Genomic DNA, 111,689 nt, shown 5'->3' with positions numbered 1-111,689 from the left:
GCGGCGTTCTTCGAGTCTCTGGGCCTGCCCGGTGTGCTCGGCTACCTCACCATCGGCGTCGAACTGGTGATCACCGTCGCGCTGCTGCTGGGCATCTACGCACGCTGGGTGGGCCTGGTCGGCGTGCCGCTGCTGCTGGGCACCATCGTTACCGTGCACGGCGCCAACGGTTTCGGTTTCGCCAATGCCGGCGGCGGCTGGGAGTACCCGGCGTTCTGGGCATTGGCGCTGGTGGTGCTGTTCCTGCTCGGCGATGGCAAGTGGACCCTGCGTTCGCGCTGATCGCCGCCTGATCCTGCAACTGGAGAATTCCATGTCCCGCCTGCCTTCGCTGTACATCTCCCATGGTTCGCCGATGACTGCCCTGCAGCCGGGCCAGGTTGGCGTGCGCCTGGCCGAGCTGGCGCGCGATCTGCCGACGCCGCGCGCCATCGTGATGGCTTCGGCGCACTGGCTGGGCCGGCAGCCGCTGGTTGGCGCGCATCCACAGCCGCCGACCATCCACGACTTCGGTGGCTTCCCGCGCGCGCTGTTCGAACTGCAGTACCCGGCACCGGGTGATCCGGCACTGGCCGAAGAAGTGGCCGGCCGCATCGCCGCCGCAGGCCTGCCAGTGGCCATCGACCCGCAGCGTGGCCTCGACCACGGCGCGTGGGTACCGCTGCGGCTGTTGCGCCCTCAGGCGGACATCCCGGTGGTGCCGGTGTCGATCCAGCCGCTGCTCGGCCCCGAGCATCAGTTCGCGCTGGGCCGTGCGCTGGCGCCGCTGCGCGAACAGGGCGTGCTGCTGGTCGGCTCCGGCAGCATCACCCACAACCTGCACGACTGGGGCGACTACCAGGACGGCAAGGAAGCGCCGTACGTGCGGCCCTTCATCGAATGGGTGGAGCAGCGCCTGGCCGCTGATGACCGCCAGGCCCTGCTGGATTACCGCCGGCAGGCGCCGTTCGCCGAACGCGCGCACCCGACCGACGAGCACCTGCTGCCGCTGTTCTTTGCAATGGGCGCGGCCGGCGAGGGCGGTTTCGGCGCACGCCGCATCGATGCCGGCATCGATGCCGGCTTCCTCGCCATGGATCTGTACCGCTTCGACGGGGCATGAGCCGGGGCTGACGCGCGGCGGCCCCGGCCGTCGCGGCCATGGCCGCATGTGGTAGTTTTTTCCGGGTTTCCGGCGCTGGCCTCCAAGCCTCCCCACGCGCCGCTTCCTGGAAGAAGCATGCATACCATTGAAGTCGTCCTGGCGATGCTGGTGGCCGTTGTCGCCAGCGGCTACCTGGTTCGCGTCCTGCCGTTCTCGTTGCCGCTGCCGCTGGTGCAGATCGGCCTGGGTGCGGTCATCGCCGGGGTGTTCAACCGTGGCCACGCGCTGGAGCCGGAAGTGTTCTTCCTGCTGTTCCTGCCGCCACTGCTGTTCCTCGATGGCTGGCGCATTCCCAAGCAGGGCCTGTTCCGCGACAAGGGCGCGATCCTCGAACTGGCGTTCGGCCTGGTGGTGTTCACCGTCATCGGCGCCGGCTTCCTGATCCACTGGTTGATTCCGGTGATGCCGCTGGCGGTGTGCTTCGCGCTGGCGGCCATCGTCTCGCCGACCGACCCGGTGGCGGTGGGCGCGATCGCTTCGAAGGCGCCGATTCCCAAGCGCCTGATGCACATCCTGGAAGGCGAGTCGCTGCTGAACGATGCCTCGGGCCTGGTCTGCTTCCGCTTCGCGGTGGCGGCGGTGATGACCGGCACCTTCTCGCTGGCCACGGCCTCGCTGACCTTCGTGTGGGTGGCGGTGGCGGGATTGGCGGTGGGCGTGGCGGTGACGCTGGGTGTGTCCACCTTCCAGCGCTGGCTGTGGCGCCGCTTCGGCGAAGAGCCCGGCGCGGCGATGCTGGTCAACCTGCTCATTCCGTTCGCGGCCTACCTGCTGGCCGAAGAGATCCATGCCTCGGGCATCCTCGCCGCGGTCGCCGCCGGTATCGCGATGAGCTATGTCGAGCTGACCGGTCGCGTCTCCGGCAGCATGCGCGTGCAGCGCGCCGGGGTCTGGAACATGCTGCAGTTCAGCTTCAACGGCATCATGTTCGTGCTGCTGGGCGAGCAGCTGCCGGGCATCGTCGAACGCGCCACCACCACCATGAACGAGACCGGCCACCAGAGTGCGTGGTGGCTGCTGGTGTATGTGGTGGTGATCAATCTGGCACTGGTCGTGCTGCGCCTGTTGTGGGTGTGGTTGTCGCTGCGCTGGAACCTGCTGCGCGCGCGCCGTCGCGGCCTGGAGCGGGGCGAGGCACCGAACTGGCGCATCGTGGTGGCGACCTCGGTGGCCGGCGTGCGCGGTGCGATCACCCTGGCCGGTGTGTTGACCCTGCCGCTGTTCCTGCCCGACGGCAGTGCGTTCCCGGCGCGTGACCTGGTGATCTTCCTGGCCGCATCGGTGATCCTGTTCTCGCTGCTGGGCGCCAGCATCGCGCTGCCACAGCTGCTGAAGGGCCTGCAGCTGCCGGCTGACTCGGGCGAGCGCAAGGAAGAGGACCTGGCACGCCGGCTGTCGTCGAAGGCCGCGCTGGCCGGGGTCGAGCGCATGCGCCAGCAGCTGGTGATGAACCAGAACACCGAGAACGTGCAGCTGTACAACGACGCCGCCTCGCGGGTGAGCCTGCTCTACCAGCGGCACCTGGAGCGCGACAGTGATGGGCCCGACGTGGACCCGGAGAAGGTACGGCGCATGGAAATGGGCTACCACCAGCTGCGCAGCGCCGGCCTCAATGCCGAGCGCGAGGAGCTGTTCCGGTTGACCCGGCGCGGGGTGATCTCCGATGAGATCTCGCGGCGCCTGATCCGCAACCTGGACCTGCTGGAATCGCGCAAGCGCGAATGACCGTGTACCCCGGGTGGGTGCGGACCTCGGTCCGCGTTGATCGGGGTCAGATCCCTTTCCGCAGGAAAGGGATCTGACCCCAGGATCCGGGAGCCGTGCTTATTCCGGCTTCTGGTCCAGGAAATACACCTCGACCTTGCCCTTGACCTTGATGGTCATCGGGTTGCCGCGGCGGTCGCGGGCCTTGCCGGCCTGCACGCGGATCCAGCCTTCGCTGACCGAGTATTCCTCGACGTTGTCACGCTCGACGTCGTTGAAACGCACGCCGACGCCGCGCTCCAGCGCCTGCGCATCATGGAAGGGGCTGGCCGGGTTGATCGCCAGGTGGTCGGGAGGGGTATCGCTCATCGCTTCATTCACAGTGACGGCCACCAAGGCCGGCTTCAGCGGCACAGGATAAACCGTAGAATGCCGGCCTGCCCCAGAGGAAGTTCCGCCATGCCCGACAACAGCGACTATTTCGACTTCGAGGAAGACATCCACGACTTCGACGAAGATGGCTTCGAGGCACGGGTCTGGAACCTGCTGGTGCTGATCAACCCGGGCGACGAGGAACTGGCCCTGCAGCAGTTCAACCGCTGGCGCGAGCACCTGGCCGAGGACGGGCAGCCGCTGGAAGCGGACAGCGACTGGCTGCCGGCCCTGTTCACGGCCATCGCCTGGCAGTCCGGTTTCGAGGTGGAACGCGACGACCTGGAATCGCTGCAGTCGGCGGTGAACGAGCTGTCGGCGCGCTTCAACCTGCAGCTGGACTGGGGCGGCGACCTGGATGACGAGGACTTCGCCGAAGACCTGGACGGCGTGCAGCTGATGTCCACCGCCTTCGACCGCCTGCGCGAGCACAACTACACGCTGTGGAGCGTGGATGCCGGCAGCGACGGCTTCACCGGCGTGATGGCGCTGACCCGCGACGACGACGCAATGCTGGCGCTGTGCTCGCTGCTGAACGTGGAAATCCGGCTGGGCAGCGACCCGTTCTGAGCGATGGGCCGATCCGCCCGCCACCACCCGGCGGGCACGATCTGCTGGGCACGGCCTGATGGGTTGCTCCGCTGGGGACGACCCGACGGGGTAGAGTCGACTGTTGGTCGACTATCGCGCGCAGCGCGGGGTTCTCGCGGCCGGATGGGAGAGCAGTCGACTGACAGTCGACTCTACCCGGTCGGTGCCGGTTGGTGTCCGGCGAACCTGCGACGTGGCCTACGGCCGGTACTGCGCCCTGGCGTTGGCAATCACCGTTTTGACCAGGTCACGGTCGGTGTGCCGTGAGATCGCCCGCGCACCGAGCGCGATCGCCTGTGCGCGCAGCTCGGAAGTGACATCGTAGTGGGCACCGCTGGCCTTGTTCTGGAAGGCCCGCGGGGGAATGCCGAGCTGCGCCGCCATCGCGTGCAGCTCGGCCAGGGTGTCGGCCATCAGGTGCGCCCAGCGCTGTCCGCGCCAGGGATGCACCGCGTCATCGACGTAGACCGTCACCGCCGCGGCCGGTTCAGGCCTGCGGCTTGCTGTCGCTGTCAGCGGCCGGAGCGGCCTCGGCAGCGGCTTCTTCGGCCACGTTGCCCTCGGCGGCTTCGCCTTCCTCGCCTTCAGCAGCGTCGACGCCTTCGAACTCGGCGACCAGCTTGTCCAGGTACTCGTCGGCGGTCTGCTCGGATTCGGCCGCCAGGGTGTCCAGCAGCTTCTGCAGCAGTTCGGAGTATTCCAGGTTGACCTTGCGGCCTTCCTTCTCCTGCACGTTGGCCAGGTGCTTGAGCATGGCCAGCATCGGCACCGGGTTCTCGGCGTTGCCCATGGTCTGGCCGCCGATGGCCAGCAGCCACTCACGGCCCTGCAGGCCGATGGCCGCGACCACCTGGCCGTCTTCGTTGGTCAGCACGGCATGGTTCTGCACCTGCTGCTGTGCGTTCAGGCGCAGGAACGGGCGCTTGGCCTGCTGCTTCTTGCGCTTGTCGCGCTTGGCCTTGGAGTTCTGGGACATGGGGTGGGATCACCTGGAAACGGAAAGACCGCCATTGTAGCGGGTGCGCCGGGTGATGCCCCTGGTGGGTGCGGACCTTGGTCCGCACGCTTTCCCGGATGTGCGGACCAGGGTCCGCACCCACCGTCTACTTTGCCTCACCCTGCGCGGCCTGCACGTCCGGGTCGGCGGTGGGCGCCGACAGCCCCACCTGCGGGCCGGCACCGGCCAGGGCGGCCTCCTCGGCGGCCTTGGTCATCACCACGATGCTGATGCGGCGGTTGATCGGGTTCTGCGGGTCGGTCTTGTCGAACAGCACCGACGAGGACAGGCCGACCACGCGGGTGATCTTGCTGTCCTCCAGGCCGCCGTCCACCAGTGCGCGCCGTGCGGCGTTGGCACGATCGGCGCTCAGTTCCCAGTTGCCATAGCCGCGTGCGGCCGAATAGGCGGTGATGTCGGTGTGGCCGGTCAGGCTGATCCGGTTCGGCACATGGTTCAGGTACTCGGCCAGTTCGTGCAGGATCTGCTGCGTGTACGGCTTCAGCGTGGCGCTGCCAAGGTCGAACATGGGCCGGTTCTGCTTGTCCACGATCTGGATGCGCAGGCCTTCCGGGGTCAGGTCCAGCAGCAGCTGGTCCTTGAACGGCTCCAGCGCCTGGCTCCTGCTGATCGCCTCCTGCAGCTCCTTCATCAGCGCTTCCAGCTGCTGCTTGTCGCGCTGCTGCTGGTCCACCGGCTGCGGCACGGCCTCCTTCTGGTTCTGGAAGGGATCGTTGCTGTTGCCGCGCGAGATGTCGGTGGCACCGCCCAGCTTGATCATCGAAGTACTGGCGCCGCCCGGTCCGGCCATGCCGGGTGCAGGCGTGGCGTTCTGCCCACTCAGCGGGCTGGGGTTGCGGAAGTACTCGGAAATGGCCGCACGGTCGTTCTTGTTGGTGGTGGCCATCAGCCACAGCACCAGGAAGAACGCCATCATCGCGGTCACGAAGTCGGCGTAGGCCACCTTCCACGAGCCGCCGTGGTGGGCGGCGTGGCCGGCCTTCTTGACCCGGCGGACGATGACGGTGGGCTTGTTCTCGGCCATGGCTTACTTGACCGTCTTCAGGTGCTGCTCGAAATCGGAGAAGGCCGGGCGCACGTTCGACGGCAGCGTCTTGCGGGCAAACTCCAGCGCGATCTTCGGGTTGTAGCCGCGCAGGCAGGCCAGCAGGGCGGTCTTGACCGATTCGTAGATGCGGCTGTCCTGTTCGGCGCGCGCTTCCATCGCCGCCGCCATCGGGCCGACGAAGCCGTAGCCCAGCAGGATGCCGAGGAAGGTACCGACCAGCGCACCGGCCACATGGCCGCCCACTTCGACGATGTCCCCGCCGATCGAGCCCATGGTGATGACGATGCCCAGCACCGCCGCCACGATGCCGAAACCGGGCAATCCGTCGGCGACCTTGGTCAACACCTGCGACGGCGCCATGGCTTCGGCGTGATGCTTTTCCAGTTCCAGTTCCAGCAGCGGTTCCAGCTCGTGCGGCTCGATGTTGCTGCCGATCATCAGGCGCAGGCAGTCGGTGATGAAGTCGATCAGGTGGTGGTCGGCCTGCACCTTGGGGTAGTTGCCGAACAGCGCGCTCTCGGCCGGCCGCTCCACATGGTCTTCCAGCGCCATGAAGCCTTCGCGGCGGGCCTTGTTGAGCAGTTCATAGAGCAGGCTGAGCACATCGATATAGTCCTGCTGCTTGTAGCGCGGGCCCTTGAACACGCCCACCATGGCCTGCAGGGTCTGCTTGACGGTCTTGGCCGGGGTACCGACCAGGAAGGCGCCGAGCGCCGCGCCGCCGATGATGACCAGCTCGTAGGGCTGCCAGAGGGCACCCAGGCGGCCGTGGGCACCGAGATAGCCCCCGATCACGCTGATGATGACGACCAGGAATCCAACGATGATGAGCATGGGGCGACGCAAGGAGAGGGGATATCTCCTTGTCGGCCCGTCGCCCGGTTTTCTGAAGAGGGAATTCTGTGAAATCGGTCAAGGGGGGTGTTTCAGCCCGCCACACCGCTTTCTGCGCCGCCACGCTGCAACGGGTCGGGCCAGGGCTCGCCATTGCCGGTGAACGAAAGTGAGACGGAGTTCAGGCAGTGGCGCTCGTAGGTGGGCGGCGGACCATCCGGGAATACGTGGCCCAGATGGCTGCCGCAGCGCGCGCAGGTGATCTCGGTGCGCACCATGCCATGGCTGGTATCGCGGATCTCGCGTACGTGCGCTGGGTCGAACGGAGCAAAGAAGCTGGGCCAGCCGGTGCCGGAATCGAACTTGGTGCTGGAGCGGAACAGTGGCAGCGCGCACAGGCGGCAGCAGTAGACACCCTCGCGTTTGTTGTCGAGGAATACCCCGCAGAACGGCGCTTCGGTGCCGTGCTGCAGCAGCACGCGGCGCTCCTCGCTGCTGAGGCCGGCAACCAGCGCCTCGGTCTGGGTGGCAGTGGGGGGCGTCAGATCGAAGGCGGTCATGGCGGCGCTCCGTGGGGTCGATGGCCTGGGGATGCCGGAAAACGTGGGGGTGCTGGCGCCCGCTTGCAAGTGCGATGGCCGTTCATGGGCGGCACACAGGCGTTGGCGCATGGTGAAGACGATCCACGTCGGAGCGTGCCATGAAACCGATCCTTCCCCTGTTGTTGATGGCCCTGCTGCCGCTGGTCGCGCAGGCCCAGGTACCGACGTCGTCGAGCCCGACCGCCACCCGCAGTGCCACCACCGTGGCACCGCAGCCGGTGGTGCCGCCACCACAGGCCGCGCGCCCGCAGCCGCAGGTACTGCCCTCGCCACAGCCGACGCAGCCGATCAAGTCCACCGGTCCGGCCCAGGTCGCGCCGGCGCCGGTCCCGAAGTCTGCCGACAAGGTCTATGACCGCAATGGCCGCATCGTTCCCGGGGTGCGCCCGGCCGGCCCGAACCGCGTGTTCGACTCGCGCACCGGCCGCTATTACGACAGCGTGCCGGCCGGCGATGGCCAGCAGATCAAGCGCTGACCTCCAACGCCAATCCAGGTGGGCAGCGGCTGCAGGCTGTGCGGGCTGAACGCACGAAAACAACGGTCTGCCAATCACTGCTTTTTCGCCTGCGATTAACCGTTCCGGGACCAACGTGACCGTGCGCCGGCATTTCGCCGCCGCATGTCCTTTGTCCACTGGATCGCGATCATGAAAAACCAGCAGAACCGTCATCCCGGCAAGGAACCGCAGGGCCGCAACCCGCAGCAGCAACAGCAACAGCAGATGGACCCGCAGCAGCCGCACAAGGGCGGCAAGCAGCAGGAACAGCGCTCGCAGAAACATCCACAGCAGCGTTGACTGTTGCCATGACCGGGGTCAGAGCCCGCAACGCGGGCTCTGACCCCGATCGCAACCGCCTCAATCCGGAATCGGCAAGCTCAGCGTTTCCTTCACTTCTTCCATCACGATGTAGCTTTTCGACTCGCGCACGTGCGGCAGTGTCAGCAACGTGCTGCCGAGCAGCTTGCGATAGGAGGCCATTTCGCTGATCCGCGCTTTCAGCAGGTAATCGAAGTCGCCCGACACCAGATGGCACTCCAGCACGTTGGGCAGCTTCAGCGCCGCGCGCCGGAACTCCTCGAAAATGTCGCCGGACTTGTAGGCCAGGCTGATTTCCACGAACACCAGCAGGCTGGCCTTCACTGCGGCCGGGTCGAGGTGGGCGTGGTAGCCGGTGATCACCGCTTCGCGCTCCAACCGGCGCACGCGCTCCGTGCACGGCGTGGTCGACAGGCCGACCCGCTCGCCCAGTTCGGTGAAGGAAATACGGCCCTCGGCCTGCAGGATGCGCAGGATCTTGCGGTCGATCTTGTCCAGTTCGCGGGTACGGGTGGCCATGGTCGTCAACCTTGGGGAATGAATTGCAGGAGAACATCCTGCCGGTTGATTTCAAAACAGGCAAATCAACTGGGAATGGCTGTCTATACTTCCCCAATTATGGTCCCTGTGCGCTCCAGTGCAGGGAATGATCGGGTTGGAGAAGTCCCATGCGAGTCCTAGTTCTCGGCAGCGGCGTGATTGGTACCACCAGTGCCTGGTACCTGCGACAGGCCGGGTTTGAAGTCACGGTCATCGACCGCCAACCCGGCCCGGCGCTGGAAACCAGCTTCGCCAATGCCGGCCAGCTGTCGTTCGGCTACACCTCGCCGTGGGCGGCCCCGGGCGTGCCGAAGAAGGCCATCGGCTGGCTGTTCGAGAAGCACGCGCCGCTGGCGATCAAACCGGGCATGGACCTGGCCCAGTACCGCTGGCTGTGGCAGATGCTGCGCAACTGCACCCACGAGCGTTATGCGATCAACAAGGCGCGCATGGTGCGCATGTCCGAGTACAGCCGCGACTGCCTGAACGAGCTGCGCGCGCAGATCGGCATCGAATTCGAAGGCCGCGACCTGGGCACCACCCAGCTGTTCCGCACCCAGCAGCAGCTGGATGCCTCGGCGCAGGACATCGAGATCCTGGCCCAGTACGGCGTGCCGTACGAGGTGTTGGACCGCGCCGGCATCATCCAGGCCGAACCGGCCCTGGCGCATGTCGATGGCCTGGTCGGTGCGCTGCGCCTGCCGCGTGACCAGACCGGCGACTGCCAGCTGTTCACCCGTCGCCTGGCGCAGATGTGCGTGGAGGCCGGTGTCGAGTTCCGCTTCGACCAGGACATCACCGGCCTGGAGTTCGATGGCGACCGCATCACCGGCGTGCGCATCGACGGCAAGCTGGAAACCGCCGACCGCTTCGTGGTCGCGCTCGGCAGCTATTCGCCGGCGCTGGTCGCACCGCTGGGCATGCGCCTGCCGGTGTACCCGCTGAAGGGCTATTCGCTGACCCTGCCGATCACCGACCCGGCGATGGCGCCGACCTCGACCATCCTCGACGAGAGCTACAAGGTGGCGGTCACCCGCTTCGACGACCGCATCCGCGTCGGTGGCATGGCCGAAGTGGCCGGCTTCGACCTGTCGCTGTCGCAGCGACGCCGCGAGACCCTGGAGCTGGTGGTCAGCGACCTCTATCCGAAGGGCGGCGACCTGTCGCGCGCGCAGTTCTGGACCGGCCTGCGCCCGGCCACGCCGGACGGTACGCCGGTGATCGGCGCCACGCCGTTCCGCAACCTGTACCTCAACACCGGCCACGGCACCCTGGGCTGGACCATGGCCTGCGGCTCGGGCCGCTACCTGGCTGACCTGATGAGCGCGCGCCAGCCGCAGATCAGCACCGAAGGCCTGGATATTTTCCGCTACGGCCAGTACGGTCACGCGCCGCAACAAGAGAACCGCACATGCGTCCTGCCCGCGCGCTGATCGATCTGGGCGCCCTGCGCAGCAATTACCGGCTCGCCCGTGAACTGGGCGGTGGCAAGGCCCTGGCGATCATCAAGGCTGATGCCTATGGGCATGGCGCGGTGCGCTGTGCGCAGGCGCTGGAAGGCGAGGCCGATGGCTTCGGCGTGGCCACCATCGAAGAGGCGCTGGAACTGCGCCAGGCCGGCATCCGTGCGCCGATCCTGCTGCTGGAAGGCATCTTCGAACCCAGCGACATGGCGTTGGTGGCCGAGCATGATTTCTGGTTCGCCGTGGGTTCGCCGTGGCAGCTGGAGGCCGTCGCCGCCTTCGACAGCCCGCGCCCGTTGACGGTGTGGCTGAAGCTGGACAGCGGCATGCATCGCCTCGGCCTGGACGTGGACAGCTTCCGCGCGGCGCACGCGCGCCTGTCAGCGCTGCCGCAGGTCGAGCGCATCGTGCTGATGACCCACCTGGCGCGCGCCGACGAGCTGGACAGCGAACGCACCCACGAACAGGCGGCGACCTTCGCGCGCGCCATCGACGGCCTGCACGGCGAGACCAGCGTCTGCAACTCGCCGGCGCTGCTGGGCTGGCCGGACGTGCGCAGTGACTGGGTGCGCCCGGGCCTGATGCTGTATGGCGCGAACCCGCTGCCGGACGACACCACGCTGACCGAGCGCCTGCGCCCGGTGATGACGATGCAGTCGAAGGTGATTGCCGAACGCTGGATCGAAGCGGGTGAGCCGGTGGGTTATGGCGCGCGCTTCGTGGCCAAGGCGCGCACCCGCGTGGGTGTGGTTGCACTCGGCTATGCCGACGGTTATCCGCAGTTCGCCCCGAATGGCACGCCGGTATTGATCGATGGCCAGCCCGGCGCACTGATCGGGCGCGTGTCGATGGACATGCTGACGGTGGACCTGACCGCGCATCCGCAGGCCGCGGTGGGCAGCGTGGTGGAACTGTGGGGCAGTGCGCCGACGTTGGCGGAACTGGCGCCGCGATGCGGCGTGAGCGCGTACCAGCTGCCGTGCGCGGTCAAGCGCGTGGCGAAGGTGTACGTGTAGCGCCGAGCCCACGCTCGGCTTCGGTAGCGGCCGACCTTGGTCGGCGCCCTGTAATGCGTGTCGACCAAGGTCGACACCTACCGGGGGGCCTGGCGCGCAGCGGTCGCCATGCGCAGCTCTGGTCGCGGCCGACCTTGGTCGGCGCGGTGAATGCGTGTCGACCAGGGTCGACACCTGCCGAGGGGCCTAGCGCGCAGCGGTGGCTTGGCTGGCGAGCTGGCGCTTCACCCAGTCATCAATCAGGCGCTTCTCGTAGCGCAGCGGATCGCTGTTGGTCAGCAACCCACTGCCCTGCAGGTAGCCGGAGTCGCTCAGGCGGGCGTCGCCTTCGCTCACAATACGGCCGTCGGCGTCCTTCAACGTGTACTGCAGGGTGATGCGGGGCGGGTAGATATCACGCATCACGCGGATGTCGCGCGCACGCGGGCCGTGCCACGGCTCGTAGTCACCGGCACGCTTGATGTCCACCAGGGTGACGTCGAGGGTCTGCCCAGGCTGCAGCGGCTTGGCAGCGGTGGTCTGCAGGTAGCGGGCCAGCTGCTGTACCCAGTCACCGCGTTCGGCCTCGAAGCGGTTGGTGCTCTGGCGGATCTCGGTGAACGTGGCCGGATCCGCCCATTTCACGCTGACCGGGCCATTGGCCTGCAACGCACGCGGCGCGTCCGTACCGGTTACGTTGCGCGCTGCAGCGTTGGCGCCGCCCGCCACCAGGGAGCCTGCCAGCAGGGCAATCACGAGTGCGCGTTTCATGACGGTCTCCTGCGTCCCCGCGCTGGGGACGATGTTGATCACGGATCGAGTGTGATCCGGTGGCCGGGTCACTGCAATGGCTGGCTGCGTCGTATGCAAGGGGGGTTACCGCCAATTCATCGTCGTCAACCCTGACTGACGGCGCTTGACGCTGTGAATACGCTCTCTGGAACATGCTGTATCTCCAATCCGGCCCGTCCAGACGCCCTTGTCCACACTGCCGCCCCTAGTGGAGCGCCCACCGATGTTGGTGCCGGCGCCCGAACCCGACCTGCATCATGGCGTGCTTGAGCGCATCAACGCCGGTTTCTGCGTGATCCAGGTGCTGTTCGAAGGCGACCGCGCGGTGGACTATCGTTTCATCGAGGTCAACGACGCCTTCGAGCGCCATACCGGCCTGAAGGACGCACGCGGTCAGCGCATGAGTGCGTTGGAACCGAACCACGAGGAAGACTGGTTCCGCATCTACGGTGAAGTGGCCCGCAGTGGTCGCCCCGCCCAGTTCGAGATGGAAGCGCGCGCCCTGGGCCGCTCGTTCGCGGTTGATGCGGTGCGCGTTGGTCGTCCGGGCGAAGACAAGGTCGGCATCCTGTTCTTCGACATCACCGCGCGCAAGCAGATGGAAGTGGAGCTGGGCGAAAGCGAAGCCCGCTTCAGCGCACTGGCCGATGGCCTGCCGATGCCGGTATGGGTGCTCGACGAGCGCGGCCACGCCCGCTTCGTCAACAGCGCCTTCAGCGAGTTTTTCGGTGGCGACGAAACGCGCGTTCCTGAAGATGTCTGGCGCGGCCTGGTGCATCCAGACGATGCGTCCGTATTCGAGTACGAGCTGCAGGAAGCACTGAAGGCGCAGCGTTCGATGCATGCGCTGGTACGTGCGCGGCGCGCCGACGGCCAGTGGCGCTGGCTGGAGATGAACGCGCGCCCGCGCTTCTCGCGCATGGGCCGCTTCATCGGCCTGGCTGGCAGCAGCCCGGACGTGACCGAGCGCCGCGAGATCGAACTGGCACGCGAGGAACTGCTGCAGTCCGAACGCGCCGCGCGCAGCGCCGCCGAGAACATGGCGCGGCTGAAGGACGAGTTCCTGGCCACGCTGTCGCACGAGCTGCGCACGCCGCTGACCACCATCCTCGGTTGGAGCGAGCTGCTGCTGCAGCGCGTGGACAACACCAGCCCGCTGTACAAGGGCCTGAACGTGATCGCCAACAGCGCCGGTGCGCAGAAGCGGCTGATCTCGGACATGCTCGACCTCAGCAGCATGCTGCTGGGCAAGGTACAGCTGGAGGTGGAAGTGCTGGACCTGCGCACGCTGCTTGGCGAAGCCATCGGCGCGCAGGAACTGGTGGCCGAAGGCAAGGCGCTGGACGTGCACCTGCAGCTGCCCGAGCAGCCCAGCCTGGTATTGGGCGATGCCACGCGCCTGCAGCAGGTGTTCTGGAACCTGCTCTCGAATGCGATCAAGTTCACCCCGGCCGAGGGCCGCATCGACGTTCAGCTGCAGGCCGACGGCATCCACTGGGTGATTACGGTGCGCGACACCGGCGATGGCATCGCACCGGAGTTCCTCAACCACCTGTTCAGCCGCTTCCGCCAGGCCGATGGCACCACCACGCGCCGCCATGGCGGCCTCGGCCTGGGCCTGGCGATCGTGCAGCAGCTGGTCGAACTGCACGGCGGCACCGTCGCCGCCGCCAGCGAAGGCCATGGCCACGGCGCCACGTTTACCGTGCGCCTGCCCCAGCACCTGCCGGATGCCGAGCGCCGGCCGCTGCGCGAAGTCATCAGCGGGCCGATCCTGGAGCCGGTGATCGTCGAACCGTATCCGCTGCGGGGCATGCATGTGCTGGCGGTGGAAGACCAGCCGGAGGTGCTGGAGTATCTGCGGCGCATGCTGGAAGAGCAGGGCGCCAGCGTGTCGGCGGCCAGCTCGGCCGGCGAGGCACTGGCACTGCTGGCCGACAACGGCCATCTGCAGTACCACATAATGCTGACCGACATCGGCATGCCGGGCATGGATGGCTATGGGCTGGTGCGCACGCTGCGCGAGGACATGGGCGTGGACGCGGCAACCTTGCCTGCGGTGGCGGTGACTGCACTGGCGCGTGCCGATGACCGCCGCCGCGCGCTGGCGTCGGGCTTCCAGGAGCATGTCGCCAAGCCGTACTCGGTGGCGCAGCTGGTGGCTGCCGTACGCAAGGTGCAGGTGCCGCGCGCGGACAGCGCGCTGCACTGAACATTCACGGCCGATCGGCGACCCTGCAATCAGGAGGTCGCCGATGTCCCGTATAGCTCCACGTATCCACACCGATCCGGCGCAGATCGCGCGCCTGGAAGCCCTGCTGCCGCAGCTGGATGGCGAAACGCAGGTGGAACTGATTCTGCACGATGGCCGCCGCCTGCTCGGCACGGTGGCCGTGAGGCCAACCGTGCAGCAATACCGCAACGTCGCTGGTGATGAAGGCAGCAACGGCCAGCTGCGCCTGGATGACTACGACACGCCGGTGCAGCAGCACCATGTGTGGTTGGACGAGATCGCCAGCATCCGCAGGTTGCCGCCGAGGGTTTGACGGCAACCTGCCGGGTCCATCCCCGCTTGGCGTGGATCTACCAGAGGTTGCAGTAGAGCCACGCCATGCGTGGCTGCTGCGCTCAGTGCTCGAACAGGGTCGGCGTCGCCTCGAACCGGCGTGCATACGCCCGCTCCTCCGCAACCCTCGCCACCTCGTCATCGGCCAGGTCCGGCGCGCCATACACCGCATAGGCCACGCTGCCGTCGGCACCATGACCGACCTGGTGCAGCCGGTAGCGCGAGTGGCCGCCGCCGGTGTCCTCGGGGTAATGCACGGGCGGATGGCTGCCTTCCAGGTCCATTTCACTGTTGTCGACCACGCCACCGACGAACAAGGCTCGCATGCAGGTTCTCCTGGGTTTCCGGGGGAGCCTCTACCCTGAACGTTCCAATGTTGCTGGCAGATCAAGGCCCCGTTCGGGTTTCGCAAAGCGGCTGCCGGGGCCGGCCCGGTCAAGCCGGTACAATGGACGGCCCTCACGCTTGAAGTACCCGCGCCGATGGCCTCCAGCGACGACGCCCCCCTGCAGACCCTGTTCCTGCCGTTCTCCCAAGGCGCCCTGCGCTGGCCGGAAGGCCCCGTGGCTTTCCTGCGGGCCCGCGACGGCTGGCCGCTGCGCGAAGTGGCCGGCAACCGCGAGGTGCATTGCGAGCAGAGCTTCGCCCCGTTCGCGCAGCCGCTGCAGCAGGCCGCTGGCTGGACCGTCAGCGGCCAGCTGGATGATGTGGCCGGCAAGGGCCGCTACCCGCTGGTGCTGGTGCTGCCGCCGCGCCAGCGTGAAGAAGCCCGCGCGCTGTTCGCCCGCGCGCTGGCGCTGGTCGCCGACGGCGGCCGCATCGTTGCCTGCCAGTCCAACAACGAAGGCGCACGCTCGGGCGAGGGTGACCTCAAGCAGCTGACCGGCCTCGGCGGCAGCCTGACCAAGAATCACTGCCGCGTGTACTGGACCGCGCCGATGCAGGGCCAGCACGACGCCGACCTGGCCAAGCGCTGGTCGGCGCTGGATGCAGTGCGCCCGATTGTCGGGGGCCGTTTCCTCAGCCGCCCGGGCGTGTTCGCCTGGGATCGCATCGACCCGGCGTCGGCGCTGTTGGCCGAACACCTGCCGGCCGACCTGGCCGGGCGTGCCGCCGACCTCGGCGCGGGCTACGGCTACCTGTCGCGCGAGCTGCTGGAACGCTGCCCGAAGATCACCGCGCTGGACCTGTACGAAGCCGAGCAGCGCGCGCTGGCACTGGCCGAACTCAATCTGGCGCCGCCGCCGCGCCCGCTGCCGCTGCGCTTCCTGTGGCAGGACGTCACCGCCGGCATCGAACCGGGCTACGACGTCATCATCAGCAACCCGCCGTTCCACACGCCGTCGCGCGCCGATCGCCCGGACATCGGCCAGCGCTTCATCGCCGTGGCCGCGCAGGCGCTGCGCCCGGGCGGACGCCTGTACGTGGTGGCCAACCGCCACCTGCCGTACGAGTACACGCTCAACGAGAGCTTTGGCGCGGTGCGCGTGATCGCCGAGCGTGATGGCTTCAAGCTGGTGGAAGCGGTGAAGGGGAAGGGCAAGTGAAGCTGGTCAAGCTCATCGCCAACCTGGGCTATGGCAGCCGCAAGCAGGTGCAGTGGATGTTCCGCGAAGGCCGCGTCACCGACGCCGACGGCGAGGTGCTGTATGCCGACGACCAGGTGCCGCACGAGGCGATCCGTGTCGACGGCGAGCCGCTGGACCCGCCGGTGGGCCTGTCGATCGCGCTGCACAAGCCGGCTGGCTACACCTGCTCGACCAAGGACACCGGCCGCCTGATCTACGATCTGCTGCCGCCGCGCTTCCGCGATCGCGATCCGGTGCTGTCCACGGTGGGCCGCCTCGACCGCGAGACCAGTGGCCTGCTGCTGCTGACCGACGATGGCGGCCTGCTGCACCGGATCATCTCGCCGAAGTCGAAGCTGCCGAAAGTCTATGAGGTCGAGTTGAGCGACGACCTGCGCGGCGATGAGGTAGCGTTGTTCGCCAGCGGTACGCTGATGCTGGAGTCCGAGAAGACGCCCCTGCTGCCGGCTGAACTGGAAGTGCTGGATGCGCGCCGCGCGCGCCTGGTGCTGCACGAAGGCCGCTACCATCAGGTACGCCGCATGTTCGCCGCCACCGGCAACCACGTGCAGGCCCTGCACCGCAGCCGCGTCGGCGGGCTGGATCTGCAGGGGCTGGACGAAGGGCAATGGCGGCAGCTCACCTCCACCGACCTGGATACGCTGTTCGCTCCATGACCACCATCGCTGCGCTGCCGTTCCTCCCCGACGCCGTCATCTTCGACATGGACGGCCTGATGATCGACAGCGAGCGGGTTTCGCTGGCCTGCTGGAGCCAGGCCGCCGAAGAGTTCGGACTGGGCCTGGACGAGGCGGTGTTCCTGCGCATGGTCGGCCTCGGTGACCGTGACACGCACGCGCTGCTGCGTGCGCAGGGCATCGAGGACAGCGTGATCGAGGCGGTGGCCGCGCGCTGCCACGACCTGTATGAAGCACGCACGCAGACCGGCCTGCCGTTGCGGCCGGGAATCCTGGAGTTGCTGCAACTGCTGAAGGCGCATGCGGTACCGCGTGCGGTGGCAACCACCACGCGGCAGCCGCGTGCCAACCGCAAGCTGGCTGCGGCCGGCCTGCTGCCGTACTTCGATGCGGTGATCACCAGTGGCGACGTCGCGCGGCCGAAGCCGGCGCCGGACATCTACCTGCTGGCCGCGCAGCGGCTGGGCCAGGCGCCGGAACGCTGCCTGGCGCTGGAAGACTCACCGGCCGGTACGCGTGCGGCGCTGGCGGCCGGCATGACCGTGATCCAGGTGCCTGACCTGGTGCATCCGGATGAAGAGTTGCGTGCCCTGGGCCACCGCATCGTTGGATCGCTGGTGGACGCGCACGCGCTGCTGCTGCCGTTGTTGCCGAGGTAACCGGTAGGTGCCGACCGTTGGTCGGCAGACCCCAATGCCCCGGTGGGTGCCAACCTTGGTTGGCACTCTTTACTGCCCTGGTGGGTGCCGACCGTTGGTCGGCACACCTGCCCCTCACACCCGCCCGAACACCAGCGCGGCGTTGGTGCCACCAAAGCCGAAGCTGTTGGACATCACCGTATCCAGCTTCTGCTGGCGGCTTTCGCGCAGGATCGGGAAGCTCTCCACCTTCGGGTCCAGCTCGCCGATGTTGGCCGAACCGGCAACGAAGCCATCGCGCATCATCAGCAGGCAGTAGATCGCCTCGTGCACGCTCGCCGCACCGAGCGAATGGCCGGACAGCGCCTTGGTCGAGGACAGCGGCGGCACCGCATCGCCGAACACTTCGCGGATCGCATTGAGCTCGGTGACGTCGCCCAGCGGCGTGGAGGTGCCGTGGGTGTTGAGGTAGTCCAGCGGGCGATCGACGCCCTGCAGCGCCATCTTCATGCAGCGCACCGCGCCTTCGCCGGACGGAGCGACCATGTCGGCGCCGTCGGAGGTCACGCCATAGCCGATCAGTTCGGCGTGGATGTGCGCGCCGCGCGCAACGGCGTGGTCGTAGTCCTCCAGCACCAGCATGCCGCCACCACCGGCGATGACGAAGCCGTCGCGGTCCTTGTCGTACGGACGCGAGGCGCTGGCCGGGGTTTCGTTGAAGCTGGTCGACAGCGCGCCCATCGCATCGAACATCACGCTCATCGACCAGTGCAGGTCTTCACCGCCACCGGCGAACATGATGTCCTGCGCGCCATGGCGGATCATGTCCGCGGCCGCGCCGATGCAGTGCGCCGAGGTCGCGCAGGCGGCCGACAGCGAATAGCTGACGCCCTTGATCTGGTAGGCCGTGGCCAGGCAGGCCGAGACCGTCGAGCACATCGTGCGCGGCACCATGTACGGGCCGACCTTGCGCACACCACGTTCGCGCAGCAGGTCGACCGCGCCGATCTGCCATTCGCTGGAGCCGCCACCGGAACCGGCGATCAGGCCGGTGCGCAGGCTGCTGACCTGCTCGGCGCTGAGCCCGGCATCGGCGATGGCATCGCGCATGGCCAGATAGGCGAAGGCTGCCGCATCGCTCATGAAGCGCTTCTGCTTGCGGTCGATCAGTGCCTCCAGATCGAGGTCGACACGACCGCCGACCTGGCTGCGCAGGCCCGCTTCGGCGTGGTCGGCCAGGGCGGTGATGCCCGAGCGCCCTTCGCGCAGCGCGGCCGAAACGGTATCCAGATCATTGCCGAGGCAGGACGTGATGCCCATGCCGGTGATGACGACGCGACGCATCAGAAGCTCCCGGTTTCGGTGAACAGGCCGACGCGCAGGTCGCGCGCGCTGTAGATTTCGCGGTCATCCACGTACATGCGGGCGTCCGACTGGGCCATCACCAGCTTGCGGTTGATGACGCGGCTGATGTCGATCTCGTAACGCACGAGCTTGGCTTCCGGCAGCACCTGGCCGGTGAACTTCACTTCGCCACAGCCCAGCGCGCGGCCCTTGCCGGGGGCGCCCAGCCAGGTCAGGAAGAAGCCGGTCAGCTGCCACATGGCGTCCAGGCCCAGGCAGCCGGGCATCACCGGGTCGCCAATGAAATGGCAGCCGAAGAACCACAGGTCCGGGCGGATATCCAGTTCGGCGCGTACCATGCCTTTGCCATGCGGTCCGCCGTCCTCGCGGATGTCGGTGATGCGGTCGAACATCAGCATCGGGTCGTTGGGCAGACGGCCGGCAGCGGTGCCGAACAGTTCACCGCGTGCGCTGGCCAGCAGCTGTTCGCGGTTGAACGCGTGGAGACGGGTCATGAAGCACAATCCTGGAAGCGAAGAACAGGGAAACAAGCGCCCGAGAATGCCCGTGGAAACTGCGCCGATCAAACATTTCAACCGTACGCAACCGTAGTGTTTTCAAGGGAATACGCGCATCCTGTTGATGTGCAACGACCATACTTCGGCGTGTGGCCCACCCCGCCCGGCCCCGCCTTTCCCAGCTGACATGACCCGACTGCGCAAGATCATCCACGTTGACATGGACGCGTTCTACGCGTCGGTGGAGCAGCGCGACGATCCGTCACTCCGTGGCAAGCCGGTGGTCGTGGCATGGCGTGGCGCCCGCTCGGTGGTGTGTGCGGCGTCCTACGAGGCGCGCGTGTTCGGCGTGCGTTCGGCGATGCCCGCCGTGCGTGCCGAGCGCCTGTGCCCGGACGCGATCTTCGTGCCGCCGGACTTCGCGCGTTACAAGGCGGTGTCACAGCAGGTACGCGCGATCTTCCTGCGCCATACCGACCTGGTCGAGCCGCTGTCGCTGGACGAGGCCTATCTGGACGTGACCGAGCCGAAGAGTGGCATTGAACTGGCCACCGACATCGCCCGCACCATCCGCGCGCAGATCCGCGAGGAAACGAACCTGACTGCTTCAGCCGGGATCGCGCCGAACAAGTTCCTGGCCAAGATCGCCTCGGACTGGCGCAAGCCCGACGGCCAGTTCGTGATTCCGCCGCAGCGCGTGGATGCGTTCCTGGCGCCGCTGCCGGTGAACCGCGTGCCCGGCGTCGGCAAGGTCATGGAAGGCAAGCTGGCCGCGCGCGGCATCGTCACCTGCGGCGACCTGCGGCAGTGGGCCTTGATCGATCTGGAAGAGGCATTCGGCAGCTTCGGCCGCAGCCTGTACAACCGCGCACGTGGCATCGACGAGCGGCCGGTGGAACCGGACCAGCAGGTGCAGTCGATCTCCTCGGAGGACACCTTCGCCGAAGACCTGCTGCTGGAAGACCTGACCGAGGCGATCGTGCAGCTGGCAGGGAAGACCTGGAACGCCACGCGCAAGACCGAGCGCATCGGCCACACCGTGGTGCTGAAACTGAAGACCGCGCAGTTCCGCATCCTCACCCGCAGCTTCACCCCGGAGCGCCCGCCGGAATCGATGGAAGAGCTGCGTGACATCGCACTGGCCCTGCGCGCCCGCGTCGATCTGCCGGCCGAGACGCGCTACCGCCTGGTCGGCGTCGGGCTGGGTGGCTTCCGCGAAAAGGAGCCGGTGGTGCAGGGGGAATTGTTCGAGCACGACATGATCAATCCCACAGATACCTAATCATCAAACAGTGGGGTCAGAGCCCGTTGCGCAGCAATGGGATCCGGCCCCGTGCCGATCAACGGTCGGCACCCACCATCAGCAGCAGGTTCCGACAGATAGCGGGAAACTGTCGAAGGCGGGGTGGGTCCGGTTGCGGGGGCGTGAGCCGCATGGGCCCGAGGCATGCCTCGGGCGGGTTGGGCAGGACGCCCAACCCCGGTCTTGCCGTGTGCGCAGGACAGCGCACACGAGCAAGCCGCGATCGAGCTTACATGGGTGAGGGCGCTTTGCTTGCGAAGCACTGCTTCGCAAGCGCCCGAACGCACAGCCGCCAGCGGCTGGGCCGGGCCCCGGAGGGGGACTTGCAGCGTCCCCCGCAACCGGACCCACCTCGCCATCCCACGGATAGCCAGCTGTTGCTGTTGCTGTTGCCTCTGCAGGTGCAGGGCGCAGCCCTGCAAAAAGAAAACTCCCTACCTCACGGCCACTGCATCTCGCCCTTGGCCACCTTCGCACTCAGTTCCAGCGACGCCACGCCCGCCAGCTTCGGATAGCGCGCCTGCATCGCCTTCACCAGCGCCGCACTGTCCTTGGCCTTTGCCGTCTCGGCATCGAACGCGCGGATGTAGTCCGCCGTGAACACCAGCGCGCTGGCATCCAGTGCGGCACCCGGCGCGTAATGCCCCGGCACCACCACCTTCGGCTTCAGCGCCTGCAACCGCTGCAGGGTCTGCAGCCAGTCGGCATGCGACTTCGGCGTCTGCGTGTCGGCCATCCACACGTGTTCACCGGCCACCACCGGAATGCCGCCGACGATCGCGCGCAGCGACGGCACCCACAGCACCGTGCGGTCCGGGGTCGGGCCATCCAGGCCGATCAGCGGCAGGCGCTGGCCTTCCAGCTGCAGGGCATCGCCATCCAGCACCTGCGGCACCACGATGCGCGACGGCACGTCGGCACCCATCTTCGGCCCCCAGTAGGCCAGCTTGCCGGCCTGGGTCTGCTGGATGTGGGCAACGGTCTGCGCAGTGGCGACGATGCGTGCCTGCGGGAACGCGTCCTGCAGGGTAGCCAGGCCGAAGTAGTAGTCCGGATCACTGTGGCTGATGTAGATCGTTGTCAGCTGCTTGCCGCTGGCACGGATCAGCTCGACCAGCTTGCGCGCGTCGCTGGCGCCGAACTGCGCATCGACCAGGATCGCATCGCGGCGGCCTTCGATCAGCACCGAGGACACCGAGAACATCGCCTGCGGACCGGGATGGAAGGTCTGCAGGTGCAGCTGGGATTTTGTCGCTGCCGCGGGCGCCGCGGTGGCCGGTGCGGCCAGCAGCGGCGCACTGGTGAAGCTGGCGGCCAGGGCGAGGGGAAGCAGCAGGGCAGCGGTGCGCATTGGAAATTCCTTGTGTCGAATGGGGAGCCGAACGTGGGCTATGCCGGGCGTCCTTGCCCGGGCCCCTGCGGGCCGTCGCAAGTGACGTTGGCAACGGCTCCTGCCGTTGCCTTCGGCTCTACAGGGCACGCGCGTCGATCAGTACGCCGCGGTGATGATCTGCTTCGGGTACTGCTGCGCTTCCAGCTCGGCGACGAACGCGGCGCCGTAGTCGGCGTAGCTGATGCGGCTGTGGCCGCTGGCATCAGCGAGGAAGGCCTTGGGCTGCACGCGGTACTGGCCGCGCTCTTCGCCCGGGCCGATTTCGGCGGCCGGCGAGAAGAAGGTCCAGTCCAGGTCGTCCACCGCCTGCAGGCGATTGAAGGCTTCACGATGGGCCAGCGCGTACGGCTTGTAGGCCTCCGGGAAGTTGGGGGTATCGACCAGCTGCACGCCCGGCGCGACTTCCAGGCTGCCGGCGCCACCGACCACCACCAGGCGCGGTACACCGGCCTTGCGCGCGGCGGCGGCCAGCTGTGCAGCCACGTCGCCGACGCGGCCGATGTCATCGCCCGGACGCGGGCCATAGGCGCTGGCCAGCACGTTGTGGCCGGCGATGGCGGCGACCAGGGCATCCTGGTCATCCAGCGGGGCGATCACCGGATGGGCACCGGCCAGTTCGGCCGGAAGATCCTGCGCGCTGCGCACGATGACGGTGAGTTCGTGGCCGTTGGCCAGCGCGTGGCGGGCGATCTGGCGGCCGATGTTGCCGGTGGAACCAACGAGGGCGATCTTCATGGCAGGACTCCGTGGGGTGGTATGGGGTGGGAATGGCGCCACTCTAGGCCGCTGAAGTCGCTCGAAAAACAGCGTATAACGCGCTTGTTTGTTGCATGGATCGAGCATATGGACCGATTGACCGCCATGACCGTGTTCGTCGAGGTGGCCGAGCGCGGCAGCCTCACCGCCGCCGCCGAGGTGCTGGACATGTCACGGGCGATGGTCACCCGCTACCTCGCCGAGGTCGAGGGTTGGCTGGGCGCGCGCCTGCTGCACCGGACCACGCGCCGGGTCAGCCTGACCGGCCCCGGCGAGGCGGCGCTGGTGCGCTTCCGGCAGATGCTGGCCATCGGCGAGGAACTGCACGGTGAGCTGGCCAGCGACGATCCCGAACCGCACGGCACGTTGCGGGTGACCGCCAGCGTGTCGTTCGGGCAGAGCCACCTGGCGCGGGCGGTGGCCGCTTTTGTCGCACGCCATCCGGCGGCGCGCATCGAACTGCTGCTGGTCGACCGCATGGTGAACCTGGTGGAAGAGCGGGTGGACCTTGCTGTGCGCATCGCCCGCCAGATCGATCCCAGTCTGATCGCACGACGGCTGGCCACCTGCCGCTCGGTGCTGTGCGCGACGCCGTCGTACCTGCACGCGCGCGGTACGCCTACCGCACCGGAACACCTGGCCGCGCACAACTGCCTGACCCATCACTACGTGGGCAAGAGCCTGTGGCAGCTGCACCGCGATGGCCGTTCGCTGTCGGTGGCGGTGGGCGGCAACATCAGCGCCAACGAAGCCTCGCTGTTGCTGGAAGCGGTGCGTGCCGGCGCCGGCATCGCGATGCTGCCGACCTACCAGGTGGCGCCGCTGCTGCGCAGTGGCGAGCTGATCGAACTGCTGCCCGAATTCAGTCTGGACGAACTCGGCATTCATGCCGTGTACGCATCACGGCGCCAGCAGCCCGCTATCATGCGGCGATTCCTGGATTTCCTGGGCGAGTGTTTCGCCAGCCCGGCCTTCCAGGATCTGGATTGGCGCCCACCGGGCAAGGAGAACACATGAACCATGGACAGGCCTTGATCGACCACAACCGTGCTGCCTGGGACCGCCAGGCCAGCGAAGTGCGCGAATGGTCGCGCCCGGTGGAAAGCTCAACGATTGCCGCCGCGCGCGATGGCCGCTGGCAGGTGCACCTGACCCCGCGCGCGCTGCCGCTGGACTGGCTGGGTGATGTGCGCGGCCGCCGCATCCTGTGCCTGGCCTCGGGCGGTGGCCAGCAGGCCCCGGTGCTGGCGGCGGCCGGGGCCGACGTCACTGTGTTCGATCTGTCCGATGGGCAGCTGGAACAGGACCGCAGCGTGGCGGCGCGCGACGGCCTGCAGCTGCGCACCGTGCAGGGCGACATGCGCGATCTGCACGCCTTCGCCAACGACAGCTTTGATGTGGTCTTCCACCCGATCTCCAACCTGTACGTGCCCGACGTCCGGCCGGTGTGGACCGAATGCCGCCGCGTGCTGGCGCGCGATGGCATGCTGATGGCCAGCTTCTACAACCCGGTGCTGTTCGTCGGTGCACGCGATCCGCAGCTGGATGCACAGGGCCTGATCCGGCCGCAGTACGCCATTCCCTATTCGGATCTGGAAGACCTGCCACCGGCCGAGCGCGAGGCGAAACTGGCGCGGGGCGATGCGCTGACCTTCGGCCACAGCCTGACCGAACTGATCGGTGGCCAGCTCGATGCCGGCTTCGTCATCGATCGCTTCATGGAAGACTGGCAGCCGCAGCCGCGCTTCCTGATCGACCGTTACCTGCCCACGTTCCTGGCCACGCGCGCGCGCCGGATCGGTTGAGGCAGGCCTGCCCAAAATACTGCGGCGTACAATGGACGGCCCCACGTCATGCAGGTGCAGTCCCTTGCCGTATCCGTATCCGCTGGTCGTGTTCGACCTCGATGGCACGCTGGTCGACAGCGCTGCCGATATTGCCGAAGCGCTGAACCGCACGCTGGAAGACATCGGCGTGGCGCGCGTGCCGGAAGCCACCGTGCTGGGCTGGATCGGTGACGGTGTGCGTCGTCTGGTCGAGCAGGCGGTGCAGGCCGCCGGCCGCGAGGTGGACCTGGCCGAGGTGATGCCGGTGTTCATGGTGCACTACCGTGAGTGCCTGCTGCGCAGCCCGCGGCTGTTCGATGGCGTGGGCGAAGCGCTGGCGCAACTGCGTGCGCGCAACGTGCCACTGGCGATCTGTACCAACAAGCCTGAAGCACTGGTGCCGCCGCTGCTGCAGCACCTGGGTATCGGTGATGCATTCGCGCTGGTACTGGGGGGGGATTCGCTGCCGCAGCGCAAGCCCAGTGGCGAGCCACTGCGGCACATCGCCGCGCACTTCGGGCTGCCGGTGGAGTCCTGCCTGATGGTGGGTGATTCGTTGACCGACTACCGCGCCGCCGAAGAGGCCGGCATGCCGATCGCGCTGGTGCGCTACGGCTATCCGCGCGGCTTGGACCTGGCCACCGCGCATGCGGTGGCGGTGATCGACGACCTGCGTGAACTGCCGGGGTTGGCCGCCGGCCGATAAGCCGGCCAACGCAATGGGTAGTGCCGGCCGCTGGCCGGCAACCCGGGATGCGTTGCCGAAGGTCATGATGTTGCCGGCCAGTGGCCGGCACTACCATGAACGTTGCGCTCACTTCGGCTGGTAACGCACGCTCAACTGGTACTCGCGGCCGGGCTGGTTGAACCATGCCACCGTTTCGTAGCGACGGTCGAAGACGTTGGCGGCACGTGCCAGCAGCGACCACGATGGCGTCAGTGCGTATTCGGCGCGAACATCCAGCGTACCGTAGCCGCCCACCTTCACCGCATTCGAGGCATCATCGTAGCGCTTGCCGGCACCCTGCACGGTCAGGCCTGCGCGGAAATCGCCGAAGCGACGGTCGATGTCCAGGCGCGCGGTCTGCTGCGCGCGGCGTGGCAGCCAGTTGTCGAACTGGGTGCTGCCGCCGGTGCGGTTGCGCGGGTCGGTGTAGCTCAGCTGCGCGTTGATGTCGAAGCCGGCCAGCAGCACGCCACCGGTCAGCTCGGCACCGCGGATGCGGGCCTTCTCCACCTGCTGCATCTTGAAGGTTGCCGCATCGTAGGTGATCAGGTCATCGATGCGGGTTTCATACACGTCCAGGCCCCAGTGCCAGCCCTGGCCCTGCTGCGAAACGCCGAGGTTGGCGCTCTTGGACTTCTCCGGCTTCAACGTCGGCACGCCGCTCCACGGGTCGTACAGATCGCTGAAGGTCGGTGCCTTGAACGCCGTGCCATAGCTGGCGTTGAGGCGCAGGCCGTGGCCCAGCTCCATCGCCCAGCCAACGCTGCCGGTGGCGTGGTTGCCGAACTGCTGGTTGTCGTCGTTGCGTGCGCTGGCCTGCAGCTGGTGGCGGCCGAAGCGGCCCTGGTACTGCACGAATACGCCGGTGTTGCGGCGGCTGTCGACCAGGTAACCCGCGCTGCTGCCATCCAGGTTGTCTTCGCTCCAGTCCACGCCTGCGCTCAGCAGCTGGCCCTCGGCCACGCCGAAATCGCCCTGCAGGGAGGCGCTGTCGCGGTGGGTCTGTGCGCTGCCACGTGCACCGAAGTCGCCGAAGTTGTCCGACTCGTTGTCACTGCGCCCGACGTTTGCGGTGAATGCCAGGCGCTCGGACGGGGTGTAGCGCACCTTGCCGGCCAGCACCTGCTGGCGGGTTTCCGAATAGTTGTAGTAACCGTCGTAATGGTTCTTGCCGTCGGCGCGCAGGGCGCTGCTTTCCACGTTCCACTGGTCGTTGAAGGTGTAGCCACCGCGCAGGCTCTTGGACAGGTTGCGGTAACCGTCGCGGTCGGGCTCGTCGGCGAAGCAGCCGGTGAACAGCGTGGCCGAGCCGCGGCAGGCATCGATGCCGTCGGAATGCTGGTAGGCGATGTCGGCACCGAACCAGCCGCGTTCGGTACCGCCGCCAATGCCACCGCTGGCTTCACGCAGGCCGTTGCTGCCACCGCCAAGCTGGAAGTGCGGGGCGAAATCGCCCTGGTTGCGGCGGGTGAAGATCTGGATCACGCCACCGATGGCGTCGGCGCCGTACAAGCTCGACTGCGGGCCGCGCACGATTTCCACGCGCTCGATCTGCGCCAGCGGCAGGTCCTGGTACATGGCCAGGCCGAGGTCGGCGCTGTTGATGCGCACGCCGTCCACCAGCACTACGGTGTGGCCGGAATTGGTACCGCGCAGGAACAGCGAGCTCTGCTTGCCGAGGCCGCCGGCATTGGCCAGGTTGATGCCGGCGCGACCGCGCAGCAGTTCCTGCAGCGAAGTGGCCTGGCTGGATTCGATCTGGGCGCGGTCGATCACCTGCGCCGGCGCGATGCTGTCCTGCAGGGCGATCGGGGTGCGGGTGGCAGTGACCAGGATCTGGTCGAGCGCGGTGGTGTCATTGGCGGCCTGGGCCAGCGGGGGCAGGGCGGCCAGCACGGCCAGGGACAGCATTCGGGACTGCAGCTTCATGGGGGACTCCAAGTGCCACGCACGCCCGCGTGGCGAAGGGGAGGAGCCGCGAAGGCAGGCGTGCGCCGATGCCGCAGCGCACGCCACGGTCATCCAGCGCCATGCCCACCGCATCGCGACCTGAGGCTTCCGGGCCGGTCTCCGGGCTTGCCGCCGGGTGGCGCGAGGCCACCGTCCAGGCGCCTTCCCATGCCTGCGGCACAGTGGCGGTGTTGCCTGGAACTGACGTGCTTACCGTTGCGGGGGCAGCGCCGGCCTGGCGTGGAATCACGCGTCACCGGCTTCCCGTTTCAACCTGCCGGCCATGGCCGCAGGTCACCTGGAAGTGGGCGCAGTCTACGGCATCGCAGGCCGTCCCGTTGCGTCGCGCCTGCGCGACTGCCTTTGCTGTGCCTTTAGAATGGTTGCTCGATCCCGTGGTGCCGTTGCCGATGTCCGCCCGTTTTCCGCTTTACCTGCGTCGCCCGTCCGGGACGCCCGCATGATCCTCGACCTGGTCCGCCATGCCGGCAATGGCCGTGACGAGTTCCTTGATGGCCGCAGCGACCCACCGCAGCTGGCCGGGCTGCCGCAGGAGCTGGTCGAGGCCTATGCCGGGCAACGCTGGGAGCGGGTGATCAGTTCACCGCGGTTGCGCGCGCTGCATACGGCGATGGCCCTGGCCACGCCGCGTGGGCTGGACGTGGAAGCGGACGAGGAATGGGAAGAGCTGGACTTCGGCGATTGGGACGGGCGGTCGCTGTTCGACTTGCCGGAGGATGCACTGGCGGCCTTCCATGCCGACCCGCACGCGTTCCCGCCGCCCAATGGCGAGAGCTGGGGCCACTTCGAGCGGCGCATCGCGCGCGCGCTGGATCGCCTGCTCGATGATGACGATCCGGTGCCGACGCTGGTGGTCAGCCATGGCGGCCCGTTGCGCATGGTGCTGTCGCAGGTCTGCGGCCTGCCCATGTCGCTGTGCTGGGCGCTGCGTATCGACCACGGCACGCGCCTGCGGGTGTGGCTGGAGCGCGGCGAGATCGGGCTGGTGGGTGAGCTGCTGGAGCTGCAGCAGCCCTGAGCGCACTCGCCGGGCATGGCCCGGCGCTACCGATCCCGCATCACACTGGTAGTGCCGGCCGCTGGCCGGCATCCCCAGGAACGCGGAGGCCTCAATCCTCGTCCGCGCCCTCGGCCACGCTGTCCTCAGCATCATCGTCGGCATCGAAGCGCTGCTCATGCACCGGGCCCGATGCCGGGCCGGCTGCCTTCAGCGGATGCGCAGCGATGCGTGCTTCGTAATCCTGCACCAGTGCTTCACGCTGTGGCTCGCTCAGCTCCTGCCAATGGCAGTCCAGCAACGCGCCTTCCAGCGAGTACAGCAGGTTCAGGCTGGGCTTGAAGCCGGCGCGCTTGACCTTGACGAAGGCGCCGACGGCTCCGATCGCGACCAGGTCGTCGCGGCTGCGCAGGCCGACCTGGCGCAGCCACGCCGCACTTTTCGGGCCGATGTTGCGCAGCTTCGGTGCGCTCATCCCAGCGCCTCGACGAACACGCGGGCGATGGCTTCCAGGCCAGCCTGGTCGTCGGCATCGAAGCGGCCGACCTTCGGGCTGTCGATGTCGAACACGCCGATCAGTTCATCGCCGCGCAGCAGCGGCACCACCAGTTCCGAGCGCGAGGCCGAATCGCAGGCGATGTGGCCGGGGAAGGCGTCGACGTCCTCTACGCGCTGGGTCACGCGCTGGCTGGCGGCGGCACCGCACACGCCCTTGTCCAGCGGGATGCGCACGCAGGCCGGCAGGCCCTGGAACGGGCCAACCACCAGTTCCTTGCCGTCGTACAGGTAGAAGCCCACCCAGTTCAGGTCGGGCAGGGCGTGGTAGACCAGGGCCGAGAGGTTGGCCGCGTTGGCGATGCGGTCGGACTCGGCGTAGACCAGGCCACGGGCCTGTTCCAGCAGCTGGGCGTATTGTTCCGGCTTGCTGCCGGTGAGCGAGGCATTGGCGAACATGCCAGCAGTCTAGCAAGCGTGCCGGGCCAGCGATAATGCACACACTGTTGCCCTGTTGGAGCCCGTCGATGCCGTTGCCCGCCACGCTGCCGCCCGCCCTGTTCGTCACCGGCACCGATACCGAGATCGGCAAGACCGCGGCCAGCACCGCGCTGCTGCACGCACTGCGCCGGCGCGGCCTGCGCGCGGTGGGCATGAAGCCGGTGGCCAGCGGCAGCGAAGACCTGGGCCAGGGCCTGCGCAACGAAGACGCATTGGCGCTGCAGGCGGCCAGCTGGCCGGTACCGGACTATGCCGATCTGAACCCGTATGCGTTGCGCCAGCCGCTGGCACCGGAGCTGGCCGCTGCCGAGGACGGCGTGCAGGTGGAGCTGGCGCCGATCGTGGCAGCGTTCGAGCGGCTGCGCGCGCAGGCCGATGTCGTGGTGGTGGAGGGTGTTGGCGGTTGGCTGGCACCGGTCTCGGCCACGCTCGACCAGCTCGACCTGGTGCGCGCATTGCGGTTGCCGGTGTTGCTGGTGGTGGGCATGCGGCTGGGCTGCGTCAACCACGCGCGACTGACCGCGCAGTCGTTGCAGGCCGATGGGGTGGAGTGCCTGGGCTGGATCGGCAACCACATCGACCCGGCGATGCAGCGCCAGGATGAGAACATCGCAACGCTGCAGCAGCGCCTGCCGATGCCGTGCTGGGGGCGGCTGCCACATCTGCCGGGAGCGGATGGCCAGATCCTGAGCACGCATCTGCTCGATTGACCTGGGGTAGTGCCGGCCGCTGGCCGGCAACCTCGATGTATCCACCTGCGTGCAGTTGCCGGCCAGCGGCCGGCACTACCGTGCTGCGGCCGCCAGCTCCCGCGCGATCGCACCCAACCGCTCCACCGCGCCGATGAAGCGTGCATCCAGCGTCTGGCAGCACGACAGCCGCAGGCAATGGCGATACCGCGCGCCGCGTGAATACACCTGGCCGGGCATGAACACGATGTCCTCCTGCAGTGCACGCTCGAACAGCTCGCGCGTGTCCACGCCCGGCAGTTCCAGCCACAGCAGGAAGCCACCCTGCGGTTCGGTGGCGCGGGTGCCGGCCGGGAAGTGTTCGGCCACCAGCTGGCGCAGCCGTCCGACCTGTTCGCGGTACAGCCGGCGCATGCGATGCAGATGGTGCTCGTAGCTGCCCGCTTCCAGATAGGCCGCCACCGCGTCGCCCAGCAGCTGCGGCTCGCCGCCGGTGGACTGGAATTTCAGCAGCGCGATGCGCTCGGCGAAGCGGCCGCCATCGAGCCAGCCGATGCGGTAATCCGGCGCCAGCGTCTTGGAAAAGCCGCCGACCACCATCACCCAGCCATCGCGATCGAAGGCCTTCAGGAGCGGTGCCGGCGGTTCGCAGAACTGCAGTTCTGCATACACCGCATCTTCGATCAGCGGCAGCTGGCGTGCGTTGACCAGTTCGGCCAGGCGTTGCTTGGCGGTGGTCGGCATGGTGCAGCCGAGCGGGTTGTGCACGGTCGGCATCACCACCAGTGCGGCCAGCGGCGTGTGCTCCAGCAGCGCATCCAGCGCATCCACATCCAGGCCGAGCTGCGGGTGGGTGGGCAGTTCGATGGCCTGCAGGCCGAGGTTGGCCAGCAACGGGTAGAGGTTGAAGTAGGACGGCGCCTCGATGCCGACCGCATCACCGGGCTGGGTGACTGCACGCAGCGCCAGCTGCAGGCCTTCCATCGCACCGTGGGTCAGCAGCAGGCGTTCGCTGTGGGTATGCAGGCCCATGCGCGGGCCGCGGCGCACGATCTGCGCCAGCAGCCGTGGCGAGCCGTTGGGGCGTGCGTAGGTCTCCACGGTCTGCTGGCCATGGCGCAGTACCTGCGCCGTGTGCTTGGCCAGCTGCGCGCCGGGGTAGAACTGGCGACCGCGCGGGCCGGCAAAGGCCAGGTCGATCACGCCGGGGCGGCGCTGTGCTTCCAGCACGCGGGCCATCAGTACCTGCTGCAGCGGCGCGGTGGGCGCAGAAGGTGTGTCGCGCAGCGAACGTTCCGGCACCGACAGCCGCGGCGCGACCTCGAAGCCGGCCTTGGGCCGCGGAATGACCAGACCAGCGTCTTCCAGCTGGCGGTAGGCGGCGATCACCGTGTTCAGGCTGAGCCTGCGCTGCAGGGCCATCTGCCGCAGCGAGGGCAGGCGGCTGCCTACCGGAAGGCGTCCGCCGTGGATGGCCTCGGCCAGTTCGTCGGACAGCCGTTGGTAGCGGGGGGGGATCATTGCGCTCTGATCATCTGTATCCATCGAGTTTCCCGCCATCTGGTGCTGTACCCATGATGACGGCGAGCCTAGCATGTCGTTGTCGGCCGGGCCTGATCGGGGCACGGCCGGTACTTTCCAAGCGCACGGCTGGATGGCCGTGCGTCTTTTTTTGGTAGTGCCGGCCGCTGGCCGGCAATCCCTGGAACCGCAAGAGCCGGCCAGCGGCCGGCACTACCCGGGGCGTTACCGCATCGGCAGGAGCCGCACCGAGCGCCAGCCGGCCCCACGGAAATGCCGTCAGCGCATCGGCACCAGCGCTGCATCGCGCCGGTACAACGCCGGGAACTGCCTGCCCAAGGCGGCCAGCTTCGGCGCGTCGTAGTAGCGGATGTAGGCGGCCTGCGGGTAATTGGTCATGTAGTTCTGGTGGTAGCTCTCGGCCGGGTAGAAGCGCTGGCCGCTGACCAGCTGGGTGACGATCGGCGCGCGGAAGCTGCCGGCCTGGCCGAGCTGGGCGATGTAGGCGCGGCTGGCCGCCTGCTGGCGGGCGTCGTCAGTGAAGATCGCCGACCGGTACTGGCTGCCGTGGTCGGGCCCCTGGCGGTTGAGCTGGGTCGGGTCGTGCACCACCGAGAAGAACACCTGCATCAACTGCCCATAGCTGACCTGGCGTGGGTCGTAGTCGACCTTCACCGCTTCGGCATGACCGGTCTGACCGCTGCTGACCCGCTCATAGCGGGCATTGGCAGCGCTGCCACCGATGTAGCCGGACACCGCATTACTCACGCCTTTGACATGCTGGAACACGCCCTGCACGCCCCAGAAGCAACCGCCGGCGAACACCACGCTGGCGTGGGTGGCGTCATCGCGGAACGCGGCATCGCCGCTGGGTGCTGGCAGCGCGCCGGTCTGCGCGCTGGCTTCGACCGGTGCCGCGATGGCGCCATGGTCAACCAGCAGCACGCCGGCGATGAGTGCCGTGGCCACCAGTCCGGCAACGCCAGCGGCAATGCCCTGCTCAAAGGAGAATTTCATCGTGTCCTCCCGGTTCAACCGAAGGTGAAGGCATAGGCCTGCACGCCCGCATCGAGGAATTCGATCTCGAAGCGGTGCGGGCTGACCGTGCCGCGTTGGCGCACCAGCTGGTAGAGGCGGTGCTCGTCGACCACGCCGCTGCCATCGGCGCCGACATCAGTGCCGGCATCGGTGGCGGGCAATGGCTTGCCATCCAGCAGGACGCGGAAGCGCACCGGCTTTCCTTCCTGGCCCGGTGCCAGCACCAGGTGCAGGTCGCGCGCATGGAACTGGAAGGCGATGCGGCCACCGGCCTGCTGCAGCTGCGCAGCCTCGTCGGTAACGGTCCAGCGTCCGGACAGGCCCCACTGGTTCAACGCCAGGGTGGCCGGCAATGTGTAGTCGAACGCGGCGTCGCTGCGCTGCCCACCGGGCGAGGCGAACTGCTCGGCACGGGCGTGGCCCAGATAGGTTTCCGGCGAGCGCAGATTGTCCATGTCGGCCTGCGCAGCCACGCCCTTCAGATCGGCGGCGGCCGGATCGGCCGGCGGCGGCAGGTTCGTCTGGCCGGCCTCGGTCAGCAAGCGACGGATCACCTGTTCCGAGCGCGCATAGTTGCCCTCGCCGAACTGGTGGCTGCGGATGTTGCCCTGCGCATCGACGAAGTACTGCGCCGGCCAGTAGCGGTTGTTGAACGCGCGCCAGATCGTGTACTGGTTGTCCAGCGCCACCGGGTACTCGACCTTCAGCTGCTGCACCGCCTTCATCACGTTGCGCGGGTCACGCTCGAAGGCGAATTCCGGGGTGTGCACGCCGATCACCACCAAGCCGTGGTCGCGATAACGGCGCTCCCATTCGTGCACGAACGGCATCGCGCGCAGGCAGTTGATGCACGAGTACGTCCAGAAATCGACCAGCACCACCTTGCCGCGCAGCTGCTGGGCCGTCAGCGGCGGGCTGTTGAGCCAGCCGGTGGCACCGTCCAGCGCGGGCAGGGTGCCTTCCACTGGCAGCGGTGCACTGGCACCCGCATCGGGGCCCGCCATCATCATCATCGACGGTGCTGCCGGCTGCGTGCCGGGTACCGCATCCAGCAGGCCTTGCTCGATGCGCGCGGTGCTGACCGCGGACAGGCGGGTCAGCAGGCCGGTATCCCAGCCCAGGCCGATCGCCACCACCGCCAGCAGTGCGGCCACGCCCAGTACCTTGCGCAGCACATCGCCGAGGCCGAGCCGCGCCTGCAGCGCGCGGAACACGCGGCCACCTACCCATACCGCCAGCGCCAGTGCGGTAATCGCGCCCAGTGCGTAGGCCAGCAGCAGCGTGCTGGTGCCGGCGCTGGCCCCGTGCAGCGCGGCACCGGTCAGCACCAGGCCGAGGATCGGCCCGGCGCAGGGTGCCCACAGCAGGCCGGTGGCGATGCCGATCAGCAGCGAGGTCCACGCACCGCCACGCCCCGCTGCGTCGGCCGCATCGGCACGCGCGCTCAAGCCGGCACCCACGCGCTGGAACGGCGCCAGCAGATGGTCGGCCAGTCGTGGCCAGAGCAATGCCAGTGCGAACAGCGCCATCAGCAGCAGGGCGATCCAGCGTCCGACCTGGTTGGCCTGTGCCACCCATTGGCTGCCCACCGCAGCCAGGCTGGCGACCACGGTGAAGGTGAGTGCCATGCCCAGCAGCAGCGGCAGCGTGCTGCGCAGGAAGGGGCGGTCGGCACGGGTGAACACGAACGGCAGCACCGGCAGGATGCAGGGACTGAGCAGGGTCAGCGCGCCCCCCAGGTAGGCAAGCAGCAACAGCAGCATCGTCAGGCTCCGGAAGCAGGGGAAGAACCGACCGGCACCCGCCAGCCATCGGCCGTACCGCCCTCAGCGGCACCGGGAACGAACACCATCGCCGCGCCGTTCATGCAGTAGCGAAGTCCGGTTGGGCGAGGCCCGTCGTTGAACACATGACCGAGGTGGCCACCGCAGCGGCGGCAGTGCACCTCCACCCGCAGCATGCCGAAGGTGACGTCGCGGTCTTCGCCGATGGCGTTGTGCAGTGGCGCCCAGAAGCTGGGCCAGCCGGTGCCGCTCTCGAACTTGGTGGAGGAGGAGAACAGCGGCAGCGCACAGCCGGCGCAGGCAAACGTGCCCTGCCGGTGTTCCCTGTTGAGCGGGCTGCTGTACGGGCGCTCGGTCGCCTGCTGGCGCAGCACTGCGTACTGCGCCGGGGTCAGGCGCTGGCGCCAGTCGGCATCGCTGCGCATGACCTCGAACTGTCGCGACGGGCGCGCTTCAGCGGCGGCCGGGGCGGCACGGCTGCAGGCCCCCAGGCCGAGCAGGCCGGCGGCGGTGGCAACACCGCCCAGGCCCAGCAGATGGCGTCGGGTAAGGGACATGGCGGACTCCGGGAAGGGGCGACGGGGCCATGCTGCGCCCGCCCGGGTCAACGAATCCTCACGCAGGATTCAATTTTTCGTGAGGTATCGGCGGCCATCCCGCGCCACAATGCAGCCAGCCTCCCCACTGGCCCCCGAGCTGCCGATGTCCACCAAACGCGTGCTGATCGTTGAAGACGATGCCCACATCGCCGACCTGCTGCGCATGCATCTGGGCGATGAGGGCTACGACGTCGCCCATGCCGCCAGCGGCGATGCCGGCCTGCGCCTGCTCGAGCAGGAAGGGCCATGGGATGCGCTGGTGCTGGACGTGATGCTGCCCGGCGTGGACGGCCTGCAGGTTTGCCAGCGTGCACGCGCAATGGCGCGCTATGTGCCGATCATCATCATCAGTGCGCGTGGCAGCGAAACGCAGCGCATCGTCGGCCTGGAACTGGGTGCGGATGATTACCTGGCCAAGCCCTTCTCGATGCCGGAACTGGTGGCCCGTGTGCGTGCGCTGCTGCGCCGGGCCGAGGCGATGGCGCAGAGCGCGCGCATCGATGCCGGCGCGATCGAGCTGGGCGGTCTGCAGCTGGATCCGGTCGCGCGTACCGCCTCGGTGGATGGCAACGCACTGGAGCTGACCCCGCGCGAGTTCGACCTGCTGCTGTTCTTCGCCCGTCATCCGGACCAGGTGTTCGCGCGCATGGAACTGCTCAACCAGGTCTGGGGCTACCAGCACGATGGCTACGAGCACACGGTCAACACCCACATCAATCGCCTCCGCAGCAAGATCGAGCCGGACCCGGCCAATCCACGGCGGCTGCTGACGGTGTGGGGCCGTGGCTACAAGCTGGTCGATCCTGCCGGGGCGGCGGCATGATCAAGCCGAACCTGTGGCAGAAGCTGGCGGCGGTGATCGCTGCGCTGATGCTGATGTGCTGCATGGCGTTGCTGGCACTGCAGATGCGCGCCAACACCCGCCACGAGCAGGAAGTGGTGCAGCGGTTGTCGCTGGGCCTGGCCGAGCACATTGCCCAGCGCAGCGAACTGATGGACACCGGCGGCATGCGTGATGCCGCCGTGCGCGCGCTGTTCGGCCAGCTGATGGCGGTCAACCCCAGCGTCGAGGTCTACCTGCTGGACGACCAGGGCCGCATCCTCGGCCACGATGCGCCGACAGGCCATCTGGTGCGCAACCGGGTGGACGTGGCACCGCTGCGCCGGCTGCTGGCCGGTGCGCCGTTGCCGATCCTGGGCGATGACCCGCGCAGCACGGACGGCCGCAAGGTGTTCAGTGCCGCGCCGCTGATCGTGCAGGGTCGCCAGGCCGGTTATGTGTACGTGGTGCTGGTCGGCGAACACCGTCAGATGCTGTCCGACGACCTTGCCGCCGGCAGCCAGTGGAACACCACGCTGTGGTCGGTGATGCTGGTCGGCAGCCTGGGCCTGCTGGCCGGGCTGGTGGCCTTCTACTGGGTGACGCGCCCGCTGCGGCGGCTGACCCGGCGCATCCAGGCCTTTGACATCGACGCACCCACGCCGTTGCCGCCGCCGGAGCCGTTGCGCGCCGGTGAGCGCGACGAGCTGGTGATCCTCGAGCACGCACACGCGCAGATGGCGCAGCGGCTGGGCGAGCAGTGGCAGCAGCTGCGCCAGCAGGACCTGCAGCGCCGCGAGCTGGTCGCCAACATCTCGCATGACCTGCGCACGCCGTTGTCGTCGCTGCACGGCTATCTGGAAACGCTGGCGCTGAAGGACGCCACGCTGTCGCCGGACGAGCGCCGCCGCTACCTCGGTATCGCGCTGGCGCAGAGCGCCAAGGTTGGCCGGCTTGCGCGTGCGCTGTTCGAGCTGGCGCGGCTGGAACATGGCGAAGTGCGCCTGGAGTGGGAAGTGTTCGCATTGCCGGAGCTGCTGCAGGACGTGCTGCAGAAATTCGAGCTGGCGGCGCAGGCTCGCAACCAGTACCTGCACGCGGACTTCCCACCCGGCCTGCCGCTGGTGCGCGCCGATCTGGGCCTGGTCGAGCGGGTGCTGACCAACCTGCTCGACAACGCGCTGCGGCATGCGCCCGACGGTGGGCGGATCGAGGTGTGCCTGCGCGCGACGCCGGACAGCGTGGAGGTCAGCGTGGCCGATGATGGACCTGGTGTTGCCCCTGCACTGCGCACGCAGCTGTTCCAGGCACCGGCCGCGCTGGGCGCGCGACGTGGAGAGAACGGCGGGTTGGGCCTGCTGATCGTGCAGCGCATCGTGCAGTTGCACGGCCGCCGCATCGAACTGCGTGACAGCGAGCGCGGCGCGTTGTTCGCGTTTGCGTTGCCGCGTGCGGAACCAGCGGCCTAGCAGGCCGCATCGCACTCGACGGCAGCGCCGCTTTCCAGCGGCAGGTGCAGTCGGATGCAGGCACCACCCAGCTCCGAATCGGTTACTTCGACCAGGCCGCCATGCTTGTCGGCCACCACCTGCACCAGCGCCAGTCCGAGGCCGAAACCGGGGCTACCCGGATCCAGCCGCACATAGGGTTGCAGCACCTGGCCGCGCAGTTCGGGTGCGATGCCGGGGCCATCGTCCTCCACCTGCAGGCACAGCCTGCCGTCGTTGACCGTGCTGGCGATACGGATCTTCCGCCGCGCATAGCGCAGGGCATTGCCGAGCAGGTTGCGCAGTGCCAGTTCCAGCATGTGCCGGTTGACGTTGACTAGGCCCGCCGGCGACAGCACCTGCTGTACCGGCATCGGCAGCGGTGCGAACTGGGCCACCACGCCACGTACCAGTGCCGCCAGCTGCAGGCGCTGGCGGGTCAGCTGATGGCAGCGGCCGAGCGCGGCGTACTCGACGCCGGCATCGGTGAGGTGCTGCAGCCGATCGACATCAGTGCGCAGGCCGCCCAAGGCATCACGCTGGATCTCGTCCAGCGCGGTGTCCTCCAGGTCGGCCAGGCCGAAACGCATCCGCGCCAGCGGCGTGCGGACTTCGTGCGCCACTGCCTGCGCCAGCACGCGCTGGCTTTCCAGCAGCTGCTGCAGCTGCTCGGCCATGTGATTGAAGGCATTGGCCAGCGGCCGCACCAGCGCAGTGCCGGCGCGCGGCGCGCGGGTATCCAGCTGGCCGTCGCGCATCTGCCGGGCGGCCTGGGCCAGCTGCGAGACGTCGCGCCACAGGCGGTAGACCATCACGTACATCGGCAGCGCCACGGCCACCATCAGGATCAGCAGCAGGATCGCCACGCCTGACACTTCGCTGTCCTGCCAGCCCTCGTCAGGCAGCGCTTCGTCCAACGGCCCGAGCATCACCGCGTAGTCGCTGTCGCCGATCCGCTGCAGGCTGCGCATGTGCTCCAGGTCGATCTGCACCCGGCCGTTGCTGAAGGGGGGGCGCTGGCTGGCCGGCAGCGCCTTCATCGCCTCTGCCAACGGCACCATGCGCAGGGCATAGGCGAAGTCGGCGTCCAGTTCGCGCGCCAGCGTCGGCCACTGCTCGCGCGGGGTTTCGGCGAAGCGGTGCTGCAGCAGGGCATGGGTGCCACGCATTTCGGCCTGCAGTCCGGCTTCGGTGCGGTCTTCCAGCAGCGCATCCCAGGCCCACAGTCCCAGCACGATCAGCAACAGATGGGCAACCAGGAAGCCGATGCCGTAGCGGAGGAAGTGGAAGGCGTGGCCGCGCATCGCCGAGGGCGTACGCTTCATCCCCATGCCGAGCGGCTGAACAGGTAGCCGCGGCCCCGCACGGTCTTGATCCGTTCCGGCTGCTCCGGGTTGTCGCCCAGCTTGCGGCGCAGGCGCGAGATGCGGGCATCGATCGAACGGTCCAGGCCGTCGAAGGCGATCCCGCGCAGGCCGCGCAGCAGCGCATCGCGGTCCAGGATCTGGCCAGCATTGCTGGCCAGCAGGAACAGCAGGTCGAACTCGGCAGTGGTGAGCTCCAGCAGCGCGCCCTGCAGGTACACGTTGCGGGTGGACGGATCGATGCTCAGCTCGCCGAAGCGGAGGCTGCCGTCGCGTGGTTCGACCCGGCGGTGGCGGCGCAGGTGGGCGCGCAGGCGGGCCAGCAGCACCCGTGGTTCGATCGGCTTGCCGATGTAATCATCGGCGCCCAGTTCCAGTCCCAGCACCTGGTCGATGTTGTCGGTGCGGGCGGTCAGCACGCAGATGATGCCGTCATAGTGGGGCCGGATCTGCCGACACACTTCGAAACCATCCTGGTCGGGCAGGCCGACATCGAGCAGGACCAGGGCGGGCTTGTCGGCCAGGATCCGGGCCACCGCACGCTCACCGCTGCGCTCGTGGGCCACCTGGTAGCCATGCCGCTGCAGATAGTCGCTGACCATCGTACCCAGGCGGGCATCGTCTTCGACCAGTACGATATCCAGCATTTTCAAGGCCTCCGTGGACGCACACGTACCGCCACGGCACGAGCGCGGCGATGCTATCCCAGCCTTCGGGCCGCCCGGGTCCCGGGGGCGGGCGCCATTCAGCCGGGGTTGCTGGCGCACGGGCCGGGCCTCAGGCCTGGCAACAACTTGGCGTCCAGCATAGCCTGATGCTGTTACAAAACGTTACCTTCGTGATACGCACGGTGACCATCGCTGACAGCAAAGCGACTGACGCAGGGCCGGGTGCGGGCCGAGCATGGAGTCTCCTCCGCTCCGCGTGTCGCTCCCATGTCGCCCGCCGCCGCCTGCCTGCTGAACCCGTCCCGCCGCTGCCGCTGCGGAGGTGCCCGATGAGCGGCGTGGTCGGGGCCTGGCTGCCGCCCGCCGAGGACGAACACCTGCTGCAGCAGCTGGCGCCAATGCTGCGCGCCCTGCAGCAGCGCGGCCGGGGGCGCATCGGCTACTGGACCGACGCCGAGGCCGGCCTGGCGCTGGGCCACTGCCGGGCGCCAACCGATATGCCGTTGCAGCCCCTGAGTTCGGACTGTGGCCGTTACGTGCTGTGCCTGGATGGCCGGTTGTACAACCGGGCCGACCTGCAGTCGCAGCTGCGCGATCTGCCACGCAGCTGCAGCGATGCGCGGCTGCTGCTGCAGGCGATCATCGAGTGGGGCGTGGAACGGGCGCTTTCCCGCATCGAGGGCGCGTTCGGTTTCAGCGTATGGGACCGCGAGTCGCGCGAACTGTGGCTGGCCCGCGATCCGGTTGGCGAGCGGCCGCTGTACTACGGCTGGTACCAGGGCCGGTTCCTGTTCGCCTCGGAAATGAAGGCACTCCAGGCCTTTGCCGGTTTCGCCCCGAGCATCGACCAGGATGCGCTGAGCCTGCTGCTGCGCCACGACTACGTGCCGGCACCGCACACCATCTACCGCGGCATCCACAAGCTGGTGGCAGGCGCGATGCTGCGCATCGATCTGAATGACCATGCGGCTGGCGGCTCCAGCCAGGCCGCACAGGGTGGTTCACGCTACTGGTGCGCACGCGATGCGATGCAGAGCGCACTGCAGGAACCGCTGCAGCCGGCGCCGAGCCTCGAGCAGGCGACCGACCAGCTGGAAGCTGTGCTGCAGAAGGCCATCGCCGCACGCATGCATTCGCCGCTGGCCTGCGGCGCGTTCCTGTCCGGCGGCACCGATTCCTCGCTGGTGACGGCGATGATGCAGGCACAGTCGACCCTTCCGATCGAAGCGTGGACGGTTGGCTTCGACGATCCCGGCCATGACGAGAGCGATTGGGCCTCGCAGGTCGCGCGGCATCTGGGCGTGCAGCATCATCTGCACCGGATGGACGCGCGTCAGGGCCTGGATCTGCTGCAGCGGTTGCCGCAGGTCTGGTGCGAACCGTTCGCCGATGCCTCGCAGCTGCCGACCCTGCTGGCCAGCGAACTGCTGGGCGCGCGCAAGCCGGTGGCGCTGACCGGCGACGGCGGCGATGAACTGTTCTTCGGCCACCCCAGCTATGGCCGCGCGCTGCGCAATGCACGCCTGTGCGGTGGCCTGCCGGACTGGGTGCGTGATCTGGCGCGGCGCAGCGGCAACCGCATGAATGTCGAGCGCGGCCGCCTGGGCGGCTGGCGCGCACTGGTGGCGGAAGTCGCCGCCAACGACGTGGAAGGTCACTACCTGCAGCGCGTGACGCGCTGGCGGCAGCCGGCGCAGGTGGTGCTGGGTGCACGCGAGCCGATGACGATCTTCCAGCAGCAGGACACGGCGCTGCCGGCCGAGGCCCGCATCCAGCTGCTGGATTTCCGCATGGACCTGGCCGAGGGCATTCTCGCCAAGGTCGATCGCGCGGGCATGGCGGCGGGCGTGGAGACGCGCGCGCCGCTGCTGGACATGGAGGTGGTGCGGTTGGCCTGGCGCCTGCCGCAGCACCTGAAGTACCACGATGGGGAGCACAAGCGGACCCTCAAGCATCTGCTGGCACGCTATCTGCCGGAGCCGCTGGTGTATCGCCCCAAGCGCGGCTTCGGACCGCCGATGGCGCGCTGGTTGGCGGGCCCGCTGCGCGACTGGGCGGAGGCGTTGCTGGACCCGCAGCTGCTGCGCAACCAGGGCTGCTTCGATGCGGCACGCGTGCGCGGCATCTGGGAAGCGTTCCTGCGGGGTGAGCGCAAGTGGCACACGCACCTGTGGAACGTGCTGATGTTCCAGGCGTGGCACCAGCACTGGCACGTCAATCGCGGGCGTTGAAGTTGCTTCGCGGTGTGTTCTGCGCGGGGCAGGGCGTAGGCCCTTGCGTACGAATGTCCTCCGGCGCCGGCCGTTGGCCGTCACCTCCCCCTTTACTTCGTACGCAAGGGCCTACGCCCTGCGTTCGGAGTTCGTCGACGCCTCGTTGAAAGGCGCCGCGAGCGCTGCGCTTTTCCTTTCCTGCCGCAAGCCGAGCCTCGTCGGGGGCGGGCAGGGGGTTGGGCAAAGTAAAGGAGGAGGGGACGGCCAACGGCCGGCGCCGGGGGACATTTGCCCAGGCCCATGCCTGTCTCGGCGGGGCCCGTCAGTTCGCGGGGAATCGGGACGAAGACACGCGTGTGGCGGATTCATTCTGCGTGGCGCCGGGCGGATGCCCTTGCGTACGAATGTCCTCCGGCGCCGGCCGTTGGCCGTCACCTCCCCCTTTACTTCGTACGCAAGGGCATCCGCCCGGCGTTCGGAGTTTGTCGGCGCTTCCTTGAAAGGCGGCCGCGCGTGCTGCGCTTTCCTCACCGCACACCGAGCCTCGTCGGGGCGGGCAGGGGTTTGGGCAAAGTAAAGGAGGAGGTGACGGCCAACGGCCGGCGCCGGGGGACATTTGCCCAGGCCCCTGCCTGCCCCGACGGGGCCCTTCAGCTCGCAGAGACGTCGGGCGAAGACGCACTTCGGTATCCAAACGCCAGGCAAAAAAAAGACCCGGCAGAGGGAGGGATCTGCCGGGTCCGGATTGCGTGGGGGGAGGGACCCACGCAATGAGCGTTGCGTCGCGTCAGTGGTTGCTCGCGTCCGCCGTTGATTCGTTGTAGCCCTGCACCAGTTCGGACCAGGCCTTGCCGGCCTGCAGGCCGAGACCGACCACGTCCTGATGGGCCTGGCCCAGCCGCTGCAGGTTGTCCTGCCACAGCTGTGCGCCCTTGTTGAGCATCCCGGCCGTGTCGTCACTACGGGCCAGTTCACCCAACCAGCCGCCGGTCGCGGTCAGGTTGCGCTCCATCGCCTTCAGCTGCACGCCGAACATGCTTTCCGCGTTCTCCAACGCCAACCGGTTCGCGCGGGTTGCTGCGGCGGCGAGCTGGCGGGTTGCATCACTGAAGCGATCGCTGAAGGCGGCGGCCATGGGGCATCAGGGAGTGGCTTGATGCATTGCAGCATACGCTCTTGATGCCGCATTGCAACAAAAATAACAAAGGCGCCTAGGGTGCCTTTGAAAAACCTTTCAGATCAATGGGTTGATCAGGCCATCGGGCCCCGGTAGCGGCAGCCGGAGGTGCAGGTTTCGTGCACGGTGATCTCGCTCAGCGCCGGCAGGCTGGGCTTGAGTTCGTTCCAGATCCACACCGCCAGGTTCTCGCTGGTCGGGTTCTCCAGGCCGGGGATGTCATTGAGGTAGTGATGGTCCAGGCGGTCGTATATCGGCTGGAAGGCCGCCTTCACGTCGCCGAAGTCCATGATCCAGCCGGTCTGCGCCCCCGGCTCGCCCTCGACCTTCAGTTCCACCCGGAACGAGTGGCCATGCAGGCGCGCGCACTTGTGCCCCGGCGGCACGTTGGGGAGGCGGTGCGCCGCCTCGAGCATGAAGACTTTGAAGATTTCCATGGCGCGATTGTACGCCGCAGGTGGCCGGTCATCCTGAGCGGATGTTTGGCTTTCGTGAAGTAACTCTTTCCATCCGGATGAAGAGATGATAGTTTCTCTTATATCCGTATGAAGAGATGTTATTGGCCGGATCCCGGCCAGGCATGGACTACTGCGGAACTACGTCGCCCTTTCCACCTCCCCCACATCGTCATGCCCAAGCACACCCTGCTCGTGGCGGCCCTGGCCGTCGCTCTGGCCGCGCCTTTGTCCGCCGCCGCCGAAACCTCCGCCGATGCCAGTGGCGAAGCCAGTACCCTGGCCGCCGTGCGCGTCACCGGTTCCAACATCAAGCGCACCGATACCGAGGCCTCCAACCCAGTGCAGGTGATCGGCCGCCAACAGCTGGAACAGACCGGAAAGGCAACCGTGGCCGATGTGCTGCGTTCGATCTCGGCCAACACCGGCAACGCCAGCAACGAAACCACCAACAATGGTTGGGCGTCCGGCTCGGCCGGCATCGGCCTGCGTGGCCTGTCGCAGAAAAACACGCTGGTGCTGCTCAACGGCCGTCGCCTGGCCAACTACGGCTTCCCGGCCGGTGGCCTGTCCGACACCTTCGTCGATCTCAATGCGCTGCCGCTGGTCGCGGTCGAGCGCATTGAGGTGCTCAAGGACGGCGCCTCGGCGGTGTACGGCTCCGACGCCGTGGCCGGCGTGGTCAACATCATCACCCGGCAGAACTTCGAAGGCGCCGAGATCGGCGGCAGCTTCGGCGGTGCCGACCAGGGCGGCCTGCACGAGCAGAACCTGAAGTTCGTCGGCGGCCTGGGTGATCTCGACACCGATGGCTACAACATCCTCTTCAGCCTGCAGGGGTACAACCGCGAGCGCCTGGACCAGGACGAACGCAACCTGACCAGGAGCGGCATCTACACCGACAAGCCGGGTGGCCGCTGGAACGGCTGGTCGGCCAAGGGCGCGCGCTACCTGGTCAACGGCGTCTCGGTGCCGATGCTCGATGCCAACGGTAACTGCCCGACCGGCACCACCCGCGTCGCCAGCGCACCGATCGACGGCCTGGCCGGCGACACCTGCGGCTTCAACCAGGCACCGTTCACCACGCTGATCCCCTCGACCAAGCGCTACCAGGCCTACGCCAACGGTACGTTCCGCCTGAACGACAACGTCGAAGCGTTCGGCGAAGTGCTGTACAGCCAGATCAAGAGTGCCGCGTGGTTCGGCAGCAGCCCGTTCTTCACCCTGGAGAGCGGCCGCTTCGCACTGAACGCAAACAGCGGCCTGGCCGAGCCGGTGTCGTCGCTGCTGCCGGCCAACAATCCGTACAACCCGTACGGCCGCGCGATCCCGATCGAGTACACCTTCTTCGACCTGGGCGGCACGATCAAGACCAACCGTTCCACCGCCTACCGCGGCGTGTTCGGCCTGCGTGGCACCACCGCGTCGTGGGACTGGGAAGTGGCCGCGTTCGGTGCACGCAGCAGCGAGCGCGAGAGCGTGTCCGGTGGCTTCGCCAACCGCTGGGCGCTGGCCGACGCGCTGGCCACGGGCAGCTACAACCTGCTCAACCCGGCGGCCACGCCGCAGTCGGTGCGCGATTCGATCAACATCGCCACGCTGCGTCCGGCCGAATCCAAGCTGCAGGGTATCGATGCGAAGATTTCCGGCAGCCTGGGCCATACCTGGGCCGGCGAGATCGGCTTCGCTGCGGGTGCCGAGTGGCGCCGCGAGAAGCTCGACTCCAACAACCCGTGGCAGATCGATGCCGGCCTGCAGGTGCGCCCGGCCATTGCCGAAGTACACGGCAAGCGCCAGGTCAGTGCGGCCTACGCCGAAGTGAACGTGCCGCTGGCCTCGACGCTGGAGCTGTCCGCCGCCGCGCGCGCTGATCACTACGATGATTTCGGCGATGCGTTCTCGCCGAAGATCGGCCTGCGCTGGCAGCCGCTGGATGTCCTGCTGGTGCGTGCGTCGGCGTCGAAGGGCTTCCGTGCACCGTCGCTGTCGGAAAACTCCAACAGCACCAGCATCGCCTACGGCAGCGTGGTCGACCCGCGTGATCCGGACGTGCCGGGCTCGCGTCAGAACCCCACCTTCTTCACCGTCGGCAACAACGAACTCAAGCCGGAGCGCACCAGGAGCGTCAACTTCGGTGTGGTGCTGTCGCCGTGGGCCAACACCAACCTGAGCGTGGACTACTACCGCATCCAGCTGGACAACCTGGTCGGCACCAACAACACCCAGACCCTGGTCAACGACAACGTGGCCGGCGCCGTGCAGCGCGATGAGCGTGGCAAGCTGCAGGCGGTCTACAACCGCTACCAGAACCTGAGCGAGCTGAAGACCTCGGGCATCGATGTCGAGCTGCGCCAGCGCATCCCGACCGCGGCGCTGGGTGACTTCACAGTGTCCTCGGCCTACACCCACGTGCGCGACTACCGTCGCCCGACCGTGGTCGGTGGGCCGCTGGTCGACTACGCCGGCAGCAACCTGGGCGCGACCCTGCCCAAGGACAAGGCCACCACCACGCTGGACTGGAAGTACGGTGATTTCAACGCAGCCGTGACCTGGTACTACACCAGCAGCTACCGCCAGGAGGCCAGCACCGCCGCCAAAGCCGTGCAGCAGCGCGTCGGCAGCTACAGCCAGTACGACCTGTACCTCGCCTACACCGGCATCGACAAGCTGACCGTGTATGCCAAGGTGCAGAACCTGGCCGACAAGACGCCGCCGTACGACGCCTCGTTCCCGGGCATCCGCGCGCCGTACGACTTCAGCCAGTACGACCTGCGTGGCCGCTACTTCACGCTGGGCTTCGATTACCGCTTCTGATCCATCCGCCGCGGCCGGTCACCTGAGGGGACCGGCCGCGCGATCGTCTGCCGTTGTGCTCCAGGGGAGTCACCGTGTCCTTGCATCGCCGTGCCGTTCTTCCGTTGCTGCTTGCCGCCGCCACCGCACTGTCCTCGCCGCAGCCGGCGCAGGCACAGAGCGCGTACTTCTTTCCGCAGGTCACCGACGCAGCGGCGTTCGATGCAGCGGTGCCGACGCCGGAGCAGTTCCTCGGCTACCCGATCGGCAGCCGTTACACCCGGCACGACCAGCTGGTGGCGTACTTCCAGGAACTGGCGAAACGCTCGGACAAGATCAGCGTGCGCGAGATCGGCCGCAGCTATGAAGGCCGCCCGCTGTTGATCGCCACCGTCACCGCTGCAGGCAATCATGCGCGGCTGGAACAGATCCGCCAGCAGCACGCGACCCTGGCCGATCCGGCGCAGCCGCGCAGCGCCGCCGGTGACAGCCCGGTGGTGGTGTGGCTGGGCTACAGCGTCCACGGCAACGAGACCTCCAGTGCCGAGGCAGCGATGCTGACGGCGTACTACCTGGTGGCCAACCGCAGCGCAGAAACCCAGCAATGGCTGCAGCAGGCGGTGGTGCTGTTCGATCCAGCGCAGAATCCGGATGGTCGTGACCGTGCTGCCAACTGGCACAACGCCTGGGCCTCCGACCCAGCTTCTGCCGACCCCGCCGACAAGGAACACGTCGAGCCTTTCCCGCAGGGTCGTACCAACCACTACTTCACCGATCTCAACCGCGACTGGCTGGCCCTCACCCAGCAGGACTCACGGCCGAAGGTGGAGGTGTTCCACCAGTGGTACCCGAACGTGCAGATCGACTTCCACGAAATGGGCAAGGACAGCACCTACTACTTCGAGCCCTCGCCGAAGAGCATGCACAGTCCGCTGATTCCGGCGGCTTCGTATGAATTCAACAAGACCCTCGCCAAGTACCACGCGCAGGCGCTGGATGCGCTGGGGTCGCTGTACTACACCGGCGAGAATTTCGACAACTTCTCGCCGGTGTACGGTTCCACCTATCCGGACTTCCATGGCGCTGTCGGCGTTACCGTCGAGCAGGCCAGCTCGCGTGGCCGCGTGCAGGAATCGGTCAATGGCCTGCTGACCTTCCCCTACACCATCCGCAACCAGGTCGCCACCGGGCTGGGCACGGTGCGTGGCGCGGTGACCGAGCGCAGCGGCCTGTTCGACCTGCAGAAGCAGTTCTTCCAGAGCGCGCTGAAGCAGGCTGCGCAGCAGCCGGTGAAGAGCTTCGTGTTCGGCGACGCGCATGATCCGGCACTGACCCGGCGCCTGCTGGAACTGCTGCTGCTGCACCGGATCGAAGTGCGCGCACTGGACCGTGCAGTCACTGTCGATGGGCAGCGCTTCGATGCCGGCAGCGCCTACGTGGTGCCGGTGCAGCAGGCGCAGTTCCGCCTGGTGCATTCGATCTTTGCCGAGACGCCGCCGATCAAGGGTGATGTGTTCTACGGCAGCACCAGCTATGCAATCGCACCGGCCTACGGCGTGGCCTTTGCGGGCAGCCGCAGCCGCATCGAAGGCGGCGCACGCGTGGCCGCGCTGCCGGTGGAGCGGGGCGCGGTGCTGGGCGGCGAGGCCGGATTCGCCTACGCCATCGACTGGCGCGACTACAACGCCGGGCGCGCGCTGGCCGCGCTGCAGGGCAAGGGCGTGAATGCACGCGCGGCATTCCAGCCGTTCACCACCGCGACCGCGCAGGGCGACATCAGCTTCGCCGCCGGCAGCCTGGTCATTCCGGTTGCCGGGCAATCGCTGCAGGGCGCGGCGCTGCTCGAGACAGTGACATCCGCCGCGCGCGAGGCGGACGTACAGGTCCACGCGCTGTCCAGCGGCCGCAGCCGCGAAGGCATCGACCTCGGCAGTGACGGCGTCAAGGCGCTGCGCAAGCCTGCGGTGGCACTGGTGATGGGCGAGGGCGTGGCCGCCACCGAAATCGGATCGGCGTGGTTCCTGCTCGACCAGCAGCTGCAGTTGCCGGCCAGCAAGCTGGATCCGCAGCAGCTGGGCAAGGTACCGCTGGACCGCTACACCACGATCGTGTTGTCCGGTGGCACCTACACGGGCGTCGATGCCACGGCGGTGGCTGCACTGAAGCGCTGGGTGCAGGCCGGTGGTTCACTGGTGACCTACGGCAGTGCCTCGAAGTGGGCGATCGAGCAGAAGCTGGCCGACGGCGAAAAGCTCGGCAAGGAAGAAGAGGCTGCTGATGCAAGTCGCCGCGCGTTTGGCGACCAGCGCGACATCGCTGCGATCGAGCGGGTCAGCGGCAACATTCTCAGTGCCGACGTGGATACCAGCCATCCGCTGGCATTCGGCGTGCCGCGCCGGCAGCTGGCGATCAACAAGGAGAACACGGTGACGCTGCAGCCGAGCGCGAACCCGTTTTCCACGGTGGTGCGCATCGACACGCCGCCGCGGGTGAACGGTTACCTGTCCGAGCGCAACCGCACGCGGGTGGCAGGCAGTGCGTGGCTGCTGGTGTCGGCGCAGGGGCAGGGCAATGTGGTGCTGTTCGCCGATGATCCGGCGCATCGCAAGTACTGGCACGGAACGGACCGACTGCTGATCAACGCGATCTTCTTCGGGAATCTGGTGAATCCGAGTAAAGCGCGGGGTTGAGGTGTTTGGCGCCGAGTTTCTGTTGTGCTTGGGAGGCAGGGGGCCTCAGCCAGGACACGCCGTAAACCCATCCATGGGGGCTCGATGGCGCCATCCTTGGCGCCAACGGTCCTGGCTGAGACCCCCTGCCTCCCATGACAGTTTCCTGCGGGCGCGGACGCATCAGACCCCAAGGCGGGAGCAAGGGCAAATACAAAAGCAAAAGCAAAAGCAAAGCCAGGAATTGCGACTTCGGCTTTTGCCTTTGAAAATTTGAATTTGATCTTTCTTCTCCCGGCTACCCGGCGGGACAAGAAGGCGCAGGCAATGCTTGAAGCGGATGGGAATGGGGGCAGCGCAGAACCGTTGGCGCCATGGATGGCGCCATCGAGCTTACATGGACGTATTTACAGCGTGTTCTGCGCTGCCCCCATGCCCATTCGCCCTCGGTACTGCCACCGCGTGCTTTATCACCCGGTAGCCCGCAACAAAAAAGGACGGCGCGTCAGCGCCGTCCCTCGATAGCCTCCGCGCAGCGGGAAGCACCCTCGATGTCAGCTGGGATCAGCCGGCGCGACCACCGCCGCCACCCTGGCCACGACCACGGCCGCCACCATTGCCACCACCGCCACGGCGCTGGCCCTGGCCGGCACCTGCACGCTGCTGGCCATTGCCACCGCCTTCGCGGCGGCCACCGCCGGCCTTCTTCGGGCCTGCGTGCGCGTGGCGCGGCGCATCACCGTGCGGACGGCGCGCATGGCTCTTGCGCGGTGCGCGCTCGCCGGTATCGTGCTCGGCCTTGCCCGGCGCACTGTTGCCCCAGCGGATCGGCACCTGCAGCTCGAAGCCCGGCACATCGCGGATGTCCATGTCGCGGCCCAGCAGGCGCACGATCGCACGCAGCAGCTTCACTTCATCCTGTGCCACCAGCGAAATCGCCTGGCCGGTCGCGCCGTTGCGGCCGGTACGGCCGATGCGGTGCACGTAGTCCTCGGCCACCATCGGCAGGTCGAAGTTGATCACCTTCGGCAGCTCGTTGATGTCGATGCCGCGCGCAGCGATATCGGTCGCCACCAGCACGGTCACGCGGCCGGCCTTGAAGTCACCCAGTGCACGCAGGCGCTGCCCCTGGCTCTTGTTGCCGTGGATCGCCGCGGTCTTGATGCCCGACTTTTCCAGGAACGAGGCCAGTTTGTCGCTGCCATGCTTGGTGCGGGCGAACACCAGGGTCTGCTCGCGGCTGTCCTGCGCCAGCAGGTGCAGCAGCAGGTCGCGCTTGCGACCGGCATCGACCGGGTGCACGCGGTGGGTGATGGTTTCGGCCACGGTGTTCTTCGGCGTCACCTGGATCTGTTCCGGGTTGCGCATGAACTCCAGCGCCAGCTGGCGGATGTTGTCCTCGAAGGTGGCCGAGAACAGCAGGGTCTGCCGGTTCTGCTTCGGCAGCTTGGCCAGGATGCGCTTGATCGACGGCAGGAAGCCCATGTCGAGCATGCGGTCGGCTTCGTCCAGCACCAGCAGTTCAATGCCGGACAGGTCGATGCTGCGACGCTCCAGGTGGTCGATCAGGCGGCCCGGGCAGGCCACCAGCAGGTCCACGCCACGGCGCAGGATGTCCAGCTGGTTGCCCATGCCGACGCCGCCGTAGATGCAGGCGCTGGGAATGCGCAGGTACTTGCTGTAGCCGCGCAGGCTGTCGTGCACCTGGGTGGCCAGTTCGCGGGTCGGGGCCAGGATCAGCGCGCGCGGCTTGCGCGGGCCGCTGCGCACTTCCTGCGAGGCGGTGCCCAGGTGCTGCAGCAGCGGCAGGCCGAAGGCGGCGGTCTTGCCGGTGCCGGTCTGTGCGCCGGCCAGCAGGTCACGACCGGCCAGTGCCAGCGGGATCGCCTGCTGCTGGATCGGGGTCGGGTTTTCGTAGCCCTGCTCGGCAAGCGCACGCAGCAGGAAGGGCGCCAGGCCCAGCGATTCAAAAGACATTGAGTTTGCTCCAAGTACAAGAAACGCCTGTCCGAACGGACAGACGGGGGCAGATCAAACTGATCGGCTGACTCGGAGCGTTCCCGTGAACCGCGCTGCGAGAATTGGGTGCAGCCGGCACGAAGCGCAGGCTGGAATGCGTGACGAACGGCGTCGGAGTGGGGGCGGGCGAAGAGGGCGGACCCTGGTCGCCGGCGATCCCGGAGGGAAACGGACGGCCGCTGCAGACCGCGTAAGTCTAAACGATGTTTGAGACTTCACGCAAAAAGACCTGTTCAGGTAGGGGTTCTCTCTGCAGGGCTGCGCCCTGCACCCGCAGAGGCTGAAGCAACGTCAAAGGCTGGGTTCCTGTGGGTAGGCGGGGTGGGTCCGGTGGCAGGGGGCGCTGCAAGTACGTCCATGTAAGCTCGGTCGCCGCATCCATGCGGCTCACGCCCCTGTCACCGGACCCACCCCGCCTTCGACAGTTTTCCGCGATCTGTCGAATCTCATTCGATCAATTTCGGTGTCTGACGGATCTCGACGATGAATGATGTGGATGTTCGATCAGTCATTGGGAACCTGTCGGGGGTGGGGCGGTGTGGGTGGGCAGGACCGTTGGCGCCATGGATGGCGCCATCGAGCCCCCACGGATGGGTTTACGGCGTGTCCTGTCCACTCACACGTCCCCGCCATCCCACGGAATGCAGGCTTTTGACGTTGCCGTTGCTTCTGCAGGTGCAGGGCTGCAAGCCCTGCCGAACCCCCCACTACGGTAGGGTGGGCCGATGCCGCGCTGCAGCTTGGCGTCGCCGCAGATTTGATTACACTTGAAACTTGTTTGCCCACGACTCCGGACACCCACCCATGAAGCTTGGTTCTTTGAAGGAAGGCGGCCGCGACGGCACCCTGATCGTCGTCTCGCGTGACCTGCGCCACGGCGTGCGCGCCACCGGCATTGCCGCCACCCTGCAGCAGGCTCTGGAAGACTGGAGCCACATCGCGCCGCGCCTGAACGCCCTGTACGAATCGCTCAATGCCGGCGACGCCGACGGCGTGTTCGACCTCGACCCGCAGGCCCTGGCCGCGCCGATGCCGCGCGCCTATGAATTCGTCGACGGCAGTGCCTACCTGCCGCACGTCGAGCGCGTGCGCCGCGCCCGTGGCGCCGAGGTGCCGGAGAGCTTCTACACCGATCCGCTGATGTACCAGGCCACCAGTGCCGGCTTCTACGGCCCGCGCGATGCGGTCAAGGTGGTCAGCGAGGAGTACGGTATCGACCTGGAAGCGGAGATCGTGGTGATCACCGACGACGTGCCGATGGCGGCCACCCCGGAACAGGCTGCGGGCCACATCCAGCTGGTCGGCCTGGTCAACGATGTGTCGCTGCGCAACCTGATTCCGGGCGAGCTGGCCAAGGGCTTCGGCTTCCTGCAGTCCAAGCCGCGCTCGGCGCTGTCGCCGGTGTTCGTCACCCCCGACGAACTGGGCGCTGCGTGGCAGGACAGCAAGGTGCACCTGCCGCTGCTGACCCACATCAACGGCAAGTGGTTCGGTGCACCGGAAGCGGGCGTGGACATGCAGTTCAATTTCGCCCAGTTGGTCGCGCATGCGGCCAAGACCCGTCCGCTGGGCGCCGGCACCATCGTCGGCTCGGGCACCATCGCCAATGAAGACACCAGCAAGGGTGCCTCGTGCTTCGCCGAGCAGCGCGTGGTCGAAACCCTGCGCGACGGCAAGCCGAGCACGCCGTTCATGTCGTTCGGCGACGTGGTCCGCATCGAGATGCTCGATGCCGCCGGTAACAGCATCTTCGGTGCGATCGAGCAGCGCATCGAACAGGCCGCCAAGCCCTGAGCATGGAGGCGGCCATGGAGATTCCGGTCGACGACGGCATCGTGCTGTACACCTACTGGCGATCCAGCGCCGCCTACCGCGTGCGCATCGGCCTGGAGCTGAAGGGCCTGGCCTGGGAGGCCCGGCCGGTGCATCTGGCGCGCGACGGCGGAGAGCAGCACCTGGACGCCTATCGCGCGCTCAACCCGCAGCAGCAGGTGCCGACCCTGCTGCATGAGGGGCATGTGCTGACCCAGTCGCTGGCGATCCTTGAATACCTGGACGAGCGCTTTCCGCAGGTACCGCTGCTGCCGGCCGACGCCGCCGGCCGCGCGCGGGTGCGGGCACTGGCCCAGCTGGTGGCCTGCGACATCCACCCGATCAACAATCTGCGGGTGATGCAGTACCTGGAACGCAGTCTGCAGCTGCCGGCCGATGCCCGTATGCAGTGGACCCTGCACTGGATGGCCGAGGGCTTCGCGGCAATGGAGGCGATGCTGGCCAACAGCCGCGACACCGGCACCTTCTGCCACGGTGACCGCCCCGGGCTGGCCGACCTCTGCCTGCTGCCGCAGCTGTACAACGCCCATCGTTTCGGCCTGGACCTTGCGCCGTACCCGACCCTTCGCCGCATCGAGGCCGCCTGCCAGGCGCTGGACGCCTTCGACCGCGCGCGCCCGGAAAACCAGCCCGACGCAGCCTGAAAGTAGAGGGACGGAGGGGATCAGGTCGCAAGTGCATTCACGACTTAGTCCCCTCCGTCCCCTTTTTGCAGCAGTTGCGCGAGATCATCGCGGAACAGTGCATAAGCCCGTTCGCGGCGCGCGCCATCGCCTTGCCGCAGCACCCACGCCGGGTGCACGGTGGCGTAGCCGCGGGTGCCTTCCTCCAGCGTGTGCCAGCGTCCACGGTCGCGCGACAGATTGAAATCACGGCCAAATACCGAGGCTGCCGCGGTTGCGCCCAGGCAGACGATGAGCTGCGGCCGCACGCGCGCGATCTCGCCCATCAGCCACGGCCGGCAGGCCTGGATGTGGCGGCTTTCCGGCCGCTTGTGCAGCCGCACCTTGCCACGCCGCTCATGGTGGAAGTGCTTCACCGCGTTGGTCAGGTACAGCGTGGCGCGATCGATTCCCAGCTCGGCCAATGCGCGGTCCAGCAACTGGCCGGCAGGGCCGGCGAACGGCTGGCCGCGCAGATCCTCGGTATCGCCAGGCTGCTCGCCGATCACCATCACCCGCGCATCGGCCGGCCCCTGGCCGAACACCGTCTGCGTGGCGGTCTCCCACAGCGGGCACTGGCGGCAGGCGCTGGCCTGTTGTCGCAGCGTCTGCAGGCTGGCGGTATCTGGGCGCGCTGCCGCAGCGTCCCCACGCATGGGAATCCTGCGCTGGGGTGCCTGCGCGGGCCGGTCATGCATTTCCTGCACGCGATCGCCCGCATCGCGCACCAGGCGCGGCAGCAACTGTGCCTCGGGCAGGTGGCGCCAGTACCTGGCCGGCATCTCCTGCATCATCATCCGGGTGTTGAGCCGGGCCGGATTGAAGATGCTGGCGTAATAGGTCTGCCACAGGGCCTCGCGCGCATCCTCGGCCGGGGCGTCCTCGCGGCGTGCGCCGGGGCCGAAGGCCAGCGCCTGTCCATCCCACGCCACGCTGCGCGAAGGAGTGAGGATCGCCCAGCGCATGCCGGTGAAGCGGCGTGCGAAGAACGGCGCGACCCGGTCGACGATGTGGTGCTGTGGCTCGAACCAGGCGATGAACGCATCAGGGTGGCCGGGCAGCTCGCGGAAGCGCACGAATGCCTTCATCTTGTGCGTGTCACGGCGGACGGCCTGGGCGAGTGCGTTCGCGCGCAGGGCATCGGCATCGGCGGGGTTGGTCAGCACCGAGCGCTCGCCATGAGTAATGCGCCACAGCAGGCGATACAGCAGGGCCAGGCGCTGGGGGTCGCGATGACACAGGCAGGTCGCCGCCAGGTCGAGGAAGTCGCGCGGAACGCTGGGCGCAGCGGCATCGGCAGGCATCGGTGCCAGCTGTACGGCCGGCGCATCCAGCAGCGAAACCTCACTGCCTTCGATCCAGTCCAGCTGCGGCGGTGCCACGTCGCGCAGCAGTGCCTCGCGCGCGGCCTCGCGCCAAGGCTCCAGCGACCACGACGGGTCCACCCGCAGCGACCAGCGCTGCGCGTCAGGCGGCGGGCGGTGCATCAAACAGCGAGCCCTGTCGTGGAGGCGGCGCCAGCTGCGCGCGCAACGCGGCCGGATCATCCAGCGCCTTGCGCGGGTGGTGGTCGGCCAGCAGCACGAACGGTAGCAGCTTGCTCATCGGGGCCTTCAACCGGGCTACGTCGGCCACCCGCAGGCGCCCGTGCCGGCGCGCCATCAGCACGCGCTCTGCATTGCGCACGCCCAGTCCGGGCACCCGCAGCAGCATTTCCTTCGGAGCACGGTTCAGGTCGACCGGGAAGCGTTCGGGATGGCGGATCGCCCAGGCCATCTTCGGATCGATGTCCAGATCGAGCATTCCGCCCTGGGTGGTGTCGGTGATCTCGTCCACGCCGTAGCCATAGAAGCGCAACAGCCAGTCGGCTTGGTACAGCCGGTGCTCGCGTTGCAGGGGTGGGGGCTGCAGCGGCAGCTGCCGGCTGGCATCGGGAATCGGGCTGAACGCGGAGTAGTAGACCCGGCGCATCCGGTAACTGCCGTACAGGCTGTCGGCGCTGGCCAGGATCTGCTGGTCGTTGGCCCCGTCCGCACCGACGATCATCTGCGTGCTCTGCCCGGCCGGGGCGAAACGGGGAGGGCGCGGGCGTGCGCTGCGGCTGGCCGTCGGCGCCACCGCTGCGGGGGACTTGCGCGCCTCCTTGGCTTCCTCGATGCGCCAACGCAGTTCGCCCATCGCGCCGCGTATCGAATGCACCGTCTTCTCCGGCGCCAAGGCGCTCAGCCCGGCTTCGGTGGGCAGTTCGACGTTGATCGACAGGCGGTCGGCGTAACGCCCGGCGCTGGCCAGCAGTTCCGGCGAGGCCTCGGGAATGGTCTTGAGGTGGATGTAGCCGGCGTAGCGGTGTTCTTCGCGCAGTTGCCGGGCCACCTCCACCATCTGCTCCATGGTGTAGTCCGCATTGCGGATGATGCCGCTGGAGATGAACAGGCCCTCGATGTAGTTGCGCTTGTAGAAGTCCAGGGTGAGCGTGACCACCTCGTCCACGCTGAAGCGCGCGCGTGGCACATTGCTGGACACGCGATTGACGCAATAGGCGCAGTCGTAGACGCAGAAGTTGGTCAGCAGGATCTTCAGCAGCGATACGCAGCGGCCATCGGGCGTATAGCTGTGGCAGATGCCCATGCCCTCGGTGCTGCCGATACCGCCGCTGGCGCGCGAATCGCGCTTGCCCGAGCCGCTGGAGGCGCAGGAGGCGTCGTATTTGGCGGCATCGGCCAGAATGGCCAGCTTGCGGATGGTTTCCATTGAGGAAACCTACGGATGAGGGGTCTCATTGGATGAGACGGCCCCTGAATTCTTCAGGAAAAGGGGACGGAGGGGATCAAGTCGTAAGTGCATATACGACTTGATCCCCTCCGTCCCCCTTTTCGTGCGGTCAGAAGCCGTGGGTGATGCTGGGGGCGCCGGCCGAGAAATCTGCGTACGGGTCATGCTCGCCGCTGCTGCCTTCGGACAGGCGGAACTTCAGCGCCAGGCCATCGCGCGAGTCGGCCGCGCGCAGCGCTTCCTCCTGTTCGATGGTGCCGGCCTTGGCCAGCCGGAACAGGCACTGGTCGAAACTCTCCATGCCCTCTTCCAGCGATGCTTCCATCGCCGCCTTGATCTCGTGCACCTGGCCGCGACGCAGCAGGTCGCGGATCATCGGCGTGTTGAGCAGTACTTCGGTGGCCGGCAGGCGACGGCCTTCCTTGTTCTTCACCAGGCGCTGGCTGATCACCGCACGCAGGTTCAGCGCCAGGTTCATCAGCACGTTCTTGTGCGCGCTTTCCGGGAAGAAGTTGAGGATGCGCTCGATGGTCTGGTCGGCGTTGTTGGAGTGCAGGGTGGCCAGGCACAGGTGGCCGGTTTCGGCGAAGGCGATCGCCGCTTCCATCGTCTCTGCGTCCAGGATCTCGCCGATCAGGATCACGTCCGGCGCCTCACGCATCGCGTTTTTCAGCGCGTTGTGGAAGGCATGGGTATCCAGCCCGACCTCGCGCTGGTTGACGATCGACATCTTGTGCTTGTGCAGGTATTCGATCGGGTCTTCGATGGTGAGGATGTGACCGGTGGTGGTGCTGTTGCGGTGGTCGATCATCGACGCCAGCGAGGTGGACTTGCCGGAACCGGTGGACCCCACCACCAGTACCAGCCCGCGCGGGGTCATGATGACGTCCTTCAGCACCTGCGGCAGGTTCAGCTCCTCGATGCTCGGAATCCGGCTGCGGATGGCACGGATGACCATGCCCACTTCGCCGCGCTGCTTGAACACATTGACGCGGAAGCGACCGGCATCGGGCAGGGCGATGGCCATGTTGAGTTCCAGCTCGCGCTCGAACTGCGGCACCTGGCCTTCGTCCATCAGCGAGTAGGCGATCTTCTTGACCATGCCCGGCGGCAGGCCGGTGTTGCCCAGCGGATAGAGCTTCCCCTCGATCTTGATGTAGACCGGTGCCCCGGTGGTCAGAAACATGTCCGAAGCGTTCTTTTCGGTCATCAGCTTCAGGAAGTAGCCGATATCCATTGCGAATTTTCCCCAACGAAACGGCCGACGCCCGTTGCCAGCACGGTGTCGGCTTGACGACAATGGCCGTGAACCGACAACCGGTACGGCCTCCCCAATGAAACGACTTAGCTTCGCACGAATGCGCCACAGCCTGTATGTGATGGCGTTTGCATTCGCACTGTCTGCCCCCGCCTGGGCGCAGGATGGCGCGATGGAACTGGCCCAGGCCCGGCAGGCGGTCGACAAGGCCACCCAGGCCGATGCCGACCAGTACGCCCCGGACCTGATCGGGCTGGCCCGGCAGGGGCTGGAGCAGGCCCAGCGCGCCGCCGGCGACCGCCGCGAGCGCAAGAATGCCCCGGCCATGGCCCTGCGTGCCGCCGCCGATGCCGACCTGGCCCGCGTGCGCAGCGAGGAAGCCACCGTGACCGCGCAGCTGCAGCTGCGCCGCAACGAGGTCAATCAGCTGCAACGCCAGCTGTCGACCGGGGAGGATCGCCGGTGAAGCCGATGACTGCCGCAACCCTGGCCGCGCTGCTGGCGCTGCCGACCCTGGCCGTGGCCGCCGACAACCCGATGGTGGCGCAGCTGAGCCAGCGCCTGATGGCCATCCAGGCCAACCCGGATACCGCTGAGCTGGGCGCCTTCGAGCGCATGCAGGCCCAGCAGGCCATCGCCATCCTGGACAAGGCCAAGCGCCGCGACCAGGAGCTGGCCACCTACCTGGCCGAGCGCCGGGTGGAGATCGCCGAGACGGCGGTGCGTACCGCGCTGGCCGCCCGCGAGGTCGACCGCCTGGAGCGGACCCGCAGCGACCTGCTGATCGAGGCCAGCCGCCGCGATGCCGCGCGTGCCCGCCAGGAAGCCGAACAGCTGCGCATGCAGGCACAGATGCAGGCCGAGGAGGCTGAACGCCTGCGCCAGGCCGCCGAGGCCGAGACCCTGGCCCGCCAGGACGCCGAGAACGCCCTGACCAGCGTCGCCGGCAAGCAGCAGCAGCGCCTCAGCGCCGCCCAGCAGAATGCCGCCAAGCTGGCCCGCGAGGAAGCCGAGCTGGTGTCCGGTCAGAAGCTGCCGGGCTCGAAGTTCGATGGCCGCGGCGAGGTCTTCACCTTCCGTGGCGATGCGTTTGCCGCCGGCGCCTCCAGCCTGTCCGGCGGCGCCCGCAACCAGGCCAAGGCGTTGGCCGAATACCTGAACATCGGCAAGAAGGGCCGCCTGCGCATCGAGGCTTACGACAGTGCCAACGGCGTAGGCCAGAAGCGTGCAGAGGCCCTGCGTGACGCCCTGGTTGCGGCGGGTGTCGCGAGCAACCGGATCCAGCTTGCCGGCAAGAAGGCGGCCTCCACCCAGGCACGTTCGGCCGAGGTCATCATCGCCCCGTAATTGCTTGATATTGTTTGTTTTTCGTTGTGATGAGCATTCAGCCTGAACCCCGCCCCGGCGGGGTTCGGTCTTTTTGACGCAGGGGTCTTGTACCCCGCCTTGAGCAGGCGTAGGGTCAATCGTCCGGGACGCAATGCCGCGGACCGGACGATGGGAGGGCCGGGCCGATGCAAGCAGGGCGCGAACCGCAGCAGATCGACGTGCGCAGGCCAGTGCCGCAGGTCGTTGCAGGCGTCCAGGTGGCCATCGACCGGCGCTCCTCCATGAACAACGCCCCGTGCCTCGCGGCCGGGGCGTTCGTGTATCTGTCGAAGGAGGTCCATCATGTTTGAAGATCAGCCCCAGAGCGAGATCGACGCACGTCGCGCGCGTGATCCGGAGTTCAGGGCACTCCATGACCAGCACCGCAAGTTGAACAAGAAGTGCATGGACGCGGAGTTGGGTGTACTCCCGATCGATGATGTCACCCTGGGTCGCATGAAGCGCGAGAAGCTGCTGGCCAAGCAACGACTTCTGCGAATGTACGAAACACCGCTCCCAACGACGTCCCCCACGCTTTGACGCACCCTGTCACGCCCGGAACGGCGTGACCCGGCCATCGATGGCCCCGCCGGGCGCTCCTGCCCCGGCATCGCGGCACCGCCGATGAGGCGGCCGCGCCAAGGCACCACAGGCGGTGGTGCCTTGGCCTGCAGGCACAACTCACCGATGCGGGCGGTACCGGTCTCCTCGTCGATCCGGGGCCGTCCGCATCTCTTTTTGCGGGCTCGCGGTCCATCTCCGCGCCGACCTGACATTCATCGCCATCCGACGGATAATCACCGGTCCGGCCCTCTGTGGCGCGAACCGAAAGTCCTCCGAATGCCCATTCATTCTTCCGTCCTCGAACTCATCGGCCAGACTCCGATCGTCAAGGCCCAGCGCCTGGACACGGGCGTCTGCGAGCTCTACCTGAAGCTCGAAAGCGCCAACCCGGGCGGATCGATCAAGGATCGCATCGGCCTGTCGATGATCGAGGCGGCGGAGAAGCGCGGCGACCTGAAGCCGGGTGCGACCCTGGTCGAGGGTACCGCCGGCAACACCGGGCTGGGCCTGGCCCTGGTCGCGCAGCAGAAGGGTTACAAGCTGATCCTGGTCGTTCCCGACAAGATGAGCCGCGAGAAGATCTTCAACCTGAAGGCGATGGGCGCCGAAGTCCGCCTGACCCGCTCGGACGTGGCCAAGGGCCATCCGGAGTACTACCAGGACCTGGCCAAGACCATCGCCGAGCAGACCCCGGGCGCCTACTTCATCAACCAGTTCGGCAACCCGGACAACCCGGCCGCGCATGAATTCGGTACCGGCCCGGAAATCCTGGAGCAGATGGGCGGCGACCTCGACGCCATCGTGTTCGGCTGCGGCAGCTCCGGCACCATGACCGGCCTGTCGCGCGCCTTCGCCAAGCTGTCGCCGAAGACCGAGCTGGTGCTGGCCGATCCGGTCGGCTCGATCCTGGCCGAGTACATCAACGACGGCAACCTCAACGACAAGTCGGGCAGCTGGCTGGTGGAGGGCATCGGCGAGGACTTCCTGCCGTCGATCTCCGACTTCAGCCGCGTGAAGAAGGCCTATGCCATCAGCGACGCCGAGAGCTTCCACACCGCGCGCGAACTGCTGGGCAAGGAAGGCATCCTGGGCGGATCGTCCACCGGCACCCTGCTGGCCGCCGGCCTGAAGTACTGCAAGGAGCAGACCACGCCGAAGAAGGTGCTGGTGCTGGTGCCGGATACCGGCAACAAGTACCTGTCGAAGATGTACAACGACTACTGGATGCTGGACAACGGTTTCCTGCAGCGCCCGCAGCACGGCGACCTGCGCGACCTGATCCTGCGCCCCTATGGCCAGCGCGACACCGTGGTGATCGGCCCGAACGATCTGCTGACCACCGCCTACCAGCGCATGAAGCTGTACGACGTGTCGCAGCTCCCAGTGATGGACGGTGACCAGCTGGTCGGCATCGTCGACGAAAGCGACGTGCTGCTGCACGTCTATGGTGACGAAGCACGCTTCCGCGACACCGTTGCCACGGCGATGGTCAGCAAGCTGGACCGGCTGGACGTGAAGTCGCCGATCGAGGCGCTGCTGCCGGTGTTCGACCGCGGCCAGGTGGCGATCGTGATGGACGGCAATGCCTTCCTGGGCCTGATCACCCGTATCGACCTGCTGAACTACCTGCGCCGTCGCGTGCAGTAAGCCGCCGATCGCAGACGTTCGCTGCTGAATCCCGGTTTATCCGCGTCAAAGGTCGTTAAGGCCGCGCTGATAGACTTCCGCACCTTCGACGGCGCCGAGCTTCGGCGCCCCTCAGGAAAGAACATGTCCAACGCTACTTCCCAGGATCGCGCCCTGGCCCTGGCCACGCTGGCCATCCACGGCGGCCAGTCGCCCGACCCCAGCACCGGCGCGGTGATGCCGCCGATCTACGCTACCTCGACCTATGCGCAGTCCAGCCCGGGCGAGCACCAGGGCTTCGAGTACTCGCGTACCCACAACCCGACCCGCTTCGCCTATGAGCGCTGCATGGCGTCGCTGGAAGGTGGCGCCCGCGGCTTCGCCTTCGCCTCGGGCATGGCTGCCAGCTCGACCGTGATCGAGCTGCTGGACGCCGGCAGCCACGTGGTGGCGATGGATGACATCTATGGCGGCAGCTTCCGCCTGTTCGAGCGCGTGCGCCGTCGCACCGCCGGGCTGGATTTCAGCTTCGTCGATCTGACCGACCTGGCTGCGTTTGAAGCGTCCATCACGCCGAAGACGAAGATGGTGTGGATCGAGACCCCGACCAACCCGATGCTGAAGATCGTGGACATCGCCGCTGTGGCCGCCATTGCCAAGCGCCATGGCCTGATCGTGGTGGTCGACAACACCTTCGCCTCGCCGATGCTGCAGCGCCCGCTCGAACTGGGCGCGGACCTGGTGCTGCATTCGGCCACCAAGTACCTCAACGGCCACTCGGACATGGTCGGCGGCATGGTGGTGGTGGGCGACAACGCCGAACTGGCCGAGCAGATGGCTTTCCTGCAGAACTCGGTGGGTGGCGTGCAGGGCCCGTTCGACAGCTTCCTGGCCCTGCGCGGCCTGAAGACCCTGCCGCTGCGCATGAAGGCGCACTGCGCCAACGCGCTGGCCCTGGCCCAGTGGCTGGAAAAGCACCCGGCGGTGGAGAAGGTGATCTACCCGGGCCTGCCGTCGCACCCGCAGCATGAACTGGCCGGCAAGCAGATGGCTGGTTACGGCGGCATCGTCTCGATCGTGCTCAAGGGCGGGTTCGAGGCGGCCAAGCGCTTCTGCGAGAAGACCGAGCTGTTCACCCTGGCCGAGTCGCTGGGCGGCGTGGAAAGCCTGGTGAACCACCCGGCGGTGATGACGCATGCCTCGATTCCGGTCGCGCGCCGCGAGCAGCTGGGCATCAGCGATGCGCTGGTGCGGCTGAGCGTGGGTGTTGAGGATCTGGGGGATCTGCAGGTGGATCTGGAGAGGGCGCTGGTGTGAACGAACTTCTTCTGGAAACTGCTACACCCCGTTGTTCCGTTCAAGTCGGCCGCGCGAACCCAATACGAATTCATGACTGACATGCATACCCAATCAGCAGGGCCCGGCGCTCTTCTGGCCTCGTTGGCAAAACACGGTTCGTTGATCTATCAATTGGCCAAGCGTGAAGTCATCGCCCGATATCGTGGTTCTTTGGCTGGAGTTGCGTGGTCGTTCTTCAATCCGCTATTGATGCTCGCGGTCTATACGCTGGTGTTTTCCTCGATATTCAAGGTCCGCTGGGCAGGTGGTGCGGCGCAATCCACGGGTGAGTTTGCCCTGATCCTGTTCGTTGGCTTGATGATTCACGGGTTCTTCGCCGATTGCATCAATCGCGCGCCGTCCCTGATCCTGTCCAATGTCAGCTACGTGAAAAAGGTTGTCTTCCCGCTGGAAATCCTTCCATGGGTTTCCGTTGCCTCGGCGCTTTTCCACCTTGCAATCAGCGTTGTCGTGCTGTTGGTTGTGCAGTTCGCCATGGTCCAGTATCTGCCCTGGACTGCTCTCCTGCTGCCGTTGCTGCTGCTGCCCCTCCTGCTGATGACGGTGGCATTCACCTATCTCTTCGCCGCCATCGGTGTCTATCTTCGGGACATCGGCCAGCTGACGGTGATGATCACTACGGTGCTCTTCTTCCTGTCTCCCATCGTCTACCCCACCTCGAGCCTGCCGGAGCAGTTCCGCGCCTGGATCCGGTTCAGTCCCATCACCTACCCGGTAGAGCAGGCGCGCAAGCTGCTGATTTTCGGTGAAATTCCGGAGCTCTCAGGGTGGTTCATCACGATGGCGGCTGCGTTGGTACTTTTGAGCGTAGCTTTCTATGTCTACCAGAAAACCCGACGAGGATTTGCAGATGTCCTCTGACGCCAATGCAACGGGCAATGTGCAGGTGCCGCAAGAGCGGCCTGTGGCCATCCACGTGGAGTCGCTCTCCAAGCTTTACCAGATCTATGAGCATCCGCGCGATCGACTGAAACAGTTCATCCTTCCGCGTGTCTCGGGACTTATGGGTCGGGCACGACGTGACTATTTCCGCGAATACTGGGCATTGCGGGACGTCAGCTTTGACGTGCGTCGGGGGGAAGCTGTCGGCATCGTCGGCCGCAACGGCGCGGGAAAATCAACGCTTCTGCAGCTCATCTGCGGGACGCTGACGCCGACGACCGGAAGTGCCCATATCCACGGACGCGTAGCAGCACTGCTTGAGCTGGGTGCTGGCTTCAATCCTGAGTTCACCGGCCGCGAAAACGTCTACATGAGTGCCACCCTGCTGGGCCTCACGCGCCAGGAGATCGACGAACGCTACGAGGACATTCTTGCGTTCGCCGATATCGGTGATTTCGTCAACCAGCCGGTGAAGGTGTACTCAAGCGGCATGTATGTGAGGCTTGCCTTTGCGGTAATTGCCCATGTCGATGCCGACATCATGATCGTAGACGAGGCGCTGGCTGTTGGCGACAGCGTGTTCGTGCAGAAATGCATGCGCTTCCTGCGCTCGTTCCGCGAGCGTGGAACCTTGTTGTTTGTGAGCCACGATACCGGATCGGTCCTGAACTTCTGTGACCGCGCCATCTGGCTGGATAAGGGTCACGTGCGCATGCATGCATCGGCGCAGGATGTTGTGACTGAGTACATCGAGTATTGCGCGCAGGAAGTCTATGGCGAAGCAGTAAAGCTGAAGAGCATCAAGGGCGAGCGACCCAAGGAGCAGGTGGTTCCCGAGCGCAGGGAGGCAAGCCAGGTTGAGGAAGAAACCAAGCTCACATTGTTCTCCAACATCCACAATTCCGATGGTTGGACGTCCGAGGCGGCCCGCATCGAATCGGTCGAGCTGCTGGACCGTGGTCTGAGCCCGCTGAACGTATTCCGTGGCGGCGAACAGGTGACGCTGCGGATACGGGCGTCGGCGGTACGTGCACTCGAAAGCACCATTATCGGTTTCTTCGTCAAGGATCGCCTGGGGCAGTCCCTTTTCGGTGAGCACACCTATACATACGTCCCTCAGCCTTGCTCCATGGCCGCAGGAGAAACGCTGGAAGCCGAGTTCGATTTCACCATTCCGCTTCTGCCTGACGGGGACTACTCGATGACGGTCTCGATCGCGGAAGGCAATCCCTGGGACAATGTCCAGCATCATTGGCTGCACGATGCCGTGCTGATAAAGGTCGCATCGACCAAGCTGCGTTATGGCCTGGTTGGCGTCCCGTTCGAGCGTGTGGCCGTCAAGTCGCTGGGCACCAGCGGGGAGTCCGCATGACCGGTTCCCTTATTCCTGAAACGGTGGTTCACGATCCGCGCATCCAGATCGGTCGGTTCACCTATGGCAGCCCGAACTTCCGCATATGGGCCGAGCATGAATCGATCAGCATTGGTGCGTTCTGTTCCATTGCCGACGAGGTTGCGATCTTTGGCGGCGGTGAGCACAACGCGCAGTGGGTCACGACGTTTCCCTTGCGGATCGCGCTTGGCCACCCGGATGCGCATGCCGACGGTCATCCGGCCACGCGCGGCCCGACCCGCATCGGCAACGACGTCTGGATAGGACATGGCGCCACGATCATGTCAGGAGTGACTGTAGGCAATGGCGCCATCATCGGCGCGAGGGCTGTTGTGGCGAAGGACGTGCCGCCTTTCGCTGTAGTGGTGGGCAATCCGGCCCGAGTGGTGCGTTACCGCTTCGACGATGCCCAGATCCAGGCTCTGCAGCGGATCGAGTGGTGGAACTGGCCGCTTGAAAAGATTTCCGAGATGGTCCCATTGCTCTGCGGTGGGTCCGTAGAGCAGTTCATTGCCAGCGCGCAGAGCAAAGAAGAACAGGAGAACGGACGATGATCGAACTGAACAACTCTGCCTTCATCAGGCCGTTGAAGCTGCCGCCGAGCGCCTGGCACGGGCATATTCCCTTCGCTGGCTGGATAGTCGAGGCACTGCGTCCGGCGATGTTCGTTGAGCTGGGTACCCACTATGGCGCGTCCTATCTCAGCTTCTGCCAGACGATCCAGGAGCTGGGCCTTGGCACGCGCGCGTATGCCGTGGACACGTGGGAGGGCGATGAGCACGCTGCGTTCTATGGAAACTCGGTCCATGCAGGGCTGAGTGAATACCATGATGGAAAGTACAACGATTTCTCCAAGCTGCTGCGCTGCACGTTTGATCAGGCACTGGAAAAGTTCGACGACGGCAGTGTCGATCTGCTGCATATTGATGGCCTGCATACCTACGAGGCGGTACGTCACGACTTTGAAAGCTGGATGCCGAAGCTGTCCGACCGTGCCGTGGTCCTGTTCCATGACACGCAGGAGCGGCAGGGCGATTTCGGGGTCTGGCGCCTGTGGGCTGAGCTCTCTTCCCAGTACCCGTCCTTTGAGTTCAGCCACTCTCATGGGCTGGGTGTCCTGGTGGTCGGTGAGAACGCTCCAGAAAGGGTAAAGAGGCTCGGAACGCTTGATGGCGATCAGCGCAACCTCGTTGCCCATCTGTTCGCAGCGCTGGGCCACGCCGTGGCGCTGGCCTACGCGCGGGACTGGTGGCAGAACGAGGTGCATGTGCTTGGCGGCAAGGTGGCCAACCTTGAGGGCGACCTTGCCTATGTGCGCGCGGAGCACGAGCGCAGCATCGTCACGGTGAACGAGAAAAGCCAACAGTTGCATCACGCCAATGAGCAGCTGGTGGCACTGCAGAGCGCCGCCGAGGACTCCCATGGGCGGCATGAACTGGCAACTGCCATCGCCGCACTGGAGGCGGAACTGGAGAGTGCCGAATCAGAGCGGGAGGTGCTGCGGCTGAAGGTAGATGAGATCTCGCATGAACTCGGCAAGGAGCGTGAGCGGACCATCGCCGCTCAGGTCGAGTGTCGCGCAGCGGTGACGGCATTGGCTGCGCTTGAAGCGGAGCAGGTTTCAGCTCGGGCCACCATGGAAGCGGAGATCGCTCACGAGCGTGAATTGCGCGCTGCGATCATCGCCAGCCTTGAGGCGGAGCGCGCTGCCCACCAGCGTTCGATCGCAGTGCACGAAAGCGAGTCGGCCCAGCGCTTGCGGGAGCGCGAGCAGGGGCTGCTGGAAGTGGGCGTTCGCCGTCAGCGGCTGATCGGCGACATCAAAGACCGCGACGATCTTATTGCTGCGCTGACACGGGATCTGTACCAGGCGCAGCAGCGGTCTGAGACGATTGGCGCCAAAGCAGGGCGCGCCTTTGAGCGGATCTACCAGCGTTGGAATGCTCAGGGAGGCTTGCGCGCGCGCGCGCTGAACTGGGGTATCCGCAAGGCTGAGGCGCGTCATGCCCGTGCATTGGGCCGTCAGCAGCGCTCTGCCGAAGGAATTGCATTGACCCGGCCGCAGGCAGGTTTCAATCCTGCACTGCGTGCGGATTGTCAGGATCTGGCCGACTACATCGCTGTGACCGAGTTGTCTCCGCAGGCATTGGCCGAGCAGGCCTCTGCCGCGCAGGCGTTCAGCTACCGCCCGCGGGTGTCGCTGATCATTCCGATCTACAAGGTTCCGCGCCAAGTACTGGAGGAGACACTGCAGAGTGTCGAACTGCAGACCTACGGTGAGTGGGAAACCTGCCTGGCATGGGCCGATGTGGACGACCTGGAAGGATGGGAATGGTTGAAGCAGCGCTGTGTCTCCGACCCGCGGCACAAGGCGATACTCTTGGCCGCCAACGGCGGTATTTCAGAGAACTCCAATGCCGCTCTCGAACACGCAGAGGGCGAGTTCGTGGCGTTGCTCGATCACGACGATACGATTACGCCCTGGGCGCTGTTCGACATGGTAGCGGCGATGCAGGAAGGGGGCGCCGAAGTCGATTTCCTGTACTCGGACAAGGACTCCATCAACGCTGACGGGACGTGCCGGATGAACGCACTGTTCAAGCCGCAGTGGAGTCCGGAGATGCTGCATTCGGTCAACTATCTGACCCATCTGAACCTCATGCGGACCTCGGTGGTCCGCCAGGCAGGTGCATGGAACAAGGAAACCGATGGCGCCCAGGATTGGGACATTTTCTTCCGCGTGACTTCTGCGGCACGCAGGATCCTGCATGTCCCGTCCATTCACTACCATTGGCGCATCCTGCCGACGTCGACCGCATCCGGGCTGCAGACCAAGCCGTACGCGATCATGGGCCAGTTGCGCGCGCAGAAGAACTATTTTGCAAGCCGCGGGCTGCCTGCGCAGGTGAAGCGAACCGATCAGGGGTTGTTCCACATCTCCTGGCCGCCGCTTGCATCGGCTTCCGAGGTGGTTGTCATCCAGACCGGCACCACGCAACAGCTCGTGCATACGCTGAACCTTCTTCTGGTCTCCGACCTTTCCAGCATCAAGCACATTCATGCTGTTCACGTGGGTGAGGCGAGTGCCGAACTGCAGGCATTTGCGAATCTGCCCGACAGCCGGTTCGTGCTCCGCCGGCAGGATGCGTTTAGCTGGTTGGCCGTGGCCGATTGGCTGGATGCTGCATCGGCGGGCGTCGTGATGATTGATGGCCGGGCTGTAGGCTTGTCGGAAGGATTGCTGAATGAACTGCTGGGATGGGTCCACCACCATCCGGATATCGCCTGGACCTCCGCGTTGGCGGTCCGCGAGGACGGTCGAGTGGAAGAGGCTGGGCGGGTTGTCGCCGCTGACGGCAGCAGTGCGCCACTGTTTCACGGCGCACATCCGCACGAGTATGGCTGGTTTGGCGGTGCGCAGTGGTACCGAAACATGCGGGCTGCTTCACCGTTCGCGATTGCGTTTAAGATGACGAAGTTCCAAACTGTGTCACGTTTTCCTTGCGGAGACGTGGAAATGCAGCAGGCATTCACGCGTATCTGCACTGGGAGCATCGAATCGGGCGGCGGAAGAGGCTTGATCGATCCCTTTGCTGTGGTCTACATGCCTTCTGGCGCGCAGGCTGCCTGGTCTAACGACGGCGAAAAGTATCGAGCTGACCCGTACTTCAATCCGGCGTTCCGGCAAGTCAGTCCCCTGAGGCTCAACAAATGAAAAAAAGGATTCTTTCGGCCGTTCGCGCACTCCGTGGTGATCGTGTCGTCCCCGCCAATGCTTCCATCTGGGCGGGCTACACCAGCGATGCATTGGCCCTGGCCCAGATCATCGATCTCGATGTGGCAAGTCTGTCGCAACAGCAGCAGCACCCCGAGCGGGTTGCTGCCGACCCTGCCCAACGGGTCTGTGCCTGGTATCTGCCTTACTTCGACAATCCATTCTATGGCGGGGTGATGACTATTCTCCGCCTGGCCGAGAGTCTGCACCGCAGCTCGGGGATGAAGCAGCGATTCCTGATCTGCGGCCAGGCCGATCCTGTGGCCATGCAGGAAAGCCTGGGCAAGGCATTCCCGGGGCTGGCGAATTCGGAAGTGATCGTGCTCGACAGTGGCGAGAAGATCGCCCAGATACCGCCTTCGGACTATTCTGTGGCGACCCTGTGGACCACCGCCTATGTGCTGGTGGGTGTGCAGAACACCGGGTTGAAGTTCTACATGATGCAGGACTTCGAACCGGCCTTCTATCCGGCGGGCAGCACTTACGCACAGGCTGAATTCACCTACAGCTTCGGTTTCCTGGGCATCTGCAACACGCAGACCCTCAAGGAAATCTACGAGCAGCAGTACGGTGGTTCTGCGGTGCTGCTGCAGCCAAGCGTGGATACGACGGTGTTCCATCCGGGCGCGGGTGAGCGCGACGACCACGCATCAGTGAAGCGCCTGTTCTACTACGCGCGCCCGGGCACGCCCCGCAACGCGTTCGAACTTGCTGCTGCTGCGCTGCGCAAGGTGAAGGCGCGAATGGGCGATCGCGTGCAGATCATCTGTGCGGGTACGGGCTGGGATCCGGCTGAATTCGATCTGGTTGGGGTGGTGGAAAGCGTGGGCCTTCTGCCCTATCGTGAGACCGGTAACCTCTACCGCAGTTGCCATGCGGGCTTCGTCATGATGATGACGAAGCATCCCTCGTATCTGCCGTTCGAGTTGATGGCCTGCGGTACTACCGTGGTTACCAACCACAACGAGGCCAACACGTGGCTGTTGCGCGATGGCAGCAATTGCCTGCTTTCACCGCCCACCGCAAACTGCCTGGCGCAGACGCTGGTCTACGCTCTGGAGAACCATGCGAACCTCGAGGGAATGCGCAGGACTGCCGCGGAAGAAATGAAGGCGCGCTCGGGCTGGGATGAAAGCCTTGCCCGCGTTGCCAGCTTCATGAACGCGCCGGTCTTCGCGCCGCCTGCTGCATCGATCGGTAGTCAGTTCCACGCGTTGGCAAATCGCTGAGTTGATCGATTCAAGTGCTTTCGAAAAACACTATCCAAAGGGGAACAGGTTCGATGAATCAGATTAGGAATGGAGTTGTTGTTCTGGCTATCGCGCTGGGTCTTGCCGCATGCGGCAAGTCTCCGGCTGAGCGTGCGGCCGCCGAAGGCCAGCCGGCCCCAGCTGCGGAAAATCCGGCTGCGGAGCCTGCGCCGGCAGCTGCCAACCCGGTTGCTGAAAAGTACGAGGGCAAGATCGTGCGCCGCCCTGCCAGTGACGGTGGCAAAGAAGATGGTTGGTTCTTCGTTGAGCAGGGCAAGCGTCGGTGGATCAGCAATGGCGCCTGGCTGGCCGAGCACGGCCGTAGTCCGGCCGAAGTAATCGAGATCCCCGCGGCCGAGCTTGCCCAGATTCCAGAGGATCCGAATCCGCTGGGTCAGTAACGGGTCTGCTGCTGTTCTGGGGGCCGGGAGCACGATCTGCTCCCGGCCCCAGCATGCGGTCGTTTGAAAAATCACCGAGGCGGTCGGCCTCGGTTTTTACTATTCGTTTCAGTTCAACAGCGCGGCAGATATGAAGAGTCCATTGACAAAAAACAAGAACGCACTCCGGCTGATCGGGATGACGTTGCTCTTCATTGCGGCTTTCACGCTGTTCTGCCTGCGGAATCTGGACCCCATCACCTATCCATCATTGTATGCCGAGGATGGCACCTGGTTCGGGGATCTGTTGACCCGCGGTTTCTATGACACTGCGTTCGATACCAGAGTCTTTCCGATCGTTGGTTTCATCATATTTCTGCAGATTGCAAGCTGGGTAATCGACGTATTCCTGGGGGGCAATCTCTACTATCTGCCTCTTGTGTTGTTCGTGTTGTCTAACATGTTCAGTGCGGGCATGGTGCTGGTGGCTGTGCGCGTATTCCGCGGCCACCTTCCGTTCTGGGGAGTTGCCGCCATCGTACTTTCAATCGCGCTTCTGCCTGTAGGTGGAGACGCGAATGAGATCTATGGGCGGATCCTCAACCTGGGATTCATGTTCCCCTATCTGCAGACACTGCTGCTGCTGCCATTGTTCCTGCCCGGCAGTCGCCGTCGTGTAGGTATCGCCATAGGCCTCGTATTCTCCTTGATATCGGGACTCACATTCCCGGTGGGGATCGGTGTGGCGGGCGTAGCCTGCGGGTTGCTGTTGCTGAGATTCATGCATGAACGCCGTCGTGGCGATCTGGTCGCGGCCATGCTGGTGGGGCTTACCGCGCTGCTGCCGTTGCTGATGTTGACCAGTCAGACCTTCAGCGATACAGGCGCTGCCTCCATGCCGGTCAAGGTTGAGGCGTGGGTAGAGTTCGCAATGGCCCGATCGCTCCTGTATCCGATTGTTTTCTGGTTCTATTCTTCGCTGACAGATGCCTCCGTATTGCTCATCGTGGTGGCAGTGGTGGTCGCGGTAGCTGCGCAGTTGTGGCGGACGCGCAGGTCTGCAGAGCTGCCAGCAGTTTCAGCGGGTTATCCCTTGTACCTGTTCTGGGGGGCGACGCTGGTCAACCTGGCCGCCATGCTGGTCATGCGATCCGGCTTGTCGGCGATCTTTGATGGTTACAGCAGTACGTTCCCGGACCGCTACTTCACTGGACTGAATCTGCTGTTCTTCACCAGCCTGGTGCTGACGGCCTGTCGCAGCAGGTGGGGGCAGGCGGTCGCAGCTGCATTGGCAGTTCCGTTGCTGGCGACCTCCGCCGGACGGTTCGAATTGAACAGCCCATCCATGCATTGGCACTCCGTTCCAACGTGGACCAAGAGCATCTGCGAAACCGCGATGCGCGATGGTCCCCGCGCCTTCATTCCATTTGCGCCTGAGGGCTTTTCAACCGAAGTGCCGAAGGAAGAACTGACTGCTGCGCTGCTTGCGCGCTGCGCGGCGACGGAAACCAGGGCCTATGCCGACCTTCCGTTGATTTCGGCGGTTGTGTCGGATGATCTTGACAGGCCTCCTTCGGCGGCGGCCATCCGTTACGAAGGCCAGGTGGTGCGCCGTCCGGCGCAGAGTGGCGGCAAGGACGATGGATGGTTCTATGTGTCCGAAGGCAAGCGGCGTTGGATACTGGATGGCAAGTGGCTGGAAACGCAGGGGCTGACAACGGCTGATGTTGTGCAGATCAGTGCTGCCGAGCTGGCGACCATTGCGGAGAATCCCAGCCCGATCACCGCCGACACTGGACCCATTGCGACCAACGGTGGAGCCACCCGCACTGCTGATCTCTACGATGGGCAGATCGTGCGCCGGGCCCCGCTGGACGGAAGCCGTCAGGATGGATGGTTCTATGTCAAGAACGGCAAGCGTCGCTGGATCGCGGACGGAGCGTGGTTGAAGGAGGCCGGACTGGAAGCCAAGGACGTCCAGGCGATTCCTGCGGAGACGTTGAGCGCGATTCCGGAGGATCCTGAACCGCTTGGTGTGGATAAGCCCCTGGAGAGCAACTGATGAAACTGCCTTGGCCGGCGTGGCAGGAAGCCCGGCGCGCGCTCGGCTTTGTGCTGTTCTCCGGCTTCGGCTGGTGTTTGGACATGTGCCTGTTCTTTGGACTTGTCCATGCACTGGCCTTGCCGCCTGGGCTGGCCAATCTCGTCAGCGCGACGACGGCGGCGATGGCGGTGTTCGTGGTGTCGAGGGTGCTGCTGTTCGATGGAGCGCGCCGCGGTGTGAAGCCGATTCTGGGTTACTTCTTCTACACTGAGGTGAATATTCTGCTGTCGGCGGCGGCGATTGAGGCGATCGCACTCCATCTCTCCTCCGCGTACACGCTGCAGTCAACGACGGCGGCAATTGCCGCCAAGATACTGGTGACGCCTCTCTCGTTGGCGTGCAATTTTTTTGTTACCCGCTGGATCTCAGGGAAAAAGGCAGATGAGCAATAGGACATTGGTGTTTGTGCCGGCTTACAACTGCGAGCGGCAAGTCCTACGCGTACTGGCACAGCTGGAAGATGGCTGGGTGCGCTCTTGCGTGTCACAGGTGATCGTCGTTGACAATGGCAGTACCGACGCAACACGGCACGTTGTCGCAGAGCATGCGCGCAAGCGCGGCGATGCCTATATTTCCCTGGTGACCAACGATGCCAACTACGGTCTTGGCGGTTCGCACAAGGTTGCTTTCCAGTATGCACTTGAGCACGGCTTCGACTGGGTGGTCGTATTGCATGGGGACGATCAAGGCACCATCGCAGACTTCCGGAGTGTGCTTGAGCGCCCCGATGCACTCGACGTTGACGCGGTCCTCGGAAGCCGTTTCATGGCCGGGTCGCATTCGCCGGGCTATTCACGGTTCCGGATTTTTGGCAACTTCGTCTTCAACGCGATCTATTCCCTGTGCCTGCGCCGACGTATCCACGATCTGGGAGCCGGCCTCAACATGTATCGGGTGAATCGCCTGCGGATCAATGAGGTCTTGCGCTACCCGGATAACCTCACATTCAACTGCGTGATGCTCTGCGCGCAGGTCATTCGCGGGGATCGGATAAGGTTCATGCCTATTTCTTGGCGCGAAGACGACCAGGTCTCCAATGTCAAACTGGTTCGTCAATCTTTCCAGACGCTGGGCATCGCATTGAGAGCGATGATTGCCCGCTCGTCCTTCCCGTCTGCCGAGCATCGGCAGCGGGTGATCTCCCGTTACTCATGGAAGGTGGTGGCCAATGACTGATGCGTGCATGATCATGCCGATGGCCGGCCGTGGTTCACGGTTCGCCCAGCAGGGTGAGCCCTTGCCCAAGCCAATGATCCAGTTGGGCGGCAAGCCGTTCTTCTACTGGGCGACCCGCAGCGTGCTACGCGAGCTTCCGCATGCGCGTTTGGTGTTCGTGGTGCTGCAGGAGCATATCGATGGCTTCGGCATCGACGCGCAGGTCAAGAGATACTTTCCTGACGCACAGGTGCTGGCCATCCCTGAGGTTACCTCCGGGGCCTTGGAAACTGTGCTGAAGGTCGGGGCCCTGGCGGGTGAGGGGCCGGTGCTGGTCAACGACTGCGACCACGCGTTCTCCTACTCGCGCCTGAAGCAGGCGATCACTGCGCTGGAGCGGGGGGCTGATGGCTTCCTTTCCCATTTTCGTTCGACAACTCCGCACTTCTCCTTCGCAGCTTACGATGCGGAGGGGCGACTGCAGCGTACTGCGGAGAAGGTCGCAATCAGTGACCGTGCCATCGCCGGCCTGTATGGTTTCCGCAGCATGCACCTGATCGAAACGGCGGCACGCTCGTATGAGCGCACCTGTCCCTATCCGGAGCTGTTCGTCAGCGGTCTGTACAATGACATCGTGGCATCCGGAGGCGAAGTGCGCGGCTTCGATCTGGACTCTCATATTCCGTTTGGTACGCCGGAAGAGTATCGCGAGGCGCTTCTCCGGAGCGAAGAGCTGCAGCGGCTGGAAGGGCCGCTGGAATGAAACCGGGCTTTTTTGTCGCAGCTGTGTTGCTGTTGCTTTTCTCGCATATTGTCCGAACCATTCGCTGGCGGGTCATCCTTTCCCGGTCCGGGGTGGAAGTGTCCAATACGCGCCCGCTCGCGGCACTCAGCGTTGGCTACCTCATCAATGCATTGCTGCCCCTGCGGCTGGGCGAGCTTGTCAGAACTGGACTGCTGTCCTATACCGTGCGAACGCGGTTTTCCACGGTCCTGGCGACAGTCTTCGTTGAGCGCCTGATCGATCTGGCCATACTCGTTCTGCTTCTCGTGGTGCTGCCCGGCTGGCCGGCTGCCCCGCAGCTGGTGCTGGGTTCGCTGGTCACATTGTTCGCGCTGGGCGCGTTTTTCGTGTTGCTGTTGTGTTCCGCTGCATCACGTCGCGCCCTGTTGATGTTGGCGTCGCTGTTCAACGACAGCCTGAAGAGCGCGATCCTGCATTTCTGCTATCTGGTGACACAGTTGCTGCTGCAGCCGTCACTGCTTGCGCGTGGGCGCTTCTGGGCGTTGACCGTCGCGATGTGGGGAGCGGCGCTTGCGTCGCTGGCGTTGTTCTCCATGGGTGCAGATCAAGACGTTGCCACCACCTTCCTTGCGGTCTACGGAGATACCACTCAAGGCCAGCCGGCATCCCTTGCTGTGTTGAAGAGCCCGTGGTTGCTGGCTTACCTGATTCTGCCGGTGCCGATCATCCTGGTGTACGCCTACCTGTCGGGATTCAATGCGTTGGCAGGTCTGCGTGGTGGCCTGCGCGCGATCAGCAGGCTTGAGGCCTACGGCGGAGGTCAGTTGAGGTCGAGATCGCAGACGTTCAATTCGCTTGGCCAATACAATGCGTTTCTGGATAGGCACTATCGTGGACGCGGCGGCTTGCTTTCCGAGTTCGAGCAGCGCGGAATCGATGACGTTCTCGTGCACCGGATCTTCCACGGTGGATCTGGTGCCGTCACTGCGCTGGTGGAAGTTGCCGGGACGCTGCGTGTCCGCAAGTTCGCGACGGGTGCGCTTGGAGCCAAGCTGCGCATCCAGCGTGAATGGTTGCAGAATTATCGCGGCGATCTTCCGCTGGTGGACATTATCGAAACCCGTGCCGATGGCGAAGACTATTTCTATGACATGGCGTTCATAGGAGGAAGCCGCGACCTGTATGAGGGTATTCACTCCGAGCCGGTCAACATGTCCATGGCCTTGCTGGACGACGTCATCGAGCGGATGTCCAGCTTCCATGCCATCAGCGCCTGCGAACCTGCGTCGGATGCGGTAGTGGCCGATTACATTGCCACCAAGGTGGTGGCGAACTATCGCACCATTCGCGCGGAGTTCCAGGACATACTCGATATGGGCTGGATTGAGCTCAACGGCGAGCCTTTCGACCTGGCCCAGCTGGAAATGATGGAGGACCCCGAAGCGTTCATCGGTCGACTGACGGACCGTCGGCAGTCCAGCATTCATGGCGACCTTACTATCGAGAACATCATGCTCGAGGGCACCGTACTGGAGCCTGGGCGCTGGTTCCTGATCGATCCCAATCCAGTCAATGGCTTCCAGTCTCCGTTGATCGACTTTGCCAAGCTGATGCAGTCCCTGCATCTGGGCTACGAGGCGTTGCACAAAGCACCCCGCGCCAGCCTCGTTGGCAACAGGCTGACAGTTGGGTTGCATCGTTCTTTCCAGTACGAGAGTGTCTATCGCCATGTGGTGGACGGGCTTACCCAGCGCCTCGGAGCCGATGGAATGCAGCAGGTATACCTGCATGAGCTGGTCAACTATCTGCGCTTGATTCCTTATCAGTTGCGCGCGAACCGTGAGGCCGGCCTCGCTTTCTTCGGGGGCCTTTGCCTGTTGGTGCGCGAGTTCCAGATCGCCTATCCGGCGCGCCCGTCATGATCAGGGCTGTCCTCGTCGATCTCGATGGGACCTTGGTCGACACGCACGCCGTCAATCTGGCGGCCTACCGCCTCGCGCTCGACGAAGAGGGGCTGCCCTACGATCACGCCACACTGGAGCGGACCGTGGGTCGCCTGGCGTGGCGGCTCATGCTGCAGTCGGTGCTTCCAGGACATCCTTGCGTGCATGAACGCGTGGCTGAACGCAAACGCCGTCTGTATGCAGGCATGGCGTCGCAGGTTCGTGTCAATGAAGCGCTGGTCGAAACGCTGCGGCTGCTACGACCGCGCGTGAGTATCGCACTGGTGACCGCGGCATCGCCGGGTTCAGTCGGTCCGCTGCTGCAGGCGAAGGGTCTTGACGACCTGTTCTCGGTGGTGGTGACCAGCGCTGACGTTGAGAAGCAGAAGCCGGATCCAGAGCCTTTCCAGCGCGCTGCGCAATTGCTCGGAGTAAGCGCCGACGAGTGCGTGGTGTTCGAGGACTCTGACGTGGGCCTTGCAGCCGCACGTGCGTTTGGCGCCCAGGTGTGGAAGGTCGAATGGGCCACTCGCCCCTGATTGGGAGCGAGTGGCCAAGCGGTTCGCCTACAGTGCCTTTTCCAGCTCCGGCAGGATCGCAAACAGATCCCCCACCAGGCCGATATCCGCAATCTCGAAGATCGGCGCATCGCCGTCCTTGTTGATCGCCACGATCGTGCCGGCATCCTTGATGCCGGTCAGGTGCTGGATGGCACCGCTGATGCCGACAGCCACGTACAGTTCCGGCGCAATGATCTTGCCGGTCTGGCCGACCTGCAGGTCGCTGGGCACATAGCCGGCATCGACGGCGGCGCGCGAGGCACCGACGGCGGCACCAAGCTTGTCCGCCAGCTGGAAGATGACCTTGAAGTTTTCTTCCGAACCGACGCCACGGCCACCGGAGACCACGCGCTTGGCGCTCTGCAGGTCCGGGCGGTCGCTGGCACCGGCGGCCAGGCCGATGAAGCGGGTGTGGGTCGGCAGCGCAGCATCGACGCTGGCCGCTTCAATGGCGGCACTGCCGCCCTGGGCGGCTTCCGGCCACGACGCGGCACGCACGGTGGCGACCACGATCTGGTCGGCCGGGGCTTCCACGGTGATGATCGCGTTGCCGGCGTAGATCGGGCGCTTGAAGGTGTGGCTGCCTTCGACGGTCATCAGGTCGGAGACCTGGTTGACGCCGAGCAGGGCGGCCACGCACGGTATCAGGTCCTTGCCGAAGGTGGTCGACGGGCCGAACACATGGGTATAGCCCTTGGCCAGCTGCGCGATCTGCGGGGCCAGTACCTGGGCGATGGCCTGGGCGTTGGCGGCGTTGGCCACGGTCAGGACCTTGGCAACGCCGGCGATCTTCGCGGCTTCAGCGGCGACGGCGGCCGGATCGGCGGCCAGCACCACCACATCGATGCTGGCACCGCTGATGGCAGCGGCGGCGCTGACGGTCTTGGCGGTGGCGGCGTTGAGCTTGCCGTCGTGGTGTTCGGCGATGACGAGAATCTTGCTCATTACAGCAGCCCCTTCTGCTTGAGTGCGGCAACCAGTTCGGCCGCGTCCTTGACCATCACACCCTTGCTGCGCTTGGACGGCGCGGCGTACTGGGTGGTCTTGAAGGTGTCGGCGGCTTCAACGCCCAGATCGGCCAGCTGCAGGGTCTCCAGCGGCTTGGCCTTGGCCTTCATGATGTCCGGCAGCTTGATGAAGCGCGGTTCGTTCAGGCGCAGGTCGGTGGTGACCACCGCCGGGAGGTCCACTTCCAGCGTTTCCAGGCCGGCGTCGACCTCGCGGGTCACCGTGGCCTTGCCGTCGGCGACCTCGAGCTTGCTGGCGAAGGTCGCCTGCGGGCGGCCCCAGAGCGTGGCCAGCATCTGGCCGGTCTGGTTGGCGTCATCGTCGATGGCCTGCTTGCCGAGGATCACCAGGTCCGGCTGTTCTTTCTCGATCAGCTTGAGCAGGGTGCGTGCGGCGGTGAGTGGCTGGATGGCCTGGTCGGTGACCACATGGACCGCGCGGTTGGCGCCCATGGCCAGGCCGTTGCGCAGGTGCGCCTGGGCATCGGCCGGAGCGATGGTGGCGACCACCACTTCGCTGGCGATGCCCTTGTCGCGCAGGCGCAGGGCTTCTTCCAGCGCGATTTCATCGAAGGGGTTGGGCGACAGCTTGACGCCGTCGGTGACCACGCCGGAACCGTCCGGCTTGACCTGAATGCGGACGTTGTAGTCCACCACGCGCTTGTACGCGACGAGGATTTTCATCTGGTACGGGGTCCTTGTAGCGCCGGCCGCTGGCCGGCTCACATTTGCTGGAGATCATCCGGTCCTGCGACAGCAACCGGTTCGGGGGTGGGACCCTGATTCTAGCTGGCTTGGGGGGACCATGCGAATGCGTATGGAAAGTATTGCAATGCAGCACGAAAAGCCGTGATAGCGCGTCCCGCTGACACGTTCACGTCATGCAAGCAGTCGTGAAGGTCCCCTCGATGTATTCTGTGCCGCTATATCGGGCACCGTGGGTGCCTGTGGACGTCAACATTGAACAGGAGATCACGTAGTGCCCACATGGCTTGTCACCGGCGGCGCCGGATTCATTGGCGGTAACTTCGTTCTCGAGGCCGTCGCCCGCGGTATCAAGGTCATCAACCTCGATGTGCTCACCTACGCCGGCAACCTGAAGACGCTGTCCAGCCTGGACGGCAACCCGCACCACGTGTTTGTGCAGGGTGACATCGGTGACAGCGCGCTGGTATCCCGCCTGCTGGCCGAGCACCAACCGGATGCGGTGCTGAATTTCGCCGCTGAAAGCCACGTCGACCGTTCCATCGACGGCCCTGGCGCCTTCATCCAGACCAACGTGGTGGGCACCCTGGGCCTGCTGGAAGCCGTGCGCGACTACTGGAAGGCGCTGCCGGCCGGGCAGGGCGCGGCGTTCCGCTTCCTGCACGTGTCCACCGACGAGGTGTACGGCACCCTGGGTGAGACCGGCAAGTTCAGCGAAACCACCCCGTATGCCCCCAATTCGCCGTACTCGGCGTCCAAGGCGGCCTCGGACCACCTGGTGCGTGCGTTCCATCACACCTACGGGCTGCCGGTGCTGACCACCAACTGCTCGAACAATTACGGCCCGTACCACTTCCCCGAGAAGCTCATTCCGCTGGTGATCGCCAAGGCGCTGGCCGGCGAGCCGCTGCCGGTGTACGGCGATGGCAAGCAGGTGCGTGACTGGCTGTTCGTGTCAGACCACTGCGAGGCGATCCGCACCGTGCTGGCCAAGGGCCAGGTCGGCGAGACCTACAACGTGGGTGGCAATTCGGAAAAGCAGAACATCGAAGTGGTACAGGCAATCTGCGCGCTGCTGGACCAGCGTCGCCCGCGTGAGGATGGGCAGCCGCGCAGCAGCCAGATCACCTATGTGACCGATCGCCCCGGCCACGACCGCCGTTACGCGATCGACGCCTCCAAGCTGAAGAACGACCTGGGTTGGGAACCGGCCTATACCTTCGAGCAGGGCATCACCTTCACCGTCGACTGGTACCTGGACAACCAGGCATGGGTCAACGGCGTGCTGGATGGCAGCTACCGTCTGCAGCGCATCGGCACCACAGTCTGAACAAGGGACACGACATGACCCAACGCAAGGGCATCATCCTCGCCGGTGGTTCCGGCACCCGCTTGTATCCGATCACCAAGGGCGTCAGCAAGCAGCTGCTGCCGGTGTATGACAAGCCGATGATCTACTACCCGCTCAGCGTGCTGATGCTGGCGGGGATCCGTGAAGTGCTGATCATCAACACTCCACATGAACAGGCTCTGTTCCAGCAGCTGCTGGGAGACGGTTCGCAGTGGGGCATGGACATCCAGTACGCCGTGCAGCCCAGCCCCGATGGGCTGGCCCAGGCGTATCTGATCGGCAAGGACTTCGTCGCCGGCAAGCCGAGCTGCCTGGTGCTGGGCGACAACATCTTCCACGGTCATGGCCTTCGCGAAGTGCTCAAGCGGGCCGATGAACGCAAGGAGGGCGCCACCGTGTTCGGATACTGGGTGAACGACCCGGAGCGCTATGGCGTGGCCGAGTTCGACAAGAGTGGCAAGGTAGTCGACCTGGTGGAGAAGCCGGAGATCCCGCGTTCGAACTATGCGGTGACCGGCCTGTACTTCTATGACGGTGACGCCAGCGCGCATGCTGCCGAGCTGAAGCCCTCGCCGCGTGGTGAGCTGGAGATAACCGATCTGAACCGTCGGTACCTGGCCGAGAACACCCTGCATCTGGAGCCGCTGGGCCGTGGCTACGCCTGGCTGGATACGGGTACGCATCAGTCATTGCTGGAAGCGTCCAATTTCATCGAGACCATCCAGACCCGGCAGGGCCTGCAGGTGTCCTGCCCGGAGGAAATCGCCTTCGGCAACGGTTGGATCAATGCTGAGCAGCTGGAGGCGCTGGCCGCCCCGCTGATCAAGAATGGCTATGGCCAATACCTGCACAAACTCGCCCTGCGTGGAGTCGTTCCGTGAAAGTGATTGAAACCAAGTTGCCGGGCTGCGTGGTGATCGAACCGGCCGTGTTCGGCGACGCCCGTGGTTACTTCTTCGAAACCTGGAACGCCGAACGCTTCGCCGCGCTGGGCCTGCCGGACCGTTTCGTGCAGAGCAACGTGTCCACGTCCGCGCAGGGCGTACTGCGTGGCCTGCATTACCAGTGGCCGCGCCCGCAGGGCAAGCTGGTCAGCGTGCTGGAAGGCGAGGTCTACGACGTGGCCGTGGATATCCGTCGTGGCTCGCCGACCTTCGGCCAGTGGGAAGCAGTGGTGCTGAGCGCGGAGAACAAGAAGCAGTTCTGGATTCCGGAAGGCTTCGCGCACGGCTTTGCGGTGCTGTCCGAGCGGGCGGTGTTCAGCTACCTGTGTACCGAGGTCTACCTGAAGGACTTCGACGCCGGCGTGCGCTGGAACGATGCCGATATCGCCGTGGACTGGCCGATCAGTGCGCCGACGCTGTCGGCCAAGGATGAGAACGCGCCGTTCCTGAAGGACATCGCCGAAGACCGCCTGCCGGTCTACGTGCCATGACCGTGCTGGTGTTCGGTGGCAACGGCCAGGTCGGCCAGGAGCTGCTGCGCGTGCTGGCGCCGCTGGGCAAGGTGGTTGCGACCACGCGCAGCGGCACTTTGCCGGATGGCAGCGCCTGCGAAACCGCCGATTTCGGCCAGCCTGACAGCCTGCCGACCCTGCTGAATCGTCTGCAGCCTTCGATCGTGGTCAACGCCGCGGCCTACACTGCGGTCGACCGTGCCGAACAGGAGGTCGATGCGGCCTTTGCGGCCAATGCGCAGGCTCCGGGGGTGATCGCACGATGGTGTGCGGCGCATGGCGTGCCGTTCGTGCATTACTCCACCGACTATGTGTTCGATGGCCAGGGTGCCGCGCCGTACCGCGAAGATGAGCCGACTGCGCCGCTGGGTGTATATGGCACCAGCAAGCGAGATGGTGAGGATGCCGTACGTGCGGCCGGTGGTCGCCACCTGATCTTCCGCACGGCCTGGGTCTATGCCTCGCACGGCGCGAATTTCCTGCGCACCATGCTGCGCGTGGGTGCCGAGCGTGATGCGTTGCGGGTGGTGGCCGACCAGATCGGCACGCCGACCCCGGCCGCGCTGATCGCCGATGTTACCGTGCAGGCGCTGCAGCATTCGGATCAGCTGTCTGGTACCTGGCACCTTACCGCCAATGGCCAGACCAGCTGGCATGGGTTCGCCGAGGCGATCTTCGCCGAAGCGTTGGCCACTGGCGTGCTCGCCAAGGTGCCGACCGTCGAGGCGATTCCCAGTTCCGAGTATCCGACCCCGGCCAAGCGCCCAGCCTGGTCGGTGCTGGACAACCGCAAGCTGCAGCAGGATTTCGGCATCGTGCTGCCGACCTGGCAGGACGGCCTGAAGCGGGTGATGACGGAGATCGCCTGACCCGGTAGGCGACGTGCCGACCAACGGTCGGCACCCACCAGCGGCCGCTGCGTCAGTTGCGCCCGTACGTATCCTCGAACCGCACGATGTCATCCTCGCCCAGGTAGCTGCCCGACTGCACTTCGATCAGTTCCAGCGGCAGCTTGCCCGGATTGCGCAGGCGATGGGTCACGCCCAGCGGGATGTAGGTGCTCTGGTTCTCGCTGAGCAGGATCACCTCGTTGCCGCGGGTTACTTCCGCGGTGCCGCTGACCACGATCCAGTGCTCGGCGCGGTGGTGATGCATCTGCAGGCTGAGCGTGCCGCCGGGCTTGACCGTGATCCGCTTGACCTGGAAACGCTCGCCGTTGTCGATCGAGTCGTAGGCACCCCAGGGGCGGTACACCTTGCGGTGCCACGTCGCCTCGCTGCGGCCTTGAGCCTTCAGCTTCGCCACCACGGTCTTGACCTCCTGCATGCGGTCGGCCTTGCCGACCAGCACCGCATCGTCGGTCTCGACCACGATCACATCATCCAGCCCGACCAGTGCGACCAGGCGCTGCGCATAGGCGTAGGTGTTGCGGCAATCGATGGCGATCACATCACCCTGGTGGGCATTGCCGTCGCCGTCCTGCTGCGAGACATCGCGCAGTGCGGTCCACGAGCCGACATCGTTCCAGCCAGCATCCAGCGGGATCACCACCGCGTCGGCGGTCTTTTCCATCACCGCGTAGTCGATCGAGTCCGAGGGCACGGCGGTGAAGGCGTCCTTGTCCAGGCGGGTGAAGTCCGCATCGCGGCGAGCCTGCTGCCAGGCCCCGCGGCTGCCGGCCAGCATCGTCGGCTGGAAGCGTTCCAGTTCCTGCAGGTAGCGCGAGGCCTTGAACAGGAACATGCCGCTGTTCCAGTAGTACTGGCCACTGCTGACGTAGCCGGTGGCGGTCTCCAGGTCGGGCTTCTCGACGAAACGCTCGACTGCGCGCACGCCCTGTCCATCAGCGGCTTTGATATAGCCATAACCGGTTTCCGGGCCGGTTGGTACGATGCCGAAGGTCACCAGCTTGCCGGCGTCGGCGGCGCTGGCTGCGGCCTGCACTGCACTGCGGAAGGCCGCTTCGTCGGTGATCACATGGTCGGAGGGCAGCACCAGCAGCAGCGCGTCGGCACCGTCACGGGTGGCCTCCAGCGCGGCCACGGCAATCGCCGGTGCAGTGTTGCGGCCCACTGGTTCCAGGATGATCGCGGCAGGCTCGGCCCCGACCTGCTGCAGCTGCTCGGCAGCGACGAAACGGTGCTCTTCGTTGGCGATCACCAGCGGGCCACGCGCGGCGATCGGCGCGACACGCTTCCAGGTGGCCTGCAGCATCGTCAGTTCACCCGCCAAGGGCAGGAACTGCTTCGGGTACGCCTCGCGCGAAAGCGGCCACAGGCGGGTACCGGATCCACCGGACAGGATGACGGGCTGGATGCTGCTCATGCGGGCCTCGGTTACTGCTGGATCAGACGGGAAACTTCGTCGGTGCGCGCCTGCATCAACGCAGCGTCACCGCGTGCTTCGACGTTCAGGCGCAGCAGCGGTTCGGTGTTGGAGCTGCGCAGGTTGAAGCGCCAGTTGCCGAAGTCGGCACTGATGCCGTCGGTGTGGTCCAGTGTGGGCGATTGCGCGGCGAAGTGCTCCATCACCCGCGCAACGGCGGCCTTGGCATCGGCGACCTTGAAGTTGATCTCGCCACTGCACGGGTAGGCGGCCATGCGATCTTCAACCCAGTCGGCCAGCGAACGGCCGCTCTCGGAAACCAGCTGGGCGATCAGCAGCCACGGAATCATGCCGGAGTCGGCGTAGGCGAACTCGCGGAAATAGTGGTGCGCGCTCATCTCGCCGCCGTACACCGCGTCTTCGGCACGCATCTTTTCCTTGATGAAGGCATGGCCGCTCTTGCACTGCACCGCGACACCGCCGGCCTGCTCGACCATGTCCACCGTGTTCCAGACCAGGCGCGGGTCATGCACGATCTTGCCGCCGGGATGGCGCGCCAGGATTGCCTTGGCCAGCAGGCCAACCAGGTAATAGCCCTCGATGAAGCGGCCGCTGTGGTCGAAGAAGAAGCAACGGTCGAAGTCACCGTCCCAGGCGATGCCGAAGTCGGCACCGTGTTCGCGCACCGCATTGGCGGTGGCGGCGCGGTTTTCCGGCAGCAGCGGGTTGGGGATGCCGTTGGGGAAGCTGCCGTCCGGCTCGTGGCAGATGCGGATGAACTCGAACGGCAGGTGCGGTGCCAGCAGGTCGACGATGGCGCCTGCGCCGCCGTTGCCGGCATTGACCACCAGCTTCAGCGGCTTCAGCTTGCCGGCATCGACATAGCTCAGCAGGTGTTGGATGTAGGCGCTCTTGTCATGCTGGGCGACCTGGCCGGCACGCGGCGGCTGGGCCTCGGAGGTATCGGCGGCGACCGCGTCGGAAATCGCGAACAGGCCGGTATCGGAGCTGATCGGCCGTGCGTTTTCCTTGACCAGCTTCATGCCGTTGTAATCCATCGGGTTGTGGCTGGCGGTGACCATCACGCCGCCGGCTGCGCCCAGGTGGTCGGTCTGGAAATAGACTTCCTCGGTGCCGCACAGGCCGATGTCGATCACCTCGCGGCCGGTGCCGCGCAGGCCAGCCGCCAGCGCGTCCTGCAGCGCCGGGCTGGTCAGTCGCACGTCGTGGCCGAGGACCACCGGGCCCGGCGCGAGCTGCGCGGCCAGGGCGACGCCGATGCGACGGGCCAGGTCCTCGTTCAGTTCTTCCGGCACACGGCCGCGGATATCGTAGGCCTTGAAAGCGGGCAGGGGCATCGAAGCAGTCCATCCGGATAGAGAAACCTGATTATAGCGGGAGGGTCTGCAAACGGCCGGTGAGCCAGGGGCGCCCGGCCAGTAGCGTTGACTTGGGAGGGGCAGGCCGATTCCCCGTCGATGGGCCATGGCCAGCAGGCAGTTGCGCGCTGACGACCGAGGACATGGCCCGCGTGGCCATCGCCGATTGGCCTGCTGTTCCAGAAGGATCGAGGTTTGCTTTGAAATTCACTCACGATCAGAAACGCGTGCTGGTGACCGGTGGCGCGGGCTTCCTTGGGTCGCATCTGTGCGATCGGCTCATCGCGGGCGGCCATGACGTCCTCTGCGTGGACAACTTCTACACCGGCAGCAAGGCGAACGTGGATGGGCTGCTGGGCCACCCGCGGTTCGAGCTCATGCGCCATGACGTGACGTTCCCGCTCTATGTGGAAGTGGACCGGATCTTCAACCTGGCCTGCCCGGCGTCACCGATCCACTACCAGCAGGACCCGGTGCAGACCACCAAGACCAGCGTGCATGGGGCGATCAACATGCTCGGCCTGGCCAAGCGCCTGCGCGCGCGCATCCTGCAGGCCAGCACCAGCGAGGTGTACGGCGATCCGGAAATCCACCCGCAGGTGGAAGGCTACTGGGGCCGGGTCAACCCGATCGGCATCCGCAGCTGCTATGACGAGGGCAAGCGTTGCGCCGAAACGCTGTTCTTCGACTACTGGCGCCAGCACCAGTTGGAGATCAAGGTCATGCGCATCTTCAACACGTATGGTCCGCGCATGCATCCCAATGACGGCCGGGTGGTCAGCAACTTCATCGTGCAGGCGCTGAAGGGCGAGCCGATCACCATCTATGGCGATGGCAGCCAGACGCGCAGCTTCTGCTATGTCGATGACCTGATCGAGGGCATGTTGCGGCTGATGGACTCGCCGGCTGATCTCACCGGTCCGATCAATATCGGCAATCCGTCCGAGTACACGATGCTGGAACTGGCCGAGACCGTGCTTCGCCTGGTCGGCGGCGCGTCGAAGATCGAGTACCGTCCGCTCCCCTCGGATGATCCACGCCAACGCCAGCCGGATATCAGCCTGGCCAAAGCGGATCTGGGCTGGGAGCCCAAGGTCGGCCTGGACGACGGCCTGAAGGAGACCATCGCCTATTTCCGCCAACGCCTGCAGGCCTGAGGTGGCGACGATGCGCAAGATCGTGGTGATGCCGGTCTACGAGGACCTGGAAGCCTCCTCGAAGCTGTTCGTCGAGCTCGCCCGCACCCAGGGTCCGGACACCTATGTGGTGGCCGTGGACGACGGCTCGGTGCGGCAGCCATTGCCGATCAGCGCCATTGAGGCTTCGGGGCTGGAGGGCGTGGTGATCCGCCTGCGTCGCAATGTCGGGCATCAGCGTGCGATCGCCATCGGCCTGGGCTATGTGGCCGAGCACTTCGATGGCAATGCCATTGTCGTGGTGATGGATTCCGATGGCGAGGATACGCCGGAGAGCATCACCGAGCTGGTGGCGGGCCTGGATTCGGCCGATGTCGACGTGGTGGTGGCCAGCCGTCGCAGCCGGGTCGAATCGCTGAAGTTCAAGTCGTTCTACATCGTCTACAAGCTGCTGTTCTCGCTGCTCAGCGGGCGCCAGATCAGCTTCGGCAACTTCATGGCGGCGAAGATGCCGGCGGTGCGCCGGTTGGCATCGATGCAGGAGCTGTGGATCCACGTTGCAGCCTGCGTACTGGGCTCGAAGCTGCGCGTGCAGACCTGTGCGCTGGATCGTGGTCCGCGCTATGCCGGTCGCAGCAAGATGAACTTCGTCGGCCTGGCCCTGCACGGATTCCGTGCACTGATGGTGTTTGCCGAGGATGTGCTGGTACGCGTGGGCATCGCCTGCACCATGGTGGCGGCACTGTCGATCATCGGCGGGATCGTTGCCACCGGGCTGAAGATGCTGGGCTTTGCATCGCAGGGCTGGTTCTCGCTGGCATTCGGCATCCTGGTGCTGGTGTTCCTGCAGACCGCGGCACTGACGCTGATCATCCTGATGTTGTCGGGGATGATGCGCGGCGGTGGCGTCATGAGCGTGGGCAGCTATCGCGAGTTCGTCGACGAGGTCCTGCATGCTGGCCGCCGCAGTGGCTAAGGATGCGCTGGGCGGACAGGCCGTCCGCTACGTGATCAATGGCCTGGTCGCCACCGCAGTGCACTATGGAGTGCTGCACTTCAACATCGAGGTGCTGCACATCCCGCTGGCCGCGGTGGCCAATGCGATTGCAGCGGTCTTCGGCATCACCGTGTCGTTCCTCGGCAGCCGCTACTTCGTTTTCCATGGCAGGCAGGGGAGCCTGGCACGGCAGGGTTCGCTGTTCCTGCTGATCTACGCCGCGATCGCTGTGCTGCATGCGCTGGTGATGTACGTCTGGGCCGATCGATGGGGCCTGGACTACCGCGCAGGGTTCGTGCTGGCGACCGGAATGCAGATGGCCGTCAGCTTCGTCGCCAACAAGTTCCTGGTGTTCAAATGAACAAGTATCTGCGTGCCGCGCTGGCAACCCTTGCATTCATTGCCGTCCTGCTGCTGGTCTACTACGTCCATATGCGCCAGTTCCGCGTGAACGTGGTGCTGTATGCCAGCATCCTCGACGCGGTGATCGCAGCGGTTGTGGTGTTTGCGGGCCTGTATGCGTTGAAGTGGTTCAGGGATTTCAGCCGCCTCGAGCTGATCCAGCTGGCCGCCATCTGGTTGCTGGGAGGCTGTGTGTTCGCGATCTCGGTCCCGACCGTCATCGACCGCTCGCTGTCCTTCTACATCCTGGAGAAACTGCAACAGCGTGGTGGTGGGATACGCGAAGACGCGTTCCGCCAGGTGTTCACTGAAGAGTACGTCCGCGAGCATCACCTGGTGGAAGTGCGCCTGACCGAGCAGCTGCAGTCCGGAACCTTGCAGATCCATGATGGTTGTGTGCGGTTGACCGCGCGCGGCGAGCGCCTCGCATCGTTCGGCCGCTTCTACCGGCAGAACCTGCTGCCGACCCACCGCCTGCTGATGGGGCAGTACACCGATGCACTCACTGATCCTTTCCGCGACAGCCGGATGCCGTCCGACTACCGTTGCCGATAGCCCGGTGCTGATGGCGCATTGGTTTTTCCGTTGGTTCCTTGAAACGTTTCATGGATGACATGACCTCCACCTCTCCTCCCTTGCGCGCTACGCGCCGGGACCTGGCGATTGCCGGGATCCTGGTGCTGCTGTTGGGCGCTTCACTCGTATCGGTCGCCAAGCGATCGGACTATCAGACGTCGCTTCTGCGCCAGGCCTTCGCTGAGGACGCGGGATTCGACGCATCCGTACCACGTGAGGTGGTGGACGCACGTGATCTGGTGCGCGCGCAGCCGATCGCGCCTTCGCTGCTTTCGCTCGGGCAGGGGCTGAAGGACGACCCCTTGATCCAGCAACGCATGTGGGAGGCGCTGTATCCGGTCCGGTTCAACAATACCGATACCCCGCAGCGCCTGCTTAGGGCCGGTGATCCGCTCGTTGACCAGTGCCATGTCCAGGGGAGGAAAGGAGATGTCGTTCTTGCCGACTGCCGCTGAATCAGGGCGCCGTGCGGCGCTGGCCATGCTGGTCTCCATTCTTCTCTGCTATGGCCTGGCCGCCGTAGGCCTGGCGGGCTGGCCGGTGCAGGTGGCATTCGGCACGGTCGTGCTCAGCGCGCTGCTCGCCCTGCCAGCCGTGCGTGACCTGCGTACCGCGCCTCTGGTCCTGGCCGTTCTGGTGCTGGTGTTGATCGCGCTGGGAAGCCCCACCGATGGCTGGGACCCGCGTTCGATCTGGCTCTTCCATGCCAAGCGGATCTACCTGGAGGGCCCGTTGTACGCCCAGCTGGATGATTACGCGCCGTGGAGCCACAACGACTATCCCGCACTGGTTCCGTTGTTGATGGCCAGTGCAGCAGGTTTGGCCGGGCACTGGAACGAACTGCTGCCCAAGGCGGTGGCACCGCTGCTGCTGCTGCCGGCACTGCTGCTGATTGCCCCGAGTTTCAGATGGCGCTGGTGCGGGATGCTGTTCGCATTGCTGCTGCTGCGCCTGGGGCGTGACATGCTGATCAACGGCTACATGGATCCGCTGGTGGCGGTCTATGCCGTCGCTGCCGTGGCGACAGCGGTGCGTCACCGCATGTCCGGGAAGCATGGTGGTGGTCGAGAGCTGGTCGCATTCACCCTGCTGGTGGCCGTGCTGTCGATGTTGAAGAATGAGGGTGCGGTGCTTGCGGCTCTGTTGACGGCCGTGGTACTGGGCGAAGGCGTGCTGCGTGAGCGCCGCCTGGGCTGGCGCATCCTCTTGGCCGCGGTTGTGGCCCTGCTGCCACTGCTGGCATGGAAGCTGGCCGTCGGGCAGGCAGGGGTTGCCAATGACCTGGCGGGAAGCGACATGAAGGCGCAGCTGTTGGCGCGGCTTGGCAGCGAGGGCGGTGCCAAGCCGATCGTCGGGCGCCTGCTGCTGGATGTGTGGGTGCTGGTGCCGCTGCTGGTGCTGGCGGTGCTCTGGCGTCCGGTGCTGCGGGTTCCGGCGGCATCGGCCGCCGTGCTGGCGGCGCTGGCGTACGCAGTGGTGCTGTTCCTGGTCTACCTGGGAACGCCGCATGACCTGGACTGGCACCTGCGCACCAGTGTCGACCGTGTCCGCATGCCGGTGACACTGCTGCTGGGGTTTGCGGTGTTGCTGGCGCTGGAACATCGCGCCACCGCGAAGATCCCGGGCACGCGCTGAGGCGCAACGCGCCGTGGCGTCATGCTGCGGCGCATCCCAGCCGTATGCGGTCGTAGCGCTAGAATGCGCTCATTCTTCCCGTGTGGGGCTGTAGAAATGGAACACGTGACTTCCACCGACAAGCGCGGCAAGCGCTTTGCCACGGCGGCGCAGGCGCTGGAGGGCGTGGTCGCCGATGGCCAGACCCTGGCTGTCGGAGGCTTCGGCCTGTGCGGCATTCCCGAGGCGCTGATCGCCGCGCTGCGTGACAGCGGGGCCAAGGGCCTGACCGTGATCTCCAACAATGCGGGAGTCGATGGCTTCGGCCTCGGCCAGCTGCTGGAAACGCGGCAGATCAGGAAGATGATTTCGTCCTACGTGGGCGAGAACAAGGAGTTCGAGCGCCAGTTCCTGGCCGGCGAGCTCGAGCTGGAATTCAACCCGCAGGGCACCCTGGCCGAACGCCTGCGTGCCGGCGGTGCAGGCATCCCGGCGTTCTTCACTGCCACCGGCTACGGCACCGTGGTGGCCGAGGGCAAGGAAACCCGCGAGTTCGACGGCAAGCACTACGTGATGGAAACCGCGCTGCGCGCCGACGTGGCGCTGGTCAAGGCGTGGAAGGCCGACGAGGCCGGCAACCTGGTGTTCCGCAAGACCGCTCGGAATTTCAACCCGGCCTGTGCGATGGCCGGCAAGGTCTGCATCGCCGAGGTCGAGGAGATCGTGCCGGTTGGCGCCATCGATCCGGACCAGGTGCACCTGCCGGGCATCTACGTGCACCGCATCGTGCACAACGCACATCCTGAAAAACGCATCGAACAGCGCACCATCCGCGCGGAGGGCAACTGACATGGCGTGGACCCGTGACGAGATGGCGGCACGCGCCGCCCGCGAACTGACCGACGGAGCCTATGTAAACCTGGGCATCGGCTTGCCGACCCTGGTCGCCAACCACATCCCTGAAGGCGTGGACGTGTGGCTGCAGTCGGAGAACGGCCTGCTCGGCATCGGCCCGTTCCCGACCGACGCCGAAGTGGACGCCGACCTGATCAATGCCGGCAAGCAGACCGTGACCGCACGCGCCGGTGCCAGCTATTTCGGCAGCCACGACAGCTTCGCGATGATCCGCGGTGGCCACGTCAACCTGGCCATCCTCGGCGCCATGCAGGTCACCGACAAGGGCGACCTGGCCAACTGGATGGTGCCCGGCAAGATGGTCAAGGGCATGGGCGGTGCGATGGACCTGGTGGCGGGCGTGCAGCGCGTGGTGGTGCTGATGGAGCACACCGCCAAGAACGGCGAGCACAAGATCCTGGCCGAATGCACGCTGCCGCTGACCGGCGTCGGCGTGGTCGACCGCATCATCACCGACTTGGCGGTGTTCGACGTCACCGATGCTGGTCTGGTGCTGGTGGAAGCGGCGCCGGGTGTCGGCGACGAGGAGCTGAAGGAGAAGACCGGCGTGGCGTTTGCGCGCAGCTGAGGCCGCAGCCTCAGCGTCCTCGGGCGTAGGCATATTCCGAGGAGGAAGCACGCGGGGGAGCGCCTTCCACCTCGGAGGTGTCGGCCACAGTGAACCCGGCAGCGGACACCACGGCTCCGGTCGCACGTTCGATGGCATGCGCAAGCGTGCCATCGATCTGCCCGGCTTCGGTGTCGAACATGCTCGGAAGCAGATGGGCATCGAGCAACGGGCGCAGCGCCGGCAGGCGCACCCAGAACATGCTGCCGGACGCGAACTGCCCGTCACCAGGCGCGCTGTCCAGGCCCAGCAATGCCCAGAGCCGCTCCATGCGCAGTGCATTGCCGCCGATGTAGTCTGCCACCTTCAGCAGGTGGCCTGCCGGAGCCATCAGGCCGATGCGGGGATCGGCCTGCAGATGGGCGAGGTTCGCGGCAGCCCGGGCAGTGCCCAGCAGCGCGTCGACCATCTCGCGCCGCCACTGGTCGCCGTTGTCGCGATGGCTGGAGCGTTTGGTATGCAGCTTCAGCACCAGTGATTCATTCTGCTGCAGCAACCGGTCGGCTGCGTGCAGGAACGGCAGGACGTCACGGCCGTGGTTGTCGTAGACCCAGATTTCAGCGGTCAGGCCCTGCGCATCGACGATCGACTGCACCTGTGCCTGACGCTCCCCTGTGGTGGTGATGACCAGGCGTGCCTGTAGCCCGCTGTCCTTCACCGCCTGCAACAGCTCCGGCAGCGCATCCAGGAACCACGCGTGGATGACGATGCAGGGACGCGACGGAGCGGCCTGCGCGGGGACCAGCGCGCGCCGGGTGGCCTGCAGCCAGGCATGGCCGAGACGGGCATCCGGTTCAAGAACAGCGCTTTCCGCCCATTCGTTCCAGGCGTTGATGAACACCAAGCGCTGGGCCTGCGGTACATCGCGCAGCCGCTCGTGCACCGTGTCGTGCAACCAGTCGCTGTAGCCACGCGGCGAAGCATGCAGCAGCACGCGTCCGCGCCCTGGCCGCCGCGCCTCGTTGTCCCAGCCCGGGTTGACGCCTGGATACAACGGATAGTCCGCCAGCGGTGCACGGCGCATCTGCGCCGCCAGCTCACGCCAGTCGCGCACGTCGCCTTCGTAATCTGGATTGAGCAGGAACTGCGTGGTGTTCAGCTGGCGCGGAGCGGCAATGTTCGGTGGGAATTCCACTGCGGCATCGAAGCCGATATCGCGGGGATCCGGGCGTTCGAAACTCTGCACGTAGGCCAGATGGATCTCGCCGATGCCGTTGTCACGGCACCAGCCACGCCAGCGCGCCGCCGTAGCCTTGGGATCGGGCAGCAACTGCGGCCGGTACAGCAAAAGCACCGGTCGTCCCTCGACCTTCAACGCACGCCGGTCGCGCAGGTAATCGGCAACGTGGGCGATGAACGCCAGGTCATCCTCGGCACTGTGCTGTTGGCCGATCAGTACGTCCTGGTTGCGCCCATCCCAGCGCCGGGTCCAGTTCTCGTTGGCCCAGCACAGGCAGAACGGCAGTTCAATCGTGCTGTCGGCCAGCCATTGGCGCAGGGGCTGCTCCATCAGCGTGTGGCCACTGAACCAGTAGAAATAGAAGCAGAACGCGCCGATGCCATGATCGGTTGCCAACCGTGCCTGCGCGCGCAGCGTCTCGCCAACACGAAGGTCGTAGAAGCCCAGATCACCGGGCAGGCGCGGCTGCACATGCCCCTCGAACTGCGGCAGGGCACGGCTGACGTTGCGCCATTCGGTGAAGCCCTTGCCCCACCAGGCATCGTTCTCTTCGAACGGATGGAACTGCGGCAGGTAGAAGGCCACCAATGTGGCCGGCAGAGCTGCCGGCAGGGACGCCTCTTCCGCGGCGGCGTAGCCGATCGCACGTTCATCGGCGCGCTGCAGTGGACGGATGCCGTCGGCAGCGGCGCCGATGCGACCACGTGGCGGAGGCGGACTCCAGCTGCCAATGCGGTCCAGGCCCCGGTTGCGCAGCCGATCACGCAACGACGCCGGCATCGGCAGGGCACGGAACAGTGCGCGCAGGACCGAGAAGGTGAGCTGCCGGACTCCGGACGCTGCACCGCTCATCGATGAAGCCCGGCAAGGAAAAGAGTGCGCATTGTTCGGGGCCAGCAACGGGACTGCCCTCATTTTCCGGCAATCGCCGCTGCAACGGCAAATCCACCAGGTGCTACTGTGCCGCCATGCTGTTTCCCCACGACCTCCCCGATGCCGACGTCCAGCACCGCCAGGCCTGGCTGTCTCCTGCCGAAGCCGATGCCTTGCAGCGTGATCTGCAGGCCGGCGTGCCGTGGGAGGTCCATCGCATCCGCATGTTCGGCCACTGGGTGGATTCGCCGCGGTTGAGCTGCTGGATAGGTGATCCGCAGGCGCGTTATCGCTACTCGGGGGCGGAATTCGTGCCGCACCCGTGGCCGCCGTCTCTGCAGGGCATGCGCGAGCGCCTGCAGGACGATGGCCTCGGCCGCTTCAACAGCGTACTGCTGAACCGCTATCGCAGCGGCGGCGATTACATGGGCTGGCACAGCGACGACGAACCCGAACTGGGCCCGGCGCCGGTGATCGCCTCGCTGAGCCTGGGCGCGGCACGGCGTTTCCTGCTGCGCCGGCGTGATGATCCAGCGCGCAAGGCGGAATACCTGCTCGGCCATGGAGACCTTCTGGTGATGGCGGGGCAGACCCAGCGTCATTACCAGCACGCGTTGCCGAAGATGGCGCGGCTGCAGGGCGAGCGGATCAACCTGACGTTCCGCTGGATCGCGCCACGTTGATACGGCGCCGCCGGGCATGGCCCGGCGCTACCCGTTTCGCGCGGCGGTAGCGCCGGGCCATGCCCGGCGAGCAAAGCTGGGATGCATCAGCGCTTGGCCGCCACGGTGTCGTTCTGCCCGCTGACCAGCGTCCACCCCACCATGTCCTGCGCCAGCTGCTGCAGGCCGCGCTCGAACGCGGCGGTCACGGCCGGCACATCGGTGCTGCCGACCGGCTGTGCCTGGCGGAAGGTGCGGTCGGCCACCACGCGCTGGTCGGCGACGTGGATCAGCTTGGCGTTGACCTCGATCACCACCGTCGGCGTGGCCTGGCCCTGGTAGTCCGATTCGAAGCGGCGTACGTCGGTGGACAGCTTGTAGTCGGCGCGGATGCCGGCGGTGCTGCGGGCCACGCCGCGGATGCGGCCGGAGTCCTCGAAGCCACGCAGCAGGGTGTCCTCGATCATGTCGGTGGCCGGCTGTGCCCAGCTGGCGCCCTTGTAGATCTCCAGCTGCGACGGCGTCGGCCGCACGTTGATGCGCGGGCTGTCGACCATGCGTGCGGCGCTCGGCTTGGCCAGTACCAGCTGCCAGCTGGCCTGCGGCCACGCCGGATCGGCCTTCACCTGGACGGCGGGCGAGTACAGCGTCACTGCGGTTTTCTCGCTGCTGCCAAGGATGGAGCAGCCGCCCAGCACGGCAACCATCGAAGCGGCCAGCAGCAGGCGCGGAAGGGTGGTCGGGCTCATTTGGGTTCGAACTCCTTCGGTGCGTCGCGGCCCAGCAGGTAGCGCGCGGGATTGTTCTCGAGGCGGTCGCTGACCCGGCGCAGGTCGCGGATCAGGCCGCGCAGTTCGGTCAGCGTCGGGCCCAGCTGGCCGAGGCCATCATTGGCGAAGCTGTTGATCGCGGCGCGGTTCTCGCCAAGGATCGAATCGGCGTTGCCGGCGGCCGAGTCGAGCTTGGCCAGCGTGCCGTCCAGCTTGTCGATGATGCCCGGAAGCTGCTGCACCAGATTTTTATCCAGACGCTCGATGGTGCCGTTGGTGGTCTTCAACGTGGTGTCCAGGCTGCGGGCGGCGTCGCGCGCGCTGAGCAGCAGCGCCTGCGTGCCCTGGTCACGGTCGGCCAGGCCGCCGCTGATCGTCTCCAGGTTGGCCAGCGTCGCGTTGATCGAGGCCACGTTGCGGTCGCTGAGGATCTGGTCCATGCGCTCGACGATGCGGTTGGCGACGTCGGTGATGTTCTGCAGCGCCGACGGCGTGGTCGGGATGATCGGCGCCGGGTCCTTGTTGACCGTGGTCAGCGCCGGCGACTGCGGCGTGCCGCCGCTGAGCTGGATGATCGATGGGCCGGTCAGGCTGGTGATCGCCAGTTTGGCGCGGGTATCGGTCTTGACCGGGGTGGTCGAGTTCAGGCGGATGCGTGCGACCACCTGGCGCGGGTCGTCCGGCACCAGGTTCAGTTCGATGATCGAACCGACCGCGATGCCGTTGTACTGCACCGGGCTGCCCACCGACAGGCCGGTCACCGCCTCGCGGAACACCACGCGGTATTCCTGCCAGGTGCGGTCGGAGGAGTACTTGGCCGCCCACAGGCCGAAGGCCAGCAGGGCCAGGCCGGTGATCAGGGTGAACGCGCCGATCAGCACGTAGTTGGCTTTGGTTTCCATGGCTCAGGCACTCTCGATCTGTTCGCCGCGCGCGGCACGCGCACGCGGTCCGTGGAAGTATTCCTGGATCCACGGATGATCCAGTTTCTCGATGTCCGGCAGCGGCGCGTTGGCCACCACTTTGCGGTCGGCGATCACCGCGACCCGGTCGCAGATGGCGTACAGCGTGTCCAGGTCGTGGGTGATCAGGAACACGGTCAGGCCCAGCGCTTCCTGCAGGGTCTTGATCAGGCGGTCGAACGCGGCCGCGCCGATCGGGTCGAGGCCAGCGGTCGGTTCGTCCAGGAACAGCAGCGGCGGGTCCAGCGCCAGCGCGCGGGCCAGGCCGGCACGCTTGCGCATGCCGCCGGACAGCTGCGAGGGCAGTTTGTTGATCGCATCGGCGGGAAGGCCGGCCAGCTTCACCTTCAGCAGCGCCAGCTCGTAGTGCCAGCGCTCGGGCAATTCGCGGTGGTGTTCCTTCAAGGGCACCTGCACGTTCTCGCCCACGGTCAGTGAAGAGAACAGGGCGCCGTCCTGGAACAGCACGCCGGTATTGCGTTCGATGTGCAGGCGGCTCTCGGCGTCGTCGGCACGCGCATCGCGGCCCAGCACCTCGATCTGGCCGGCGTCGGGTGTGCGCAGGCCCAGGATCGAGCGCATCAGCACCGACTTGCCGGTGCCCGAGCCACCCACCACGCCCAGGATCTCGCCACGGCGCACGTCCAGGTCCAGGTCTTCATGCACGGTCTGGCTGCCGAAGCGGTTGACCAGCCCGCGAACGCGGATGGCCAGGTCATGGCCGTCGTCGTCCTGCATGGAAATGTCTTCGGGGGTCGGATGCGTGCTCATGTCACCAGTCCATGTGCATGAACCACAACGCCGCGAAGGCGTCGATGATGATCACCAGCGAGATCGTCTGCACCACGCTGGAGGTGGTGCGTTCACCGACCGACTGCGCCGTGCCTTCCACCTTCAGCCCTTCCAGGCAGCCGATCAGGCCGATCACCAGCGCGAACACCGGCGCCTTCGACAGGCCGACCAGCATGTGCCGCACTTCCATCGTCTCGTGCATGCGCGCGATGTACATCTGCGGCGGGATGTCGAGGTCGAACGCGCCGACAGTGATGCCGCCGGCCAGGCCCGCGATCATCGCGATGAAGGTCAGCAGGGGCAGGGTGACCAGCAGCGCCAGCAGGCGTGGCAGCACCAGCAGGTCGATCGGATCCAGACCCAGCGTGCGCATCGCGTCGATTTCCTCGCGCGCCTTCATCGCGCCGATCTGCGCGGTGAACGCACTGGCGGTGCGGCCGGCCAGCACGATCGCGGTCAGCAGCACGGCGAACTCGCGCAGGAAGGCAATGTTGACCAGCTCGACCACGTAGATCTCGGCGCCGAAGTCGCGCAGGATGGTCGAGCCGAGGAAGGCGATCACCGCGCCAACCAGGTAGGACAGCAGCGCCACCAGCGGTACTGCGTCCAGCCCGACCTGCTCCATCTGGTGGACGGTGGCGGTCAGGCGGAAGCGACGGGGCTCCTTGACCAGGCGCGCCGCTTTGACCAGGTTCTCGCCGAGGAAACTGCACAGCGCCTTGATGTTGTGGCCAGTGGCATGGACGCTGACACCGAGCCGTTCCAGCGCCGCCAGCACGCCGAAATCGCGCTTGGGCCGGGGCCGGTCGTCGGCCACTTCCTCGATGGTGCAGACCAGCGCCTGGTGGTCCGGCCGGAACTGCAACGCGTCCTCGCCAAGGTCGGCGCGATGCGCTACGCGCAGTACCTGCAGCACGCCGGCCGAATCCATCTTCTCGATGCCGGTGGCGTCGATGCCGGTCAGCGTGTCGGGAACGCCGCGCAGGACTTCGGCCGCGGCCAGCGCGGTCTTCAAGGTCCAGGTGCCGGACAGGCGGATCAGGCCCGGGTCATGGGCATCCTGTTCGAGCTGGGGGGCGTGGTTCGGGGTCACTTGGGCCATTCGGGTCGCAGCATAACCGTTCTGTCTGGGGCATCGCGTCGAACCCGGATGAATTTATCCAGTGCGGCCCGGCAGTAGGTAATACTACGGCGCATGTCCGCAGACGCTCACACGATCCCCACGCCCCAGGCCACCTACGCGCAGCGCGTGGCCTTTGTTTCCGAGATCGCCGGACGCCTGCACAGCTACGGCACCACGGCCCAGCGCCTGGAAACGGCGGTGGTGGCACTGGCCCGCCAGCTCGATCTGGATTGTGAACCGTGGTCGAATCCCACCGGTATCATCCTCAGTTTCAGCGATCCGGCACAGGCGATCGGCTCCAGCGACATCACCCGCGTGATCCGCCTGGCGCCCGGCGAGAACGACCTGCACAAGCTCAGCGTCGCCGACCATATCGCCGAGGAAGTGGCCAACGGGCGGATGAGCATTGCCCAGGGCCACACCGCGCTGCGCCAGTTGGACAAGGATCCGGGCCGGCGCGGCAAGCTGCGCACCATTCTTTCATTCACCCTGGGCGCGGCCGGCGTGGCCGGCATGTGGAAGCTGCCGTGGCTGGACATCGCCACCGCCGGTGTCATCGGCCTGATGATCGGCCTGCTCGGCATGGTCACCGACCGTCGCCCGGCCACCCGTGAAGCGGCCGAGGCGCTGGCGGCGCTGCTGGCCGGCATGGTCGCAACCCTGGTCGCGTCCTTTGTTGGCGCACTCAACCTCAACACGGTGATCATCGCCTCGCTGGTGGTGCTGCTGCCGGGCATGTCGCTGACCAATGCGGTCAATGAACTCGCCAGCCAGCATTGGGTCTCCGGAACCGCGCGCTTCGCCGGCGCGTTGACCACCATCATGAAGCTCAGCGTGGGAGCGATGATCGCGGTGACCCTGGCTGATGTACTCGGCCTGGACCCGGTGATCCGCGCCACGCGGCCGCAGGGGCCGTGGGTGGAGTGGGGTTCGCTGCTGACCGCGGCATTCGCCTTCGCGATGCTGTTCAAGGCCAACCGGCGCGATTACCCGTGGGTGATCGCGGCCTCGGTGGCGGGTTACGCGATCTCCAAGTTCGGCGGGCACGCCTGGGGCGCGCCGGCCGGCATCTTCCTGTCAGCGATGCTGCTGACCGCCGGTGGCAATCTGTTCGGCCGCCTCGTTGGCCGCCCAGGAGCGATCATCCGCCTGCCCGGCATCATCATGATGGTGCCCGGCAGCACCAGCCTGCGCGGCGTGCTGACCCTGGTCCAGCAGCAGGACGTTGGCGCGGGCCAAAGCGTGTTCCTCACCGTGCTCAACGTGGTGATGGCGCTGGTGGCCGGCCTGCTGTTCGGCAACCTGCTGATGCCGGCGCGCAAAACGCTGTAGGTGTGGACCGTTGGCCCGCACACCGAAGAATGAAAAACGCCGGCTTCCGCCGGCGTTTTTCATTGCATCCCGATCCGGCCTCAGGCCTTCTTGATCAGGAAATCTTCCGGCTTCTTGTTGCCCTTGGCGGTCAGCTCGGCCATCCAGCGCGGCTGCTTGCCACGACCGGTCCAGGTTTCCTTGGGGTTGGCCGGGTTGCGGTACTTCGGGGCAACCTTGCCCAGCTTGCGGCCGGCGGTCTTGGACGGTGCCTTGGCTGCCGGGGCGGCTTTGCGCGCGCGCGGTGCCGGGGCGCCGCCGAACAGTTCTTCGATGGTGTAACCCTCGGTCTTGGCCAGCTTGGTCAGCTGGGCCCGGACCTTGGTGATTGGCCGGCGCTTGGCGACGATGGTCTGCTGCTTCTTGGCGGTACGGATCAGGGCGCCCAGCTCGCGTGCCGACAGGCCGGTCAGGTCAATGCTCATTTACGGTTACTCCGGAAACTAAAATGTGGACGGGACGAGCCAGTCCATGGCGTCGCGGGACAGAATAGAGATGAATTAATCACAGCACAAATGCAGGCGGGTCATGGCCTGGCAGCATCCCGGCTGCATTGCGTCGATTTTGACCGGATTATGTCCGCTGCAATATTGCTCAACTGGGCGACAGGCAAAAAAAAGACCGGGGCATGCCCCGGTCTTCTCCTGATCAGCCCTGCAGTCGCTGCAGCAGGGTGGCCTTGTCCAGGCTTTCCGCTTCGCTGGCGCGGCGCGAGCGGTACTCGTAGGTACCGGCGGCCAGGCCGCGCTCGCTCACCACCACGCGGTGCGGAATGCCGATCAGTTCCATGTCGGCGAACATCGCGCCCGGGCGCAGGCCGCGGTCGTCGAGTGCCGCGTCCAGGCCGGCGTCGCGGAGTTCCTGCAGCAGGCTGGCAGCAGCATCGGCCACGGCGGCGTCGCCCTTCGGGTTGATCACGCACACCACCACCTGCCACGGCGCCATCGCGTCCGGCCAGATGATGCCGGCATCGTCATGGTTCTGTTCGATCGCGGCAGCCACCACGCGCGAGATACCGATGCCGTAGCAGCCCATCGCCATCACCGCCGCCTTGCCGTTCTCGTCCAGCACGGTGGCATCCAGCGCTTCGGCATATTTGCGGCCGAGCTGGAACACGTGGCCGACTTCGATGCCACGGGCGATCTTCAGTTCGCCACCGTCCAGCGCGCGGTCACCGGCACGCACGTTGCGGATGTCGGCCACTTCCGGTTCCGGAAGGTCGCGGCCCCAGTTGACCCCGGCCAGGTGGAAACCGGCCTCGTTGGCGCCGACGACGAAGTCGGACATCGCGGCCACTTCGCGGTCGGCGACCACGCGGATGGCCTTGGCCGGGGCGACCGGGCCGAGGAAGCCCGGCACGCTGCCCAGGTACTCGGCGATTTCCGCCTCGCTGGCGAAGCGCTGTTCGTCCAGGCCGGCGACCTTGGCCAGCTTGATCTCGTTGACCTCATGGTCGCCGCGCACCAGCACCAGCACGAACTGCTGTGCTTCGCCTTCACCGGCGATCAGCGCCACCGACTTCACCGTGCGCTGCAGCTCGATGCCGAGCAGCGCCGCGACGTCCTCGCAGGTTTTCTGGGTAGGGGTGTCGACCTTGCGCATGGCTTCACTGGCAGCCGCACGCGGTGCCGGATCGGCGGCGATCGCCGCTTCCATGTTCGCGGCGTAGTCCGAACCGGTGGAGAACACCAGCGCGTCCTCGCCGGAATCGGCGATGACGTGGAATTCCTGCGAGGCATCGCCACCGATCGCACCGGAGTCGGCCTGCACCATGCGGAAGTCCAGGCCGAGGCGGGTGAAGATGCGGCTGTAGGCCGACTTCATGTTCTCGTATTCGCGCACCAGGCACTCATCGTGCAGGTGGAACGAATAGGCGTCCTTCATCAGGAATTCGCGCGAACGCATCACGCCGAAGCGCGGGCGGATCTCGTCGCGGAACTTGGTCTGTACCTGGTAGAAATTCACCGGCAGCTGCTTGTAGCTGGACAGCTCGCTGCGCGCGAAGTCGCAGGCGGCTTCTTCGGCAGTCGGGCTGTAGCAGAACACCTGGTCCTTGCGGTCCTTGATCTTCAGCAGCTGCGGGCCGAACTTCTGCCAGCGGCCGGTCTGCTCCCACAGTTCCTTCGGCTGGATGGTCGGGATCTGGAATTCCACGGCACCGGCGCGGTCCATTTCCTCGCGCACGATGCGTTCAACCTTGCGCAGCACGCGCAGGCCCAGCGGCGACCAGGTGTACAGGCCCGATGCCAGCTTGCGGATCATGCCCGCGCGCAGCATCAGCCGGTGGCTGGTGAGCTCGGCGTCGCTGGGGGTTTCCTTGGTGGTGTGCAGGTGGAACTGGGAGAGGCGCATCGTCGGCTTCGGATAACGGCAGAGACGCCTATTCTGCCAGCCCGGCCGGGGAGAGGGGTATCGGCAGGGCTGCGCCCTGCACCCGCGGTAGTGCCGGCCGCTGGCCGGCAACCTCAGAAGCAACTGCCGAAGCAACAGCGGGCTTCCCGTGGGATGGCGGGGTGGGTCCGGTTGCGGGAGACGCCGTAAACCCATCCATGGGGGCTTGGCCGCGGCATCCATGCCGCGGACACTCCCGCAACCGGACCCACCCCGCCATTGACAGGCCCCGCGATCTGTTGGACATGCGGATGGGGTCAGATCCGTTTTCCGCAGGAAAACGGATCTGACCCCGGATTCAATTCGAGATCTGACAGATTTCATCCACGCATGGCGTGGATCTACCACCGTCACCAGGAACCTGTCGGGGGTGGGGCGGTGTGGGTTGGCAGGACCGTTGGCGCCATGGATGGCGCCATCGAGCCCCCAGGGATGGGTTTACGGCGTGTCCTGCCAGCCCACACCGCCCCGCCAAACCAGTAGAAAACCAGAGCCGCTTTGGCATTTGACGTTGCCGTTGCTTGAAGCAGGTGCAGGGCTGCAAGCCCTGCCGATAACCCTCACTCTGCCGGGCAGTAAGCCTTGATGGCGGCCTCCGCCAATCCCTTCTGCGCGCTGCGCTGTTCCGCGGTCAACGCGGTATCGGCCTTGCCGTCGCCATTGGTGTCCTGCATCACCTGGCCGGAGCCTTCCAGCAGGGCCAGGTTGGCACGGGCGGTGCTGCACTGCTCCGGCACCGGCGCGGCCGGGGTTTCGGCGCTGGCCGCGGCCTGCGGGGTGCGGGCCTGTTCGCGGGTCTCGAACTTCTTGCCCGCCGGCGGGGTCTCCGAATACTGGGTCACGCCATGGGCGTCCTTCCATTTATAGACCGGGCCGGCCACGGCGTTGGCACTGGCCAACAGCAGCAGGCATCCAAGGCAGGACAGGGCACGCATGGCAAACTCCGCGGAATGGGCGTAGAACGCCGATTGCAGCATTGGCGCCGAGCACTGGCAAGTCGATTAAACTGGATTCCATGGACCCGATCACACCGCCGCCGCGTTCGCGCACGATTTACCTGCTGCCCAACCTGTTCACCACCGCCGGCCTGTTCGCCGGCTTCTACGCGATCATCGCCGCGGCCAACGGGGATTTCGTCAATGCCAGCATCGCCGTGTTCGTGGCGGCGGTGATGGATGGCCTGGACGGGCGCGTGGCGCGCCTGACCGGTACCAGTAGCGAGTTCGGCGTCCAGTACGACTCGCTGGCCGACCTGGTCAGCTTCGGCATGGCCCCGGCGCTGGTGATGTACCACTGGTCGCTGTCGTGGCTGAAGTTCGATGACCCGCTGCTCGGCCGCGTCGGCTGGGCCGTGGCCTTCCTGTATGCCGCCTGCGCGGCGCTGCGCCTGGCCCGCTTCAACACCCAGGTCGCGGTGGTCGACAAACGCTGGTTCGTCGGCCTGGCCAGCCCGGCCGCGGCCGGGCTGATGATGTCCTTCGTCTGGGCCTTCGCCGATGGCAACCTGGGCTGGGACGGCAACCAGCTGCGCTACGTGGCGTTGGCGGTGACGATCGTCGCGGCGCTGTTGATGGTCAGCCGTATCCGTTTCTGGAGCTTCAAGGGTGGCGGCGCCAAGGGCACCCGTTCCGACCGCGTGCCGTTCCTGGTGCTGGCCCTGGTGCCGGTCGCCATCGCCATCGCGGTCATTGATCTGCCGCGCGTGCTGTTCGCGGTCGGCATCCTGTACGCCTTGTCCGGCCCGGTGATGTGGGCCGTGCAGCGCCTGCGCAAGAAGCCCGAGGCCGCGTGAGCCAGGAACTGCCCGTGCTGTGGTCACCGGCCCAGCAGGCCTGGCTGCAGGCCATGGGCTACACCGTCTATCACGACGGCCAGTTGGCTGCGGAGCTGGATGCCGCGCTGCAGTTGAGCGTGGCCGAAGCCGATGCGGCTGCCGCGGCTTCGGCGGAACAAGTGCGGGCGGGTTCGGCCTCCATGCGGGAACACCCTGCCGAAGCCGCACCCGCTCCTCACCAGGAACGCCCGGCACCTACGCGTCGCGAGACCCCCGTCACCGCACCGGATACCGCACCGGCAACGGCCCGCCCGCTACCGGGTGGCAATGCGCGGCAGCCGGTGGTGCGGCTCCCGGATCGCCTGCAGATCGCATTGCTGCGTGCCTCCGGCTGTAATCCCAACGACCCTGCCACGCAGGCGCTGATGGACAGCTGGCCGCTGGACCAGCTGCGTCAGGACCCGGCCGCCAAGCGCGCGTTGTGGCCGCAGCTGCGCGCCCTGCGCAAGCGGGGCGCACCATGAGTGCGGTCAGCCAGCCCGGCCCGGTCAGCCTGCGCGCATTGCGCGAGAGCGACCTCAATGCGGTGATGGCGATTGAAGTGCGTGGGTATCCATTCCCATGGACCCGCGGCATCTTCGTTGATTGCCTGCGTGCCGGTTATCCCGGCCTGGCGATGGAGCGCGATGGCCAGCTGATCGGCTACGGCGTGCTCAGCATTGCCGCCGATGAGGCACATGTATTGAACATCTGCATCGATCCGCTGGCGCAGTCGCGTGGGCTGGGTCGCCAACTGCTGCGCGCACTGGTGCAGCTGGCAGGCAACCGCGGTGCGCAGCGTGTGTTCCTGGAAGTGCGTCCGTCCAACACGCCGGCGCTGGCGCTGTACCACAGCGAAGGCTTCAACGAGATCGGCCGTCGTCCGCGCTACTATCCGGCCGCACAGGGCCGCGAAGACGCGGTGGTGATGGCGATCGAACTGGTCGACGGCGACCTGCAGACGATGCCGCCGCTGTAACGGAGAAGGGTTGCCGGCCAGCGGCCGGCACTACCGGTGGATCTCCGCTGTCATCGACACGTCACCTGCCGTGGTAGGTGCCAACCTTGGTTGGCACGCTTTTCTCACGCCAGCCGCAGTGCCAACACACCGCCGACGATCAGCGCGGCCGCCAGCCAGCGCGCACGCGGAATCCGCTCGCGCAGCACGAACACCGAGATCAGCAACGCGAACAGGATCGAGGATTCACGCAGCGCCGAGACCATCGCCACCGGCGCCTGGGTCATGGCCCACAACGCCATCGCATAGGAGGCGGTGGTGCCGACGCCACCGGCCAGTCCCAGCGGCCAGTGCTGGCGCGCATAGTCCAGCACCGCGCCGCCGCGGGTGTACAACGCCCACAGCGGTAGTGGGATGCCTGACAGCAGGAACAGCCACAGCGTGTAACTGAGCGCGCTGCCGGACTGGCGCGCGCCCTGCGCATCGACCAAGGTGTAGGTGGCGATCATCGCCGCGGTCAGCAGCGGCAGCCGCAGCTGGCCGCCACGTGTGCCCAGTGCCATGCACAGGATGCCGGTGCTCACCAGCACCACGCCCAGCCACGCCGCCGGGGGCAGTTGCTCGCCCAGCAGGGTGCCGGCCAGCGCAACCAGGATCGGCGCGCTGCCACGCATCAGCGGATAGGCCAGGCTCATGTCGACCTGCTGGTAGCAGCGTGCCACCAGTCCGTAGTAGGTCACCTGCAGCAGCACGGATGCAGCCAGCCAGGGCCAGCTGTGCGCGGCCGGGAACGGCAGGAAGGGCAGGGCGGCCGCCGACAGCAGCGCGGCGCTGCCGGTGACCAGCACGGTGCCGAGGAATTTGTCCGGCCCGCGTTTGACGATCGCATTCCAGCTGGCATGCAGGGCCGCAGCCGCGAGGACCAGCAGGAAAATGGAAAGAGGCATCGGGCGATGATGCCATGCGGGGCAAATGTTCCGGGTTTGGTGGGTGCCAACCTTGGTTGGCACATCGCTCAGTGCGGACCAAGGTCCGCACCCACCAGAGCGGGGCAGGGCAGGTGCCAACCCCGGTTGGCACGCACCAGAGCGCGGCGCTTACAGCTTCGCGCGCTGCTCGCGCAGGCCGGCCAGCTGGGTGTTCCAGTCGGCCAGTCGCACGCGCTCCTGCTCGACCACGGCCGGCGGCACCTTGTCGGTGAACTTGGCCAGCTTGGTCTCGCTCTTTTCCTTCTCCGCTTCGACGCGGGCGATTTCCTTGTCCAGGCGCACGCGCTCGGCATCGAGATCGACCAGGCCTTCCAGCGGCACCAGCAGCTTCAGCTCGCCCACGATCGCGGCGGCGGCCGGCGGTGCGCTTTCGCCTTCGGCCAGCCACTGGATGCTGTCCAGCTTCAGCAGGAACGACAGCGAGGCGCTGAAGCGTTCGATGCGCACGCGGTCCTGCTCCAGCCCGGCCTGCAGGCGCAGCGGCACCAGCTTGGACGGCGCGACGTTCAGCTCACTGCGCACGCGGCGCACGGCACTGATCACCGCCTTCAGCCATTCCACGTCGGCCTCGGCCTGGGCGAAATCGCCTTCGAACTCGGCGGCGGTCGGGTACGGGCGCAGCGACAGCGTGGTTTCGGTCAGGCCCAGGCGCGGGGCCAGCTGCTGCCACAGCTGTTCGGTGATGAACGGCGTGAGCGGGTGCAGCAGGCGCAGCAGCGCTTCCAGCACGTACAGCAGGGTGTGGCGGGTGCTTTCGGCGTCGGCGGCGTCTGCACCGTTCAGTGCCGGCTTGCTCAGTTCCAGGAACCAGTCGCAGAACGCGTTCCAGGCGAACTCGTACAGGCACTGCGCCAGCAGGTCGAAGCGGTAGGCGGCGAAATGGCCCTGCGCTTCGGCGGTGGTGGCGGCCAGGCGCGCGAGGATCCAGCGCTCGGCATCGGTACGCGGCCTGGGCACGCCGGTGAACGCCGCGCCCTCGGTGTTCATCAGCGCGAAGCGGCTGGCATTCCACAGCTTGTTGCAGAAGTTCTTGTAGCCCTCGGCGCGGTTCATGTCGAACTTGATGTCGCGGCCGTGGGTGGCCAGTGCCGCGATGGTGAAGCGCAGCGCATCGGCACCGTGGGCGGCGATGCCGTCCGGGAATTCCTTGCGGGTGGCCTTCTCGATCTTCTCAACCATCTTCGGCTGCATCAGGCCGCCGGTGCGCTTGGCGACCAGGTCGTCCATGGTGATGCCGTCGATGATGTCCAGCGGGTCGAGCACGTTGCCCTTGCTCTTGGACATCTTCTGGCCCTGGCCGTCGCGGATCAGGCCGGTGAAGTAGACGTCCTTGAACGGGATCTTCCCGACCAGGTTGTCGGTGGCCATGATCATGCGCGCCACCCAGAAGAAGATGATGTCGAAGCCGGTGATCAGCACCGACGACGGCAGGTAGCGGTCGAAGCCGCGCTCGGCCATGGCCTGCTCGTTGGGCCAGCCCAGGGTGGAGAACGGCCACAGCTGCGAGGAGAACCAGGTCTCCAGCACGTCGCTTTCCTGGTTCAGCACCACGTCGCTGGCCAGGTTGTGCTTCGCCCGCACTTCCTCTTCGCTGCGACCGACGTAGCAGCTGCCGGTGGCTTCGTCGAACCACGCCGGAATGCGGTGGCCCCACCACAGCTGGCGACTGATGCACCAGTCCTGGATGTTGTTCATCCAGTGGCGGTAAGTGTTGATCCAGTTCGGCGGCACGAAGGAAATGCTTCCATTCTCGACCAGTTCCAGGCCGCGCTTGGCCAGGTCGTCCATCTTCACGAACCACTGGTCGGTCAGGTACGGCTCGATCACCTGGCCGGTGCGGTCACCGCGCGGCACCTGCAGCTTGTGCGCCTTGGTCTCGACCAGGATGCCCAGGTCTTCCAGTTCGGCCAGCACGGCCTTGCGCGCGGCGTAGCGGTCCAGACCCTGGAAACGCTCCGGCGCGTTTTCGTTCAGCGCTGCCACCGGGGTGAACAGGTTGATCATCGGCAGGCTGTGGCGCACGCCCACTTCGTAGTCGTTGAAATCATGCGCTGGGGTGACCTTGACCACGCCGGTGCCGAACGCGCGGTCCACGTAGTCGTCGGCGATCACCGGCACGCGGCGGCCGGTCAGCGGCAGCACCACGCTCTTGCCGATCAGGTGCGCGTAGCGCTCGTCTTCCGGGTGCACCATCACCGCGGTATCGCCCAGCAGGGTTTCCGGGCGGGTGGTGGCGACCACCAGGTAGTCGCGGGTTTCGCGCAGGGTTTCGACGCCGTCGGCATCGCGCTCGACGTGCTCGTAGCTCAGGCCCTCATCCAGCGTGTAGGCGATCGACCACAGGAAGCCGTCTTCCTCGGCGCTCTCCACTTCCAGGTCGGAAATGGCGGTCTTCAGCACCGGGTCCCAGTTGACCAGGCGCTGGCCGCGGTAGATCAGGCCCTGCTCGTACCAGCGCACGAAGGCTTCGTTCACTGCCGCCGACGGCTGCGGGTCCATGGTGAAGGTGCTGCGCGACCAGTCGGCGGAGGTGCCGAGGCGGCGCATCTGGCGCTCGATGGTATCGCCGGACTGCTGCTTCCACTCCCAGACCTTGCCGATGAAGCCTTCGCGGCCCAGCGAATCACGGGTCTCGCCCTTGCCTTCCAGCGCCAGGTTGCGGCTGACCACCATTTCGGTGGCGATGCCGGCGTGGTCGGTACCGACCTGCCACAGCGTGTCGTAGCCGCGCATGCGGTGGTAGCGCACCAGCGCGTCCATCAGGGTCTGCTGGAACGCATGGCCCATGTGCAGCGTGCCGGTCACGTTCGGCGGCGGCAGCAGGATGGTGTACGGCTCGCCCGTGCCGGACGGCTTGAAGTGGCCGGCCTTCTCCCAGGCCTCGTAGAGGTCGGTCTCGAAGGACTTCGGGTCGTAGCTGGAGGCGAGTTGGGTCATGCGGGGGAACCAGGAGGTAATCGTTGAAGGATCAGGGCGCGGCGGCGGCCCATCAAGGGGGCCGGGGCGCGCTTACATGTCGTGCTTGTTCAGCTCGTAACCGGCGGCCTTGTACTGGCGCCAGCGTTCGCGCAGCGGTTCGCGCGCTTCCGGATCGGCCGGGACCACTTCCAGCACGCGTTCGCACTGGCCCAGCCAGGGTTCATCGCGCAGGTTGATCACCAGCGGGCGTGCCGGCGCGTCGGTGCCGGGTACTGCGATCAGCACCAGGGCCTCTTCCTCGTCCATGTCTTCGCCGGCGATCTGGTGCGGGATGTAGGCATCGTTGTCGAACGCCCACAGCAGCTCGTCCAGCTCCTCGGCCTGGGCCTGGTCGCGGGCCAGCACCAGGGTGAACAACCCGGCGTCGTTGGCCTTGCGCGCCAGTTCGCAGACCAGGCGCAGCGGCTCGGTCAGGAAGCGGGGCTTGGCGATCAGGTAGAAGTCGGCGCGGGGCATGGCAGGATCCGGGTCAGGCAGGGGCCCGGCGGTGCCGGGCGAGGCCCTGGCCAGCGGGGGCCGGCCAGGGTCGGGTACGGCATCAGGCGCGGGCGGCCTGGTCCAGCAGCCACTGGCTCAGCAGGCCGACCGGGCGGCCGGTGGCCATGCCACGCTTGCCTTCATCGCTGGCCACGCCGGCGATGTCCAGATGGGCCCAGCGCTGGCCTTCGGTGAAGCGCGACAGGAAGCAGCCCGCGGTGATCGCGCCGGCCCAGCGGCCGCCGATGTTGTAGACGTCGGCGAAGGTCGAATCCAGCATCGGCTGGTACTCGTCCCACAACGGCAGGCGCCAGGCGCGGTCGAACACATGCTCGCCGGCGGCCAGCAGTTCATTGGCCAGGTCATCGTGCTTGCTCATCAGGCCGGCGGTCTGGTGGCCCAGGGCGACCATGCAGGCACCGGTCAGGGTGGCGACGTCGACCAGCGCGGCCGGTTCGAAGCGCTGCGCATAGGTCAGCGCATCGCACATGATCAGGCGGCCTTCGGCGTCGGTGTTGCCCACTTCGATGGTCTTGCCCGACATCGAGGTGATCACGTCGGACGGGCGGTAGGCGTTGCCGTCGATGGCGTTTTCCACCGCCGGCACCACCACCACCAGGTTCAGCGGCAGCTTGGCCTTGACCGCGGCGACGAAGGTGCCGATGACGTTGGCGCCACCGCACATGTCGTACTTCATCTCTTCGATGCCGCCCTGGGTCTTCAGGTTGACGCCACCGGTATCGAAGGTGATGCCCTTGCCGACCAGCACGTACGGCTTGGCGTCGCCGCCGCCGGTCCACTTCAGCACCACCAGGCGCGGGCGGTTGGCCGAACCACGGGCCACGGCCAGCAGCGAGCCCATGCCCAGCGCTTCCATCTGGTGCTCGTCGAGGATCTCGGCCTCGGCACCGTCATGCTCACCGGCGAACTTCACGCCCACCTCGGCCAGGTAGGCCGGGGTGCAGTAGTTCGGCGGCAGGTTGCCCAGCTCGCGGGCGAACTCGACACCGGCGGCGATGGCCTGGCCCTGGGCCAGGGCCTGGGCGTCGTCACCGGCGATGGCCAGCTGGGCCAGGCCGGCGTCGTCGGCCTTCTTCTTGCCCAGGGTGGCGGTGTAGCGGTAGGCAGCGTGATCGGCGGCGATCACCGCCTGGCGGATCGCCCAGGCCGCGTCGCGGTCCTTGATGGCCACTTCGGACAGGGTGAACAGTGCGCTGCGGGTAGTGCCCGCCTTCAGCGCGCGCACGGCGTCGCCAACGGCCTTCAGGTACTGCGGTACACCGAAGCGGGCGGCGTCGCCGAGACCGACCACCAGCACGCGCGGGGCGGACACGCCCGGCAGGTCGTGCAGCAGGGTGGTGGCGCCGGTCTTGCCGGACAGGTCGCCGCGCTGGGCCAGCGAGGCCAGGCGGCCGCCGCTGGCGGCGTCCAGGGCCTGTGCGGCGGGGGTCAGGGTATGGTCGGCATACGCGCCGACCACCAGGCAATCAACGGCGGCGGCGGCCGGAGCAACGTGGTTCAGGGTGAATTCGAGGGCCATTGAGCAGATTCCATTGGCGAGTCCGTACAATCGCAGGCCGTTTACGCCCAGACAGTAGACTGGGCGGCACCGCGAACGAACCCCAGAGTTTAAACCACCGCCCCATGCTGAAGCTCGACCGATACCTGCTGGGCGATTTCGTCCAGAGTTTCCTGGCTACCCTGATCGTCCTGCTGGTGGTCAGCGTGGGCGGCGTGCTGGTGGACATCCTCGGCAACATCGCCGACGGGCGCCTGCCGGCCAAGCTGCTGTTCTCCCAGCTGGGCCTGCAGTTCATCGCCTACCTGCCACTGATCCTGCCGCTGGCGTTGATGCTGGGCCTGCTGCTGGCGGTGGCCCGTCTCTACCGCGACTCGGAAATGGCCGTCATCACTGCCATTGGCGTGGGCCCCAAACGCCTGCTGCGGCCGCTGCTGATGCTGGTGGTGCCGGTGGTGGCGCTGGTCGGCGCCTGCTCCTTGTGGCTGGGCCCGTGGGCCGGCCGGGTGGCCGAGCAGATGATCATCGAGGCCAATCGAAGCGTGCTGATGGCGGGCCTGGAGCCGGGCCGCTTCACCCAGCTGCCCAATGGTGGCGTGGTCTACCTGTCCTCGATCTCGCCCGATGGTACCCAGCTGGGCCGGGTCTTCCTGCAGCGGCAGAAGGACGATCGTCTGGAAGTGGTGTCCGCCGCAGGGGGGCGCATGTTCTTCGAAGGCGCCCGCCAGCGCTTCCTGGAGCTGGATGATGGCCACCAGGTGGAAGGACCGGTGGCCGGGGGGCTGGATTACCGTCTGGCCACCTTCGCCCGCAACGATGTGGCCCTGCCCGACGGTGCGCAGACCCGTACCGGCGATGATCCGGAACTGATGCCGACCACGCAGCTGTTCGGCGATGACCGGCCCGAGGCGCAGGCACAGCTGCATCGCCGCCTTGCCCCGCCGTTGATCGCGCTGGCGTTTGCGCTGCTGACCGTGCCGCTGGGCCGCAGCTCGCCGCGCCAGCAGCGCTACGGGCGGATGATGCTGGCGCTGATGGCCTACATGGTGGGCACCAACCTGATGTTCATCGGCAGTGGCTGGATCGCCAATGGCAAGATTCCGCCTGCGCTTGGCCTGTGGTGGCTGACCCTGCCGCTGCTGGCGCTGGCGATCTGGATGTATGCACGTGATGGCCGCCTGGGCCGCCCGAAGGGAGCCCGCGCATGAGACTGCGCCCGATGCGTTTCGACCTGTATCTCGGCCAGTCGGTGTTCACCACGGTGCTGCTGACCTGGGCCGTACTGGTGGGCCTGGACGTGGTGATGGCGTTTTCCGGCGAGTTCAAGGACATCGGCAAGAACGGCTACACCTTGGGGCATGCGGCCGCCTGGGTGCTGTATACGGTGCCACGCCGTGCCTACACCATGTTCCCCACCGCTGCGGTGATCGGTGCGCTGATGGGCCTGGGCCAGCTGGCCGCGACCTCCGAGCTGACCGCGCTGCGTGCGCTGGGCCTGTCGCGCAAGCGCCTGAGCGTATCGGTGGCCATCGCCCTGTCGTTGCTTACCGCAGTGATGGTGCTCAGCGCCGAGACGCTGGGCCCCTGGGGCCAGGACCGTGCCGATGCGCTGAAGTCCAGTGCCAAATGGGGGCGGGACATCTCCACCACCCGCTATTCCGGCCTGTGGGCGCGCGAGGGCGATACCTTCCTCAGCGCCGCCGGTGGCGAAGAGCAGCTGGTGGGCGACAAGGGCACGCGGCTGATCCTGCGTGACGTGCGCCTGTATCGCATCGCCGAGGATGGTCGGATCGCCTCGCTGACCCATGCGGACACGGCCGAGCATGACCGTGACGGCTGGGTGCTGACCGGCGTGCGCCGCGATACCTTCGCTGAACGTTCGGCCACGCGCGAGGAAGTGGCGCGCGAGCCGTGGAACTCCAAGCTGGACGCCGGCGCGCTGGCCACCGGCATCGCCAAGCCGCGCAACCTCAGCGTGGCCGAACTGCGCACCAGCATCGAATACCGCGAGCGCAACGGTCTGGATGCGCGCGACTACGAGGATGTGTACTGGAGCCGCTGGTTCTACCCGGTGAACGTGCTGGCGCTGTGCCTGGCGGCGGTGCCGTTCGCGTTCGGCTCGCTGCGCAGTGGTGGCATGGGCAAGCGCCTGT

Annotated in this window: 106 protein-coding genes and 1 riboswitch (2 of these 107 cut by a window edge); of the genes, 62 read left to right on the top strand and 44 right to left on the bottom strand. The window is 66.3% G+C overall.

The window, feature by feature from the left end; translation table 11 throughout:
- The 3 genes from H4O10_RS09035 to H4O10_RS09025 all read left to right on the top strand — a co-directional run.
- Positions 1-282, top strand: partial view of a DoxX family protein gene (locus tag H4O10_RS09035; protein WP_005407907.1) — the 3' portion only. The gene continues 129 nt to the left of window position 1, outside the view; the window shows 282 of its 411 coding nt (coding positions 130-411); the start codon falls outside the window, past its left edge; its stop codon occupies positions 280-282.
- A 31-nt stretch (positions 283-313) separates the two neighbouring features.
- Positions 314-1,102, top strand: coding sequence for a class III extradiol ring-cleavage dioxygenase (locus H4O10_RS09030; RefSeq protein WP_005407908.1), 789 nt, complete (start codon positions 314-316; stop codon positions 1,100-1,102).
- 117 nt (positions 1,103-1,219) lie between these two features.
- Entirely contained in the window at positions 1,220-2,869 is a 1,650-nt protein-coding gene (locus tag H4O10_RS09025) for a Na+/H+ antiporter (protein ID WP_049453929.1), read from the top strand.
- A gap of 99 nt (positions 2,870-2,968) precedes the next feature.
- On the opposite strand, the gene H4O10_RS09020 is transcribed toward H4O10_RS09025, so the two are convergent.
- On the bottom strand, positions 2,969-3,217 hold the full coding sequence (locus H4O10_RS09020) for a DUF3297 family protein (RefSeq protein ID WP_005415112.1): 249 nt from the start codon (positions 3,215-3,217) through the stop codon (positions 2,969-2,971).
- 90 nt (positions 3,218-3,307) lie between these two features.
- Here H4O10_RS09020 and H4O10_RS09015 point away from each other — a divergent pair, with 90 nt between their 5' ends.
- Positions 3,308-3,850: a hypothetical protein gene (locus H4O10_RS09015; protein WP_005407911.1), complete on the top strand. Its 543-nt coding sequence runs from the start codon at positions 3,308-3,310 to the stop codon at positions 3,848-3,850.
- Between the two features lie 219 nt (positions 3,851-4,069).
- On the opposite strand, the gene H4O10_RS09010 is transcribed toward H4O10_RS09015, so the two are convergent.
- The 5 genes from H4O10_RS09010 to msrB (H4O10_RS08990) all read right to left on the bottom strand — a co-directional run bounded on the left by H4O10_RS09010 (position 4,070) and on the right by msrB (H4O10_RS08990) (position 7,331).
- Positions 4,070-4,345: a DUF4031 domain-containing protein gene (locus H4O10_RS09010; protein WP_049453931.1), complete on the bottom strand. Its 276-nt coding sequence runs from the start codon at positions 4,343-4,345 to the stop codon at positions 4,070-4,072.
- Between the two features lie 13 nt (positions 4,346-4,358).
- Positions 4,359-4,847: a hypothetical protein gene (locus H4O10_RS09005; RefSeq protein ID WP_012479023.1), complete on the bottom strand. Its 489-nt coding sequence runs from the start codon at positions 4,845-4,847 to the stop codon at positions 4,359-4,361.
- Between the two features lie 127 nt (positions 4,848-4,974).
- The gene (gene motB, locus H4O10_RS09000) at positions 4,975-5,913 is read right to left on the bottom strand and encodes a flagellar motor protein MotB (protein ID WP_012479024.1); all 939 of its coding nucleotides are present in this window, start codon (positions 5,911-5,913) and stop codon (positions 4,975-4,977) included.
- Positions 5,914-5,916: 3 nt separating this feature from the next.
- Entirely contained in the window at positions 5,917-6,771 is an 855-nt protein-coding gene (gene motA, locus H4O10_RS08995; RefSeq protein WP_005407915.1) for a flagellar motor stator protein MotA, read from the bottom strand.
- Positions 6,772-6,863: 92 nt separating this feature from the next.
- On the bottom strand, positions 6,864-7,331 hold the full coding sequence (msrB, locus tag H4O10_RS08990) for a peptide-methionine (R)-S-oxide reductase MsrB (RefSeq protein ID WP_005412124.1): 468 nt from the start codon (positions 7,329-7,331) through the stop codon (positions 6,864-6,866).
- A gap of 140 nt (positions 7,332-7,471) precedes the next feature.
- On the opposite strand from msrB (H4O10_RS08990), the gene H4O10_RS08985 reads away from it, so the two are divergent.
- Together H4O10_RS08985 and H4O10_RS08980 are read left to right on the top strand one after the other, a co-directional pair.
- Positions 7,472-7,849 (top strand): hypothetical protein, encoded by a 378-nt coding sequence (locus tag H4O10_RS08985; protein ID WP_033833708.1) that lies wholly within the window; start codon positions 7,472-7,474, stop codon positions 7,847-7,849.
- Positions 7,850-7,993: 144 nt separating this feature from the next.
- Positions 7,994-8,170 (top strand): hypothetical protein, encoded by a 177-nt coding sequence (locus H4O10_RS08980; RefSeq protein ID WP_033833709.1) that lies wholly within the window; start codon positions 7,994-7,996, stop codon positions 8,168-8,170.
- Positions 8,171-8,230: 60 nt separating this feature from the next.
- Here the strand turns inward: H4O10_RS08980 and H4O10_RS08975 are convergent, their stop codons facing one another.
- Positions 8,231-8,710: an Lrp/AsnC ligand binding domain-containing protein gene (locus H4O10_RS08975; RefSeq protein WP_004140558.1), complete on the bottom strand. Its 480-nt coding sequence runs from the start codon at positions 8,708-8,710 to the stop codon at positions 8,231-8,233.
- 149 nt (positions 8,711-8,859) lie between these two features.
- On the opposite strand from H4O10_RS08975, the gene H4O10_RS08970 reads away from it, so the two are divergent.
- Together H4O10_RS08970 and alr are read left to right on the top strand one after the other, a co-directional pair.
- Entirely contained in the window at positions 8,860-10,164 is a 1,305-nt protein-coding gene (locus H4O10_RS08970; protein ID WP_033833710.1) for a D-amino acid dehydrogenase, read from the top strand.
- Positions 10,143-11,210, top strand: coding sequence for an alanine racemase (gene alr, locus H4O10_RS08965; RefSeq protein WP_005412128.1), 1,068 nt, complete (start codon positions 10,143-10,145; stop codon positions 11,208-11,210). The genes H4O10_RS08970 and alr overlap by 22 nt, the downstream gene beginning before the upstream one ends.
- Positions 11,211-11,396: 186 nt before the next feature.
- On the opposite strand, the gene H4O10_RS08960 is transcribed toward alr, so the two are convergent.
- The gene (locus H4O10_RS08960) at positions 11,397-11,960 is read right to left on the bottom strand and encodes a DUF3016 domain-containing protein (protein ID WP_049431987.1); all 564 of its coding nucleotides are present in this window, start codon (positions 11,958-11,960) and stop codon (positions 11,397-11,399) included.
- A gap of 244 nt (positions 11,961-12,204) precedes the next feature.
- Between H4O10_RS08960 and H4O10_RS08955 the strand changes: the two genes are divergently transcribed.
- Together H4O10_RS08955 and H4O10_RS08950 are read left to right on the top strand one after the other, a co-directional pair.
- On the top strand, positions 12,205-14,193 hold the full coding sequence (locus H4O10_RS08955) for an ATP-binding protein (protein WP_049453934.1): 1,989 nt from the start codon (positions 12,205-12,207) through the stop codon (positions 14,191-14,193).
- A gap of 43 nt (positions 14,194-14,236) precedes the next feature.
- Positions 14,237-14,527 (top strand): DUF3247 family protein, encoded by a 291-nt coding sequence (locus H4O10_RS08950; protein ID WP_024957100.1) that lies wholly within the window; start codon positions 14,237-14,239, stop codon positions 14,525-14,527.
- Between the two features lie 82 nt (positions 14,528-14,609).
- Here the strand turns inward: H4O10_RS08950 and H4O10_RS08945 are convergent, their stop codons facing one another.
- Entirely contained in the window at positions 14,610-14,873 is a 264-nt protein-coding gene (locus tag H4O10_RS08945) for a hypothetical protein (RefSeq protein WP_005407925.1), read from the bottom strand.
- Between the two features lie 156 nt (positions 14,874-15,029).
- On the opposite strand from H4O10_RS08945, the gene H4O10_RS08940 reads away from it, so the two are divergent.
- The 3 genes from H4O10_RS08940 to H4O10_RS08930 are packed head-to-tail and all read left to right on the top strand — an operon-like array spanning position 15,030 to position 17,472.
- Positions 15,030-16,094, top strand: coding sequence for a class I SAM-dependent methyltransferase (locus tag H4O10_RS08940; RefSeq protein ID WP_049395664.1), 1,065 nt, complete (start codon positions 15,030-15,032; stop codon positions 16,092-16,094).
- Entirely contained in the window at positions 16,091-16,792 is a 702-nt protein-coding gene (locus tag H4O10_RS08935) for a pseudouridine synthase (RefSeq protein ID WP_005407927.1), read from the top strand. The genes H4O10_RS08940 and H4O10_RS08935 overlap by 4 nt, the downstream gene beginning before the upstream one ends.
- Complete coding sequence (locus H4O10_RS08930) at positions 16,789-17,472, top strand: HAD family phosphatase (RefSeq protein WP_049453936.1); 684 nt, start codon at positions 16,789-16,791, stop codon at positions 17,470-17,472. Before H4O10_RS08935 ends, H4O10_RS08930 begins: the two co-directional genes overlap by 4 nt.
- A 114-nt stretch (positions 17,473-17,586) precedes the next feature.
- On the opposite strand, the gene fabB is transcribed toward H4O10_RS08930, so the two are convergent.
- Both fabB and fabA read right to left on the bottom strand, forming a co-directional pair.
- Positions 17,587-18,795, bottom strand: a complete 1,209-nt coding sequence (fabB, locus tag H4O10_RS08925; protein ID WP_049453938.1) for a beta-ketoacyl-ACP synthase I — start codon at positions 18,793-18,795, stop codon at positions 17,587-17,589.
- On the bottom strand, positions 18,795-19,310 hold the full coding sequence (gene fabA / locus H4O10_RS08920) for a 3-hydroxyacyl-[acyl-carrier-protein] dehydratase FabA (RefSeq protein WP_005407930.1): 516 nt from the start codon (positions 19,308-19,310) through the stop codon (positions 18,795-18,797). Before fabA ends, fabB begins: the two co-directional genes overlap by 1 nt.
- Before the next feature lie 190 nt (positions 19,311-19,500).
- On the opposite strand from fabA, the gene dinB reads away from it, so the two are divergent.
- The gene (dinB, locus tag H4O10_RS08915; RefSeq protein WP_005412135.1) at positions 19,501-20,595 is read left to right on the top strand and encodes a DNA polymerase IV; all 1,095 of its coding nucleotides are present in this window, start codon (positions 19,501-19,503) and stop codon (positions 20,593-20,595) included.
- A gap of 460 nt (positions 20,596-21,055) precedes the next feature.
- On the opposite strand, the gene H4O10_RS08910 is transcribed toward dinB, so the two are convergent.
- Positions 21,056-21,967, bottom strand: coding sequence for an MBL fold metallo-hydrolase (locus H4O10_RS08910; RefSeq protein WP_049452557.1), 912 nt, complete (start codon positions 21,965-21,967; stop codon positions 21,056-21,058).
- A gap of 138 nt (positions 21,968-22,105) precedes the next feature.
- Complete coding sequence (locus H4O10_RS08905) at positions 22,106-22,744, bottom strand: NAD(P)H-binding protein (RefSeq protein ID WP_049452556.1); 639 nt, start codon at positions 22,742-22,744, stop codon at positions 22,106-22,108.
- Between the two features lie 108 nt (positions 22,745-22,852).
- Here H4O10_RS08905 and H4O10_RS08900 point away from each other — a divergent pair, with 108 nt between their 5' ends.
- From H4O10_RS08900 to gph, 3 genes are all read left to right on the top strand, one after another.
- Positions 22,853-23,782 carry a LysR family transcriptional regulator gene (locus tag H4O10_RS08900; protein ID WP_049452555.1) on the top strand — a complete coding sequence of 310 codons (930 nt, stop codon included), beginning with the start codon at positions 22,853-22,855 and terminating at the stop codon, positions 23,780-23,782.
- Positions 23,779-24,570 (top strand): class I SAM-dependent methyltransferase, encoded by a 792-nt coding sequence (locus H4O10_RS08895; protein WP_049452554.1) that lies wholly within the window; start codon positions 23,779-23,781, stop codon positions 24,568-24,570. The genes H4O10_RS08900 and H4O10_RS08895 overlap by 4 nt, the downstream gene beginning before the upstream one ends.
- A gap of 64 nt (positions 24,571-24,634) precedes the next feature.
- Positions 24,635-25,297 (top strand): phosphoglycolate phosphatase, encoded by a 663-nt coding sequence (gph, locus tag H4O10_RS08890; RefSeq protein ID WP_088470544.1) that lies wholly within the window; start codon positions 24,635-24,637, stop codon positions 25,295-25,297.
- Positions 25,298-25,405: 108 nt separating this feature from the next.
- On the opposite strand, the gene btuB is transcribed toward gph, so the two are convergent.
- Positions 25,406-27,247 (bottom strand): TonB-dependent vitamin B12 receptor, encoded by a 1,842-nt coding sequence (gene btuB, locus H4O10_RS08885; protein ID WP_049452552.1) that lies wholly within the window; start codon positions 27,245-27,247, stop codon positions 25,406-25,408.
- Between the two features lie 114 nt (positions 27,248-27,361).
- Positions 27,362-27,585, bottom strand: a riboswitch (cobalamin riboswitch).
- A gap of 143 nt (positions 27,586-27,728) precedes the next feature.
- On the opposite strand from btuB, the gene H4O10_RS08880 reads away from it, so the two are divergent.
- A complete protein-coding gene (locus tag H4O10_RS08880; protein WP_005407938.1) occupies positions 27,729-28,307 on the top strand; it encodes a histidine phosphatase family protein in 579 nt (192 codons plus the stop codon).
- A 91-nt stretch (positions 28,308-28,398) separates the two neighbouring features.
- On the opposite strand, the gene H4O10_RS08875 is transcribed toward H4O10_RS08880, so the two are convergent.
- Both H4O10_RS08875 and H4O10_RS08870 read right to left on the bottom strand, forming a co-directional pair.
- Positions 28,399-28,761 (bottom strand): TfoX/Sxy family protein, encoded by a 363-nt coding sequence (locus H4O10_RS08875; protein ID WP_005407939.1) that lies wholly within the window; start codon positions 28,759-28,761, stop codon positions 28,399-28,401.
- The gene (locus H4O10_RS08870) at positions 28,758-29,240 is read right to left on the bottom strand and encodes a GAF domain-containing protein (RefSeq protein WP_005407940.1); all 483 of its coding nucleotides are present in this window, start codon (positions 29,238-29,240) and stop codon (positions 28,758-28,760) included. Before H4O10_RS08870 ends, H4O10_RS08875 begins: the two co-directional genes overlap by 4 nt.
- Positions 29,241-29,308: 68 nt before the next feature.
- Between H4O10_RS08870 and bioD the strand changes: the two genes are divergently transcribed.
- The gene (bioD, locus tag H4O10_RS08865; protein WP_049452550.1) at positions 29,309-29,992 is read left to right on the top strand and encodes a dethiobiotin synthase; all 684 of its coding nucleotides are present in this window, start codon (positions 29,309-29,311) and stop codon (positions 29,990-29,992) included.
- Positions 29,993-30,067: 75 nt separating this feature from the next.
- Here the strand turns inward: bioD and H4O10_RS08860 are convergent, their stop codons facing one another.
- From H4O10_RS08860 to msrB (H4O10_RS08845), 4 genes are all read right to left on the bottom strand, one after another.
- Positions 30,068-31,516 carry a PLP-dependent aminotransferase family protein gene (locus H4O10_RS08860; protein ID WP_088470545.1) on the bottom strand — a complete coding sequence of 483 codons (1,449 nt, stop codon included), beginning with the start codon at positions 31,514-31,516 and terminating at the stop codon, positions 30,068-30,070.
- A gap of 255 nt (positions 31,517-31,771) precedes the next feature.
- Positions 31,772-32,509 carry a peptide-methionine (S)-S-oxide reductase MsrA gene (msrA, locus tag H4O10_RS08855; RefSeq protein ID WP_049452116.1) on the bottom strand — a complete coding sequence of 246 codons (738 nt, stop codon included), beginning with the start codon at positions 32,507-32,509 and terminating at the stop codon, positions 31,772-31,774.
- A 14-nt stretch (positions 32,510-32,523) separates the two neighbouring features.
- Positions 32,524-34,293 (bottom strand): cytochrome c biogenesis protein DipZ, encoded by a 1,770-nt coding sequence (locus H4O10_RS08850; protein WP_049452117.1) that lies wholly within the window; start codon positions 34,291-34,293, stop codon positions 32,524-32,526.
- A 2-nt stretch (positions 34,294-34,295) separates the two neighbouring features.
- Complete coding sequence (gene msrB, locus H4O10_RS08845; protein ID WP_033835409.1) at positions 34,296-34,871, bottom strand: peptide-methionine (R)-S-oxide reductase MsrB; 576 nt, start codon at positions 34,869-34,871, stop codon at positions 34,296-34,298.
- Between the two features lie 145 nt (positions 34,872-35,016).
- On the opposite strand from msrB (H4O10_RS08845), the gene H4O10_RS08840 reads away from it, so the two are divergent.
- Together H4O10_RS08840 and H4O10_RS08835 are read left to right on the top strand one after the other, a co-directional pair.
- On the top strand, positions 35,017-35,736 hold the full coding sequence (locus H4O10_RS08840; protein ID WP_005407947.1) for a response regulator transcription factor: 720 nt from the start codon (positions 35,017-35,019) through the stop codon (positions 35,734-35,736).
- Entirely contained in the window at positions 35,733-37,202 is a 1,470-nt protein-coding gene (locus H4O10_RS08835) for a HAMP domain-containing sensor histidine kinase (protein WP_033835410.1), read from the top strand. The genes H4O10_RS08840 and H4O10_RS08835 overlap by 4 nt, the downstream gene beginning before the upstream one ends.
- Here the strand turns inward: H4O10_RS08835 and H4O10_RS08830 are convergent.
- Positions 37,199-38,545 carry an ATP-binding protein gene (locus H4O10_RS08830; protein ID WP_049452121.1) on the bottom strand — a complete coding sequence of 449 codons (1,347 nt, stop codon included), beginning with the start codon at positions 38,543-38,545 and terminating at the stop codon, positions 37,199-37,201. The genes H4O10_RS08835 and H4O10_RS08830 overlap by 4 nt on opposite strands.
- Positions 38,542-39,231, bottom strand: a complete 690-nt coding sequence (locus tag H4O10_RS08825; protein ID WP_049452118.1) for a winged helix-turn-helix domain-containing protein — start codon at positions 39,229-39,231, stop codon at positions 38,542-38,544. The genes H4O10_RS08830 and H4O10_RS08825 overlap by 4 nt, the downstream gene beginning before the upstream one ends.
- A 350-nt stretch (positions 39,232-39,581) precedes the next feature.
- Here H4O10_RS08825 and asnB point away from each other — a divergent pair, with 350 nt between their 5' ends.
- On the top strand, positions 39,582-41,483 hold the full coding sequence (asnB, locus tag H4O10_RS08820) for an asparagine synthase (glutamine-hydrolyzing) (protein WP_049452119.1): 1,902 nt from the start codon (positions 39,582-39,584) through the stop codon (positions 41,481-41,483).
- 769 nt (positions 41,484-42,252) lie between these two features.
- Here asnB and H4O10_RS08815 read toward each other — a convergent pair.
- Positions 42,253-42,600 carry a phasin family protein gene (locus H4O10_RS08815; protein WP_033835413.1) on the bottom strand — a complete coding sequence of 116 codons (348 nt, stop codon included), beginning with the start codon at positions 42,598-42,600 and terminating at the stop codon, positions 42,253-42,255.
- A 116-nt stretch (positions 42,601-42,716) separates the two neighbouring features.
- Positions 42,717-43,079 (bottom strand): 6-carboxytetrahydropterin synthase QueD, encoded by a 363-nt coding sequence (gene queD, locus H4O10_RS08810; protein WP_033835414.1) that lies wholly within the window; start codon positions 43,077-43,079, stop codon positions 42,717-42,719.
- A 192-nt stretch (positions 43,080-43,271) separates the two neighbouring features.
- Between queD and H4O10_RS08805 the strand changes: the two genes are divergently transcribed.
- Together H4O10_RS08805 and H4O10_RS08800 are read left to right on the top strand one after the other, a co-directional pair.
- Positions 43,272-45,911 (top strand): TonB-dependent receptor, encoded by a 2,640-nt coding sequence (locus H4O10_RS08805; RefSeq protein WP_024957081.1) that lies wholly within the window; start codon positions 43,272-43,274, stop codon positions 45,909-45,911.
- Between the two features lie 74 nt (positions 45,912-45,985).
- Positions 45,986-48,580 carry a M14 family zinc carboxypeptidase gene (locus H4O10_RS08800; protein ID WP_049452947.1) on the top strand — a complete coding sequence of 865 codons (2,595 nt, stop codon included), beginning with the start codon at positions 45,986-45,988 and terminating at the stop codon, positions 48,578-48,580.
- 543 nt (positions 48,581-49,123) lie between these two features.
- Here H4O10_RS08800 and H4O10_RS08795 read toward each other — a convergent pair.
- A complete protein-coding gene (locus tag H4O10_RS08795; RefSeq protein ID WP_005412154.1) occupies positions 49,124-50,536 on the bottom strand; it encodes a DEAD/DEAH box helicase in 1,413 nt (470 codons plus the stop codon).
- A gap of 846 nt (positions 50,537-51,382) precedes the next feature.
- On the opposite strand from H4O10_RS08795, the gene H4O10_RS08790 reads away from it, so the two are divergent.
- Both H4O10_RS08790 and maiA read left to right on the top strand, forming a co-directional pair.
- A complete protein-coding gene (locus H4O10_RS08790; protein WP_043033907.1) occupies positions 51,383-52,372 on the top strand; it encodes a fumarylacetoacetate hydrolase family protein in 990 nt (329 codons plus the stop codon).
- Between the two features lie 14 nt (positions 52,373-52,386).
- Positions 52,387-53,055, top strand: a complete 669-nt coding sequence (maiA, locus tag H4O10_RS08785) for a maleylacetoacetate isomerase (RefSeq protein ID WP_049452839.1) — start codon at positions 52,387-52,389, stop codon at positions 53,053-53,055.
- Positions 53,056-53,099: 44 nt separating this feature from the next.
- Here the strand turns inward: maiA and H4O10_RS08780 are convergent, their stop codons facing one another.
- From H4O10_RS08780 to H4O10_RS08770, 3 genes are all read right to left on the bottom strand, one after another.
- Positions 53,100-54,560 (bottom strand): UdgX family uracil-DNA binding protein, encoded by a 1,461-nt coding sequence (locus H4O10_RS08780; RefSeq protein ID WP_049452828.1) that lies wholly within the window; start codon positions 54,558-54,560, stop codon positions 53,100-53,102.
- Complete coding sequence (locus H4O10_RS08775) at positions 54,541-55,824, bottom strand: putative DNA modification/repair radical SAM protein (protein ID WP_049452830.1); 1,284 nt, start codon at positions 55,822-55,824, stop codon at positions 54,541-54,543. Before H4O10_RS08775 ends, H4O10_RS08780 begins: the two co-directional genes overlap by 20 nt.
- 130 nt (positions 55,825-55,954) lie before the next feature.
- Entirely contained in the window at positions 55,955-57,082 is a 1,128-nt protein-coding gene (locus H4O10_RS08770) for a PilT/PilU family type 4a pilus ATPase (RefSeq protein ID WP_004141526.1), read from the bottom strand.
- Positions 57,083-57,203: 121 nt separating this feature from the next.
- Between H4O10_RS08770 and H4O10_RS08765 the strand changes: the two genes are divergently transcribed.
- The 17 genes from H4O10_RS08765 to H4O10_RS08685 all read left to right on the top strand — a co-directional run bounded on the left by H4O10_RS08765 (position 57,204) and on the right by H4O10_RS08685 (position 76,186).
- Positions 57,204-57,569 (top strand): DUF4398 domain-containing protein, encoded by a 366-nt coding sequence (locus H4O10_RS08765; protein WP_005407961.1) that lies wholly within the window; start codon positions 57,204-57,206, stop codon positions 57,567-57,569.
- Positions 57,566-58,450, top strand: a complete 885-nt coding sequence (locus tag H4O10_RS08760) for a hypothetical protein (RefSeq protein ID WP_080240928.1) — start codon at positions 57,566-57,568, stop codon at positions 58,448-58,450. The genes H4O10_RS08765 and H4O10_RS08760 overlap by 4 nt, the downstream gene beginning before the upstream one ends.
- 324 nt (positions 58,451-58,774) lie before the next feature.
- Positions 58,775-59,011, top strand: coding sequence for a YdcH family protein (locus tag H4O10_RS08755; protein WP_005407964.1), 237 nt, complete (start codon positions 58,775-58,777; stop codon positions 59,009-59,011).
- A 300-nt stretch (positions 59,012-59,311) separates the two neighbouring features.
- Entirely contained in the window at positions 59,312-60,682 is a 1,371-nt protein-coding gene (locus tag H4O10_RS08750) for a pyridoxal-phosphate dependent enzyme (RefSeq protein WP_049397548.1), read from the top strand.
- A 123-nt stretch (positions 60,683-60,805) separates the two neighbouring features.
- The gene (locus H4O10_RS08745; RefSeq protein ID WP_049397549.1) at positions 60,806-61,978 is read left to right on the top strand and encodes a cystathionine gamma-synthase; all 1,173 of its coding nucleotides are present in this window, start codon (positions 60,806-60,808) and stop codon (positions 61,976-61,978) included.
- 72 nt (positions 61,979-62,050) lie between these two features.
- Positions 62,051-62,881, top strand: a complete 831-nt coding sequence (locus H4O10_RS08740) for an ABC transporter permease (RefSeq protein ID WP_080240930.1) — start codon at positions 62,051-62,053, stop codon at positions 62,879-62,881.
- On the top strand, positions 62,871-64,274 hold the full coding sequence (locus H4O10_RS08735) for an ABC transporter ATP-binding protein (RefSeq protein ID WP_049397550.1): 1,404 nt from the start codon (positions 62,871-62,873) through the stop codon (positions 64,272-64,274). Before H4O10_RS08740 ends, H4O10_RS08735 begins: the two co-directional genes overlap by 11 nt.
- Positions 64,271-64,849 (top strand): CatB-related O-acetyltransferase, encoded by a 579-nt coding sequence (locus H4O10_RS08730; RefSeq protein WP_033835933.1) that lies wholly within the window; start codon positions 64,271-64,273, stop codon positions 64,847-64,849. The genes H4O10_RS08735 and H4O10_RS08730 overlap by 4 nt, the downstream gene beginning before the upstream one ends.
- Positions 64,846-68,010 (top strand): class I SAM-dependent methyltransferase, encoded by a 3,165-nt coding sequence (locus tag H4O10_RS08725; RefSeq protein WP_053091535.1) that lies wholly within the window; start codon positions 64,846-64,848, stop codon positions 68,008-68,010. The genes H4O10_RS08730 and H4O10_RS08725 overlap by 4 nt, the downstream gene beginning before the upstream one ends.
- A complete protein-coding gene (locus H4O10_RS08720; RefSeq protein ID WP_033835934.1) occupies positions 68,007-69,299 on the top strand; it encodes a glycosyltransferase family 4 protein in 1,293 nt (430 codons plus the stop codon). The genes H4O10_RS08725 and H4O10_RS08720 overlap by 4 nt, the downstream gene beginning before the upstream one ends.
- A gap of 53 nt (positions 69,300-69,352) precedes the next feature.
- A complete protein-coding gene (locus H4O10_RS08715; RefSeq protein WP_051188019.1) occupies positions 69,353-69,721 on the top strand; it encodes a hypothetical protein in 369 nt (122 codons plus the stop codon).
- Between the two features lie 178 nt (positions 69,722-69,899).
- Positions 69,900-71,762: a hypothetical protein gene (locus H4O10_RS08710; protein ID WP_049402807.1), complete on the top strand. Its 1,863-nt coding sequence runs from the start codon at positions 69,900-69,902 to the stop codon at positions 71,760-71,762.
- A complete protein-coding gene (locus H4O10_RS08705; protein WP_033835587.1) occupies positions 71,762-72,196 on the top strand; it encodes a GtrA family protein in 435 nt (144 codons plus the stop codon). Before H4O10_RS08710 ends, H4O10_RS08705 begins: the two co-directional genes overlap by 1 nt.
- Positions 72,186-72,980 (top strand): glycosyltransferase family 2 protein, encoded by a 795-nt coding sequence (locus H4O10_RS08700; RefSeq protein ID WP_033835588.1) that lies wholly within the window; start codon positions 72,186-72,188, stop codon positions 72,978-72,980. Before H4O10_RS08705 ends, H4O10_RS08700 begins: the two co-directional genes overlap by 11 nt.
- Positions 72,981-72,987: 7 nt before the next feature.
- Complete coding sequence (locus H4O10_RS08695; RefSeq protein WP_049402806.1) at positions 72,988-73,722, top strand: NTP transferase domain-containing protein; 735 nt, start codon at positions 72,988-72,990, stop codon at positions 73,720-73,722.
- Complete coding sequence (locus H4O10_RS08690) at positions 73,719-75,626, top strand: lysylphosphatidylglycerol synthase transmembrane domain-containing protein (protein ID WP_033835590.1); 1,908 nt, start codon at positions 73,719-73,721, stop codon at positions 75,624-75,626. The genes H4O10_RS08695 and H4O10_RS08690 overlap by 4 nt, the downstream gene beginning before the upstream one ends.
- Positions 75,623-76,186, top strand: a complete 564-nt coding sequence (locus tag H4O10_RS08685) for an HAD family phosphatase (RefSeq protein ID WP_049397552.1) — start codon at positions 75,623-75,625, stop codon at positions 76,184-76,186. Before H4O10_RS08690 ends, H4O10_RS08685 begins: the two co-directional genes overlap by 4 nt.
- A gap of 27 nt (positions 76,187-76,213) precedes the next feature.
- On the opposite strand, the gene H4O10_RS08680 is transcribed toward H4O10_RS08685, so the two are convergent.
- Together H4O10_RS08680 and H4O10_RS08675 are read right to left on the bottom strand one after the other, a co-directional pair.
- Positions 76,214-77,152 (bottom strand): electron transfer flavoprotein subunit alpha/FixB family protein, encoded by a 939-nt coding sequence (locus H4O10_RS08680; RefSeq protein ID WP_033835592.1) that lies wholly within the window; start codon positions 77,150-77,152, stop codon positions 76,214-76,216.
- On the bottom strand, positions 77,152-77,898 hold the full coding sequence (locus tag H4O10_RS08675; protein WP_033835593.1) for an electron transfer flavoprotein subunit beta/FixA family protein: 747 nt from the start codon (positions 77,896-77,898) through the stop codon (positions 77,152-77,154). Before H4O10_RS08675 ends, H4O10_RS08680 begins: the two co-directional genes overlap by 1 nt.
- Positions 77,899-78,193: 295 nt before the next feature.
- Between H4O10_RS08675 and rfbB the strand changes: the two genes are divergently transcribed.
- The 4 genes from rfbB to rfbD are packed head-to-tail and all read left to right on the top strand — an operon-like array spanning position 78,194 to position 81,595.
- On the top strand, positions 78,194-79,249 hold the full coding sequence (gene rfbB / locus H4O10_RS08670; protein ID WP_033835594.1) for a dTDP-glucose 4,6-dehydratase: 1,056 nt from the start codon (positions 78,194-78,196) through the stop codon (positions 79,247-79,249).
- 14 nt (positions 79,250-79,263) lie between these two features.
- The gene (gene rfbA, locus H4O10_RS08665; RefSeq protein WP_033835935.1) at positions 79,264-80,151 is read left to right on the top strand and encodes a glucose-1-phosphate thymidylyltransferase RfbA; all 888 of its coding nucleotides are present in this window, start codon (positions 79,264-79,266) and stop codon (positions 80,149-80,151) included.
- Complete coding sequence (gene rfbC / locus H4O10_RS08660; RefSeq protein ID WP_033835936.1) at positions 80,148-80,705, top strand: dTDP-4-dehydrorhamnose 3,5-epimerase; 558 nt, start codon at positions 80,148-80,150, stop codon at positions 80,703-80,705. The genes rfbA and rfbC overlap by 4 nt, the downstream gene beginning before the upstream one ends.
- Complete coding sequence (rfbD, locus tag H4O10_RS08655) at positions 80,702-81,595, top strand: dTDP-4-dehydrorhamnose reductase (RefSeq protein ID WP_049452834.1); 894 nt, start codon at positions 80,702-80,704, stop codon at positions 81,593-81,595. Before rfbC ends, rfbD begins: the two co-directional genes overlap by 4 nt.
- A gap of 52 nt (positions 81,596-81,647) precedes the next feature.
- On the opposite strand, the gene H4O10_RS08650 is transcribed toward rfbD, so the two are convergent.
- Both H4O10_RS08650 and H4O10_RS08645 read right to left on the bottom strand, forming a co-directional pair.
- Positions 81,648-83,051 carry a mannose-1-phosphate guanylyltransferase/mannose-6-phosphate isomerase gene (locus H4O10_RS08650; RefSeq protein WP_033835477.1) on the bottom strand — a complete coding sequence of 468 codons (1,404 nt, stop codon included), beginning with the start codon at positions 83,049-83,051 and terminating at the stop codon, positions 81,648-81,650.
- An 11-nt stretch (positions 83,052-83,062) separates the two neighbouring features.
- Positions 83,063-84,409 (bottom strand): phosphomannomutase/phosphoglucomutase, encoded by a 1,347-nt coding sequence (locus tag H4O10_RS08645; protein WP_033835478.1) that lies wholly within the window; start codon positions 84,407-84,409, stop codon positions 83,063-83,065.
- A 221-nt stretch (positions 84,410-84,630) separates the two neighbouring features.
- On the opposite strand from H4O10_RS08645, the gene H4O10_RS08640 reads away from it, so the two are divergent.
- The 8 genes from H4O10_RS08640 (at position 84,631) to H4O10_RS08605 (ending at position 90,638) form a co-directional block, all read left to right on the top strand.
- On the top strand, positions 84,631-85,587 hold the full coding sequence (locus H4O10_RS08640; RefSeq protein ID WP_088470173.1) for a UDP-glucuronic acid decarboxylase family protein: 957 nt from the start codon (positions 84,631-84,633) through the stop codon (positions 85,585-85,587).
- Positions 85,588-85,597: 10 nt separating this feature from the next.
- Positions 85,598-86,542, top strand: coding sequence for a glycosyltransferase (locus H4O10_RS08635; protein WP_088470172.1), 945 nt, complete (start codon positions 85,598-85,600; stop codon positions 86,540-86,542).
- Entirely contained in the window at positions 86,520-86,924 is a 405-nt protein-coding gene (locus H4O10_RS08630; protein WP_088470171.1) for a GtrA family protein, read from the top strand. The genes H4O10_RS08635 and H4O10_RS08630 overlap by 23 nt, the downstream gene beginning before the upstream one ends.
- Positions 86,921-87,520: a hypothetical protein gene (locus tag H4O10_RS08625; RefSeq protein ID WP_111118645.1), complete on the top strand. Its 600-nt coding sequence runs from the start codon at positions 86,921-86,923 to the stop codon at positions 87,518-87,520. The genes H4O10_RS08630 and H4O10_RS08625 overlap by 4 nt, the downstream gene beginning before the upstream one ends.
- Before the next feature lie 50 nt (positions 87,521-87,570).
- Positions 87,571-87,996 carry a hypothetical protein gene (locus H4O10_RS08620; protein WP_088470169.1) on the top strand — a complete coding sequence of 142 codons (426 nt, stop codon included), beginning with the start codon at positions 87,571-87,573 and terminating at the stop codon, positions 87,994-87,996.
- Positions 87,971-89,176: a hypothetical protein gene (locus H4O10_RS08615; protein ID WP_088470168.1), complete on the top strand. Its 1,206-nt coding sequence runs from the start codon at positions 87,971-87,973 to the stop codon at positions 89,174-89,176. Before H4O10_RS08620 ends, H4O10_RS08615 begins: the two co-directional genes overlap by 26 nt.
- 96 nt (positions 89,177-89,272) lie before the next feature.
- Positions 89,273-90,004, top strand: coding sequence for a CoA transferase subunit A (locus H4O10_RS08610; RefSeq protein WP_049452836.1), 732 nt, complete (start codon positions 89,273-89,275; stop codon positions 90,002-90,004).
- A gap of 1 nt (position 90,005) precedes the next feature.
- Positions 90,006-90,638, top strand: coding sequence for a CoA transferase subunit B (locus H4O10_RS08605; protein WP_049452837.1), 633 nt, complete (start codon positions 90,006-90,008; stop codon positions 90,636-90,638).
- A 10-nt stretch (positions 90,639-90,648) separates the two neighbouring features.
- Here the strand turns inward: H4O10_RS08605 and H4O10_RS08600 are convergent, their stop codons facing one another.
- Positions 90,649-92,709, bottom strand: coding sequence for a glycoside hydrolase family 99-like domain-containing protein (locus tag H4O10_RS08600; protein WP_033835486.1), 2,061 nt, complete (start codon positions 92,707-92,709; stop codon positions 90,649-90,651).
- 116 nt (positions 92,710-92,825) lie between these two features.
- Here H4O10_RS08600 and H4O10_RS08595 point away from each other — a divergent pair, with 116 nt between their 5' ends.
- The gene (locus H4O10_RS08595) at positions 92,826-93,413 is read left to right on the top strand and encodes an alpha-ketoglutarate-dependent dioxygenase AlkB (RefSeq protein ID WP_049397562.1); all 588 of its coding nucleotides are present in this window, start codon (positions 92,826-92,828) and stop codon (positions 93,411-93,413) included.
- Between the two features lie 86 nt (positions 93,414-93,499).
- On the opposite strand, the gene H4O10_RS08590 is transcribed toward H4O10_RS08595, so the two are convergent.
- Genes H4O10_RS08590 through H4O10_RS08575 form a run of 4 tightly spaced genes read right to left on the bottom strand, consistent with a single transcriptional unit; the run spans position 93,500 to position 97,018 of the window.
- On the bottom strand, positions 93,500-94,141 hold the full coding sequence (locus H4O10_RS08590; protein ID WP_049397563.1) for an ABC-type transport auxiliary lipoprotein family protein: 642 nt from the start codon (positions 94,139-94,141) through the stop codon (positions 93,500-93,502).
- On the bottom strand, positions 94,138-95,064 hold the full coding sequence (locus tag H4O10_RS08585) for an MlaD family protein (protein WP_033835489.1): 927 nt from the start codon (positions 95,062-95,064) through the stop codon (positions 94,138-94,140). The genes H4O10_RS08590 and H4O10_RS08585 overlap by 4 nt, the downstream gene beginning before the upstream one ends.
- A 3-nt stretch (positions 95,065-95,067) precedes the next feature.
- A complete protein-coding gene (locus tag H4O10_RS08580; protein ID WP_033835490.1) occupies positions 95,068-95,895 on the bottom strand; it encodes an ABC transporter ATP-binding protein in 828 nt (275 codons plus the stop codon).
- Between the two features lies 1 nt (position 95,896).
- A complete protein-coding gene (locus H4O10_RS08575) occupies positions 95,897-97,018 on the bottom strand; it encodes an ABC transporter permease (RefSeq protein WP_005408002.1) in 1,122 nt (373 codons plus the stop codon).
- A gap of 93 nt (positions 97,019-97,111) precedes the next feature.
- Here H4O10_RS08575 and H4O10_RS08570 point away from each other — a divergent pair, with 93 nt between their 5' ends.
- Complete coding sequence (locus tag H4O10_RS08570) at positions 97,112-98,371, top strand: threonine/serine exporter family protein (RefSeq protein ID WP_005408003.1); 1,260 nt, start codon at positions 97,112-97,114, stop codon at positions 98,369-98,371.
- Between the two features lie 80 nt (positions 98,372-98,451).
- Here the strand turns inward: H4O10_RS08570 and H4O10_RS08565 are convergent, their stop codons facing one another.
- The 3 genes from H4O10_RS08565 to H4O10_RS08555 all read right to left on the bottom strand — a co-directional run bounded on the left by H4O10_RS08565 (position 98,452) and on the right by H4O10_RS08555 (position 101,736).
- Positions 98,452-98,835, bottom strand: coding sequence for an H-NS histone family protein (locus tag H4O10_RS08565; RefSeq protein WP_005408004.1), 384 nt, complete (start codon positions 98,833-98,835; stop codon positions 98,452-98,454).
- A gap of 223 nt (positions 98,836-99,058) precedes the next feature.
- Entirely contained in the window at positions 99,059-100,762 is a 1,704-nt protein-coding gene (locus H4O10_RS08560; protein ID WP_005408005.1) for a proline--tRNA ligase, read from the bottom strand.
- 599 nt (positions 100,763-101,361) lie between these two features.
- Complete coding sequence (locus tag H4O10_RS08555; protein WP_005408006.1) at positions 101,362-101,736, bottom strand: DUF4124 domain-containing protein; 375 nt, start codon at positions 101,734-101,736, stop codon at positions 101,362-101,364.
- Between the two features lie 80 nt (positions 101,737-101,816).
- Between H4O10_RS08555 and pssA the strand changes: the two genes are divergently transcribed.
- From pssA to rimI, 3 genes are read left to right on the top strand one after another with little or no spacing between them, the layout of a single operon-like run.
- Entirely contained in the window at positions 101,817-102,593 is a 777-nt protein-coding gene (pssA, locus tag H4O10_RS08550) for a CDP-diacylglycerol--serine O-phosphatidyltransferase (RefSeq protein WP_005408007.1), read from the top strand.
- Positions 102,590-103,099: a hypothetical protein gene (locus tag H4O10_RS08545; RefSeq protein WP_049454429.1), complete on the top strand. Its 510-nt coding sequence runs from the start codon at positions 102,590-102,592 to the stop codon at positions 103,097-103,099. The genes pssA and H4O10_RS08545 overlap by 4 nt, the downstream gene beginning before the upstream one ends.
- Entirely contained in the window at positions 103,096-103,593 is a 498-nt protein-coding gene (rimI, locus tag H4O10_RS08540; protein WP_032964690.1) for a ribosomal protein S18-alanine N-acetyltransferase, read from the top strand. Before H4O10_RS08545 ends, rimI begins: the two co-directional genes overlap by 4 nt.
- A gap of 104 nt (positions 103,594-103,697) precedes the next feature.
- Here the strand turns inward: rimI and H4O10_RS08535 are convergent, their stop codons facing one another.
- The 4 genes from H4O10_RS08535 to H4O10_RS08520 all read right to left on the bottom strand — a co-directional run bounded on the left by H4O10_RS08535 (position 103,698) and on the right by H4O10_RS08520 (position 109,557).
- The gene (locus H4O10_RS08535) at positions 103,698-104,519 is read right to left on the bottom strand and encodes an EamA family transporter (RefSeq protein WP_049402246.1); all 822 of its coding nucleotides are present in this window, start codon (positions 104,517-104,519) and stop codon (positions 103,698-103,700) included.
- Between the two features lie 150 nt (positions 104,520-104,669).
- The gene (locus H4O10_RS08530) at positions 104,670-107,498 is read right to left on the bottom strand and encodes a valine--tRNA ligase (RefSeq protein WP_049454431.1); all 2,829 of its coding nucleotides are present in this window, start codon (positions 107,496-107,498) and stop codon (positions 104,670-104,672) included.
- 72 nt (positions 107,499-107,570) lie between these two features.
- The gene (locus H4O10_RS08525; protein WP_005408012.1) at positions 107,571-107,996 is read right to left on the bottom strand and encodes a DNA polymerase III subunit chi; all 426 of its coding nucleotides are present in this window, start codon (positions 107,994-107,996) and stop codon (positions 107,571-107,573) included.
- A gap of 82 nt (positions 107,997-108,078) precedes the next feature.
- Complete coding sequence (locus tag H4O10_RS08520) at positions 108,079-109,557, bottom strand: leucyl aminopeptidase (protein ID WP_049454434.1); 1,479 nt, start codon at positions 109,555-109,557, stop codon at positions 108,079-108,081.
- A 104-nt stretch (positions 109,558-109,661) separates the two neighbouring features.
- Here H4O10_RS08520 and lptF point away from each other — a divergent pair, with 104 nt between their 5' ends.
- Together lptF and lptG are read left to right on the top strand one after the other, a co-directional pair.
- On the top strand, positions 109,662-110,744 hold the full coding sequence (gene lptF, locus H4O10_RS08515; protein ID WP_005408014.1) for an LPS export ABC transporter permease LptF: 1,083 nt from the start codon (positions 109,662-109,664) through the stop codon (positions 110,742-110,744).
- Positions 110,741-111,689, top strand: partial view of an LPS export ABC transporter permease LptG gene (gene lptG, locus H4O10_RS08510; protein WP_033834372.1) — the 5' portion only. The gene runs 158 nt beyond the window's last position; 949 of the gene's 1,107 nt are visible here — the first part of the coding sequence; the start codon lies at positions 110,741-110,743; its stop codon lies off the right edge, out of view. Before lptF ends, lptG begins: the two co-directional genes overlap by 4 nt.

Origin of the sequence: Stenotrophomonas sp. I18B00994 (assembly GCF_014145825.1) — a bacterium.
Lineage (GTDB): Bacteria > Pseudomonadota > Gammaproteobacteria > Xanthomonadales > Xanthomonadaceae > Stenotrophomonas > Stenotrophomonas maltophilia.
This window is presented reverse-complemented; position numbering and strand designations above follow the sequence as displayed.

Bases quoted from the DNA above. Each gene is read 5' to 3' on its own strand.
- H4O10_RS08945 (WP_005407925.1), bottom strand. From the start codon at position 14,873: ATGCGAGCCTTGTTCGTCGGTGGCGTGGTCGACAACAGTGAAATGGAC.
- H4O10_RS08705 (WP_033835587.1), top strand. From the start codon at position 71,762: ATGAAACTGCCTTGGCCGGCGTGGCAGGAAGCCCGGCGCGCGCTCGGC.
- maiA (WP_049452839.1), top strand. From the start codon at position 52,387: ATGGAGATTCCGGTCGACGACGGCATCGTGCTGTACACCTACTGGCGA.
- H4O10_RS08730 (WP_033835933.1), top strand. From the start codon at position 64,271: ATGACCGGTTCCCTTATTCCTGAAACGGTGGTTCACGATCCGCGCATC.
- fabA (WP_005407930.1), bottom strand. From the start codon at position 19,310: ATGACCCGTCTCCACGCGTTCAACCGCGAACAGCTGCTGGCCAGCGCA.
- H4O10_RS08825 (WP_049452118.1), bottom strand. From the start codon at position 39,231: ATGCTGGATATCGTACTGGTCGAAGACGATGCCCGCCTGGGTACGATG.
- H4O10_RS08520 (WP_049454434.1), bottom strand. From the start codon at position 109,557: ATGGCCCTCGAATTCACCCTGAACCACGTTGCTCCGGCCGCCGCCGCC.
- H4O10_RS08650 (WP_033835477.1), bottom strand. From the start codon at position 83,051: ATGAGCAGCATCCAGCCCGTCATCCTGTCCGGTGGATCCGGTACCCGC.
- H4O10_RS08790 (WP_043033907.1), top strand. From the start codon at position 51,383: ATGAAGCTTGGTTCTTTGAAGGAAGGCGGCCGCGACGGCACCCTGATC.
- H4O10_RS08835 (WP_033835410.1), top strand. From the start codon at position 35,733: ATGATCAAGCCGAACCTGTGGCAGAAGCTGGCGGCGGTGATCGCTGCG.
- pssA (WP_005408007.1), top strand. From the start codon at position 101,817: ATGGACCCGATCACACCGCCGCCGCGTTCGCGCACGATTTACCTGCTG.
- H4O10_RS09005 (WP_012479023.1), bottom strand. From the start codon at position 4,847: ATGTCCCAGAACTCCAAGGCCAAGCGCGACAAGCGCAAGAAGCAGCAG.
- msrB (WP_005412124.1), bottom strand. From the start codon at position 7,331: ATGACCGCCTTCGATCTGACGCCCCCCACTGCCACCCAGACCGAGGCG.
- H4O10_RS08695 (WP_049402806.1), top strand. From the start codon at position 72,988: ATGATCATGCCGATGGCCGGCCGTGGTTCACGGTTCGCCCAGCAGGGT.
- H4O10_RS08560 (WP_005408005.1), bottom strand. From the start codon at position 100,762: ATGCGCCTCTCCCAGTTCCACCTGCACACCACCAAGGAAACCCCCAGC.
- H4O10_RS09020 (WP_005415112.1), bottom strand. From the start codon at position 3,217: ATGAGCGATACCCCTCCCGACCACCTGGCGATCAACCCGGCCAGCCCC.
- H4O10_RS08955 (WP_049453934.1), top strand. From the start codon at position 12,205: ATGTTGGTGCCGGCGCCCGAACCCGACCTGCATCATGGCGTGCTTGAG.
- H4O10_RS09015 (WP_005407911.1), top strand. From the start codon at position 3,308: ATGCCCGACAACAGCGACTATTTCGACTTCGAGGAAGACATCCACGAC.
- H4O10_RS08710 (WP_049402807.1), top strand. From the start codon at position 69,900: ATGACGTTGCTCTTCATTGCGGCTTTCACGCTGTTCTGCCTGCGGAAT.
- H4O10_RS09025 (WP_049453929.1), top strand. From the start codon at position 1,220: ATGCATACCATTGAAGTCGTCCTGGCGATGCTGGTGGCCGTTGTCGCC.
- H4O10_RS08585 (WP_033835489.1), bottom strand. From the start codon at position 95,064: ATGGAAACCAAAGCCAACTACGTGCTGATCGGCGCGTTCACCCTGATC.
- H4O10_RS08985 (WP_033833708.1), top strand. From the start codon at position 7,472: ATGAAACCGATCCTTCCCCTGTTGTTGATGGCCCTGCTGCCGCTGGTC.
- asnB (WP_049452119.1), top strand. From the start codon at position 39,582: ATGAGCGGCGTGGTCGGGGCCTGGCTGCCGCCCGCCGAGGACGAACAC.
- H4O10_RS08595 (WP_049397562.1), top strand. From the start codon at position 92,826: ATGCTGTTTCCCCACGACCTCCCCGATGCCGACGTCCAGCACCGCCAG.
- H4O10_RS08685 (WP_049397552.1), top strand. From the start codon at position 75,623: ATGATCAGGGCTGTCCTCGTCGATCTCGATGGGACCTTGGTCGACACG.
- H4O10_RS08930 (WP_049453936.1), top strand. From the start codon at position 16,789: ATGACCACCATCGCTGCGCTGCCGTTCCTCCCCGACGCCGTCATCTTC.
- H4O10_RS08770 (WP_004141526.1), bottom strand. From the start codon at position 57,082: ATGGATATCGGCTACTTCCTGAAGCTGATGACCGAAAAGAACGCTTCG.
- H4O10_RS08645 (WP_033835478.1), bottom strand. From the start codon at position 84,409: ATGCCCCTGCCCGCTTTCAAGGCCTACGATATCCGCGGCCGTGTGCCG.
- H4O10_RS08625 (WP_111118645.1), top strand. From the start codon at position 86,921: ATGAACAAGTATCTGCGTGCCGCGCTGGCAACCCTTGCATTCATTGCC.
- H4O10_RS08735 (WP_049397550.1), top strand. From the start codon at position 62,871: ATGTCCTCTGACGCCAATGCAACGGGCAATGTGCAGGTGCCGCAAGAG.
- rfbD (WP_049452834.1), top strand. From the start codon at position 80,702: ATGACCGTGCTGGTGTTCGGTGGCAACGGCCAGGTCGGCCAGGAGCTG.
- bioD (WP_049452550.1), top strand. From the start codon at position 29,309: ATGCCGTTGCCCGCCACGCTGCCGCCCGCCCTGTTCGTCACCGGCACC.
- H4O10_RS08755 (WP_005407964.1), top strand. From the start codon at position 58,775: ATGTTTGAAGATCAGCCCCAGAGCGAGATCGACGCACGTCGCGCGCGT.
- H4O10_RS08875 (WP_005407939.1), bottom strand. From the start codon at position 28,761: ATGAGCGCACCGAAGCTGCGCAACATCGGCCCGAAAAGTGCGGCGTGG.
- msrA (WP_049452116.1), bottom strand. From the start codon at position 32,509: ATGAAATTCTCCTTTGAGCAGGGCATTGCCGCTGGCGTTGCCGGACTG.
- H4O10_RS08740 (WP_080240930.1), top strand. From the start codon at position 62,051: ATGACTGACATGCATACCCAATCAGCAGGGCCCGGCGCTCTTCTGGCC.
- H4O10_RS08700 (WP_033835588.1), top strand. From the start codon at position 72,186: ATGAGCAATAGGACATTGGTGTTTGTGCCGGCTTACAACTGCGAGCGG.
- H4O10_RS08830 (WP_049452121.1), bottom strand. From the start codon at position 38,545: ATGAAGCGTACGCCCTCGGCGATGCGCGGCCACGCCTTCCACTTCCTC.
- H4O10_RS08725 (WP_053091535.1), top strand. From the start codon at position 64,846: ATGATCGAACTGAACAACTCTGCCTTCATCAGGCCGTTGAAGCTGCCG.
- H4O10_RS08910 (WP_049452557.1), bottom strand. From the start codon at position 21,967: ATGCGCACCGCTGCCCTGCTGCTTCCCCTCGCCCTGGCCGCCAGCTTC.
- H4O10_RS08805 (WP_024957081.1), top strand. From the start codon at position 43,272: ATGCCCAAGCACACCCTGCTCGTGGCGGCCCTGGCCGTCGCTCTGGCC.
- H4O10_RS08900 (WP_049452555.1), top strand. From the start codon at position 22,853: ATGGACCGATTGACCGCCATGACCGTGTTCGTCGAGGTGGCCGAGCGC.
- H4O10_RS08565 (WP_005408004.1), bottom strand. From the start codon at position 98,835: ATGAGCATTGACCTGACCGGCCTGTCGGCACGCGAGCTGGGCGCCCTG.
- H4O10_RS08765 (WP_005407961.1), top strand. From the start codon at position 57,204: ATGCGCCACAGCCTGTATGTGATGGCGTTTGCATTCGCACTGTCTGCC.
- H4O10_RS08570 (WP_005408003.1), top strand. From the start codon at position 97,112: ATGTCCGCAGACGCTCACACGATCCCCACGCCCCAGGCCACCTACGCG.
- H4O10_RS08960 (WP_049431987.1), bottom strand. From the start codon at position 11,960: ATGAAACGCGCACTCGTGATTGCCCTGCTGGCAGGCTCCCTGGTGGCG.
- lptF (WP_005408014.1), top strand. From the start codon at position 109,662: ATGCTGAAGCTCGACCGATACCTGCTGGGCGATTTCGTCCAGAGTTTC.
- H4O10_RS08610 (WP_049452836.1), top strand. From the start codon at position 89,273: ATGGAACACGTGACTTCCACCGACAAGCGCGGCAAGCGCTTTGCCACG.
- H4O10_RS08720 (WP_033835934.1), top strand. From the start codon at position 68,007: ATGAAAAAAAGGATTCTTTCGGCCGTTCGCGCACTCCGTGGTGATCGT.
- rimI (WP_032964690.1), top strand. From the start codon at position 103,096: ATGAGTGCGGTCAGCCAGCCCGGCCCGGTCAGCCTGCGCGCATTGCGC.
- H4O10_RS08795 (WP_005412154.1), bottom strand. From the start codon at position 50,536: ATGTCTTTTGAATCGCTGGGCCTGGCGCCCTTCCTGCTGCGTGCGCTT.
- H4O10_RS08860 (WP_088470545.1), bottom strand. From the start codon at position 31,516: ATGGATACAGATGATCAGAGCGCAATGATCCCCCCCCGCTACCAACGG.
- H4O10_RS08615 (WP_088470168.1), top strand. From the start codon at position 87,971: ATGTCGTTCTTGCCGACTGCCGCTGAATCAGGGCGCCGTGCGGCGCTG.
- H4O10_RS08555 (WP_005408006.1), bottom strand. From the start codon at position 101,736: ATGCGTGCCCTGTCCTGCCTTGGATGCCTGCTGCTGTTGGCCAGTGCC.
- H4O10_RS08580 (WP_033835490.1), bottom strand. From the start codon at position 95,895: ATGAGCACGCATCCGACCCCCGAAGACATTTCCATGCAGGACGACGAC.
- H4O10_RS08680 (WP_033835592.1), bottom strand. From the start codon at position 77,152: ATGAGCAAGATTCTCGTCATCGCCGAACACCACGACGGCAAGCTCAAC.
- H4O10_RS08950 (WP_024957100.1), top strand. From the start codon at position 14,237: ATGTCCCGTATAGCTCCACGTATCCACACCGATCCGGCGCAGATCGCG.
- H4O10_RS08850 (WP_049452117.1), bottom strand. From the start codon at position 34,293: ATGCTGCTGTTGCTGCTTGCCTACCTGGGGGGCGCGCTGACCCTGCTC.
- motB (WP_012479024.1), bottom strand. From the start codon at position 5,913: ATGGCCGAGAACAAGCCCACCGTCATCGTCCGCCGGGTCAAGAAGGCC.
- fabB (WP_049453938.1), bottom strand. From the start codon at position 18,795: ATGCGTCGCGTCGTCATCACCGGCATGGGCATCACGTCCTGCCTCGGC.
- H4O10_RS08590 (WP_049397563.1), bottom strand. From the start codon at position 94,141: ATGAGCCCGACCACCCTTCCGCGCCTGCTGCTGGCCGCTTCGATGGTT.
- H4O10_RS08690 (WP_033835590.1), top strand. From the start codon at position 73,719: ATGAAACCGGGCTTTTTTGTCGCAGCTGTGTTGCTGTTGCTTTTCTCG.
- dinB (WP_005412135.1), top strand. From the start codon at position 19,501: ATGACCCGACTGCGCAAGATCATCCACGTTGACATGGACGCGTTCTAC.
- H4O10_RS08600 (WP_033835486.1), bottom strand. From the start codon at position 92,709: ATGAGCGGTGCAGCGTCCGGAGTCCGGCAGCTCACCTTCTCGGTCCTG.
- H4O10_RS08940 (WP_049395664.1), top strand. From the start codon at position 15,030: ATGGCCTCCAGCGACGACGCCCCCCTGCAGACCCTGTTCCTGCCGTTC.
- H4O10_RS08575 (WP_005408002.1), bottom strand. From the start codon at position 97,018: ATGGCCCAAGTGACCCCGAACCACGCCCCCCAGCTCGAACAGGATGCC.
- H4O10_RS08745 (WP_049397549.1), top strand. From the start codon at position 60,806: ATGTCCAACGCTACTTCCCAGGATCGCGCCCTGGCCCTGGCCACGCTG.
- H4O10_RS08530 (WP_049454431.1), bottom strand. From the start codon at position 107,498: ATGACCCAACTCGCCTCCAGCTACGACCCGAAGTCCTTCGAGACCGAC.
- msrB (WP_033835409.1), bottom strand. From the start codon at position 34,871: ATGTCCCTTACCCGACGCCATCTGCTGGGCCTGGGCGGTGTTGCCACC.
- queD (WP_033835414.1), bottom strand. From the start codon at position 43,079: ATGGAAATCTTCAAAGTCTTCATGCTCGAGGCGGCGCACCGCCTCCCC.
- H4O10_RS08895 (WP_049452554.1), top strand. From the start codon at position 23,779: ATGAACCATGGACAGGCCTTGATCGACCACAACCGTGCTGCCTGGGAC.
- H4O10_RS08635 (WP_088470172.1), top strand. From the start codon at position 85,598: ATGCGCAAGATCGTGGTGATGCCGGTCTACGAGGACCTGGAAGCCTCC.
- H4O10_RS09030 (WP_005407908.1), top strand. From the start codon at position 314: ATGTCCCGCCTGCCTTCGCTGTACATCTCCCATGGTTCGCCGATGACT.
- H4O10_RS08975 (WP_004140558.1), bottom strand. From the start codon at position 8,710: ATGGCCACCCGTACCCGCGAACTGGACAAGATCGACCGCAAGATCCTG.
- H4O10_RS08880 (WP_005407938.1), top strand. From the start codon at position 27,729: ATGATCCTCGACCTGGTCCGCCATGCCGGCAATGGCCGTGACGAGTTC.
- H4O10_RS08620 (WP_088470169.1), top strand. From the start codon at position 87,571: ATGGATGACATGACCTCCACCTCTCCTCCCTTGCGCGCTACGCGCCGG.
- H4O10_RS08775 (WP_049452830.1), bottom strand. From the start codon at position 55,824: ATGGAAACCATCCGCAAGCTGGCCATTCTGGCCGATGCCGCCAAATAC.
- H4O10_RS08525 (WP_005408012.1), bottom strand. From the start codon at position 107,996: ATGCCCCGCGCCGACTTCTACCTGATCGCCAAGCCCCGCTTCCTGACC.
- rfbA (WP_033835935.1), top strand. From the start codon at position 79,264: ATGACCCAACGCAAGGGCATCATCCTCGCCGGTGGTTCCGGCACCCGC.
- H4O10_RS08675 (WP_033835593.1), bottom strand. From the start codon at position 77,898: ATGAAAATCCTCGTCGCGTACAAGCGCGTGGTGGACTACAACGTCCGC.
- H4O10_RS08605 (WP_049452837.1), top strand. From the start codon at position 90,006: ATGGCGTGGACCCGTGACGAGATGGCGGCACGCGCCGCCCGCGAACTG.
- H4O10_RS08840 (WP_005407947.1), top strand. From the start codon at position 35,017: ATGTCCACCAAACGCGTGCTGATCGTTGAAGACGATGCCCACATCGCC.
- H4O10_RS08870 (WP_005407940.1), bottom strand. From the start codon at position 29,240: ATGTTCGCCAATGCCTCGCTCACCGGCAGCAAGCCGGAACAATACGCC.
- btuB (WP_049452552.1), bottom strand. From the start codon at position 27,247: ATGAAGCTGCAGTCCCGAATGCTGTCCCTGGCCGTGCTGGCCGCCCTG.
- H4O10_RS08970 (WP_033833710.1), top strand. From the start codon at position 8,860: ATGCGAGTCCTAGTTCTCGGCAGCGGCGTGATTGGTACCACCAGTGCC.
- H4O10_RS08905 (WP_049452556.1), bottom strand. From the start codon at position 22,744: ATGAAGATCGCCCTCGTTGGTTCCACCGGCAACATCGGCCGCCAGATC.
- alr (WP_005412128.1), top strand. From the start codon at position 10,143: ATGCGTCCTGCCCGCGCGCTGATCGATCTGGGCGCCCTGCGCAGCAAT.
- H4O10_RS08715 (WP_051188019.1), top strand. From the start codon at position 69,353: ATGAATCAGATTAGGAATGGAGTTGTTGTTCTGGCTATCGCGCTGGGT.
- H4O10_RS08630 (WP_088470171.1), top strand. From the start codon at position 86,520: ATGCTGGCCGCCGCAGTGGCTAAGGATGCGCTGGGCGGACAGGCCGTC.
- H4O10_RS08535 (WP_049402246.1), bottom strand. From the start codon at position 104,519: ATGCCTCTTTCCATTTTCCTGCTGGTCCTCGCGGCTGCGGCCCTGCAT.
- H4O10_RS08780 (WP_049452828.1), bottom strand. From the start codon at position 54,560: ATGCACCGCCCGCCGCCTGACGCGCAGCGCTGGTCGCTGCGGGTGGAC.
- motA (WP_005407915.1), bottom strand. From the start codon at position 6,771: ATGCTCATCATCGTTGGATTCCTGGTCGTCATCATCAGCGTGATCGGG.
- H4O10_RS08750 (WP_049397548.1), top strand. From the start codon at position 59,312: ATGCCCATTCATTCTTCCGTCCTCGAACTCATCGGCCAGACTCCGATC.
- H4O10_RS08815 (WP_033835413.1), bottom strand. From the start codon at position 42,600: ATGGCCGCCGCCTTCAGCGATCGCTTCAGTGATGCAACCCGCCAGCTC.
- H4O10_RS08980 (WP_033833709.1), top strand. From the start codon at position 7,994: ATGTCCTTTGTCCACTGGATCGCGATCATGAAAAACCAGCAGAACCGT.